General features: G+C 66.6%; 102 protein-coding genes, 1 tRNA gene and 1 pseudogene (2 of these 104 cut by a window edge). 46 read left to right on the top strand and 58 right to left on the bottom strand.

Going from position 1 to position 113,911, the window contains the following annotated elements:
* From ACP69V_RS10230 to petA, 4 genes are all read right to left on the bottom strand, one after another.
* Positions 1-903, bottom strand: partial view of a M28 family metallopeptidase gene (locus ACP69V_RS10230; RefSeq protein WP_426023730.1) — the 5' portion only. 765 nt of this gene lie to the left of the window's left edge; the window shows 903 of its 1,668 coding nt (coding positions 1-903); it begins with the start codon at positions 901-903; its stop codon lies beyond the left edge, outside the window.
* Positions 904-1,053: 150 nt separating this feature from the next.
* Positions 1,054-1,929 carry a cytochrome c1 gene (locus tag ACP69V_RS10235; RefSeq protein WP_426023731.1) on the bottom strand — a complete coding sequence of 292 codons (876 nt, stop codon included), beginning with the start codon at positions 1,927-1,929 and terminating at the stop codon, positions 1,054-1,056.
* A 5-nt stretch (positions 1,930-1,934) separates the two neighbouring features.
* Positions 1,935-3,239 carry a cytochrome b gene (locus tag ACP69V_RS10240; protein WP_426017839.1) on the bottom strand — a complete coding sequence of 435 codons (1,305 nt, stop codon included), beginning with the start codon at positions 3,237-3,239 and terminating at the stop codon, positions 1,935-1,937.
* 16 nt (positions 3,240-3,255) lie between these two features.
* Entirely contained in the window at positions 3,256-3,807 is a 552-nt protein-coding gene (gene petA / locus ACP69V_RS10245; RefSeq protein WP_426023732.1) for a ubiquinol-cytochrome c reductase iron-sulfur subunit, read from the bottom strand.
* 194 nt (positions 3,808-4,001) lie between these two features.
* Here petA and ACP69V_RS10250 point away from each other — a divergent pair, with 194 nt between their 5' ends.
* On the top strand, positions 4,002-4,451 hold the full coding sequence (locus ACP69V_RS10250) for a tRNA (cytidine(34)-2'-O)-methyltransferase (protein WP_426023733.1): 450 nt from the start codon (positions 4,002-4,004) through the stop codon (positions 4,449-4,451).
* A 74-nt stretch (positions 4,452-4,525) separates the two neighbouring features.
* Positions 4,526-5,119: a DUF2726 domain-containing protein gene (locus ACP69V_RS10255; RefSeq protein WP_426023734.1), complete on the top strand. Its 594-nt coding sequence runs from the start codon at positions 4,526-4,528 to the stop codon at positions 5,117-5,119.
* On the opposite strand, the gene ACP69V_RS10260 is transcribed toward ACP69V_RS10255, so the two are convergent.
* On the bottom strand, positions 5,116-6,360 hold the full coding sequence (locus tag ACP69V_RS10260) for a dipeptidase (RefSeq protein ID WP_426023735.1): 1,245 nt from the start codon (positions 6,358-6,360) through the stop codon (positions 5,116-5,118). The two genes, ACP69V_RS10255 and ACP69V_RS10260, sit on opposite strands and share 4 nt — an antisense overlap.
* 103 nt (positions 6,361-6,463) lie before the next feature.
* Between ACP69V_RS10260 and hemF the strand changes: the two genes are divergently transcribed.
* The gene (gene hemF / locus ACP69V_RS10265) at positions 6,464-7,345 is read left to right on the top strand and encodes an oxygen-dependent coproporphyrinogen oxidase (protein ID WP_426023736.1); all 882 of its coding nucleotides are present in this window, start codon (positions 6,464-6,466) and stop codon (positions 7,343-7,345) included.
* Here the strand turns inward: hemF and ACP69V_RS10270 are convergent.
* Positions 7,342-8,217, bottom strand: coding sequence for a LysR family transcriptional regulator (locus ACP69V_RS10270; protein ID WP_426023737.1), 876 nt, complete (start codon positions 8,215-8,217; stop codon positions 7,342-7,344). The two genes, hemF and ACP69V_RS10270, sit on opposite strands and share 4 nt — an antisense overlap.
* 77 nt (positions 8,218-8,294) lie before the next feature.
* Here ACP69V_RS10270 and ACP69V_RS10275 point away from each other — a divergent pair, with 77 nt between their 5' ends.
* Entirely contained in the window at positions 8,295-9,356 is a 1,062-nt protein-coding gene (locus ACP69V_RS10275) for a YeiH family protein (protein ID WP_426023738.1), read from the top strand.
* Here the strand turns inward: ACP69V_RS10275 and ACP69V_RS10280 are convergent.
* Complete coding sequence (locus ACP69V_RS10280; protein ID WP_426023739.1) at positions 9,353-10,084, bottom strand: glutamine amidotransferase-related protein; 732 nt, start codon at positions 10,082-10,084, stop codon at positions 9,353-9,355. The two genes, ACP69V_RS10275 and ACP69V_RS10280, sit on opposite strands and share 4 nt — an antisense overlap.
* Before the next feature lie 22 nt (positions 10,085-10,106).
* The gene (gene rlmJ, locus ACP69V_RS10285; RefSeq protein WP_426023740.1) at positions 10,107-10,922 is read right to left on the bottom strand and encodes a 23S rRNA (adenine(2030)-N(6))-methyltransferase RlmJ; all 816 of its coding nucleotides are present in this window, start codon (positions 10,920-10,922) and stop codon (positions 10,107-10,109) included.
* A gap of 91 nt (positions 10,923-11,013) precedes the next feature.
* On the opposite strand from rlmJ, the gene ACP69V_RS10290 reads away from it, so the two are divergent.
* Both ACP69V_RS10290 and ACP69V_RS10295 read left to right on the top strand, forming a co-directional pair.
* Complete coding sequence (locus ACP69V_RS10290) at positions 11,014-11,358, top strand: hypothetical protein (protein ID WP_066550731.1); 345 nt, start codon at positions 11,014-11,016, stop codon at positions 11,356-11,358.
* Positions 11,358-12,380 (top strand): DNA topoisomerase IB, encoded by a 1,023-nt coding sequence (locus tag ACP69V_RS10295; protein ID WP_426023741.1) that lies wholly within the window; start codon positions 11,358-11,360, stop codon positions 12,378-12,380. The genes ACP69V_RS10290 and ACP69V_RS10295 overlap by 1 nt, the downstream gene beginning before the upstream one ends.
* 17 nt (positions 12,381-12,397) lie before the next feature.
* Here ACP69V_RS10295 and tdh read toward each other — a convergent pair whose 3' ends face one another.
* The 7 genes from tdh to ACP69V_RS10330 form a co-directional block, all read right to left on the bottom strand.
* Positions 12,398-13,450: an L-threonine 3-dehydrogenase gene (gene tdh, locus ACP69V_RS10300; RefSeq protein WP_426023742.1), complete on the bottom strand. Its 1,053-nt coding sequence runs from the start codon at positions 13,448-13,450 to the stop codon at positions 12,398-12,400.
* Positions 13,451-13,645: 195 nt separating this feature from the next.
* Positions 13,646-14,836 (bottom strand): glycine C-acetyltransferase, encoded by a 1,191-nt coding sequence (locus tag ACP69V_RS10305; protein WP_426023743.1) that lies wholly within the window; start codon positions 14,834-14,836, stop codon positions 13,646-13,648.
* Positions 14,837-14,878: 42 nt separating this feature from the next.
* Positions 14,879-15,787, bottom strand: coding sequence for a DUF4232 domain-containing protein (locus ACP69V_RS10310; protein WP_426023744.1), 909 nt, complete (start codon positions 15,785-15,787; stop codon positions 14,879-14,881).
* Positions 15,788-15,842: 55 nt separating this feature from the next.
* Positions 15,843-16,265 (bottom strand): methylmalonyl-CoA epimerase, encoded by a 423-nt coding sequence (mce, locus tag ACP69V_RS10315; RefSeq protein WP_304937187.1) that lies wholly within the window; start codon positions 16,263-16,265, stop codon positions 15,843-15,845.
* A complete protein-coding gene (gene scpA / locus ACP69V_RS10320; RefSeq protein WP_426023745.1) occupies positions 16,262-18,421 on the bottom strand; it encodes a methylmalonyl-CoA mutase in 2,160 nt (719 codons plus the stop codon). Before scpA ends, mce begins: the two co-directional genes overlap by 4 nt.
* A complete protein-coding gene (locus tag ACP69V_RS10325; RefSeq protein ID WP_426023746.1) occupies positions 18,418-19,797 on the bottom strand; it encodes a methylmalonyl-CoA mutase family protein in 1,380 nt (459 codons plus the stop codon). Before ACP69V_RS10325 ends, scpA begins: the two co-directional genes overlap by 4 nt.
* A 160-nt stretch (positions 19,798-19,957) precedes the next feature.
* Positions 19,958-21,937 (bottom strand): acetyl-CoA carboxylase biotin carboxylase subunit, encoded by a 1,980-nt coding sequence (locus ACP69V_RS10330; RefSeq protein WP_426023747.1) that lies wholly within the window; start codon positions 21,935-21,937, stop codon positions 19,958-19,960.
* Between the two features lie 35 nt (positions 21,938-21,972).
* Between ACP69V_RS10330 and ACP69V_RS10335 the strand changes: the two genes are divergently transcribed.
* Entirely contained in the window at positions 21,973-22,332 is a 360-nt protein-coding gene (locus ACP69V_RS10335) for a GIY-YIG nuclease family protein (RefSeq protein ID WP_426023748.1), read from the top strand.
* 188 nt (positions 22,333-22,520) lie between these two features.
* Here ACP69V_RS10335 and ACP69V_RS10340 read toward each other — a convergent pair whose 3' ends face one another.
* Positions 22,521-24,056, bottom strand: coding sequence for an acyl-CoA carboxylase subunit beta (locus ACP69V_RS10340; RefSeq protein ID WP_154726650.1), 1,536 nt, complete (start codon positions 24,054-24,056; stop codon positions 22,521-22,523).
* Here ACP69V_RS10340 and ACP69V_RS10345 point away from each other — a divergent pair.
* From ACP69V_RS10345 to ACP69V_RS10360, 4 genes are all read left to right on the top strand, one after another.
* Positions 24,055-24,195, top strand: a complete 141-nt coding sequence (locus tag ACP69V_RS10345) for a hypothetical protein (protein WP_156355832.1) — start codon at positions 24,055-24,057, stop codon at positions 24,193-24,195. The two genes, ACP69V_RS10340 and ACP69V_RS10345, sit on opposite strands and share 2 nt — an antisense overlap.
* Positions 24,188-25,624, top strand: a complete 1,437-nt coding sequence (locus ACP69V_RS10350) for a helix-turn-helix domain-containing protein (protein ID WP_426023749.1) — start codon at positions 24,188-24,190, stop codon at positions 25,622-25,624. Before ACP69V_RS10345 ends, ACP69V_RS10350 begins: the two co-directional genes overlap by 8 nt.
* 116 nt (positions 25,625-25,740) lie before the next feature.
* Positions 25,741-26,277, top strand: a complete 537-nt coding sequence (locus ACP69V_RS10355; protein ID WP_426023750.1) for a PepSY domain-containing protein — start codon at positions 25,741-25,743, stop codon at positions 26,275-26,277.
* Position 26,278: 1 nt separating this feature from the next.
* Positions 26,279-27,316, top strand: coding sequence for an oxidoreductase (locus tag ACP69V_RS10360; RefSeq protein ID WP_426023751.1), 1,038 nt, complete (start codon positions 26,279-26,281; stop codon positions 27,314-27,316).
* Here the strand turns inward: ACP69V_RS10360 and pyk are convergent.
* From pyk to ACP69V_RS10395, 7 genes are all read right to left on the bottom strand, one after another.
* Entirely contained in the window at positions 27,313-28,758 is a 1,446-nt protein-coding gene (pyk, locus tag ACP69V_RS10365; RefSeq protein ID WP_426023752.1) for a pyruvate kinase, read from the bottom strand. The two genes, ACP69V_RS10360 and pyk, sit on opposite strands and share 4 nt — an antisense overlap.
* A 155-nt stretch (positions 28,759-28,913) precedes the next feature.
* Positions 28,914-29,291, bottom strand: coding sequence for a helix-turn-helix domain-containing protein (locus tag ACP69V_RS10370; protein WP_426017879.1), 378 nt, complete (start codon positions 29,289-29,291; stop codon positions 28,914-28,916).
* A gap of 12 nt (positions 29,292-29,303) precedes the next feature.
* On the bottom strand, positions 29,304-29,597 hold the full coding sequence (locus ACP69V_RS10375) for a type II toxin-antitoxin system HigB family toxin (RefSeq protein ID WP_426023753.1): 294 nt from the start codon (positions 29,595-29,597) through the stop codon (positions 29,304-29,306).
* A gap of 38 nt (positions 29,598-29,635) precedes the next feature.
* Entirely contained in the window at positions 29,636-31,327 is a 1,692-nt protein-coding gene (locus tag ACP69V_RS10380) for an alkaline phosphatase family protein (RefSeq protein WP_426023754.1), read from the bottom strand.
* 73 nt (positions 31,328-31,400) lie between these two features.
* Positions 31,401-32,345: a DUF808 domain-containing protein gene (locus ACP69V_RS10385; protein ID WP_426023755.1), complete on the bottom strand. Its 945-nt coding sequence runs from the start codon at positions 32,343-32,345 to the stop codon at positions 31,401-31,403.
* A 3-nt stretch (positions 32,346-32,348) separates the two neighbouring features.
* Positions 32,349-33,557, bottom strand: coding sequence for an LL-diaminopimelate aminotransferase (locus ACP69V_RS10390; protein WP_426023756.1), 1,209 nt, complete (start codon positions 33,555-33,557; stop codon positions 32,349-32,351).
* A gap of 163 nt (positions 33,558-33,720) precedes the next feature.
* Positions 33,721-35,772 carry a TonB-dependent receptor gene (locus tag ACP69V_RS10395; protein WP_426023757.1) on the bottom strand — a complete coding sequence of 684 codons (2,052 nt, stop codon included), beginning with the start codon at positions 35,770-35,772 and terminating at the stop codon, positions 33,721-33,723.
* A 210-nt stretch (positions 35,773-35,982) separates the two neighbouring features.
* Here ACP69V_RS10395 and ACP69V_RS10400 point away from each other — a divergent pair, with 210 nt between their 5' ends.
* From ACP69V_RS10400 to ACP69V_RS10420, 5 genes and pseudogenes are all read left to right on the top strand, one after another.
* Positions 35,983-36,567, top strand: a complete 585-nt coding sequence (locus ACP69V_RS10400) for an RNA polymerase sigma factor (RefSeq protein ID WP_426023758.1) — start codon at positions 35,983-35,985, stop codon at positions 36,565-36,567.
* A pseudogene (locus ACP69V_RS10405) lies at positions 36,524-36,694 on the top strand (FecR/PupR family sigma factor regulator); the annotation flags it as partial. The gene ACP69V_RS10400 and the pseudogene ACP69V_RS10405, both read left to right, overlap by 44 nt.
* Positions 36,695-37,501: a FecR family protein gene (locus ACP69V_RS10410; protein ID WP_426024056.1), complete on the top strand. Its 807-nt coding sequence runs from the start codon at positions 36,695-36,697 to the stop codon at positions 37,499-37,501. It abuts the pseudogene before it with no gap.
* A gap of 90 nt (positions 37,502-37,591) precedes the next feature.
* A complete protein-coding gene (locus ACP69V_RS10415; protein ID WP_426023759.1) occupies positions 37,592-40,585 on the top strand; it encodes a TonB-dependent receptor in 2,994 nt (997 codons plus the stop codon).
* Between the two features lie 169 nt (positions 40,586-40,754).
* Positions 40,755-42,230 (top strand): alkaline phosphatase D family protein, encoded by a 1,476-nt coding sequence (locus ACP69V_RS10420; RefSeq protein ID WP_426023760.1) that lies wholly within the window; start codon positions 40,755-40,757, stop codon positions 42,228-42,230.
* A 102-nt stretch (positions 42,231-42,332) separates the two neighbouring features.
* Here the strand turns inward: ACP69V_RS10420 and ACP69V_RS10425 are convergent, their stop codons facing one another.
* The 6 genes from ACP69V_RS10425 to ACP69V_RS10450 all read right to left on the bottom strand — a co-directional run bounded on the left by ACP69V_RS10425 (position 42,333) and on the right by ACP69V_RS10450 (position 52,065).
* Positions 42,333-45,101, bottom strand: coding sequence for a TonB-dependent receptor (locus ACP69V_RS10425; protein WP_426023761.1), 2,769 nt, complete (start codon positions 45,099-45,101; stop codon positions 42,333-42,335).
* Between the two features lie 400 nt (positions 45,102-45,501).
* Complete coding sequence (locus tag ACP69V_RS10430) at positions 45,502-46,467, bottom strand: N-acetylglucosamine kinase (protein ID WP_426023762.1); 966 nt, start codon at positions 46,465-46,467, stop codon at positions 45,502-45,504.
* A 16-nt stretch (positions 46,468-46,483) separates the two neighbouring features.
* Complete coding sequence (locus ACP69V_RS10435) at positions 46,484-47,647, bottom strand: SIS domain-containing protein (protein WP_426023763.1); 1,164 nt, start codon at positions 47,645-47,647, stop codon at positions 46,484-46,486.
* A complete protein-coding gene (locus ACP69V_RS10440) occupies positions 47,640-48,938 on the bottom strand; it encodes a D-tagatose-bisphosphate aldolase, class II, non-catalytic subunit (protein WP_426023764.1) in 1,299 nt (432 codons plus the stop codon). The genes ACP69V_RS10435 and ACP69V_RS10440 overlap by 8 nt, the downstream gene beginning before the upstream one ends.
* A gap of 137 nt (positions 48,939-49,075) precedes the next feature.
* A complete protein-coding gene (locus tag ACP69V_RS10445; RefSeq protein WP_426023765.1) occupies positions 49,076-49,984 on the bottom strand; it encodes an EamA family transporter in 909 nt (302 codons plus the stop codon).
* On the bottom strand, positions 49,981-52,065 hold the full coding sequence (locus ACP69V_RS10450) for a glycoside hydrolase family 36 protein (protein WP_426023766.1): 2,085 nt from the start codon (positions 52,063-52,065) through the stop codon (positions 49,981-49,983). Before ACP69V_RS10450 ends, ACP69V_RS10445 begins: the two co-directional genes overlap by 4 nt.
* Before the next feature lie 135 nt (positions 52,066-52,200).
* Between ACP69V_RS10450 and ACP69V_RS10455 the strand changes: the two genes are divergently transcribed.
* The gene (locus ACP69V_RS10455; RefSeq protein WP_426023767.1) at positions 52,201-53,304 is read left to right on the top strand and encodes an amidohydrolase family protein; all 1,104 of its coding nucleotides are present in this window, start codon (positions 52,201-52,203) and stop codon (positions 53,302-53,304) included.
* 11 nt (positions 53,305-53,315) lie between these two features.
* Positions 53,316-55,223 (top strand): NPCBM/NEW2 domain-containing protein, encoded by a 1,908-nt coding sequence (locus ACP69V_RS10460; RefSeq protein WP_426023768.1) that lies wholly within the window; start codon positions 53,316-53,318, stop codon positions 55,221-55,223.
* Positions 55,224-55,266: 43 nt separating this feature from the next.
* Here the strand turns inward: ACP69V_RS10460 and agaR are convergent, their stop codons facing one another.
* The 7 genes from agaR to ACP69V_RS10495 all read right to left on the bottom strand — a co-directional run bounded on the left by agaR (position 55,267) and on the right by ACP69V_RS10495 (position 64,654).
* The gene (agaR, locus tag ACP69V_RS10465; protein ID WP_426023769.1) at positions 55,267-56,061 is read right to left on the bottom strand and encodes a transcriptional repressor AgaR; all 795 of its coding nucleotides are present in this window, start codon (positions 56,059-56,061) and stop codon (positions 55,267-55,269) included.
* Positions 56,062-56,303: 242 nt separating this feature from the next.
* On the bottom strand, positions 56,304-57,515 hold the full coding sequence (locus ACP69V_RS10470; RefSeq protein ID WP_426023770.1) for an alkaline phosphatase: 1,212 nt from the start codon (positions 57,513-57,515) through the stop codon (positions 56,304-56,306).
* 154 nt (positions 57,516-57,669) lie between these two features.
* Complete coding sequence (locus ACP69V_RS10475; protein WP_426023771.1) at positions 57,670-58,623, bottom strand: aspartyl/asparaginyl beta-hydroxylase domain-containing protein; 954 nt, start codon at positions 58,621-58,623, stop codon at positions 57,670-57,672.
* A gap of 3 nt (positions 58,624-58,626) precedes the next feature.
* Positions 58,627-60,546: a sulfotransferase gene (locus ACP69V_RS10480; RefSeq protein WP_426023772.1), complete on the bottom strand. Its 1,920-nt coding sequence runs from the start codon at positions 60,544-60,546 to the stop codon at positions 58,627-58,629.
* Positions 60,543-61,166, bottom strand: coding sequence for an aspartyl/asparaginyl beta-hydroxylase domain-containing protein (locus ACP69V_RS10485; RefSeq protein ID WP_426023773.1), 624 nt, complete (start codon positions 61,164-61,166; stop codon positions 60,543-60,545). The genes ACP69V_RS10480 and ACP69V_RS10485 overlap by 4 nt, the downstream gene beginning before the upstream one ends.
* Entirely contained in the window at positions 61,163-61,801 is a 639-nt protein-coding gene (locus ACP69V_RS10490; RefSeq protein WP_426023774.1) for a sulfotransferase family 2 domain-containing protein, read from the bottom strand. The genes ACP69V_RS10485 and ACP69V_RS10490 overlap by 4 nt, the downstream gene beginning before the upstream one ends.
* Positions 61,802-61,867: 66 nt before the next feature.
* Complete coding sequence (locus ACP69V_RS10495; RefSeq protein ID WP_426023775.1) at positions 61,868-64,654, bottom strand: TonB-dependent receptor; 2,787 nt, start codon at positions 64,652-64,654, stop codon at positions 61,868-61,870.
* A gap of 278 nt (positions 64,655-64,932) precedes the next feature.
* Here ACP69V_RS10495 and ACP69V_RS10500 point away from each other — a divergent pair, with 278 nt between their 5' ends.
* Both ACP69V_RS10500 and ACP69V_RS10505 read left to right on the top strand, forming a co-directional pair.
* The gene (locus tag ACP69V_RS10500) at positions 64,933-65,742 is read left to right on the top strand and encodes a DeoR/GlpR family DNA-binding transcription regulator (protein ID WP_426023776.1); all 810 of its coding nucleotides are present in this window, start codon (positions 64,933-64,935) and stop codon (positions 65,740-65,742) included.
* Positions 65,743-65,788: 46 nt separating this feature from the next.
* Complete coding sequence (locus ACP69V_RS10505) at positions 65,789-67,879, top strand: phosphocholine-specific phospholipase C (protein ID WP_426023777.1); 2,091 nt, start codon at positions 65,789-65,791, stop codon at positions 67,877-67,879.
* On the opposite strand, the gene ACP69V_RS10510 is transcribed toward ACP69V_RS10505, so the two are convergent.
* On the bottom strand, positions 67,876-68,613 hold the full coding sequence (locus ACP69V_RS10510; RefSeq protein WP_426023778.1) for a UTRA domain-containing protein: 738 nt from the start codon (positions 68,611-68,613) through the stop codon (positions 67,876-67,878). The two genes, ACP69V_RS10505 and ACP69V_RS10510, sit on opposite strands and share 4 nt — an antisense overlap.
* Before the next feature lie 181 nt (positions 68,614-68,794).
* On the opposite strand from ACP69V_RS10510, the gene ACP69V_RS10515 reads away from it, so the two are divergent.
* Complete coding sequence (locus ACP69V_RS10515) at positions 68,795-70,456, top strand: alkaline phosphatase family protein (RefSeq protein WP_426023779.1); 1,662 nt, start codon at positions 68,795-68,797, stop codon at positions 70,454-70,456.
* Between the two features lie 32 nt (positions 70,457-70,488).
* Positions 70,489-71,049, top strand: coding sequence for a phosphonate degradation HD-domain oxygenase (locus ACP69V_RS10520; RefSeq protein ID WP_426023780.1), 561 nt, complete (start codon positions 70,489-70,491; stop codon positions 71,047-71,049).
* A gap of 23 nt (positions 71,050-71,072) precedes the next feature.
* Here the strand turns inward: ACP69V_RS10520 and phnX are convergent, their stop codons facing one another.
* Complete coding sequence (gene phnX, locus ACP69V_RS10525) at positions 71,073-71,873, bottom strand: phosphonoacetaldehyde hydrolase (protein WP_426023781.1); 801 nt, start codon at positions 71,871-71,873, stop codon at positions 71,073-71,075.
* Positions 71,870-72,979: a TIGR03364 family FAD-dependent oxidoreductase gene (locus ACP69V_RS10530; RefSeq protein WP_426023782.1), complete on the bottom strand. Its 1,110-nt coding sequence runs from the start codon at positions 72,977-72,979 to the stop codon at positions 71,870-71,872. The genes phnX and ACP69V_RS10530 overlap by 4 nt, the downstream gene beginning before the upstream one ends.
* Before the next feature lie 174 nt (positions 72,980-73,153).
* On the opposite strand from ACP69V_RS10530, the gene ACP69V_RS10535 reads away from it, so the two are divergent.
* A complete protein-coding gene (locus tag ACP69V_RS10535) occupies positions 73,154-74,476 on the top strand; it encodes a DUF5690 family protein (protein ID WP_426023783.1) in 1,323 nt (440 codons plus the stop codon).
* Between the two features lie 340 nt (positions 74,477-74,816).
* Here ACP69V_RS10535 and ACP69V_RS10540 read toward each other — a convergent pair.
* A tRNA-Ser gene (locus ACP69V_RS10540) sits at positions 74,817-74,906 on the bottom strand.
* A 139-nt stretch (positions 74,907-75,045) separates the two neighbouring features.
* Here ACP69V_RS10540 and msrA point away from each other — a divergent pair.
* The 8 genes from msrA to ACP69V_RS10580 all read left to right on the top strand — a co-directional run bounded on the left by msrA (position 75,046) and on the right by ACP69V_RS10580 (position 83,247).
* A complete protein-coding gene (gene msrA, locus ACP69V_RS10545; protein ID WP_426023784.1) occupies positions 75,046-75,696 on the top strand; it encodes a peptide-methionine (S)-S-oxide reductase MsrA in 651 nt (216 codons plus the stop codon).
* A 71-nt stretch (positions 75,697-75,767) separates the two neighbouring features.
* On the top strand, positions 75,768-77,090 hold the full coding sequence (locus tag ACP69V_RS10550) for a VOC family protein (protein ID WP_426023785.1): 1,323 nt from the start codon (positions 75,768-75,770) through the stop codon (positions 77,088-77,090).
* Positions 77,091-77,142: 52 nt separating this feature from the next.
* Positions 77,143-77,430, top strand: a complete 288-nt coding sequence (locus ACP69V_RS10555) for a type II toxin-antitoxin system RelE/ParE family toxin (RefSeq protein ID WP_426023786.1) — start codon at positions 77,143-77,145, stop codon at positions 77,428-77,430.
* Complete coding sequence (locus tag ACP69V_RS10560) at positions 77,430-77,729, top strand: HigA family addiction module antitoxin (protein WP_426023787.1); 300 nt, start codon at positions 77,430-77,432, stop codon at positions 77,727-77,729. The genes ACP69V_RS10555 and ACP69V_RS10560 overlap by 1 nt, the downstream gene beginning before the upstream one ends.
* Positions 77,730-77,790: 61 nt before the next feature.
* Positions 77,791-79,638, top strand: a complete 1,848-nt coding sequence (locus ACP69V_RS10565) for an acyltransferase family protein (protein ID WP_426023788.1) — start codon at positions 77,791-77,793, stop codon at positions 79,636-79,638.
* A gap of 153 nt (positions 79,639-79,791) precedes the next feature.
* Positions 79,792-81,756: a glucans biosynthesis glucosyltransferase MdoH gene (gene mdoH / locus ACP69V_RS10570; protein ID WP_426023789.1), complete on the top strand. Its 1,965-nt coding sequence runs from the start codon at positions 79,792-79,794 to the stop codon at positions 81,754-81,756.
* Between the two features lie 111 nt (positions 81,757-81,867).
* Positions 81,868-82,185 (top strand): hypothetical protein, encoded by a 318-nt coding sequence (locus ACP69V_RS10575; RefSeq protein WP_346495020.1) that lies wholly within the window; start codon positions 81,868-81,870, stop codon positions 82,183-82,185.
* A gap of 75 nt (positions 82,186-82,260) precedes the next feature.
* Positions 82,261-83,247, top strand: coding sequence for an SDR family oxidoreductase (locus tag ACP69V_RS10580; RefSeq protein ID WP_426023790.1), 987 nt, complete (start codon positions 82,261-82,263; stop codon positions 83,245-83,247).
* A 159-nt stretch (positions 83,248-83,406) separates the two neighbouring features.
* On the opposite strand, the gene ACP69V_RS10585 is transcribed toward ACP69V_RS10580, so the two are convergent.
* The 7 genes from ACP69V_RS10585 to ACP69V_RS10615 form a co-directional block, all read right to left on the bottom strand.
* Entirely contained in the window at positions 83,407-83,691 is a 285-nt protein-coding gene (locus ACP69V_RS10585; protein WP_425982628.1) for a GNAT family N-acetyltransferase, read from the bottom strand.
* A 54-nt stretch (positions 83,692-83,745) separates the two neighbouring features.
* Positions 83,746-84,129 (bottom strand): hypothetical protein, encoded by a 384-nt coding sequence (locus ACP69V_RS10590; RefSeq protein WP_425982625.1) that lies wholly within the window; start codon positions 84,127-84,129, stop codon positions 83,746-83,748.
* Between the two features lie 10 nt (positions 84,130-84,139).
* Positions 84,140-84,802 carry a hypothetical protein gene (locus tag ACP69V_RS10595; RefSeq protein ID WP_426023791.1) on the bottom strand — a complete coding sequence of 221 codons (663 nt, stop codon included), beginning with the start codon at positions 84,800-84,802 and terminating at the stop codon, positions 84,140-84,142.
* Positions 84,803-84,885: 83 nt separating this feature from the next.
* The gene (gene folB / locus ACP69V_RS10600; protein ID WP_426017966.1) at positions 84,886-85,284 is read right to left on the bottom strand and encodes a dihydroneopterin aldolase; all 399 of its coding nucleotides are present in this window, start codon (positions 85,282-85,284) and stop codon (positions 84,886-84,888) included.
* 3 nt (positions 85,285-85,287) lie between these two features.
* Complete coding sequence (locus tag ACP69V_RS10605) at positions 85,288-86,037, bottom strand: SDR family oxidoreductase (protein WP_426023792.1); 750 nt, start codon at positions 86,035-86,037, stop codon at positions 85,288-85,290.
* Between the two features lie 422 nt (positions 86,038-86,459).
* Entirely contained in the window at positions 86,460-87,281 is an 822-nt protein-coding gene (locus ACP69V_RS10610; protein ID WP_426023793.1) for a DUF3800 domain-containing protein, read from the bottom strand.
* A 92-nt stretch (positions 87,282-87,373) separates the two neighbouring features.
* On the bottom strand, positions 87,374-88,186 hold the full coding sequence (locus ACP69V_RS10615) for a hypothetical protein (protein WP_426023794.1): 813 nt from the start codon (positions 88,184-88,186) through the stop codon (positions 87,374-87,376).
* A 306-nt stretch (positions 88,187-88,492) separates the two neighbouring features.
* Between ACP69V_RS10615 and ACP69V_RS10620 the strand changes: the two genes are divergently transcribed.
* The 4 genes from ACP69V_RS10620 (at position 88,493) to uvrC (ending at position 92,106) form a co-directional block, all read left to right on the top strand.
* On the top strand, positions 88,493-88,963 hold the full coding sequence (locus tag ACP69V_RS10620; protein ID WP_426023795.1) for an NUDIX domain-containing protein: 471 nt from the start codon (positions 88,493-88,495) through the stop codon (positions 88,961-88,963).
* Between the two features lie 200 nt (positions 88,964-89,163).
* Entirely contained in the window at positions 89,164-89,781 is a 618-nt protein-coding gene (locus ACP69V_RS10625) for a hypothetical protein (RefSeq protein ID WP_426023796.1), read from the top strand.
* Entirely contained in the window at positions 89,778-90,224 is a 447-nt protein-coding gene (locus ACP69V_RS10630; protein ID WP_135193410.1) for a DMT family transporter, read from the top strand. The genes ACP69V_RS10625 and ACP69V_RS10630 overlap by 4 nt, the downstream gene beginning before the upstream one ends.
* Positions 90,225-90,240: 16 nt before the next feature.
* On the top strand, positions 90,241-92,106 hold the full coding sequence (gene uvrC, locus ACP69V_RS10635; protein WP_426023797.1) for an excinuclease ABC subunit UvrC: 1,866 nt from the start codon (positions 90,241-90,243) through the stop codon (positions 92,104-92,106).
* Between the two features lie 6 nt (positions 92,107-92,112).
* On the opposite strand, the gene ACP69V_RS10640 is transcribed toward uvrC, so the two are convergent.
* Complete coding sequence (locus ACP69V_RS10640; protein ID WP_426023798.1) at positions 92,113-92,499, bottom strand: PIN domain-containing protein; 387 nt, start codon at positions 92,497-92,499, stop codon at positions 92,113-92,115.
* Between the two features lie 2 nt (positions 92,500-92,501).
* Positions 92,502-92,738 carry an antitoxin gene (locus ACP69V_RS10645; protein WP_409714150.1) on the bottom strand — a complete coding sequence of 79 codons (237 nt, stop codon included), beginning with the start codon at positions 92,736-92,738 and terminating at the stop codon, positions 92,502-92,504.
* Positions 92,739-92,806: 68 nt separating this feature from the next.
* On the opposite strand from ACP69V_RS10645, the gene ACP69V_RS10650 reads away from it, so the two are divergent.
* Positions 92,807-93,427: a carbonic anhydrase gene (locus ACP69V_RS10650; RefSeq protein WP_346495010.1), complete on the top strand. Its 621-nt coding sequence runs from the start codon at positions 92,807-92,809 to the stop codon at positions 93,425-93,427.
* A gap of 44 nt (positions 93,428-93,471) precedes the next feature.
* Positions 93,472-94,116, top strand: a complete 645-nt coding sequence (pgsA, locus tag ACP69V_RS10655) for a CDP-diacylglycerol--glycerol-3-phosphate 3-phosphatidyltransferase (RefSeq protein WP_426024057.1) — start codon at positions 93,472-93,474, stop codon at positions 94,114-94,116.
* On the opposite strand, the gene ACP69V_RS10660 is transcribed toward pgsA, so the two are convergent.
* Both ACP69V_RS10660 and ACP69V_RS10665 read right to left on the bottom strand, forming a co-directional pair.
* The gene (locus tag ACP69V_RS10660) at positions 94,113-94,631 is read right to left on the bottom strand and encodes a retropepsin-like aspartic protease family protein (RefSeq protein ID WP_426023799.1); all 519 of its coding nucleotides are present in this window, start codon (positions 94,629-94,631) and stop codon (positions 94,113-94,115) included. The genes pgsA and ACP69V_RS10660 overlap by 4 nt on opposite strands.
* 75 nt (positions 94,632-94,706) lie before the next feature.
* On the bottom strand, positions 94,707-94,928 hold the full coding sequence (locus ACP69V_RS10665; protein WP_426023800.1) for a DUF1289 domain-containing protein: 222 nt from the start codon (positions 94,926-94,928) through the stop codon (positions 94,707-94,709).
* A gap of 156 nt (positions 94,929-95,084) precedes the next feature.
* Between ACP69V_RS10665 and ACP69V_RS10670 the strand changes: the two genes are divergently transcribed.
* The gene (locus ACP69V_RS10670) at positions 95,085-95,237 is read left to right on the top strand and encodes a hypothetical protein (RefSeq protein ID WP_167762455.1); all 153 of its coding nucleotides are present in this window, start codon (positions 95,085-95,087) and stop codon (positions 95,235-95,237) included.
* A gap of 118 nt (positions 95,238-95,355) precedes the next feature.
* On the top strand, positions 95,356-96,153 hold the full coding sequence (locus tag ACP69V_RS10675) for a crotonase/enoyl-CoA hydratase family protein (protein ID WP_426023801.1): 798 nt from the start codon (positions 95,356-95,358) through the stop codon (positions 96,151-96,153).
* A 12-nt stretch (positions 96,154-96,165) separates the two neighbouring features.
* Here ACP69V_RS10675 and ACP69V_RS10680 read toward each other — a convergent pair whose 3' ends face one another.
* The 3 genes from ACP69V_RS10680 to ACP69V_RS10690 are packed head-to-tail and all read right to left on the bottom strand — an operon-like array spanning position 96,166 to position 99,144.
* Complete coding sequence (locus ACP69V_RS10680; protein ID WP_426023802.1) at positions 96,166-97,170, bottom strand: efflux RND transporter periplasmic adaptor subunit; 1,005 nt, start codon at positions 97,168-97,170, stop codon at positions 96,166-96,168.
* A gap of 37 nt (positions 97,171-97,207) precedes the next feature.
* Positions 97,208-97,966 (bottom strand): ABC transporter ATP-binding protein, encoded by a 759-nt coding sequence (locus ACP69V_RS10685; protein WP_426017983.1) that lies wholly within the window; start codon positions 97,964-97,966, stop codon positions 97,208-97,210.
* A 5-nt stretch (positions 97,967-97,971) separates the two neighbouring features.
* Positions 97,972-99,144, bottom strand: coding sequence for an ABC transporter permease (locus ACP69V_RS10690; protein WP_426023803.1), 1,173 nt, complete (start codon positions 99,142-99,144; stop codon positions 97,972-97,974).
* A gap of 213 nt (positions 99,145-99,357) precedes the next feature.
* On the opposite strand from ACP69V_RS10690, the gene ACP69V_RS10695 reads away from it, so the two are divergent.
* The 7 genes from ACP69V_RS10695 to ACP69V_RS10725 all read left to right on the top strand — a co-directional run bounded on the left by ACP69V_RS10695 (position 99,358) and on the right by ACP69V_RS10725 (position 108,027).
* A complete protein-coding gene (locus ACP69V_RS10695) occupies positions 99,358-101,451 on the top strand; it encodes a S46 family peptidase (RefSeq protein ID WP_426023804.1) in 2,094 nt (697 codons plus the stop codon).
* A gap of 172 nt (positions 101,452-101,623) precedes the next feature.
* Positions 101,624-103,690: a S46 family peptidase gene (locus ACP69V_RS10700; RefSeq protein WP_426023805.1), complete on the top strand. Its 2,067-nt coding sequence runs from the start codon at positions 101,624-101,626 to the stop codon at positions 103,688-103,690.
* On the top strand, positions 103,687-104,196 hold the full coding sequence (locus ACP69V_RS10705) for a GNAT family N-acetyltransferase (protein WP_426023806.1): 510 nt from the start codon (positions 103,687-103,689) through the stop codon (positions 104,194-104,196). The genes ACP69V_RS10700 and ACP69V_RS10705 overlap by 4 nt, the downstream gene beginning before the upstream one ends.
* Positions 104,197-104,402: 206 nt before the next feature.
* Positions 104,403-104,978: a TetR/AcrR family transcriptional regulator gene (locus ACP69V_RS10710; protein WP_426023807.1), complete on the top strand. Its 576-nt coding sequence runs from the start codon at positions 104,403-104,405 to the stop codon at positions 104,976-104,978.
* A complete protein-coding gene (locus ACP69V_RS10715) occupies positions 104,978-106,675 on the top strand; it encodes an MFS transporter (protein WP_426023808.1) in 1,698 nt (565 codons plus the stop codon). The genes ACP69V_RS10710 and ACP69V_RS10715 overlap by 1 nt, the downstream gene beginning before the upstream one ends.
* Before the next feature lie 13 nt (positions 106,676-106,688).
* A complete protein-coding gene (locus tag ACP69V_RS10720) occupies positions 106,689-107,789 on the top strand; it encodes an HlyD family secretion protein (protein ID WP_426023809.1) in 1,101 nt (366 codons plus the stop codon).
* Between the two features lie 61 nt (positions 107,790-107,850).
* Positions 107,851-108,027 (top strand): hypothetical protein, encoded by a 177-nt coding sequence (locus tag ACP69V_RS10725; RefSeq protein ID WP_426023810.1) that lies wholly within the window; start codon positions 107,851-107,853, stop codon positions 108,025-108,027.
* Between the two features lie 3 nt (positions 108,028-108,030).
* Here the strand turns inward: ACP69V_RS10725 and ACP69V_RS10730 are convergent, their stop codons facing one another.
* The 4 genes from ACP69V_RS10730 to ACP69V_RS10745 all read right to left on the bottom strand — a co-directional run.
* Entirely contained in the window at positions 108,031-108,234 is a 204-nt protein-coding gene (locus ACP69V_RS10730) for a hypothetical protein (RefSeq protein ID WP_426023811.1), read from the bottom strand.
* Between the two features lie 307 nt (positions 108,235-108,541).
* On the bottom strand, positions 108,542-109,975 hold the full coding sequence (locus ACP69V_RS10735) for an efflux transporter outer membrane subunit (RefSeq protein WP_426023812.1): 1,434 nt from the start codon (positions 109,973-109,975) through the stop codon (positions 108,542-108,544).
* Positions 109,975-113,247 carry an efflux RND transporter permease subunit gene (locus ACP69V_RS10740; protein ID WP_426023813.1) on the bottom strand — a complete coding sequence of 1,091 codons (3,273 nt, stop codon included), beginning with the start codon at positions 113,245-113,247 and terminating at the stop codon, positions 109,975-109,977. Before ACP69V_RS10740 ends, ACP69V_RS10735 begins: the two co-directional genes overlap by 1 nt.
* 3 nt (positions 113,248-113,250) lie before the next feature.
* On the bottom strand, positions 113,251-113,911 hold the 3' portion of the coding sequence (locus tag ACP69V_RS10745; protein ID WP_346494990.1) for an efflux RND transporter periplasmic adaptor subunit. Its footprint extends 542 nt past the window's final position; the window shows 661 of its 1,203 coding nt (coding positions 543-1,203); its start codon lies off the right edge, out of view; its stop codon occupies positions 113,251-113,253.

Here is a 113,911-nt window from a genome sequence, read left to right on the forward strand (position 1 = left end):
GGTGACCTGATTGGTCGCCACGTCGAACTCGGTCGAGAAGCCGGCGCCGGGCAAGGCGACGGGTTGGAAGTCACGGCTCCGCGCCTGAACCTTCAGGGCCTCGAAATCCAGGCCGGCGCGGCGGAACAGATCGACCGCCACGTCGCGCTGGATCCAACCCTCCATCGGCACCCGCTCGGCGGCCGCATTGGAGCGGAGGATGTCGAACTGGGGCACGCCCCAGGAGTTGGCGACCGTCGCCCAGCCATAGGAGGCCGGCGCCGTCTCGTGGACGATCAGCACGCCCGCCGCGCCGTGCTTGGCCGCCTCTTCGTATTTGTAGGTCCAGCGGCCGTAATAGGTCATGGCCTTGCCGCCGAAGGTGTTCAGCGCCGGCTCTTCGAAATCGGCGTCATTGACCAGCACGACCAGGATCTTGCCGCGCAGGTCCTGGTCCTTGAAGTCGTTCCACTGGCGCTCGGGCGCATTGATGCCGTAGCCGACGAAGACCAGCGGCGCATCCTTCAGGCTGACATGTTCGGCCGGGCGACGGGTCGAGATGGCGACCTCGCGCCCCTGCGTCATCGGCAAGGTCCAGTCGCCCAGTTTCAGCGAGGCTTGGACGTTGGACTGGACGAAGCGGTTCAGCACGACGTCCTGCGTCCACTGACCGTTCGGCCCGCCCGGCTCGAACCCGGCGGCGGCATAGCCCTCGCTCAGATAGCGGACGACCTTCTCTTCGGCCGGGGTGGCGATGCCGCGTCCCTCATAGCTGTCGTCCGACAGAGTCTTGATGTCCTGCGAAATCCGCGCGGCGTCGAACGCCGGTACGGTATGGACGGCGCCGGGATTGGGCGCGGTCGCGCAGGCCGACAGGGCGGCGCCCGCCAAAAGCACAGCCGCAAACGAAGAGACAAGACGCATGAACAGTGGCCCCACAGCCGTAGATGATGAGGAACCCTAGGCGGCGAAACCCACCGTGTCGATTCCGTGTCACGGACCATTCGTCGCAAACGAAAGAGCCCGCCGAAGCGAACTTCGACGGGCTCAAGATTTCGGGCTGGCGACGTTGCCTTAGTGGGCGACGCCCTTCCAGATCCGGCGATAGCTGGCGTAGGTCAGGCCCGCGAAGATCAGCAGGAAGATCATCACGCCGAACCCGGCCTGCTTGCGCTCGACCATCTTGGGTTCCGACGTCCAGGCGATGAAGGCCGCCACGTCCTTGGAATACTGGTCCACCGTCTGGGGCGAACCGTCGTCATAGGTGACCTGGCCGTTTTGCAGCGGTGCGGGCATGGCGATGAAGCCGCCAGGCGGCACGTCCTTATGGTCGCCCGTCCAGAAGGGCGTGAGGTCGCCGGCCATATAGGGGTTGTAGTGCTGGCCATCGCGGATCTGCAGCCCCGCCGGTGCAGCCCGGTAGCCCGACAGCAGCGAGTAGATGTAGTTGGCGCCGTCGTGACGCGCCTTTGCCATCACCGACAGGTCGGGCGGCGCGGCGCCGCCGTTGCCCGCCGCCGCCGCTGTGGCGTTCGGATAGGGAACGCGGAACTTGTCGGCCGGGGTGGCGTCGCGCAGAATCGGCTCGCCGGTTTCGCTGTCGATATCCGGCACCTGGTTCTCGGCGGCCAGAGCCTTGACCACCGGGTTGTCGTTCGGGTTCGGATATTTCGGATTCCAGAACGGCCCATGACGGTCGCCCAGGTTCCGATAGTGCATCAGGTTCATGCCGTGGCAGGCGGCGCAGACCTCCTGATAGACCTTGTAGCCGCGTTGCAGCTGGCCCTGATCATAGGTGCCGAACGGCCCCTCGAAGCTGAAACCGCCCGAGCGCGGGTGGGCGGCGGCGCCGGCCGCCATGGCGGGGGCGGCGGCGGTGATCAGCCCCAGAGCAACGGCCGCCGAGGCGAGGATCGTCTTGATCGACACGGTCTTCATTCCAATCGTCATGCCCCTCAGCCCTTCTGCTCGACGGCGTCCGCGCCGGTCAGGACCGGTTCGGAGATCGTCGCCGGGATCGGCAGCGGCTGCTCCTTCAATCCGACCAGCGGCATGATGATCAGGAAGAAGGCGAAGTAGTAGAGGGTGAACACCCGCGTCAGCCACAGGTAGGAGTTCAGGTCGCCGTCGATCAGGGTGAAGGTCTTGAACGACCCGATCACCGGAGCGTCGGGCAGCTGACCGCCGCACCAGCCCAGACCCACGCCCACCACCAGGAAGATGATGAAGAAGGTCCGCATGGTCGGGCGGTAGCGCATGGAGCGCACCTTGGACGTATCCAGCCAGGGCAGGACGAACAGCACGCCGATGGCGCCGAACATCGCCACCACGCCGCCGAACTTGTCCGGGACAGCGCGCAGGATCGCGTAGAAGGGCAGCATGTACCACTCAGGCACGATGTGCGCCGGCGTCTGCAGCGGGTTGGCCGGGATATAGTTGTCGGCGTGACCCAAGGCGTTCGGCTGATAGAAGACGAAGATGGCGAACAAGATCAGGAACAGGATGATCGCGAACCCGTCCTTGACCGTGAAATACGGGTGGAAGGGCAGCATGTCCTTCTTCGCGCGATCCTTGGGGATCAGGATACCGACCGGGTTGTTCTGACCGGCCGCGTGCAGCGCCCAGAGGTGCAGTACGACGCAGCCCAGGATGGCGAACGGCAGCAGATAGTGCAGCGAGAAGAAGCGGTTCAGCGTCGCATTGTCGATCGCCGGTCCGCCACGCAGCCAGATCAGGATCGGCTCGCCCAGCACGGGGATGGCGCCGATCAGGTTGGTGATGACCTCGGCGCCCCAGAACGACATCTGGCCCCACGGCAGGACATAGCCCAGGAAGGCGGTGGCGATCATCAGGAAGAAGATCACGCAGCCGATGATCCAGATCATCTCGCGCGGCGCCTTGTAGGAGCCGTAGTACAGCCCCCGCAGCATGTGCAGATAGACGGCGATGAAGAACATCGATGCGCCGTTGGCGTGGACGTAGCGGATCAGCCAGCCGCCGTTGACGTCGCGCATGATGCGCTCGACCGAGGCGAAGGCCAGATCGACGTTCGGCGTGTAGTGCATGGCCAGAACGATGCCGGTGACGATCTGCGTCATCAGGCACAGGGCCAGGATGCCGCCGAAGGTCCACCAGTAGTTCAGGTTCCGCGGCGTCGGCAGGGACATGTAGTCCGCGCCGAAACGGATGATCGGCAGCCGGGTGTCCAGCCACTTCTCGACGCCCGTTTTCGGGACGTAGGTGCTCTCGTGATCGCTCATGATCCCCCCTTGGTCCTCAACCGATCTTGACGCGGGTGTCGGACGTATATTCGTAATCCGGCACAACCAGGTTCAGGGGCGCAGGCCCCTTTCGAATGCGACCGGACGCGTCGTAGTGCGAGCCGTGGCAGGGGCAGAACCAGCCGCCGTAGTCGCCTGCGTTGAACGTGGGCACGCAGCCCAGGTGCGTGCACGAACCGACGACGACCAGATAGGGCTCGTGCCCGGCCTTGGTGCGTTCTGCGTCGGTCTGCGGGGGGCTGCCGACGGCGCCCTCCGACTGGACCTTCTGAATTTCGGCCGGCGTGCGATAGCGCACGAACACCGGCTTGCCCTGCCATTTGATCACGACCTGCTGGCCCTGCTGAACCTTGGTCAGGTCGAACTCGATCGAGGCCAGGGCCAGGGTGTCGGCCGCCGGGTTCATCTGGTTGATCAGCGGCCAGGCGATCATCGCCCCCGCGCCGACCGCCGCAGCGCCCGCCGCGATGTGAATGAAGTCCCGACGATTGGGATCACCGCCCTGGGGGCTGTGCGTGTCTTCCGTATGCACGACCGATTCGGCCACGTTTCCACCTCTCGAACGCCGCGGAAGAAGCCCAGGAGCTTCTCCCAGCCACGGCACGAACCAACAAAAGACGCCGGAAATCCCCGACGGCCCGAGACTTGCGCCCTTTGGACGCAAGCTGCTGACGTTTCTTGCGAAACGCTCGCAAACAGACCGCGACAAACCCCCTCGCCGCGCGTATGTCAGGCCTTAGAATGCGTCTCGCCCTTTTTCAACCTGACATTCCTCAGAACGTCGGAGCCTGCATCCGATTGTCGGCCTGTTTCGGCGTCGATCTGCACGTGATCGAGCCGACCGGCTTTCGTTTCGACGACCGCGCCATGAAGCGCGCGGCCCTCGATTACGGCCCCTTGTCGCACATGACCCGCCACGCCGACTGGGAGGCTTTCCAGGCGGATCGCCCCGCCGGGCGGCTGGTGCTGTTCACGACGCGCGGCGCCACGCCGCTGACCGATTTCGTTTTCCAGCCCGACGACGTGCTTCTGTTTGGCAAGGAGAGCGCGGGCGCCCCCGACTATGTCCATGCCGCCGCCGACGCCCGCGTCGTCGTGCCGCTGCACCCCCAGGCCCGCTCGCTGAACCTGTCCGTCACCGCCGGCATCGCCCTGTGGGAAGGCCTGCGCCAGACGGGCGGGATCGGGTGAGCGGCGTTTACCTCGTCTGCTAAGGCCTCCACAATCCTGCATTGATAGGCAGACATCTCGAAGATTAGACGAGGATGCAGATCATGATGGACACGGCCCCGACCCTGGTGGCGATCATCGTCTTTCTCGTGATCGTCGGCGGCTGGGAACTCAGTCGGAAGCGAGGCAAGCGACGTGCAGCACGTCGTTCAGCCATCGCCAAATTCAGGCCTGGCGTCAAAATCGCCATGCGGCCGCAAGTCGCGACGAGCCAACTCGACACGGTGATGGGCGCCGCTTTCCAGGCTCGACCTCTGATGTCACGCGCAGAGGCCTCGGTCTTCTATGCCGCCGAACGGGCCATGAAGCGGCTCGACATCAAGGGGCGCGTGATGGCGCAGGTTTGCCTTGGCGAAATTCTGCGATCACCTGACGACGACGCCTTTCGCGCCATCAACAGCAAGCGCGTCGATATCTTAGTCATATCCAACAGCGGCTGGCCCTTGGCGGCCATCGAATACCAAGGCGAGGGTCACTATCAGGGCACGGCCTACGCCCGGGACGCCGTAAAGAAGGCTGCGCTCCAACGCGCTGGCATCGCCTATCTTGAAGTGACGCCCCAACATAGCGCCGACGATATCGAACGTGACCTCGCCCGCGTCATGCAGGCGCACATGGCTCCCGCTTAAGGCTCCAGCCGCGCCACCGACGGGCGTTCGCCGGACTTTGACGCCGCCACGGCCTCGACCGACCGCATGACCCGCAGCAGGTTCTCGCCGGCGATCTTGCGGATGTCCGCCTCGGTCCAGCCGGCCTGCATGAGGGCTGCGAGAATGCGCGGATAGGCGTCCACCCCGCCCATGCCTTCGGGCAGGCTGCCGATGCCGTCGAAGTCGGCGCCCAGGCCGACATGGTCGATGCCCGCCACCTCGCGCACATGCTGAATGTGCGCGACGACGTCGGCCAGGGCCGCCTGAGGCGTCGGATTGGCGGTGGTCCAGGCCGTCAGACCGGCCTCCACCGCGCCGGGATCGCCGGGGTTCAGGGTCTTGAGCCGCGCCTCCTCGCCGGCCTTGGCGCCGTTCCACGCCCGCACCGCCTCGGACACGAAGCCCGGCGCCAGATTGATCATCACGATCCCGCCGTCCTGGGGCATCATCCGCAGCACCCGATCCGGCACATTGCGGGGATGATCCGTCACCGCCCGCGCCGACGAATGTGAAAAGATCACCGGCGCATCCGAGACCCGCATGGAGTCCAACATCGTCTCCTCGGACACGTGGCTCAGGTCCACCATCATGCCCAGCCGGTTCATCTCCTTGACCACCTCCTCGCCGAACGGGCTCAAGCCGCCCCACTTCGGCGCGTCCGTCGCGCTGTCGGCCCAGGTCGTGGTCTTTGAGTGGGTCAGGGTCATGTAGCGGGCGCCGGCCCGATAGAATTCGCGCAACAGGGCCAGCGAATCGTTGATCGAATAACCGCCCTCCATCCCGATCAGGCTGGCGATCCGGCCAGACGCGAACACGGCGTCCACCTCGTCGGCGGTCTCGGCCAGGCCAAAGGTCTCGGGATGCGCGGCGATGATCCGCTTGGCCGTGTCGATCTGTTCGAAGGTTTCTTCGACGGCCTCGCGCGGCGTGAGGCTGGCGGGCACATAGACCGACCAGAACTGACCGCCGACGCCCCCGGCCCTCAGCCGCGCGATATCGGTGTGCAGCTTGGTCGAGGCCGCCAGGTTCTTGGTCAGATCAACGGCGTAGACGTCGTTTCCATATTGCTGTCGCAAGGCCCATGGCAGGTCGTTGTGCCCATCGATCAGCGGCGTCGTCTTCAGGATGCCCAGCACCTGCGCGTCGTCTGCATCCTGAGCCTGGGCCGCTCCCGCCAAGGCAAGGGCGGCGACAGTGACGAAGAGAAAACGACGGATCATGGGCGGGCTTCCTGAAAACGGCAGGCGGCCATTAGCGCCTGCGATTCCTTCTATGACAACCTGTCCGGATGACGCCGCCGCCGCGACGTGGTTCAAGCGCGCCATGAGCGACGCCCAATTTTCCGATCCGCTCGACCTCAAGAAGGTCGAGACCCGCGCCTGGTTCGAACATCTGCGCGACCGCATCCACGCCGCCTTCGAGGCGCTGGAGGACGCGGCGCCCGCCGACCTGTTTCCCGGTGAACCCGGCCGGTTCGTCCGCACGGCCTGGGACCGCGCGGAAGGCGGCGGCGGCGTCATGGGGATGATGCACGGCCGTCTGTTCGAAAAGGTCGGCGTCCACGTCTCGACCGTGCACGGCAGCTTCCCCGCCGACTACGCCAAGACCGTGCCGGGCGCCGACGTCGATCCCCGCTTCTTCGCCACGGGGATCAGCCTGATCTGCCACCCGGTCAGCCCGCGCATTCCGGCCGTGCATATGAACACCCGCTTCATCGCCACGACCAAAAGCTGGTTCGGCGGCGGCGGCGACTTGACGCCGGTGCTGATGGCGGATCGTCGCCAGGACCATCCCGACACCGTCACCTTCCACGCCGCCATGCAGGCCGCCTGCGACGCCCACGACCCGACCTGGCACGCCAAATACAAGGCCTGGTGCGACGAGTATTTCTACCTGCCCCACCGCAAGGAGCCGCGCGGCACCGGCGGCGTCTTCTACGATCACCATGACACCGGCGACTACGACCGCGACTTCGCCTTCACCCGCGACATCGGCCTGGCCTTCCTGGATGTCTATCCCCGCATCGTCGCCGCCCGCATGGCCGAGCCCTGGACGGCGCAAGAGCGCGAGGAACAGCTGATCCGACGCGGCCGCTACGTCGAGTTCAACCTGCTCTACGACCGCGGCACCATGTTCGGCCTGAAAACCGGCGGCAACGTCGACTCGATCCTGTCGTCCATGCCGCCGACGGTGAAGTGGCCCTAACTCATCGCCTCCACGAACACGTCTCCTGCCCGGCTGCGATACCGCTCCCTGTGCCTCAATAACCGGAACGGCCGCTCGGGCAGGGTGAAGGGCGCCGTCACCAGGCGGCCGGCCGCCACCGACGCATAGGCCACGCTTTCCGACAGGGCCGTGGCGCCCGCCCCCGCCTCGGCCGCCGCCAGTACGGCCTCGTTCGAGGGCAAGGTCATCGACACGGCCAGCGTCGCGGGATCGACACCCATGTCCCCCACCGCCGCCTCTAGCGTCGAACGCGTGCCCGACCCGACCTCGCGCAACACCCACGGCTGGCCCGCCAGATCCTTCGCGTTCAGCCGTCGTCGCGTCGCCCAGGGATGGTCCGGCGTCACCAGCACCGCCAGCCGGTCCGACCCCACCTGGACCTGCGACAGGGCCGGCTCGTCGACCGCCCCCTCGACCAGGCCGATCTCGGCGGCGCCGCTCAGCACGGCCTGGGCCGCCTCGCGCGTATTGCCGATCTCGACCGCCAGTTCGACGCCCGGATAGGCCCTGTGAAAATCCACCAGCCGGCGCGGCAGCCAGTAGCTGGCGATGGTCTGGCTGGCGAACACCGCCAACCGCCCGCGCCGCAGGGCGCTCATGTCCGCCAGCGCGGCCTCCGCCGCCGCCGCACGCGCCAACACGGCCTTCGCTTCGGGCAGGAAGGCCCGGCCGGTCTCGTTCAGGACGACGCCGCGCCCGACCCGGTCGAACAGCCGCACGTCATGCTCGGCCTCCAGCGCCGCCAGGGCGTTCGACACAGCCGACTGCGTCAGGTTCAGCGCCCGCGCCGCCGCCGTCACATGGTCGCGTTCGGCCACGGCCACGAAGATGCGCAGGCGTTCCAGGGTCACGATTGATCTCCAAATCGGATTGAAACGACCATAACTATCCGTTGGACCGTCGTCGAGAGCAGGCGCATTGCCCGCGCATGAAGTCCGCCGCCGCCCTGCCCGCACCCGCACAGACGCCGAGGCTGGCCTCGACAGTGGCGTTCGGGCGCACGATCCGGCCGGGCGTCATGCTTTGCCTACTGGTGACCTTGGCCGCCATCGGCCTGACCAGTATCGAGCGCGACGTCATCGGCCATGTCTGGCTGGAGCCGCTGGTGCTGGCCATACTGCTGGGCGCCGCCGTCCGCACGGCCTGGACGCCGGATGTGCGGTTCAAGGCCGGCATCGACTTCTCGGCCAAGACCTTGCTGGAGGTGGCGGTGGTCATGCTTGGCGCCTCGGTCAGCGCCGCGACCCTGTCGTCGCTGGGCGCTGGCTTCGTCCTGGGCATCTTCACTCTGGTGACCCTGGCCATCGGCGTCGGTTTCGGCGTCAGCCGCGCCCTGGGCCTGAACCCGCGCATGGCCCTGTTGGTCGCCTGCGGGAACGCCATTTGCGGCAACTCCGCCATCGCCGCAGTGGCGCCCGTCATTGATGCGGATGGAGAAGAGGTCGCCGCCTCCATCGCCTTCACCGCCGTGCTGGGCGTGATTGTTGTCCTGGCCCTGCCCTTGCTGGGCGGCCTGATCCATTTGAACGGTCTGCAATACGGCGCCCTGGCCGGCCTGACCGTCTATGCTGTGCCGCAGGTCCTGGCCGCCGCCGCACCGTTCGGCGCCGTCGCCACCCAGACCGGCACGGTGGTCAAGCTGGTGCGGGTGCTGATGCTGGGGCCGGTCATCCTCGCGCTTTCGCTGATCTTCCGCGACCGCGCGCCGACGGCGGCCAAGCCGGGCCTGCACCGCCTGCTGCCGTGGTTCATCATCGGTTTTCTGGTCATGATCGCCCTGCGTTCGTTTGATCTGATCCCGCAGGCCGCGCTGCCCCCCATGGCCGCCGCCTCAGGCCTGCTGACCATCGTCGCCATGGCCGCCCTGGGCCTGCAGACCGACATTCGCGCTGTCGCCCGCGCCGGTGGTCGGGTCGTCGCCGCCGTCATCCTGTCGCTGGGCGCCCTAGTGGGGCTGGCGCTGGCGCTGATCCGGCTTCTGGGCCTCTAGATCCCGCTGCCGTAATCCTCGACCGGCGGCGGTGTCAGCAGGAGGAAGGCGCGGATCCAGGCCGTCAGCACGGCCCGATCATTGGGCCGCTTCAGACTGTCGATCGCCTCATCCGCCACCGGGTGCGGAATGCGCGTCCCCCGCCGCCCTTCGATCAGGGCCGCCGCATAGTCCGGCTGGAACTCCGGGTGGCACTGGAACGAAATCGCATCCTGTCCCCAGGCCAGACCGGCGTAGGGTGTGAAGCCGCTGGAGGCGATCACCCGCGCGTCGTCCGAAATCGCCGTCACCTGATCCTGATGCGACACGGGAATGGCGATCGTCCGCGCACGCGGATGCATCCACGGCGCATCCTCGCGCACGTCATAGCGGTGCAGCCCCACGCCCCAGCCCTTGGGCGATTTCTCGACCACCCCGCCGAACGCATGGGCCAGCGCCTGATGCCCAAAACAAATGCCGACCAGCCGCGTCCGCCCTCGCGCCGCCCTCAGCCAATCGATCAGCTGCGGGATCCACGGCAGGTCGTCATAGACCCCCGCCGCCGACCCCGTGACGATGGCCCCCTGGAAGACCGACGGATCCTCGGGCAGATGCCCCGACTGCACGTCGAACCGCGTCGTCGGCACGCCCTCGCCCAGCAGGGCCCGAAACCGCGCTGGATAGTCGTCGAAATCGTCCTTCAGATGCTCCGGCGGGTGTCCGGTTTCCAGAATGGCGATGCGCGTCATGCGATCAACCTAGTGACTGCGGTCAGAAGGTCCAGACCTCGGCCCGTCCGCCCGCTTCGCCGAGCGCCCCCGCGACCCAGCCGCAGATCTCGGTCGCGGCCGCTTCCGCGCCCGCCGGCGGATTGACCACCACCATGGCGCAGCCGTTCATCTTCATCGGATTGGTCAGCGGCCTCAGCCGCGCCTCGGCGACCAAGGTCGGCCCCGCCTTGCCCTGCAGCCGCCGGATGAAGCCGTCGAAGGTCTCCAGATCCTTCAGCGGCGTCCAGATGGCCACCGTCGCCGTCGGATCGCGCTTCACCACCGAAATCGCGGTCTCGGCCGAGCGGATATAGTCGTCGGGCTTTTCGAAAGGCGGGTCGATCAGCACCAGCGGCCCGCTTACCTTCGCCGCCTCCGCCGCCACCGCCGCATAGCCGTCGCCCTCGCGCGCCTCGGCGTTCGCGCGCCCCGTCAGCGCCTCGGCCAGCATGGCCCGCACCGGCGGGTTCAGCTCGAACCCGACATACCGACCGCCAGGCGTCAGCGCGTCCGCGATCAGCAACGGCGACCCCGGATAGAACCGCGACCCGCCCTCAGGATTCAGCGCCGCGACCTCGGCCGCCAGCGCATCCATCAGCGGCGTCCGCCCGTCGGCGGACATCAGCCGCGCCACGCCGGCCTCGGCCTCCTTCGACCGCGCGCCATCCCCCGTCAGATCATACAGCCCCGCCCCCGCATGGGTGTCGAACACCGTCAGCGGCCCCGACGCCTGCCGCGCCTTCACCAGCCACAGCACCAGGGCGTGCTTGACCAGGTCGGCGAAGTTTCCGGCATGAAAGCTGTGGCGATAGTTCATGCCGCCTCGTCCCGCGCCCGGCCCGCGCGGTCAAGCGGAACTCGCGCGCCAGACACGGCGTTCGGCCTAAGTCCTTGTACGGAAAGATGCGATGGCCGCCAAAACCACCCTCACCGACGCGCAACGCAAGCCGCCCAAGGGCGTCGCGACCCAGGCCAAGCGCGGCCTCGACCTGCGCGACAAGCACGACCGGGGCGGCACCGAGGTCGGCGTACGCCGCGCCCACCAGTTGGCGGATCAGAAGCCCGTCTCGGACAAGGACATCAAGGACATCTACAGCTATTTCGCCCGCCACACCGTCGACAAGGACGGCAAGGGTTGGGGCAGCCGCACCGATCCTTCGGCCGGCTATATCGCCTGGCTGCTGTGGGGCGGCGATCCGGCCGAGCGCTGGATCAAACGGCTGCATGACCGCCTTGAAAAGGCGAACGGCTGATGGCCGACGGATCGCACGCCTTCGACATCGCCGCCGAAGTCCCCGAAGGCCTCAGCTATTGCAGCGACGAGTTCGCGGGCCTGACCCGTCGCCGCGCCGGCAAGGGCTGGTCCTATCGCGACGCCAAGGGCAAGACTGTGTCGGACGCCAAGACCCTGGCCCGCATTCGCGCCCTGGCCATTCCGCCCGCGTGGACCGACGTCTGGATCTGCCCCAAGGCCAACGGGCATATCCAGGCGACCGGCCGGGATGTGAAGGGCCGCAAACAATACCGCTATCACAACGACTGGAGCACGGCCCGCTCGGAGAACAAGTTCGACAAGCTGCCGGCCTTCTCGCGCGCCCTGCCGAAACTGCGCGAGAAGGTCGAACATGACCTGGCCCTTCGCGGCGTCTGTCGCGACAAGGTGCTGGCCACCGCTGTGCGCCTGCTTGAGATCACCCTGATCCGGGTCGGCAACTCCATCTACGCCAAACAGAATCGCAGCTATGGCCTGACGACCCTGCACAAGCGCCACATCGATGTCGACGGCGCGGCCCTGACGTTTGAGTTTCGCGGCAAGAGCGGCAAGGACCACAGCGTCAGCGTTAAGGACCGCCGCCTGGCCAAGGTCGTGCGTCAGCTAGAAGGCCTGCCCGGCCAACAGCTGTTCAAATACCGCACGGACGACGGGACGCTGTGCCCGGTCGATTCCGACGACGTGAACGCCTACATCCGCGAGGCGATGGGCGAACAGTTCTCGGCCAAGGATTTCCGCACCTGGGCCGGCACCGTCTCGGCGGCCCGGGCGCTGCGTGACACCGAGGCCCCGACCTCGCCCACCGACGCCAAGCGAAAGATCACCGTCTGCGTCAAGGCGGTCGCAGGCCTCTTGGGCAACACCCCCACCGTCTGTCGCGCGTCCTATGTCCACCCCAAGGTCTTCGCCCTGTTCGAAAGCGGTGAAATCGGCAAGGCCTTGCCGGGGTCGGACACCAAGGGGTTCGAAAAGGCGCTGATCAAACAGCTGCTGGCTGTCTGATCAGCGGTACTCGTCTCTTAGGCGGCCTTGTCCCAGTCCAGCACGACCTTGCCCGACTGGCCTGACTTCATGGCTTCGAAGCCTTCGCGGTAGTCGGCGTAACCCAGGCGGTGCGTGATCAGCGGGCTAAGGTCCAGCCCGGCTTTCAGCAGGCCCAGCATCTTGCGCCAGGTGGTGAACATCTCGCGGCCATAGACGCCCTTGATCGATAGGGCCTTCAGGATGATCGCACCCCAGTCGGTCTCCATCGGCTTGCCCGGAATGCCCAGCAGCGCCATGCCGCCGCCCATGATCAGGGTGTCGACGCACTGTTTGAAGGCGATGGGCGAACCCGACATTTCCAGCGCGACGTCAAAGCCGACCTTCAGGCCCAACTCCTTCATGACGTCGTGAATGTCTTCCTTGGTCGTGTTCACAGTTCGCACGCCCGGCGCCACCTTCTGCGCCAACTCAAGCCGGAAGTCGTTGATGTCGGTAAGGACCACGGTGCGCGCGCCCGCATGACGCGCCACTGCGGCGGCCATCATGCCGATGGGTCCTGCGCCGGTGACCAGCACGTCCTCGCCCAGCAGGTCGAACTGCTGCGCCGTATGCACCGCATTGCCGAACGGATCCAGGATCGAGCCGATCTCATAGGGCACGTCGTCCGGCAGTTCGATGACGTTGAAGGCCGGCGCCACGACGAACTCGGCGAAGGCGCCCTGGCGGTTCACGCCGATGCCACGCGTCTTGGGGTCCAGGTGGAAATGGCCGGCGCGGGCCGCTTCGGAGTTCAGGTCGATGACATGCCCCTCGGCCGAGACGCGCTGGCCGATCTTCAGCGGGCGATCGACGTCCTTGCCGATGGCGACGATCTCGCCGGCGAACTCGTGGCCGGTGATCATCGGCGTCGGCACGTTCTTCTGGGACCATTCGTCCCAGTTCCAGATGTGGATGTCCGTGCCGCAGACCGCCGTGCGATGCACCCGGATCAGCACATCTTCCGGTCCCGCCTCGGGGATCGGCGCGTCGATCAATTCAAGGCCGATGCCGGGCGCGGTCTTGGCCAGGGCTTTCATCGTGTCGGTCATGCCGTCTCTCCTACAACCTGATCCCTCTCCCGGCGGGAGAGGGCTTGAGCGCCCGAGAGCCCATCGGGCGATCGGACTTGCGCGAAAGGGTGAGGGCCGCGCCTCAACCGGGGCCACCCGATCCTCACCCTTTCGCCTTGCGCATCGCTTCGCTCTGCGAGGCTCAAGCCCTCTCCCAAGGGGAGAGGGAGAAAACTAGATGACGCCCAACTCCCGGCCCGCCGTCGTGAAGGCGGCGACCGTCCGGTCGATCTGGTCGAAGCTATGCGCCGCCGACATCTGTGTGCGGATGCGGGCCTGGCCGCGCGGCACGACGGGGAACGAGAACCCGATTACATAGACGCCCAGCTCAAGCGCCCGCGCCGCAAAATCCTGCGCCAGCTTGGCGTCGCCCAGCATGACCGGGATGATCGGATGTTCGCCGTCCAGCAGCGTGAAGCCCACGTCCGACATGGCCCCGCGATAGCGATGGGCGTTTGCCGACAAGCGGGTGCGCAACGCATCGCCCTCGGCGCCTTGCGCGATGCGGATGGCTTCCAGGCTGGATCCACAGACCGCCGGCGCCAGAGCGTTAGAGAACAGATAGGGCCGCGCTCGCTGTTTCAGCAGTTCGACCACCGATTTCTTCGCGCAGATGAAGCCGCCCATAGCGCCGCCCAGGGCCTTGCCGAAGGTGCCGGTGACGAAGTCAACCTCGACGCCATGGTGGGCGAACGAGCCCTTGCCTTGCGGGCCCAGGAAGCCTGTCGCGTGGCAGTCGTCCACCATGATCAGGGCGTCGTATTTGTCGGCCAGCGCCCGGATCTGGTCCAGCTTGGCGATATAGCCGTCCATCGAGAAGGCGCCGTCGGTGGCGATGATGATGTCGCGCGCGCCCGCCGCGCGGGCCTCCTTCAGCCGGCTCTCCAACTCATCCATGTCGGAGTTGGCGAAGCGATAGCGTTTGGCCTTGCACAGCCGAACCCCGTCGATGATCGAGGCGTGGTTCAGGCTGTCGGAGACGATGGCGTCGTTCTCGCCCAGCAGCGGCTCGAACAGACCGCCGTTGGCGTCGAAGGCGGCGGCGAACAGGATGGCGTCCTCGAAACCGAGATAGGCGGCGATGGCCGCTTCCAGTTCCTTGTGGATCTCCAGGGTGCCGCAGATGAAGCGGACCGAGGCCGTGCCCGCGCCCCACTTCGCTTGCGCCGCCATCCCCGCCTGGGTCACGCGCTCATCGCCGGCCAGGCCAAGATAGTTGTTGGCGCAGAAGTTCAGCACGTCGCGTCCGGCGACCTGGATCACAGGCCCTTGGCGCGAGGCGATGATGCGTTCGGGCTTGGTGAGGCCCTGGGCGTCGATCTCGGACAGTTCGCCGGCGACGCGGTCGTAGAAGCTCTGGGTCATGGGCCGCGACCTACGCCGATTTTCGATCGGTTTCCACCCGCCTCAGGTCGCCGGTGCGGGATCGGCCTCGGCGCGGATCGGGCTGACGCGGACCTTGCCGCCGCAGGGCTGGAAGGCGAAGGCCAGGCTGACCACCGCCGTGTCGTTCGGCGCCGTGACCCGCAGGGTGGCCACGCTCGGACAGGTCTTCTGCATCGTCTCGTCCGGCACGACGCTCCACGCCGCCTCGAAATAGGCCTTGGCCCGGGGCGCCAGCTCCACCGGCGTCGGCGCCTGCCCCTGACGGAAATAGCTGCCGGGGCTCTGGTCGGCGCGGATCGAGGTCAGGGGCCGCCCCTGCGCGTCCAGCAGGGTGACGCCCGGATAGCCCGTCAGGCTGCAGGCCTGGGCGCTGAGGTTCTGGAGGCTGAAGTTGCGCACCCGGTTGCCCGCGCCTGCGTCGCCGCCCTCGGCCGCCAGCTTCAGCTGCGGCCCCTTGCACGGCGTGGATGCAGGCAGGACGCCGCCCGGCGCCGGCGTGATTGTCTCTTCCGGCAAGGCTTGCGGAACTGGTGCGACGGCGGTCGCCACCGGCCGCGCGCATTGCTCCAGCACCGCCACCCCGACCTCTTCGTTGGGGCCGAGCCGGCTCAGGGTCGCCTTCTCCTGACCGTCGCGCGGCGCAGTCCACCATTCGACGCCCGAGCCGACATAGCGAGCGCCGCTGGCCGCCTGGACCGAGCGCAGGTCATAGGTCTGCCCCTTGTAGGCCAGCTGCGCCGTCGCCGTGTCGGGATACCGCGCCTCGACCATCGCCCCGCTCTCGCAGGCGTAGCCGACAGCCGGAGCAGTGGACGCAGGCGCCGGCTGGGGCTCGACCGGAGCGGTGGGCTGCTCCGGCTCGGCCTGCTGACAGGCGGAGACCCCGGTCAGGGCGGCGAGGACGACGAAGGCGGTCAGGCGGCGCATCATGGTCAGGTCTTCCGTTGGCAAACTTAACGGCGAAGCTGGCGAAAAGCTCCAGCGATCAGTGCGCGCCTTTCGGCGTCTCCATCAGCTCGATCAGCACCCCGCCCATGTCGCGGGGATGCAGGAAGACGACCGGCGTGCCGTGCGCCCCGATGCGCGGCTCGCCCGTGCCCAGGATCGTGACCCCCTTGGCGCGCATTTCGGCGACGGCGGCGTGAATGTCGGCGACCTCGAAACAGACGTGGTGCTGTCCGCCCTTGGGGTTCTTGGCCAGGAAGCCGACGATGGGGCTGGTCTCGTCATAGGGTTCGATCAGCTCGATCTGGGCCGTCGGGGTGTCGATGAAACAGACCTTCACGCCTTGCGCGGGCAGGTCGAAGGGCTCGCCGATCTTGGTGGCGCCGAGCACATCCCGATACAGTTTGATCGAGTCCGCGATGGAGGGCGTGGCGACCCCGACATGGTTCAAGGCGCCGATCATGACTTGTCCTTTGCAGGCGCGGGCTGGGCGTAACCCAGCCGCTGGTTCAGCTTCTCGATCAGGTCCACCGCCGTATCGGCGATGGCCGAGCCGGGCAGATAGACGGCGGCGGCCCCCATATCGAGCAGGGGCTGGACGTCGGACGGCGGAATGACGCCCCCGACCACGATCATGATGTCCGGCCGCCCCAGCTTCTCCAGCTCGGCCTTCAGTTCGGGAACCAACGTTAAATGCCCCGCCGCCAGGGACGAAGCGCCCACCGCATGGACCCCCTTGTCCACCGCATCGCGCGCGGTCTCTGACGGGGTCTGGAACAGGGCGCCGGCGGTGACGTCGAAGCCCAGGTCGCCGTATCCGGTGGCCACCACCTTCTGGCCCCGGTCATGCCCGTCCTGCCCAAGCTTGGCGATCAGGATGCGCGGCGGCCCACCGTCATTCTCGACGAAGGTCGCCACCATCTCGCGGGCGCGGGCGAAGCGGGGGTCATTGCCCGCCTCCTTGGCGTAAACGCCCGACACGGTCTGGACCGTCGCCACATGCCGCCCAAAGGCGGCCTCCAGCGCGTCGGAGATTTCCCCCACCGTCGCCTTGGCCCGCGCCGCCTGCACCGCCAGCTCCAGCAGATTGGCGGTCCCCCGCGCGCCGTTCGTCAGCGCCTCCAGCGCCGCATCGGTCGCCGCCTGGTCCCGCTCGGCCCGCAGCCGTTTCAGCTTGTCGATCTGGGCCGCCAGCACCGCCGCATTATCGACCTTCAGCATCGGAATATCGTCGACGACGGGGTTCAGATATTTGTTCACCCCCACCACCGTCTGCTGGCCGGTGTCGATCCGGGCCTGGGTCTTGGCGGCGGACTCCTCGATCCTCAGCTTGGGAATCCCGGCCTCGATGGCCTTGGCCATGCCGCCCAGGGCCTCGACCTCGGCCATATGGGCCCGCGCCCGTTCGGCCAGTTCGTGCGTCAGCCGCTCGACATAGAAGCTGCCGCCCCACGGATCGATCACACGCGTCAGCCCCGTCTCCGACTGCAGCAGGATCTGGGTATTGCGCGCGATCCGGGCCGAGAAGTCGGTCGGCAGAGCCAGGGCCTCGTCCAGCGCATTGGTGTGCAGGCTCTGGGTCTGTCCGCCCGCCGCCGCCATGGCCTCGACCATGGTGCGCGGCACATTGTTGAACACGTCCTGCGCCGCCAGGCTCCAGCCCGAAGTCTGACAGTGGGCGCGCAGGGACAGAGATTTGGGATCGACCCCGCCCTCTTTCCGCACCGCCTCGGCCCACAGCAGGCGGCCCGCGCGCATCTTGGCCACCTCCATGAAATAGTTCATGCCGATGGCCCAGAAGAAGCTCAGGCGCGGCGCGAACCGATCGATCGGCATGCCCGCAGCCACGCCCGCCCGCAGATATTCGATCCCGTCCGCCAGGGTGTAGGCCAGCTCGATATCGGCCGAGGCCCCCGCCTCCTGCATGTGATAGCCGCTGATCGAGATCGAGTTGAACTTCGGCGTCTCCTGCGCCGTCCAGGCGAAGATGTCGGCGATGATCCGCATCGAGGGCTCGGGCGGATAGATGTAGGTGTTGCGAACCATGAACTCCTTCAGAATGTCGTTCTGAATGGTCCCGGTCAGGGCCGCGTGCGGCACGCCCTGTTCTTCGGCCGCCACGACATAGAGGGCCAGGATCGGCAGAACCGCCCCGTTCATCGTCATCGACACCGACATCTGGTCCAGCGGGATCCCGTCGAACAGGGTGCGCATGTCGTAGATGCTGTCGATGGCCACGCCGGCCATGCCGACGTCGCCCTTCACCCGCGGGTGGTCGCTGTCATAGCCCCGGTGCGTCGCCAGATCGAAGGCGATGGACAGGCCCTTCTGCCCCGCCGCCAGATTGCGGCGATAGAAGGCGTTGGACTCCTCGGCGGTCGAGAAACCGGCGTACTGGCGGATGGTCCAGGGATTGCCCGCATACATGGTCGGATAGGGCCCGCGCACGAAGGGGGCGAACCCCGGCAGGCCGTGCGGGTGGTCCAGCGCGTCCGTGCTGTCGGGACCATAGGCGGTTTCGACCGTCAGCCCTTCGGGCGTCAGCCACGGGTCGCGCGTCGGCCCCTGTCCGGTCGCGTCGAGGCTCAGGGCGATCTTGCTGAAGTCAGGGAAGCTCATTGGCCCGCCTCCTCGAAGGCCGCAGCGAAACGGATCGGCGTCAGGGGTTCGCACACCCGCTCCACCGCCGCAGCCGCCTCATCGCCCGCCTCGACCGGCGCCGGCCGCACGTCCGCATCGACATATTTGGTCACGCCGATGATCTGAGCCGCGCCGTTCGACAGAGCGGCCTCGCGCAGGGCGCGGGCGCGGGCGATGCGGGGCTGGATGACAGAGCCCTTCAGGGCCTCGACCAGACCGCCCTCGGCCTCGATCATCTGGAACTCGGCCCAGCCCGCCTCGGCCAGATCCCGCGTCCGGGCGTCCAGATACCAGCTGCCCGCCGCCGGATCGTCGACCCGGCCCAGATTGGCCTCCTCCATCAGCACCAGCTGTGTGTTCCTCGCCTGCCGCCTGGCGAAGGCGTCGGACCGACCCGAGGCGCGGGTGAAGCCGTCCAGCACCACCACGTCCGCGCCCCCCACGGCGCCCGCAAACCCCGCCGCCGTCAGCCGCAGCAGATTGGGCCAGGGATCGCGCGCCGCCAGCATCCGCCGCGACGACCGCGCCTCGATCACCGCCGGCGTCTCGACCGCGAAGGCCCGCGTCAACGCGGCCCAGATCAGCCGCATGGCCCGGACCTTGGCCAGGGCGTCGAAATATTCCGCATCGACCGACAGGCTGACCACCGTCCCGCGCAAGGCCGCCTCGACCGACATCCCGGCCTCGACCGCCGCCTTCGCATGAGCCACGACGCTGGCGGCCGCAAAGGCCAGCTCCTGCGCCGCCGACCCGCCCGCCTCGTGCGCTGCGCGCCCGCTGGCCATGAAGAAGCTCGCCTCGGGATAGGCCCCCGCATGGCGCGCCGCCGTATTGGCCGCCAAGCTCAGATGCTCTTCCACCGAACGCGGCGCCCCGCCCGCCTCGGCGAAGGCCGAGACCGGGTCCATGTGAAACCTCAGCTTAGCGCGCGGCGATCCCTTGGCCACCACGGCTAAAGCATTGGCCGCATCCGGCCCGTCGATCCCGGCGTCCAGCGCCACCGGCGCCAGCTCCAGCGCCACGCCTTCCAGCGCCCGCCCCAACGGCGCGGAATCCTCAAGCACCCGCCCCTTCAGCACCACCGAGGCGGCGCCGTTCTCCAGATCGGTCAGCACGGCTTCATTGACCGCCTCGGCGTCATCCCCCTCGACCAGGGTCCGCAGATCCCAGGCCCGGCCTTCGGAGTCGGACGGACGCGGCGCGAAGATCGGCTGCACGCCCGTCGCCCCGGCATACAGCGGCCGCGTCACCAGCTGGTCCGCGTCGAGGGACATCAGCGACTCGATCGGCCGATCCTTCAGCGCTTTCTGGGCGGCCTGGCGCCATTCGAGGGGCGTGGGGGTGGGGAAGGTCATGCGCGGCCCTCACCGCCCGTGCGGCGGTAAGAACCCCTCCACCGCTTCGCGGTCCCCCTCCCCACTGCGTGGGGAGGAAACGCGTCACCGCCCTGTCTACTCCCCATGAAATGGGGAGGTGGATCGACGCGCAGCGGAGAGACGGAGGGGTTCTTCCGCATCACCCGAACTCCACCAGCACGTCATCCGCCGCCACCGGATCCCCGTCCTTGGCCCCCACGGCCTTCACCACCCCGTCGCGTTCGGCCTTGAGGATGTTCTGCATTTTCATGGCCTCGATGATGGCCACCGTCTCGCCGGTCTTGACCTCCTGGCCCACCACCACCGGGATCGACACCACCAGCCCCGGCATCGGCGACAGCACCATCTTCGAGGTATCCGCGACCGCTTTCTCCGGCAGACGCGCATACAGTTCGGCGACATGGGGCCTCAGCACCCGCACCCGCGCCCGCACCGCCCGGTGACGAATATCAAAGCCGTCGGCCACGCGTTTGACCTCGGCGGTGAAGGGCTCGCCGTCCAGCTCGGCCTTGAACTGAGCCAAGCCCGGCCGCCAGTCGATGTCCGACAGGCGGATGTCGCCCCCGCCCGTCAGGGTCAGGATCATCTCCTCGTCCTCGTCATAGGACAGGCCGACCCCGTGCGGGGTCTTGTCGATCATCACGATCCAGTCGGTGCGGTTCGACGGATCGCCGTCCTGTTCGGCGATCACCTCGTGCATGGCGATGGCCGAGGCGATCAGGATTCGCTCCTGCGCCTGCGTCGGCCGCAGGCCGTGGAAGCCGTCCGGGAATTCGTCCTTGATGTAGCTGGTCGACAGTTCGCCCGACTTGAACCGGTCCTGGTCCATCACCGCCGCCAGGAAGGGCACATTGTGCCCCAGGCCCGACAGGTGGGTGTCCTCCAGCGCCCGGGCCATGCCCGTCACCGCCGCCTCGCGCGTCTCGCCCCAGGCGCACAGTTTGGCGATCATGGGGTCATAGAACATGCTGATTTCGTCGCCCTCGCGGACGCCGGAATCGTTGCGGACGGTGTAATCTCCCTGGTCGCCTTCTTCGGGCTGCTCATAGCGAACCAGCCGCCCGATGGACGGCAGGAAGCCGCGATAGGGATCCTCGGCGTAGATGCGGCTCTCTATGGCCCAGCCGTTGATCGACAGGTCCTTCTGTTCGAAGGCCAGGGCCTCGCCCCAGGCCGAACGGATCATCTGTTCGACCAGATCGACCCCGGTGATCAGCTCCGTCACCGGATGCTCGACCTGCAGCCGGGTGTTCATTTCCAGGAAGAAGAAGCTCTTGTCCTGACCGGCCACGAACTCGACCGTGCCGGCGCTGTCATAGTTCACCGCCTGCGCCAGGGCGACGGCCTGCGCCCCCATGGCGGCGCGGGTGGCCTCGTCCAGCAGGGGCGAGGGCGCCTCTTCGATGACCTTCTGGTTGCGGCGCTGGATCGAACATTCGCGCTCGAACAGGTGGACCACATGGCCGTGCTTGTCGCCCAGCACCTGGATCTCGATGTGGCGCGGGTCGATGATGAACTTCTCAAGAAAGACCCGGTCATCGCCGAACGCGTTCAGCGCCTCGGCCTTCACCGCCGCGAACCCCTCGGCCATGTCGGCGTCCGAATGGGCCACGCGGATGCCCTTGCCGCCGCCGCCGGCCGACGCCTTGATCATGATCGGATAGCCGATCTGATTGGCGATCCTGACCGCCTCGTCCGGCGTTTCGATCAGGCCCATATGGCCCGGCACGGTCGAGACGCCCGCCTCGGCCGCCAGCTTCTTGGAGCTGATCTTGTCGCCCATGGCCTCGATGGCCTCGGGGTTCGGGCCGATGAAGGCGATCCCCTCGTCCCTCAGCCGCCGCGCGAACCCGGCGTTCTCGCTCAGGAACCCAAAGCCCGGATGCACCGCCTGCGCCCCCGTCTGGCGCACCGCCTCGACGATCTTGTCCGCCAGCAGATAGGACTGCGCCGCCGGCGCCGGCCCGATCAGCACCGCCTCGTCGGCCATCTCGACCGCCAGCGATCCGGCGTCGGCCTCCGAATAGACCTGCACGGTCTTGATGCCCATGCGGCGGCAGGTCTTGATGATCCGAACCGCGATCTCGCCCCGGTTGGCGATGAGGATTTTGGAGAACATGGCTATACTTCCTCTGCCAAGCGGTGGGGGATGCGATGGTGACGGCGGACAGTATGATCGGCTGCTACATGATGGCCAATCGGATGCACGGCGTCGTCTATGTCGGCGTCAGCAGCCAGTTGATCACACGCATCGGCCAGCATCGCGCGGGCGTCATCGACGGCTTCACCAAGCGATACGGTCTCAAACGCCTGGTCTGGTACGAGTTCCATGACACCATTGTCGGCGCGATTCAGCGCGAAAAAACGCTGAAACACTGGCCGCGCGACTGGAAGGCCAATCTGATCGAACGCACCAATCCGCACTGGGACGACCTGTTCACCGGCCTGGTCCGCGCGTCGGGCGCCGAGCCTGACCCGGAAGTCTATCGAAACTGGATTCCGCCGGAAGAGTGACCCTCCCCTCCCAAAACCGTCATCCTCGGGCTTGTCCCGAGGATCCAGACTCCCGGTCTTCAACGGCGCGCCCCAGCCGATGACGCAGCGCCGGTGAGGCCGGCGGCCCACGTTCGACACCGGGATTCTGGATCCTCGGGACAAGCCCGAGGATGACGAAAAGGGGATAGCGGACAAACGAACCACCATCACAGCGGAATATTATCGTGCTTTTTCCAGGGGTTCTCCTGGACCTTGTTCTTCAGCGTCCGCAGCGCCTTCACCAGCCGCCGCCGCGTCCCGTGCGGCATGATGACGTCGTCGATATAGCCCAGGCCCGCCGCCACGAAGGGATTGGCGAACCGGTCCTTGTACTCCGCCTCGCGCGCGGCCAGGGCCGCCGGGTCGCCGGCCTCCTTGCGGAAAATGATCTCGACCGCGCCCTTGGCGCCCATGACCGCAATCTCGGCGGTGGGCCAGGCGTAGTTGACGTCGCCGCGCAGGTGTTTCGAACTCATCACATCATAAGCGCCGCCATAGGCCTTGCGCGTGATCAGGGTCAGTTTCGGCACGGTCGCCTCGGCATAGGCGAACAGCAGCTTGGCCCCGTGTTTGATCAGGGCGCCGTACTCCTGCTTAGTCCCCGGCATGAAGCCCGGCACGTCCACCAGGGTCACCAGCGCAATGTCGAAGGCGTCGCAGAAGCGCACGAACCGCGCGGCCTTGCGGCTTGAATCGATGTCCAGCACCCCCGCCAGCACCTGGGGCTGGTTGGCGACGATCCCGACCGTCTGGCCGTCCAGCCGGCCGAAGCCGCAGATGATGTTCTTGGCGAAGTCGGCCCCGATCTCAAAGAAGTCGGCCTCGTCGACCACCTTCAGGATCAGCTCCTTCATGTCATAGGGCTGGTTCGGATTGGCCGGGATCAAGGTGTCCAGGCTCGGCTCGTCCCGCTCGGGCTCGTCATAGCTTTCGCGCACCGGCGGCTTTTCGCGGTTCGACAGCGGCAGGAAGCCGATCAGGCGGCGCACCTCCGACAGGGCCTCCAGATCGTTCTCGAACGCCCCGTCCGCCACACCCGACTTGCCCGCATGGACCCGCGCCCCGCCCAGGTCCTCGTGGCTGACCACCTCGTTGGTGACCGTCTTCACCACGTCGGGGCCGGTCACGTACATGTAGCTCGTGTCCTTCACCATGAAGATGAAGTCGGTGATGGCGGGCGAATAGACGTCGCCCCCCGCGCACGGCCCCATGATCACGCTGATCTGGGGAATCACGCCGCTGGCCAGGGTGTTCTGCAGGAAGATGTCGGCGTAGCCGGCCAGGCTCTCCACCCCCTCCTGGATCCGCGCCCCGCCCGCGTCGAACAGGCCGATGATCGGCGCGCCGGTCGTCAGGGCCATCTTCTGCAGCTTGACGATCTTGGCCGCATGGGCGCCCGACAGGCTGCCGCCGAACACCGTGAAGTCCTTAGAGAAGACATAGACCAGCCGCCCGCCGATGGTCCCGCGCCCCGTCACCACCCCGTCGCCGGGGATGCGCTGGTCCTGCATCCCGAAGTCGTGGCTGCGGTGTTCCACGAACATGTCGGTCTCCTCGAAGGAGCCCTCGTCCAGCAGAACGTCGATGCGTTCGCGCGCCGTCAGCTTGCCCTTGGCGTGCTGTGCGGCGATACGCTTTTCCCCACCGCCCAGTTTGGCGGCGGCGCGGCGGCGCTCCAGTTCTTCAAGGATGGCTTGAGTCATGATCGGTTTCGGCCTCTTGTTCGAACGGCAAGGCGTGGCGCCTTCATCGCAAAATGGCAAACGCAACTTTGCAAAAGGTGCGGAACTGCGCGGACTTGCAAAGGCGGCGACGATGAACTGCAAACTTGCGAATGGCTGAGAAGCTTTTCCTGGGGGCCAAGCTGCGCAAGCTGCGCGAGGCGCGCGGCTGGACGCTAGAGGCCTGCGCCGAGCGGCTGGGCCTGTCGCCGTCGTATTTGTCGCAGATCGAGACCAATCAGCGGCCGGCGACGGCGCGCGTCCTGATCGCCCTGACCCGCGCCTTTCATATCGACGCCAGCCTGTTCGATCTGGAGGGCGACGCCCGCCTGATCGCCGACCTGCGCGAGGCCACCACCGACATCGCCGGCCCGGTCAGCGGCGGGGCCGAGCCCCCGACGGCGGCCGAGCTGAAACAGGCCGTCGCCAACACCCCGCGCCTGGCCCACCAGTTCCTGGCCCTGCACCAGGCCTTCCGCCAGCTGGACGAGCGGGTGAAGGCGCTGGACGACACCCTGGGCCGCGACGAACTGGGCGCACGCGTCGCCCTGCTGCCCTATGAGGAGGTCCGCGACTTCTTCCACTACCGCGACAACTACGTCGACAGCCTGGACACGGCGGCCGAGGCCCTGGCGGCGGCGGTCCCCCAGGACGGCCCGATCGAACGGGCGCTGGAGACTGTGCTGGCCGACCGGCACGGGGTGCGGACAGTCTATGTGGCCGGTCAGGAGGCCCTGCGCCGCTATGATCCCGCCAGTCGCATACTCACCCTGGACGCCTGGCAGCCCGGCGCGACCCGGTCGTTCCAGCTGGCCCACCAGCTGGCCCTGCTGTCCTTCCGCGACCTCATCGAGGCCGAGCTGGACCAGGCCGCCTTCCGCACCCAGGCCGCGCGCGACGTGGCCCGTGTCGGCCTGGCCAACTATGCCGCCGGCGCCCTGTTGCTGCCCTACCGCGCCTTCCTGGAGGCGGCGCGGGCGGAAAAGCACGACATCGACCGCCTGCGCACCCGGTTCCAGGTCAGTTTCGAACAGGTCTGCCACCGGCTCTCGACCCTGCAACGGCCCGGCTGGCGCGGCGTGCCCTTCTATTTCGCCCGGGTCGACATGGCCGGCAACATCACCAAACGCCACAGCGCCACCCGCTTCCAGTTCGCCCGCTTCGGCGGCGCCTGCCCCCTGTGGAACGTCCACGAAGCCTTCGCCACGCCCGACCGAATCGGGGTGCAGCTGGCCGAGATGCCCGACGGCTCGCGCTACATCTCCATCGCCCGCAGCGTCTCCAAGCCCAGCGGCTCCTACCTCGCCAACGACCGCCGCTACGCCCTGTCCCTGGGGTGCGAGGTCGAGCACGCCGGGTCGCTGGTCTATGCCGCCGGTCTGGACCTGAACGGCCCCGCCGCCCGGATCGGCGTCAGTTGCCGCATCTGCGAGCGCACCGACTGCACCCAGCGCGCCTTCCCGCCCCTGGATCGCGCCCTGCACGTGCCCGAGAACGAGCGCGGCGTGGTGCCCTATGTGCTGGATGGCCCGCGCTTCGACCGCCCCTAGACCGGCCAAGCCTCGCGCCGCGACAAGCCGTCGCCAAGGGCGCGCAGGACTTGACACCGGTTACCAGCCTCCTCTTCCTGATCGCACAAGCGCGCAAGGCGCGGGAGGAACGACAGATGAAGCACGCCCTATTCGCCATCGCCGCAGCCGCCGTGCTGGGCGCCTGTTCGCCGCAGGAAGATAAGGCCGACGCCGCGCCGACGGCCCTGCCGCCCGGCCCCGAAACCCAGATCTCCGACGTGTCGCCTGCCGATCTGCCGCCTGCGCTTGGGGCGCTGATCCAGCAGACCGTGCCGGGCATGACCGTCGCCGAGGTCGAACGAAAGGAACGCGAGGGCCGCGTCTATTATGACGTCGAGGGCGCCCGGCCGGACGGGTCCGAGGTCGAACTGGACATCCAGCAGACCGGCGACCGGTTCGAGGTGGTGGAAATCCAGCGCGACGTCGCCTTCGCCGACATGCCCCAGGCCGTCCAGACCACCGCCCGCGCCGCGACCGGCGCCTTCGCCCCCGAACGCATCATCGAAAGCCGTCAGATGGACGGCAGCGTGATCTACGAACTGTTCGCCGCCGGTCAACCTGCCGAACCCGCCATGGAAGTCCGCGTCAGAGATGGTAAGGCGGAGGTCCTCACGGAACGCTGGCCGCACTGACATGACCTCACATCCTCACATCGGCGTCGCCGTCGTCGGCTACGGCCTGGCGGGCCAAACCTTCCACGCGCCGTTGATCCAGGCTACGCCGGGCTTGAGCCTGGCGGCGGTGGTCTCGTCGCGCCCTGACGCGGTTCACGCCGACCTGCCCGATATCGAGGTCCTGCCCGACCTGAACGCGGCGCTTGCCCGCGACGACATCCGCCTGATCGTCGTCGCCACCCCCGACGCCCTGCACGCCGAACAGTCGATCGCCGCGCTGAAGGCCGGCAAGTCGGTGGTGGTGGACAAGCCCTTTGCGGTGACGCTCGCCGACGCCGAGGCGGTCGCCGCCGTCGCGGCCGCATCGCCCGGCGTGTTCAGCGTCTTCCAGAACCGCCGCTGGGACGCCGACTTCCTGACCCTGCGCCGCCTGATCGCCGAAGGCGAACTGGGCGAAATCGCCGTGTTCGAAAGCCATTACGACCGCTTCCGCCCGACCGTCACCGACCGCTGGAAGGACCAGCGCGACGGCGGCGTCTGGGCCGACCTGGGCCCGCACCTGATCGACCAAGCGGTGCAACTGTTCGGCGCGCCGCTGGGCGTCTACGCCGACCTCCAGCCCCAGCGCGTCGGCGCCACGGCCATCGACTACGCCCACGTCCTGCTGCGGTACGACCGGCTGCGGGTCATCCTGAACATGAGCCACCTCGCGGCCGAAGCCAGCCTTCGCTACGTCGTTCACGGCACGGGCGGCAGCTTCGTCAAACACGGCCTCGACGCCCAGGAGGGCCAGTCCAAGACGGGCCTGCGCCCAGGCGACCCCGACTGGGGCCGGGACCCGTCGCCCGGCGCCCTGACGAAACAGATCGATGGCGAGATCGTCGTCACCACCCCGACGCCCGAACGCGGCGACTATCCCGCCTTCTACGCCGCCATGCGCGACGCGATCCTGGGCAAGGGCCCGCCGCCGGTGACGGCGGATCAGGCGCTGACGGTCATGCGGATCATCGACGCCGGCCGACGCAGCGCGGCCGAGCGTCGCGAGATCGCCCTCTAGCTCTTCTTGCGGCCCTTCGACGCCGCAGCCGGCGCATGGGCCAGCCGCAGCAGATTGGCCGCGCCCGGCGCCCCGAACGGCGTGCCAGCCAGGATCAGGATACGCTGACCCGGCTCGGCCAGGCCGTATTTGACCGCGCTGTTGACGGCATCGTCGGTGACGGCCTCCAGCGAATCCGGCTGTTCGCCCAGGCGCGGTTCCAGTCCCCACACCAGGGCCAGGCGACGTGCGGTGTTGGGGTTGGGCGTCAAGACCAGGATCGGCTTCAACGGCCGTTCCCGCGCCATCCGCCGCGCCGTTCCGCCCAGGGTCGTGAACACCACCAGACAGCCGGTCGAGGGCGCGCTGGCCGCCATGCCCGCCGCTCCGACCAGGGCGTCCACGTCATGCTCATCCATGCCGGCGTGTTCGGCGCCCATCAGGCTGGGCCACATCGGATCGCGTTCGACGCGCTCGATGATCCGGCTCATCATGCCGACGGATTCCAGCGGATAGTCGCCCGACGCCGTCTCGGCCGACAGCATCAGGGCGTCCGCGCCTTCGTACACAGCGTTCGCCACGTCGGTCGCCTCGGCGCGGGTCGGGGCTGGCGCGCTGGTCATGGATTCCAGCATCTGGGTCGCCACGATCACCGGCACGCCGCGATTGCGGGCGGCGCGCACGATCTGCTTTTGCGCCACCGGCACGTCCTCGGGATCCAGTTCGACGCCCAGGTCGCCGCGCGCCACCATGACGCCGTCGCAATAGTCCAGGATGGCCTCCAGATCGGCGAGAGCCGCCGGCTTCTCGATCTTGGCCAAGCAGGCGGCCTGACCGTTCACGATCCGCTTCAGCTCGGCCATGTCTTCGGGCTTCTGGACAAAGCTGAGCGCCACCCAATCGACGCCCATCCGCAGGGCGAAGGCCAGGTCCTCGCGGTCCTTGGGCGTCAGGGCCGAGACGGGAATGACGGCCTCCGGCACGGCCACGCCCTTGCGGTCCGAGAGTTTGGAGCCGCTTTCGACCGTCACATCCGCCCAGTCGTCGGCGCGTTCGCCGACCCGCAGCCGCACCCGACCGTCATCCAGCAGCAGCAGCATGCCGGTGCGCAGGGCCTTGAAGATTTCCGGGTGCGGCATCTGCACCCGCGTCTCGTCGCCGGGCGTCGGGTCCAGATCGAAACGCATGGTGTGGCCCGGCTTGACCGAGATCTCTACGTCCTTGAACCGGCCCAGCCGCAACTTGGGCCCCTGCAAGTCGGCCAGCACGCCCAGCGGGCGCTGCAAGGCCGCCTCAGCGCCGCGCACGGCCTTCAGGGCGGCGGCATGATCCTCATGCGACCCATGGCTGAAGTTCAGGCGGAACACGTCCACCCCGGCCTGGGCCAGGGCCTTGACCATGCCGGGCGCACGGCTTGCGGGCCCCAGGGTCGCGACGATGCGGGCGCGGCGGGCTCTGTTCATGGACGTTTCCTGTTGGCTCTGATCGCCATCCGTTTGGACGGCTTGGGCGCTTTAGCCCCTTCTGCCAACGAAACCTTTTCCACGTAAGGCCGCAGCCCCGCCGGGAAACACGAGTTTACGACCCCGAAACAGGAGTTTATCGCGCCGTCCGCATATCAGGCCGCCTGAGGTTCGCCGATCAGCGCCTGAACCGGAATACGCCATTCGCGAGACAACTTGCGGATCTGCGTCACGGACAGGGCGCGTCGGCGGTTCAGCACTTCGGACGCGCGCGACCGTGACCCCAGCACTTCCGACAGATCAGACTGGCTCAGCCCCTGCCGTTCCATCGCAAAACGGATCGCCTCGACCGGATCGTCGGCAGGCATGGGGAAGTGGTCTTCCTCGTATTTCGCCAACAGCAGTCCCAGAAGTTCAAACCGATCACCGGCCTCGCTGCCCGGTTCGGGCTCGTCGTCGAAATAGGCTTCATAGGCCGCCTTAGCCGCCTGATAGTCGGCCTCGTCGCGAAGAATATGGATGTGCATGGTCATCTGCTCCTCGGCCTAGACGGTTTCAACGTCGATGCGATCATACTCGGCGTGCGTGCCGACGAACTTCACCAGCACCTGTTTGAAGGTGTAGGAAATCCGCACCACCACGCGATACTTGTTGCCGCCGACATCGAAGATCACCCGATTGTCGCCGACGAAATCAGCGGAACGAAAATCGTCCCTCACATCCTGCGGAGACCGCCAGTCTGCGGCCCTCACATGGTTGTACCAGTTCGTCAGCGGCCCCTTGGCCGGCGTATGACGGGTCCAGAAGGTCTGGAGTGTCTTCCGGGCGACGACGTTCATACCGCCTTATAGCGCGATCCCGATTTGGGAACAAGCCATCACTTGGTCGGGCATGAAGCCACCGCAAACCCGTTCAGGTCCATGCAACGGCCCTCGACCACCGGCGTCGGAACACCGATGACATGAGCCAGGGTCGGGGCGATATCGACTGTGCGGATGGGCAGGAACCGCTCTTCGCCCTGCGCGCCGGGCCACCAGAAGATGATCGGAACGCGACGGTCGTATTCCCACGGCGTGCCGTGACCGGCCAGGGTCGAGCCGACACGGCCGCCGGCCGTTGTGTTCTGGGCCCAGGCGAACTGGATGTCGGGCGAGCGCTCGGCCACGGTGGACAGGCGCATCCGTTCGCGCACCGTCATCATCTCGGGCTGGCGGCTGTCGGGCAGAGGTTCGGCCAGCAGCCGGTCTCGCGTCTCGGCGAAGGCCACGTCCGGCAGGGCGCGCAACATCTCGACCGCCGCTTCGGCGACCTGGGTGCGCAGCGGATCGGGCAGCGACCTGTGCTCGGCGTCGGCGACCATCCAGCCGCTGCCGCCGGATTGCAGCGGATCGGCGTCCAGGTTGAAGCGCGCCTTCAGGGCCGCATTCACGCCCTTGATCGCATCCATGTCGGCCCGATGCGCCTGGGGATAGCCGTGCTCATGCAGCCGCTCGACGAAGTCCGAACCGCCATGGTCCGCCGTCAGCACCACCAGGGCGCCGCCCGGAACCTGGGCCAGCTTGTCCAGGAAGGCGCCCATCGCCGCGTCCAGCCGGTGCATCTGCTCGCACATCTCCGGGCCCTGGGTGCCGTACATATGGCCGATCCGGTCCGTCGCCGACAGGCTGACGCCCAGCATGTCGGTGGTCGCGCCCTGGCCCAGCTTCTGGCTGTCCAGCAGATACTCCGCCGCCTTCAGCGTCTGCTCGTCCAGCAGCGGCGAGGTGTCGAACTTCAGCCCCGCAGGCGGCAGCACGGAATGGAAGGTCTGGCCGCGAATGGTCCAGTCGCCGGCCAGCGCCCGGCACTGTTCGTTCTGATAGTCCCAGGCCACAGGCGTCGCCGCCGCCCAGGCGGTGAACTGGGTGTTGAAGGCCGCGACGGGGGCCAGCCTGTCCTGCGCCGTCTGCCCCGGCTCGACATAGGTCGTCAGGCCGAAGCCCTCGGTGAACCAGAAGGCCTGCCCCTGATGACCGGCTAAGTTGATCGCGCCGCGGTCCTTGCCCGACACCGCCATGACCTTGCTGTCGGGACTGACGGCCTTCAGCCAGTCTCCCAGAGTCGTGACCCGCAGCTGATCCGGCCCTACCGGCCCGTTGTCGGTGTCGTCACGTCCGTGCGCCAGATGGTTCTGGGGCGCGGCCAGGCAATAGACCTCCCTGCCGGTCTTGCCGTCGACCCAGTCGTTGGCCGGAATGCCCGTCTCGACCGGATGCATGCCCGTCAGAATGGTCGAATGGCCGGGGCAGGTCTCGGTCAAGCCGTGGGTCTGATAGCCGTTGATCGACACCAGTCCCTGGTCCGCCAGACGACGAAAACCGCCGGTGTAGCGGCTGCGATACTGGTTGAAGAGGTTGGCGCTGAACTGGTCCACCACGATGGTGACGATCAGCTTCGGCGGCGTCAGCGCGGCGACGGCGGCCTGTGGGGCGACCTGCCGGACCGGCGCCTCGGCGACGGAGGCGCAGGCGCCGCCCGCCATGGACAGGGCGGCCAGCAACGCGGCGGCGGCGTGACGCGACAGGGACATGAACAACTCCAACAACAGGCGACCGGCCTCTAGCCGCCGCCGATGGCGTGCGCGTGACAGGGCGCCGTCGCTCCTAGTGCGATTCCCTGGACCGCAGCCTTGCGACCTGATGCAGGACCAACACCACCAGCCCGCCGACGATCAGTCCGACCACGGCCGAGACCACGGCGGTCATCAGCCAGAAAGCGACGCCGCCGAACGGTCCCAAAGCCGCATGAACGGCATATTCGATCTGCCCTGTCGGCACGTCGGGCCAATGCAGGCCCAGCGTATGGGCGCCGTGAACCAGAATGCCCCCGCCGACCCACAGCATGGCGGCGGTGCCGATGACCGACAGGGCGCTCATCACCACCGGCATGCCCTTGACCAGGCCGCGACCCAGGGCGCGCACGCCGCCGTTCGGCCGCTGGGCTAGATGCAGGCCGATGTCGTCCATCTTCACGATCAGACCGACCGCGCCATAGACGACGACCGTCATGGCGATCCCGACCACCGCCAGCACGGCCGCCTGGGTCAGGATAGGCTGGGCCGCCACATCGGCCAGGGCGATGGCCATGATCTCGCCCGACAGGATCAGGTCGGTCCGCACCGCGCCGGACACCGTGGTCTTCTCCAGCGCCGCCGCATCGCCTACGACCGGCGCCGCGTCCTCGTGCCCGCCGTGGCCAAGGGCCTCCAGCAGCTTCTCGGCCCCCTCGAAACAGAGGTATGTCCCGCCGCACATCAGGATCGGCGTGATGGCCCAGGGCGCAAAGGCGCTCAGCAACAGGGCCGCCGGCAGGATGAAGATCAGCTTGTTGCGGAACGACCCCAGGGCGATCTTGCCGATGATCGGCAGCTCGCGGCTGGGCGACAGACCCATGACATAGCGCGGCGTCACCGCCGCATCGTCCACCACCACCCCGGCCGCCTTGGTCGAGGCCTTGCCCGCCGCCGCGCCGACGTCATCCAGCGACGCCGCCGCCAGCTTGGCGATGCCCGCGACATCGTCGAGCAGCGCGATCAATCCGGACGGCATGGCTCAGTCTTCCCGGCTGGGCGGCACATTGACGCCCTGCGACTTCAAATAGACCTTGATGTTGCGGGCGGCCTGGCGGATGCGCTGCTCGTTCTCGACCATGGCGATGCGGACGAACCCCTCGCCGTTCTCGCCATAGCCGACGCCTGCCGCCACCGCGACCTTGGCGTGGGTCAGCAACTGCTTGGAGAACTCAAGACTGCCCAGATGCGCCAGCGCCGGCGGCAGCGGCGCCCAGGCGAACATGGACGCGGCGGGTTTGGGGATGTCCCAGCCCGCACGGCCGAAGCTCTCCACCAGGACGTCGCGGCGGCGGTGATAGAGTTTACGGTTCTGCTCGACGATGTCCTGCGGTCCGTTCAGCGCCGCGCACGCCGCCGCCTGGATAGGCGTGAAGGCGCCGTAGTCGAGATAGGACTTAACCCGCGTCATGGCCGCGATCAGCTTCTTGTTCCCGACCGCAAACCCCATACGCCAGCCGGCCATGCTGTAGGTCTTCGACAGCGAGGTGAACTCGATCGCCACGTCCTTGGCCCCCGGAACCTGCAGGATCGAGACCGTCGGCTTGCCGTCGTAGTAGAGCTCCGAATAGGCCAGGTCGCTGATGATCCACAGGTCGTTGGCCTTGGCGAAGTCCACGACGCGTTCATAAAAGGCCAGGTCCACCGTCTCCGCCGTCGGGTTCGACGGATAGTTCATCACCAGGATCTTGGGCCGGGGCACGGTGAAGGCCATGGCCCGCTCCAGAGCCTCGAAATACTTCTCGTCCGGCGTGGTCGGCACGCTGCGGATCGCGGCGCCGGCGATGATGAAGCCGAAGGTGTGGATCGGATAGGACGGATTGGGCGCCAGGATCACATCGCCCGGCTCGGTGATGGCCGTGGCCAGGCTGGCCAGCCCCTCTTTCGAGCCCATGGTGACGATCACCTCGGTCTCGGGATCCAGATCGACGCCGAAGCGGCGGCCATAGTAGTTGGCCTGGGCGCGACGCAGGCCGGGAATGCCCCGCGAGGCCGAATAGCCGTGGGCGTCGGGCTTGCGCGCCACCTCGATCAGCTTGTCGATCACATGCTGGGGCGGCGGCAGGTCGGGGTTGCCCATCCCCAGGTCGATCACGTCCTCGCCTGCCGCACGGGCCGCCGCGCGCATCGCATTGGTCTCGGCGATGACATAGGGCGGCAACCGCTTCATGCGGTAGAATTCTTCGGACATGACAGGCTCGTCGTTGTGGTCTTCGGCCGGGGGTCGGCCGTCTCTAGCGATTAGCGCGCCTGCGGCCCCAAGCAACAGCGTTGAAGGTCATTTTCACCCGCTAGGCGGACGAAATCTGCGCCTCGCGCAAAAACGCCGTCGGAAAAGGCGGTTCCGGTTGCGATCAATAGCTCAGGCGCAAACCAACGCTGACCGTACGCGGCGGGCCGTAACCGGCGACGCCCGTCCCCGTTTCCGACACCTCGACATCGGTGTCGAACAGATTGTCCGCCGCCAGCCACAGGGTCGTGGCCGGATTGAGCGCCCACTCTCCCCGGGCGTCCAGCGTGACGGCGGCGTCCAGAACGCGGCTGTTCAGGTCGTCGTCGAACCGGCTGGATTCGTAACGCGCCGCCATCGCCAGGGTCAGACGATCCGTCGCGCGCCAGTCCAGACCGGCGGTCGCGCTCCACTCCGGCGCCTGGGCGGGACGCAGGCCCGTCAGTTGTGCGGCGGCCGATCCGCCGTCGATCTCGGCGTCGGTCCAGGACACGGCCGCGTTCAGCGACACCGCCGACGACAGGTCCATGGCGCCGTTCAGCTCCACGCCCCAGGCGTCGATGGTCCCCGCGTTCTGGCGCTGGCGCAGCACGCCGCCCGCCGGCACGAAACCGGCGCGGGGGAAGGTGGCAGGCCCGGCCCCGATCGTCACATTGACGATGGCGTCCTCGATCTGGTTCCAGAACACCGTGGCGCCCCAGCGTACGCCGTCGCGGTCGAACGCCAGCCCGGTCTCGATCCCCTTCAGCGTCTCGGGGCTCAGGGCGGCGTTGGCCTCGGTGATGTCGTTGCCGACGCGGAACGGCCGGTGCAGTTCGTTCAGCGTCGCCGGCCGGAAGCCGGAATAGGCCGCCGCCCGCGCCGCATAGCCGCCGCCCAGGTCACGCCGCACGGCCAGGCGCGCGCTGACCACTTCGCCCGACCGATCCGGATCGTTCTCGTTCAGCAGAACAGCCCCGGTCGCCAATGTGTATTCGTTGCGGAACCCGCCCGTATTTTCCCACCGATCCACCCGCAGACCGCCCGCCACCAGCCATTCGGCCGCCGTCCAGGACGCATCGACGTAGGCGCCGGCCACCGCCGTTTCGCCGCCCGCGCGACGACCTCTGGCGAAACCCGCGCCCGTGGGATTGCTGAACAGCTCGTTGGTCTCGCCGTCGTTGAAGCGCGCATCCGCGCCCACTTCCCACTCAAGGCGACCACCCGCGAACTCCGCCATGCGACGGCGTAGGGCGGCGTTCAGCCCCCATCCCGTTGCCGGCGTCTTGTACTGGTCGTTGGCCGGCGTGGTCGTCGCCCGGTCGGCCGACACAGAGGCCGAACTGTTGGCCAGGTTGCTGTCGATCCGCCAGGCTTGCAGCCGCCAGCCATAGCCGTCGGCGGTCGGCGCCTGGGCGGCCGTGGCGCTGAGGCTGTGGCCGCCGGCGTTGGCGCGGGTTCCGGCCAGGCCAGATCCGCGATCCTCCTCCCAAGTCGCCGCCCGCACCGACAGGTTGGCCTGTCCCAAGGCCGTATCGACCCGCAGAGCCGCGCTGCGACTGTCGAGGTCCAGCGGCGTGTCCGCCGCCCCCGCCGCCGGTCCTCGCACGGGCACATAGCCGTCGCTGATCTCGCGCAGTCCGCTCAGCGTCACCGCCACCGGCCCTAACCGCGTGGAGGTCGAGCCCGCCGCGCGCACGCCGCCGCGTTCGGCGGCCGAGACATCCAATACGCCCCCCAGACCCTCGTTGCCGGGCCCACGTTCGCGCAGGGTGATCGTGCCGGTCAGGGCGCCCGCCCCATACGGCCCCGACCCCGCCCCTCGGATCACGTCCAGACTTTCCAGCGATTCCGGCGTGGCCTGAGACCAGATCACCCAGCCCCCGAACGGGTCGTTCAGCGGCACGCCGTCCAGCAGCACCAGCGTCCGCCCCGCCCCCGACGGCGCGATGGCCCTCAGCGATATGCCCTGTGTCGTCGGATTGGCCGCCGCGCTGGTCGTGCGTCGAAACAGCGACACCGCCGGCACGGACCGCAGCGCCTCGTCCAGGCGCATGGATCGCGACAGCACCTCCTGGTCGATCCTCACCACAGAGAACGCGGCGTCCGCCGCCGCCGGCGGCAGGCGCGCGGCGGTGACGACGATCTCGGGCAGGCTGGCAGGGGCGACGACGGGGGGAGAAACGTCCTGGATCATGCCGCAGTCACTAGACGCTGGCGCTCCCACGCGAAAGCGCCGATGCCGAACGCGCGGATGAGAACGGCACGACACAACCTTCCGCCATCACCGACTCTGGCGACTCGCTTGTGTGTCAGTGCGGGCTCCGGCCCTGAGTCAGGCCCGACGCGGGCCCGTTGGGATCATTGCCGGTTATTTCTGTCACAGACCGCATCTATGGCGTCTCGCGTGCGTCAGGACAGCTCCGCCATAGGGCTTCGGATCGAAGCCGCCGCGAACGCAGGCGATCAACGCCGCCAGACCGGACTGTCGGATGCCGATTGGCATGACATTCGGCACGCGGTGCTGGTTTATGTCCGGCGTCGCGGCCACCCCCAGGATGTTGCAGAAGACGTCGCCCAGGAAAGCCTGACGAAGCTTCTTCACTATACGCGGCAGGGGCAGGTCGCGAGCCTGTACGCGCTCGCGTTCAAGATCGCGGCCAACAGCCTGGTCGACCGATTTCGCGGCGAAGGTCGATACGAGGCCGCCGTTCCAGAGACCTATGCCTGCAACGCCCCCTTGCCGGACACGGTCACCTCGGACCGACAACGGCTCGCTCGGCTCTCCGCCGCCCTTGGGCGGCTTCCCCCGCTGAGGCGCGCCGTGCTGCTCAGACGGCGGATGGACAACCAGTCGATCGCCCGCATCGCGGCCGAGATGAATCTCTCGACGGCCGCCGTCGAGAAACATGTCGTGCGGGGGCTTTCAGATTTGCGCAAAGCGATGGATGACGGGGAAGAACTCAAAGGATCGTCTCGTGACGCCCAGTGAAAAGGTCAGAACGGAGGCGGCCTTCTGGGTTGAGCGCATGAATCGTCCCGCCTTCGATGCACGAGACGGCGCCGCCTTCGACCAGTGGATGCGAAGCGACGCGGACAACCGCGACGCCTTCGCCGCCATGGCCGCGCTGTGGGACGACGGATTTGTCGAGCCCGACGCCCGGATCGATCCCGTCGCCCTAAACCGTTCGCGATCGACTTCGGCGGATCAGCATTCCGGCCGTCGTCGTTGGGTCGCCGCGTCGCTCTTCGGGGCTACGGCGGCCGCCCTCGTGGCCATCGCGTTCGTTCCTGCGATCTTGCCGCGCAGCTATTCCAGCCTGCCTGGCCAGAAGCAGATGATCCAACTGGCCGACGGCTCGACCGTCCAGCTGGGAGGCAACAGTCAGGTCGACGTCCAGTATCTGCCCTGGCGCCGCACGGTGCGCTTGAAACAGGGCGAGGCCGGCTTCGACGTCTCGCGTGATGCGAACCGCCCCTTCGACGTCCAGGCCGGCCAGGTTGACGTCGTCGTGCTCGGCACCGCATTTCACGTCGATCGGCTGGCCAAGGGGCGCGTCGGCGTCGCCGTCACACGCGGCGCCGTCGACGTCAGGACGGTCAATGGCCGTGACAGGCTGGCGGCGGGCCAGGCGGCCCGGGTGACCGATCGCGGCATCGGACGCGTCGCCATGCAGGTCGAGGACAGTCAGTGGTCGGCAGGCTGGTTCGTCGCGCGAAACATCCCCCTTTCCGATCTGGTCGAGAAGCTTCGCCGCTACAGCAACCTTCCAATAGAAATAGAAGACGATGAATCAGAGAACCTGATGATCGTCGGACGCTTCAATGTTTCCGATCCTGAGTCCGCCCTCAAAGGTATCGAAAGCTCTTACGACATAGAAATCACCCGGCGATCTGAGACCATTTATATTTCTACATCAAATTGAAACATAACAGACGCGAAAACTTACACATTATCTTTGTCCGGTTTCTCTGATCGGAACCGTCTTCCCCCTTGAACCAACACGGGGGACTTCATGCGCAAACACCTTTTCCTTCTGCTCGCCTCGACGGCGATCGTGCCCGTGGCGGCGTCGCCGGCCTGGGCCCAGGCCTCCGTTGAACGGAGCCGCACCTACAGCTTCAACCAGCCCGCCCAAGAGCTGGAAACCGCCCTCATCGCCTTCTCGCGCGTGACCGACCTGCAGGTCGCGTCCTCGGCGGCCGACCTGGAAAGCCTGCGTAGCGCGCCGTTGAGCGGATCGATGACCGCGTCCGCCGCCTTGGCCGAGCTGACACGCGGCCTACCGGTCGATGTCCGACTTTCCGGCCGGACGGTGTCGGTCTCTCGTCGCTCGGACGCGACGGCGTCGGCGCCTGCGCCGACTGCTGCCGTGATCGCGGCCCGTCCTGTCGCTCAGCCCGCCTATCCCTCCGAAACGATCACGGCGCTTGATGAGATCGTCGTCACGGGTTTCCGGTCGAGCCTGAGCCGCGCCCTGTCGCGAAAGAAGGCGGCAACGGGGTCGCAGGAGGTCATCCTGGCCGAGGACATCGGCGCCTTTCCCGACCAGAACCTGGCGGAGGCGCTGCAACGCGTTCCCGGCGTCGCGATCACCCGTGACAGCGGCGAAGGCCGACAGATTTCGTTGCGGGGCCTGGGTCCGGACTTCACCCGCACCCAGCTGAACGGCATGGAGGTGCTCAGCAATACGGCGTCCGGCCTGGATAGCCGAAGCGGCGCCAGCCGCTCGCGGTCCTTCGACTACAGCGTCTTCGCCTCCGAGCTGTTCAACCAGGTGGTGGTCGAGAAGTCCTATGCCGCAGAACAGGACGAGGGCGGGATCGGCGGTACGGTGTCGCTGCGCACGGCCAAGCCCTTCGACTATCAGGGCCGGACCTTCGTCGCCAACGCCAAGGTCCAGTCCAACCAGTACACCGACACGCCGGGGCCACGCCTCGTCGCGCTGGCGTCGGATCAATGGGGCGACTTCGGCGCGCTGGTTTCGGTCGCCTACAGTTCGGCCGAAACGGTCGAGTGGGGCTATCGCAACTGGAACTGGTCCAAGATGAATTTCGGGGCGGCCAACGTCGGCCCCGGCGTCTCGGCCGAGGATCGCGACCGACTGGTCAACGCCACGGGCGCTGAACGGGCCTGGAACTCCCGCGCCCAGACCTACGGCACCTGGTTCAATGAGCGCGAGCGCATCGGCCTGACGACGACGCTGCAGTATCAACCCAGCGACGCCACCGACGTCACGCTCGATCTGATGTACGGTCAGCTCTCGAATGACCGCGACGAGCACGTCCTCGGCAACGCCGGCACGAATGGGCTGTCCGCCAACGACGTCCGCGGGACCCAGGTGCTGCAATCGGTCACCCTCGACCGCTACAACAGCATCACGGACGCCGTGGTGTCCGGCGTCGATGTTCGCTCGGAGTCCAAGCCGACGGTCGATCAGACCGAGTTCTGGCAGGCGGCCCTGAACGGGCGCACCATGCTGACCGACAACCTTGAGGTTTCCGGGCTTCTGGGCTGGTCGAGCTCGACCTTCGATTCCAACTGGCAGCGCGTCTATCTGGAATCCGTCGGCCACACGGTGTCGTTCAGCGATCTGGACACGGACAACCCGGTCAACACCTACGACTTCGATCCCACCGATCCTGACGCATGGGATCTGCAGTCCATCCAGTGGCGCCGGGACCATATCGAAAACGAGTTCTACACCGGCGAGGCCGGGCTGAAGTGGACGCCCAGCGCCATCTCCACCATCAAGGCGGGCGCATCGTTCAAGAAGTTCACCAACAGCGGCTTTCGCTATGATGCGACCGCCAACTACGAAAATCGCAACGCGCTGGCCTCGATCCCCACGATGCTGACGAACCATTCCACCGCCCTGCCCTATGTGGTCGGCGACGTGGCTGCGATCTTCGAAGCCTTGGGACAGGACGGAAGCCTCGACGCGCGAAACCTGTCGGTCGGAACCGACTATTCGGTCGAGGAGCAGACGGTGTCGGCGTTCGGCCAGTACGATCTGAACACCGACATCGGCCCGTTCGGTCTGCGAGCCAATGTCGGCGTGCGCTACTACGACACCGAACTGGTCTCCATCGGCTCGTCGGCCACCAGCGCCGGGCTCGTGCCTGTCGAGATCACCAACCGCTACGAAGGGTTCCTGCCGGCGCTGAACATCGCTCTGGACATCAGCCCCGAACTCGTCGTCCGCTTCGGCGCCAACCGCAACATCAGCCGACCAGCTCTGGGCGACCTGAGCGCGGCCGCCACGGTGCGGGTCGCGGGCTATGGCGGCACGATCAGCGCGGGCAACCCCAACCTGACCCCCTACACGGCGGATTCGATCGAAGGCGCCATCGAGTACTATGACGGCGATCGTGGCTACCTGGGGCTGAGCGTCTTCCACAAGGAGATGAAGTCCTTCGTCACGACCGAAACCTCCACCGTCCCCTACAGCGAAACCGGCTATCCGCTCGATCTGCTTGAAGAGGGCCAGGACGGCTCGGTCGTGTTCAACTTCACCCGGCCCGTCAACGGTCCCGGTGCGGGGATCCGGGGGGTCGAACTGTCCGCCCGGCGTGATTTCGACTTCCTGCCGGCGCCGTTGGACGGCTTCGGCGTATTGGCCAATGTGACCTATGCCGATGGCGAGACGGACGTTTTCTACAACGGCGTCGCGTACCGGCTTCCCTTGGTCGATCTGTCGAAATGGTCCTACAACGCCACCCTCTATTACGACAGCGAACGCATCGGGGGGCGTGTGTCGATGGCGTCGCGTTCGCGCTATCGCAAAGGCAACGGCGGCAACGACAACATCGGCGAATATTTCGCCCCATCGACCGTGGTCGATGCGACCGCCTACTACAACGTCACGCCTACGGTTCAGATTCGGGTCGATGCGCTCAACATCACCGATGAACCTGTGATTCAATATGCCGACACGGACGCGCGTCGTCTGATGACGAGCACAGTAAGCGGCCGAACCCTGTCCATCGGGGCGTCCATCCGCTTCTGATGCCGCAGCGGCCGCACCGTCCCCGGTGCGGCCGCACAGCAGCTTCGACCTGACCTGGCGCAACTGACCCATGTTTCATAATCGCATCAATCGACGCGGCATCCTTCTGTCCGGACTTGGCCTGGGCCTTGGCCTGCCCGCTGCAGGAGCGGTCGCTCAGACCCCGGACATGCCTTTCCGGACCTATCCCTTCACCTTGGGCGTCGCGGCCGGCGATCCGACGGCCGATGGGTTCGTCATCTGGACGCGGCTCGCGCCCAACCCCCTGGTTCAGGACGGCGACATGCCGCCCATGGATGTCGCCGTCGGCTGGGAAGTGTCCACCGATCCGGCATTCCGCAAGGTGATCCAGAAAGGGCGCGGGATCGCGCGCGCGGCGCTCGCCCATTCGGTCCATGTCGAGGTCGCCGGCCTGGCGCCCCACACCCCCTATTGGTACCGCTTCTTCGCGCCCGGAAACCTGCCGAGCCCCGCAGGACGCGCGCGCACGCTTCCGCTTCCCGGCGCCGCCGTGGATCAGGTGCGATTTGCATCGGTGGGCTGCCAGGATTTCGAGCGCGGCTTCTACACCGCCTATCGTCACCTCGCGACGGAGCCCGACCTCGACGTCGTCTTCCACTATGGCGATTACATCTACGAGTTCGGCCCCCGCGAGCACGATGTCGTGCGACGACACTGGGGCGGCGAGACGACCACCCTCTCGGACTATCGGCTGCGCTATGCGCAATACAAGCTGGATCCAGACCTGCAGGCCGCCCATGCGGCGTCGGCCTTCGTCATGACGTTCGACGACCACGAGATCGATGACAACTGGGCGGGCGAATACGGCAAGGACGGCGGCCCTCCGGCGGTGTTCGCGGCGCGAAAGGCCGCCGCCCTTCAGGCCTGGTACGAGCACGCCCCCGTTCGCCCCCGCGTCCGGCCCGGCGTCGCCGGCGCACAGGCCTTCCGTCGTTTCGATTTCGGGCAGCTGATGCGGATGCACGTCCTGGACACGCGGTCACACCGCAGCCGCCAGGAGTGCGAAGGCGCCGCCATGACGCCGCTGGAGCGCGCCGCCTGCAGGCCGGCCTATGCCGCATCGCGCACGATGTTGGGCGCCGAACAGGAGGCTTGGCTGGATGACGGTCTCATGCCCGGCTTCGGCTGGAACTTCATCGCGCAGCAGGTGATGGTGATGCCCTACGACGTCCGAAAGGACGGAGAGACCACGGCGCGACGCAGCACCGACAACTGGAACGGCTATCCGCAGGCGCGGCTCGCTCTCATCGACAGCATCAGAAGCAAGGGGCTGACCAATGTCGTGATCGGCAGCGGAGACATGCACCAGAACGTCGTCGGCTATGTGCCCCACGACCCCCAGGATCCCACGTCCACGCCAATCGCCAGCGAGTTCCTGGCGACATCGATTTCATCGGGGGGCAGCGGCGGGCTGCGTCACCCGAACGAGCTGAACGTGCTGGACAACAATCCGAACGTTCAGCTGCTCAACAATCAGCGCGGCTACCACCTCTACACGGTCTCGCCGAACGACTGGACGGCCGACATCAAGGTGCTGGATCAGGTGGACGGGCCCGACGGCCGATTGACGACCCTGGCTCGCTTCAAGGTCGATCCACGCGACCCCACGCCGCAAAGGGCATGAGACCGGGATCGCGCGCTGCTACGTCGCTTCCGCATCGGTGCGATGCGGAAGCGACGGCTGTGGCCTCACGGGATTGAAGTCATCCCTTGCGGCGCAGGCGGCTTAGAACCTGTAGCTCAGGCCCAGCTTGTAGGACGCCCCGTAGCGATAATAGCCTTGCGGCAGCAGGGGGTTGCCGTTGATCGAATAGGTGTTGGCTTCATCCAGAAGGTTTTGGCCCTCCAGCGAGATGTCGATGTTGTCCGTCACCTTGTAGGAAATGTGGGCCGTGACCCAGGTGATCGGGTCGGCTTCTTCGTTGTAGCCTTCGCCCAGGACGTTGATCGCGGTGACGAACCCATCCGTATGGTCCGCCGACGCGCTCATCGACAGCGGCCCGCGCTCGTAGAAGAGTCCCAGCGAATAGACCGACGGCGCAATGCCCTCCAGCGGCCGCTCCAGATCCCCGACATAGCTCTTGGACCAGTTGCGGGTGTATTGCGCCCGCACGCCCAGGCCGTTGTCCAGGAAGTGCTGCAGACCGACTTCGACGCCGTGCACCTCGGCCGTGTCGCCGTTGATCGGGCGCTGGACGTTGAACAGATAACCCGGCACGCCGATGTCCTGACCCGGTTCCCAGCTGGTGGTGATCTGGTCCTCGATATCCTTCTTGAAGACGGCGATGTTGAAGATCGAGTTCGGGCGGAAATAGTATTCCAGCGACGCATCATACTGCACGGCCGAATACGGCTTCAGGGCCGCGTTGCCGCCGTAGATCTGGGTGAACTCGCCCCAGGACACGCTTTCGGTGGTGTTCGTCGGCGCCAGGGTCTCGACCGACGGACGGGCCATGGTCTTGGCCGCGCCCAGGCGAAGGCGCAGTTCCTCGGTGATGCGATAGTTCAGATTTATCGACGGCAGGACGTAGGTGTAGTCGTTGTCCTGGGTGATGGCCGTCGGGTCGTCGTACACCGCCGTATAGTTGAAGGCGCCATTCTCGATGATGTCGAGGATCTTGGCGTCCCAGGCCTGGGCGCTGGTGTTCGTCTGGACCACGCGGACGCCGACGTTGCCGCTCCAGCGCTCGCCCGACAGATTGGCTTGAAGGAAGCCGGCCCAGGATTCCTCGCTGACGCGATAGCTCTGCAACGGGTTCCACACCGGCGCAGCCGCCGCGTAATCGTACACGCCGCCGCCGCCGGGACGCGGCGTGCCGTCATAGGCGGCCAGAGCCGCCTGATAGCTGGCGACGTCGAAGGCCAGGAAGGTGCGCGGGAACTTCGCGTTCACCTCGCTCATGAAGTTGGGGAAGGTGAAGCTGTTCGAGATCACGCCGCCGCCGAGATCCCCGACATTGATCGCGTAGGTCCCGGAATAGTAGTCGGCGCCGCCCGTCAGAGAGTTGTTGACCAGATCCCGCGACTTTCTGCGATCCGTATAGTTGACGCCGAACTGCACATTGTCGAGCCAGCCGATACCTGCGGTCCAACGACCGTTGAAGGCGGCGCCGGTGATCTCGTCCTCGATATTGTCGCCTGCGAGCGAGAAGTAGTGGGTGTTGAAATCCGAATCCGTGAACTCGCCGTTGGCCAGCCCGCTGGACAGATCGCGACCGTCATCGAAATTGATGGTGACGTCGGGCACATAGGCGCCGTTCAGTGCGATTTGCGCGGTATTGGCCTGGTTCATCCGCAGGACGACATAGCTGTCCTGACCGCCCGAGTTCCGGTTGGACGTCGAGCGATAGACATCGCCGGTCAGGGTCAGGCTGTCGGTCACGTCCCACTGGGCGTTCACGCCGTAAAGCTGCGTCTCGACGACCCGATAGGTGGTCTGGTTCAGCAGTTCCGGATTGAGACGTTGCTCAGGATCGGGGTTGGCCATGTCGAAGCTGGTGACGATGCCGTCGTTGATCACCATGTTCGACCAGCGGCCGGGGGCATACAGCGTGTAGAAGGACTGCTGGTAGCCGACCTGCGGCGAGTCGAGCTTGGTCGACAGGCCATCGACGACCAAGCGGAAGTTGTCGGTCGGTCGCCATTCCAGCTTCGCCGTATAGGCGGTCCGCTTCTTCTTCTCCAGAATCGAACCCACGCGGAACTGGCCAGGACCGATCAGGCCGTACTCTTCGACGTCCAGTTCGCCATTGCCGTTCGGGTCGATATTGCCGCCCCAGGCGTTGCCCCACAGCCAGCTCTCGTCCGTCGGATCCGGGTTGCGGGTCCAGCCACCATCATTGCCGGCGACGTCCGAACGGTCGTCGCGCCGCTCGCTCACGACCCCGAGGATCAGGCCGAAGGTGTCGTCGAAGAAGGTGTTGCTGTAGACGGCCGACAGTTTGCTGCCGTCCAACTCGGACATCTGGTTGCGGTCGCCCTCGACGCGGATGATTCCGTGCTGGCCGCGTTGGTCGAAGGGGCTGGCGGAGCGCAGGTTGATCAGGCCGCCGATCGCGCCTTCCGTGTTCGCCGCTTCGGCGCCCTTGATGACATCGGCGCCGCTGATGACGTCGGAAGGCAGGACATCGTACGCGAAGTCGCGTCCCGCGCCGTCGGTCGCCAGGATGCGGCCGTTGAAGGTCGACAGCGTGTATTCGGGGCCCAATCCCCGAACGCTGACGCTTTGCCCCTCGCCGCCCGCAGTACGCGAAATCGAAACGCCGGTGATGTGGCTCAGGGAGTCGGCGACGTTGTCGTCCGGAAACATGCCCAGTTCGAGCGCGCTGATGGAATCCTGCACCGTGCCGGATTCGCGCTTCAGACCCACGGCGCGGGCGATGCTTCCCCGCGTCCCCACGACGACGATCTCATCGACCTGCTGGGCTTGGTCAGCCGTTGTTTCGATTTCATCAGTGTCGGCTGACTGGGCGTGAGCCGTGCCGACGGACAGCAAGGCTGCGAAACCGACGCCCGCTAGAGCGGCTGTTCGAAGTGATAGACGACGTGACATTGCGATCCCCTTTAACTCGCATGATCGACGAACGCCGCTTGAACTGCCGAGGCTTCGGTTCAGTCAAGAAAACGCTACAAAAGGGAACTACGGTTTCGCGAAACTGTCAAATAGATACGTAACGAAACTTTTCGGCGGGAGCATCAGCAGAGCGGACATGGCCGCTCCCGTCGGCAAATATCCTGCTCAAGTGGCGCACGGCTCGCCTTAGCCGACCCGGAACCAGGGGCGAAAGAGGTCATAAGAGTCTCGAATTGGGCCCTACCAACATCTCTCGACCTCGTCGCTTCATGACGTCGGCGGTCCAGGTGCAAGCCCAGACAATCGAGATGCGACGGCCCGATCAGGCGGCGACGGCGATGCCGAGCGATGCGCCGTCGAGACGCGCCGCATAGATGGCGGCGCCGATGGCCGGGCTGTAGCGCGGCGAAATGATCCTGTAGTCCGGCGAACAGGCCGAAAGCCGCCGCCTGAAGGGATCAAGAATCAGTTCGCCGCTCTGGAACACCCCGCCTGAGTAGGACAGGTTTACGGGTTCTCCGGACCGATACTCCAACCGCTGTCGGATCGTGTCCACGATCTGGGCCAGGGCTTCGCCCGCGTCGACGAAGATGCGACGTGCGGCCTCGTCACCTTGCACCGCCGCACGCGCGACCAGCCTCGAAATGGCGGCTATCCGGTCACGTTGGGGCGCGCTCCTGCAATAGATGTGGGCGCACAGATCCAGGTCGTTCGTCAGGGCGAACTCTTGCACCAGCAGATCATGCAGGGGTCCGCGCGAAAGGCGACCATCCGACATGCGCGAGAAGGCGTTAAGCCCCTGGATGGCGATCCAGTAGGCTGAGCCTTCGTCCGAGAACAGTTCGCCCCATCCGCCGCCGCGAGCGGACAGGCCCTGGCGCTCGCCGTATCCGATGGAGCCGGTGCCGGCGACGATATTGATCCCATCCTCGCCGGCGAGCGAGCCGGCCCAGCCGCAGATCATGTCGTTGCCGCAGGCATAGCGGCGATGCCCAAGCAAGGCCTCTGGAATGACGTCCAGAACGGGCTGGATCTGCGAATCCTCGCCATGGGCGGGCAATCCGAAGAAGGCGTAGAGAACGTCATCCGCCGACGCTCCTGCCTGCCGCAGCACCGAATGAACGCCGTCGTGGAGCAGAACATGGAGCTTCTCGACGCCGATATCGACGTGATAGCTGGAACCGCCCTCGTGTCGGGCAAGCTCGCGGCCGGCGCGGTCAACCAGCACGAAGGCGGTCTTGGTGCCGCCGCCGTCCACGCCCAGATAACACCCGTCAGACAGGCTCACTCTCCCTGCCCCCGCATCAGCTCAACTCGTGAATCCGCACGCCTTGCACGACCCGATTCACAGTGCCGGACGTGTTGGGCTTGTCGGGATTCAAACCCAGCTGCAGGGACTCGAAGAAGGCCAGCATCTGGGGCGCCACGATATAGGGGAACAGCAGGTCCACATCGTCCGAGGCCGTCAGGCCCTGTACGCTGATCTGGTCCTGCTCGGACAATCCCACACCCTCCTGGGCCGTTATGGCTATGACGCGGGCGGCGTCGTTGTCGCGGCGCAGCTCATCCAAAAGGTCCATGTCGTAGCTGCGAGTGTAGGCGTCATTCGAGAAGAAGACGACGATCAGCGTACGATCGTTCACGATCGTCTTGGGCCCATGGCGGAACCCCAGCGGTGAATCGAACATCGTCACCAGCGCGCCGTTGGTGAGCTCCAGCAGCTTCAGCCCTGACTCCCTGGCCAGCCCCTTGAAGATGTGGCTGCCCAGATAGACGACGCGCTGATAGCCCTCCGCTGCGGCGGACTGCATCACCGAGGTATAGTTCGCGATCACCGCCTGGGTGGCGCGCGCGATGGCCTCGACCCGTGCGTCCATGACGGCGAGGCCGCTGAACACCGCCAGGGCGGCGTACATCATGCACGAGAAGCTCGATGTCATGGCGAAGCTGCGGTCGTGCGTCGCTTCGGGCAGTTGCACGGTCAGACCACGCGGCCCCTGACCATAGGCGGCCAAGGCGCCTTCGGCGTTGCAGGTGATCACCAGATGACTCAGGCTCTTCACCAGGCGATCCGCGAGCTCAATCGCCGCTACGCTTTCCGGGCTGTTGCCGGAGCGGCCGAACGACACGAGCAGGGTCGGCGTCTCGGCCTCGAAATAGAGGTGGGGGGCGCAGACCAGGTCCGTCGTCGCGATGGCCTCGACCCGCCTGCCCAGACGCGCCGACAGTACCGGCGCCAGGCATTCGCCGGCGAAGGCCGAAGTTCCCGCGCCCGTGAGTATGATGCGAAGTCCAGGCATGGCCAAAAGCGGATCCAGAAACGCCTCGATCTCGGCGCGCCGGGCCATCAACAGCTTCTGGGTTTCGCGCAACATCGCCGGCTGCTGCACAATCTCGCGCGCGGTCCACAGGCCGCCCAGCCGCTCCAGTTCGAATTCCTCGAAACCCAATTGGGTGACGTCAGACATGAGCAAACTCCGGCTCGGGGGTGCAGGCGATCCGATAGGCTTCCAGGGTCGCGCCAATATGGGCGATCACTAGATTGGTCGGATTTGAGGGCAGCGCGGTCTCGCGCAGGGCGGCGTTGGCCGCCGGCAGATATTGGCTGATCAGAGCCATCGGCGGCGGATTTTCCGTCAGATTGGCGAACATCCGGTCCTGGGCGGCCACGATGGACGGGTCCGGCCAGTAATAGCGTATCCGGTCGGACAGGCTGTACTGCAGATCGAACTCCAGATCCGCTCCCGCCGAATGATAGTATTTGGCCCAGTTGCGCGGATCGGCCTTCATTCGCTCGATGGCGACATGGCGGAACCGCGACGCGCGCTCCTCGCCGATCCATTCGCGTTCGATCGCGTCCAGCGCCCAAAGCGCCTCACGCAGGGCGAAGGTCACGCCCGGCCCGACCTTGAGGATGGCGAAATGATCTTCGACCAGGGCCTTGAGCGCTCCGGCGGTCTGGTAATCGGTCGAATGCGCCTCGAAGACGATGTGCGACTGTCCGTCCAGCGCAGCGCTCAGATCGACCGCCTTGGCGCGCTCGTAGTCGATGACCTTGTGATGATCGAACTCGACGCCCGGCTGGACGACCACGCCGATGACCCGCGACCAGGCTTCGGCCAGGCCCTCGGCCGCGAAGATGATGCGGTGCGCCTCGATCGTCGCCAGCGCCGCTTCGGGCGTGGTCACTTCCAGCTCGGGCAGGTCTTCGGCGGCCCCGCCCGGCACAGGCACCTCGGTGCCGATGACGTAGACGCAGGCCTCGCCGCCGACGCGCGCCTGCGTCGCCTCGGCGATCTTGATCAACCGCGCGGCGCGGCGAGCGATCGTGTCTTCCGGCAGCGGCGTCGGATCGTCGGCGCACGACATGGAGCAGTCCGCATGGATCTTGCGGAAACCGGCAGCCACATACTGCTCGATCAACACTTCCGCCTTCGCCATCGCCTCTTCGGCAGGCAGGCCGGTCCACGGATTGGGCCCCAGGTGATCGCCGCCCAGAAGCACGCGATCGACCGGCAGACCGGCGTCACGCGCGATGGCGTGGACGAAGTCGCGGAACTTGTCCGGCGTCATGCCGGTGTAGCCGCCGTCCTGGTTGACCTGGTTGCAGGTCGCCTCGATCAGCAGCACGTCCAGCCCGGTATCGAGCGCGTGAACGCACGCAGCTTCGATGACCAACGGATGCGCCGAGCATACGGAATAGATGCCACAAGCCTGCCCGGACTTGTGCCGGGCGACGAGGTCGCGCATCGCCTTCATAGGAAATCCTTTCGGTAACAGGTTTCCACTCTACTGAAGTCCACTTGAAACGCAATCAAAGCAATGAAACCGAAACTTCACGGCGCGTTTCACACACCATGCAAGGGGAACATGGCCCCTCCGACGCCGACGCCGAACTAGGCAGCGGTCGCCAGAAGCGCCGCAGCGATGAAGGCCAGCGCCAGACCGACCATCTTCAGTTCGCCCGGCATCACGCCGACGATCAGCAGCGAAATCACGGCGGTGACCAGCGGTCCGCCGGCGTTGGTGAGCGGAGAGACCACGATCGCCTTGCCGTGCCGGAAGGCGTAGACGAGGAACAGGGCGCCCACGGCGTTCAGCATCTGGATCACCGCCGCCAGCCACGGTCCGTCCCAGCCCCAGTTGATGGGCTTGGAGAAGTCCGTCATCGCCAGAGCCGCCGGGGTCAGCAGCAAACCGCTGAGCATCATGTAGAAGAAGATGCTCTCGGCGCTCATGTGGTTGTTGGCCAGCTTCATAAAGTAGGCCTGCACGCCCCAGCAGGCCATGATGATCAAGGCCAGCGGAAACCACGTCGACCCTTGCGTGAACGAGAAGCCCTGCGGCGAGAAGTCGAACAGGGGAAGGGCGACCAGCGCCAGCGCCACACCCAGCGCCCCCAGCCGCGACGTGCGCTCCTTCAGCAGAAGCAGCGACAGCAGGATGGTGATCAGCGGCGACAGGGAGATGATCGGGAAGATCAGATAGGCCGGGCCCGTCGTCACCGCATAGAACAGGATCATCTGCCCGCCGGCGCCGGTCAGGCCGATCAGCAGGCCGAAGAGAATCGACTTGGGATCGCGATCCAGCCTCCACTTCTCGCGCTGCATGACGACCACCGCCGGCAGGATCATGGTGACGGCCCAGACGCAGTAGACCAGCGTTTCAGGGAAGCCGCGCTGGGCGGAGATGCCCGCGAACGCGCCCCACACCCCCCACAGGCCGACCGTCAGAAAGGCGAACAGCAGCCAGCGACGCGAAGTGACGGCGGGCGTGATGGGAGAGGTCGCGGGAGTGTCGGTCACGCGTGTGCGCCTTGCATGGGAACGGCCTCGATCAGCAGGAACCGCTGGAACCGGGCGGGAATGCGCGCGGCCTCCGCCGTCACCGTACCCAGGTCCGCACCGTTGAAATAATCGGTCAGGCGATAGCCGCCCTCACCCAGGCCGCGCAGCTCGACCTGCCCATCCCATTCCGGCGCGTAGAAGGCATAGTACAGCCGGCCGTCCTTCTCGACGGCGTGGGCTTCCGGCTTGTCGAAGCCGATGTCGTACAGCTCGCCCATGTACTGGCCCTTGGGCAGCATCTTGGCGTTGTAGATGTCCGCCCACTTGCGCCACACCGCCTCACGTTCGGCGGTCAGTCGGAAGTTCGCGTCCTTGCCCCTGCCCTCGTTCGGCCAGGTGAACTTGGTCGAGATGACCGCCCCGATGCCGACGGACGACGCGAAGTCGTCGCCGCCGTCGCTCAGCTCGACATGGTCCCCGGCATAGGCGGCGTCGCGCCCCATCAGCGCCTTCAGCGACTTGCCCTTCAGGCGCACCTGCCAGGACGACAATGGATCCGACGATGGGACCTGGTTGGTGTAGGGCAGATTGTGGAAGGCGTACGAGGTGCCGCACGGGCAGAACTCGACGACGGCTTCAGGATTGGCTTCGCGCGCCGTGTCGTAGACCATCTTCCAGAAGTCCTGGAGCTTTTCGACCGACTCCTCCGGGCGCGCATGGTTGTGGGCCGGGTTGTGACAGGGGGCGACCCCGTTCATGTGCTGACCGTCCAGCTTCAGCCCTTCATAGCCCCACTCGCCGATGATCTTGCGGATCAGCGCCTGGGTGTAGTCCCGCGTCGGCTGGTAGGCGGGGCACAGGTAGAAGGCGTTCCACCAGGTCACGTCCTGGACCGCGCCGTTCTCGTCCAGCAGCAGCATGTCGGTGTGGTCGTGCAGCAGGTCCGACCCCGGATCGACCGCCAGGGGCGCGAGCCACAGCCGGGGCTTCAGCCCCGCCGCGCGGATGTTGCGCGCAAAGGCGATCATGTCCGCCTCTGTGCGGAACTTGCGAGGGTCCAGCGCCCAGTCGCCCTCGTTGGTTTGCCAGCCGTCGTCCAGCACGGCCCATTTGAAGCCCAGATCCTTGACCTTGGCGTAGGTGCCTTCGATTTCGGCGACGGTGAAGTTCCGATCGTAGCCCCAGGCGCACCAGATCGCCTCGTACGATCCTTCCGGCGCCTTGGGCGCCGCCAGGCCGCGGTCCGCCATCACGCGACGATAGGCGTCGAGCGTCGCGTAATAGTCGCGCCGGTGAACGGTGACGAAGGCGTCGAGCGAGTTCATGGCGTCGCCAGGACTCAACGTAACGGCCCGCGCCTCTTCCAGAGCCACGGACGCGCCCACCGCCGAAGCGATGATCGGCAGCGAGATCAGCTTCGGCGTCAGCTCGATATGGCCGACGGCGATGCCGGCGTCTGGCCGCCAGACGTCCGCCACCGGCGTGCCCGACCCGTAGTCGGAGGCGTTCATGCCCATGAAGTTGGCCTGCTCGAAGCCATCCTTCACCGGCTGGACCCAGTCGCGGCGATCGGCGTGCGTCGAGCCGGACCAGGACCAGAAGCCCGCGCCGGACGACTTCAGCGTATGCGCGCCCACACGGCAACTCTTGATCGCCAGCGGTTCGCCTCGCGTATGGCGCCAGGCGACCTTCACCAGCGGAAAACCGGGATAGCGGTCGTAGAAGCTCAGACTGACGGTCTTTTCCAGCCCCTCGGCGGAAACACCGCGCACCACATAGCGCACGCCCTGGCCATGAGCGTCGCTGATCGCGGCCTGGCTCCGATCGACAAAGGCGAAGCTGTCGATGATCCGGTCGTCTTGCAGCGTCACCGTCTCTGAAGCGCCGAAATCGGTCAGGGCGACCGGCTGTCCGGCAAGCCCGGAGATCAGCCGACTGTTCAGGGCCGAATCGAACTCGACGGTCAGAACGTCGTCCCCGACGCGCGCCACGGCCGGCCCCGCCCAAGCGCGCCCCGCGCCCGTCGCGCCTGTCGCCAGGACCGTTCCCCCCAGCAGGGCGAGCAGACCACGGCGGTGAAGAAGAGGTTTCGTCATCATCGTCGCACCCTCTTTTGACGATCATCCTGGAAATAGCCTTGCATAGCCCCCTTTCCAAAGGCAAACAAAAAGATGCACAACGAAACATCTGAATATGTTTCATTGTCTGCTGATTTCGGTTGGATGGAGACCATCATGAGGTTCAACACGCGCTGGGCGCTCGCTGTGACCGCTCCGCTCCTTGCCTGCGCGGCGCTGTCCGCCTGCACCACCCTTGAGGGCGAAACCTATGCCGCAGCGGATTTCGCCGGTGTGCGCAAGATCGACGCCCATGTGCACGTCAATGTCGCCGACGATGCCTTTCTGGACCAGGCCGCCGCCGACAACTTCGAAATCCTGTCGATCAATGTCGACTATCCGGCCTTCCCCTCGATTAGCGACCAGGCGGAGGTGGCGCACCACTACGCCGAGGCGAACCCCGAGCGTTTCCATTACGCCACGACCTTCTCGATGCAGGGGTTCGGCCAAGCTGGATGGGCGGACCGCACCAATGCGCTGATCGATGCCGAAGTCCGCCGCGGCGCCCTAGCCGTGAAGGTGTGGAAGAACATCGGCATGGTCGAACGTGACGCCGAGGGACATCTGATCTTCATCGACGACGCGGGCTTCGATCCCGTCTTCAGCCGCCTGGCCGACACGGGCGTTCCACTCATCGCGCACCAGGGGGAACCCTATAACTGCTGGCTGCCGCTCGATCAGATGACGACCCGGAACGACCGGCTCTATTTCTCGGCCCACCCCGAGTACCACATGTATCTCCACCCGGAGATGCCGAGCTATCAGGATCTGATGGCCCGACGCGATGCGATGGTGGCGAGAAATCCCAACCTTCACGTCGTCGGCGCCCATATGGCCAGCCTGGAGTGGAACGTCGACGAGGCGGCGAAATTCCTCGACGCCCATCCGAACGCCGTCATCGAACTGGCCGCCCGCATGGCCCAGATTCAGCACCAGTCCGTCCGCGACCACCGCAAGGTCCGGGACTTCTTCGTCAAGTATCAGGACCGCATTCTATACGGCACCGATCTGACCCTGAATCCGGGAGAGGACACGCAGGCCTTCAGGCAGTCGGCCCACCAGGTGTGGTCATCGGACTGGACCTATCTGGCCACCGCAGACACCCAGCGCGTCGATGACATCGACGCCGATGCGAAGGGGTTGGCCCTGCCCCGGTCGGTAATCGACAAAATCTATTACGCCAATGCACGGCGCGAGTTCTTCTCGCGTCCCAGCCGCTGATCGGAGATCCCATGACCGTCCGCACCCTTCTGTCGTCCGTCGCCGTCTGCGGTATCCTCGGCCTGGCTTGGCCGGCGATCGCTCAAACCGATCCCTTGGCGGCCCATGGCAAATGGTCGATCCCCGAGCGGTCGCAGGCGCGAACGCCGCCCATGGGATGGAACTCGTGGAACGCCTTTCGCACCGAGGTGGACGAAGCCAAGGTCCTGGGCGCAGCAAAGGCCATGGTCGACAGCGGCCTTTCCGATCTTGGCTACAACTACGTCAATATCGACGACGGCTGGTGGCTCAAGCGGCGGCAGTCGGACGGACGTCTGGAGATTCGCACGGCGATTTTCCCGTCCGCGCGGATCGAGGGCCAGGATTCCAGCTTCCGGCCCTTCACCGACACCCTGCACGCCATGGGCCTGAAGGCCGGCATCTATACCGACATCGGCCGCAACGCCTGCTCTCAGGCGTATGACCTGCATTCACCCAACCTGCCGGAAGGCACGACCGCCGAACGCGAAGTCGGTCTCCATGGCCATGTCGATCAGGACATCGGGCTCTATTTCGCCGAATGGGGCTTCGACTACATCAAGGTCGATGCGTGCGGCATCAATGTCTATGGGCCAGACAACCCGCTGGTGCGCGAGCACGCCTACACCCCTGTGCCGCCTCTGATCGATCAGGTCTCGATCAACCGCACCGACGTGCCTGCCGTTCAGGCTCTCTACGGCGAAGTCGCCCAGTCGCTGCACAAACACAATCCGGACGGCGACTATATCCTGGCGATCTGCAACTGGGGCTCGGCCGATGTCCGATCCTGGGGCAAGGACGTCGGCCACATGTGGCGCACCAGCGGCGACATCACGCCGACCTGGACGCGGATGCTGCATAACTTCGACAGCGCCTCGACCCGCGCCCTATACGCCAAGCCGGGCGCCTGGAACGATCCAGACATCCTCTTCGTCGGGCACGGCGACTTCGACCAGAACCATCTGACCGAGGCCCGGTCCCACTTCGCCCTGTGGGCCATGATCAATGCCCCGCTGCTGATCAGCTACGACCTGCGCCAGGCGCCGCGAAGCCTGATGGACATCTGGGGCAATGCCGACATCGTGCGGCTGAACCAGGATCCGGCCGGCCATCAGGGCGTCATCGCCTATGCGTCGGACGACGTGCAGATCATCGTCAAGACGCTGTCGAATGGAAAGAAGGCCGTGGCCCTCTTCAACCGCGGCTTCTCCGAGACCGAGGTGACCCTGACGGCCGCCCATCTGAAGTTCGCAGGCGATGCGCCGGTCCAGCTTCAGGACCTTTGGGACAAGTCCGCCTCGACCTTCACCGGAGAGGCCGAATTCAAGCTGGCGCCGCGCCAGACCCTGGTGTTCGAGGCGGAAGGGGTCCGGCAGCTGGCCGACGGCGTCTATCTGTCCGAAGTTCCGGGCGACGTGAATGTGGCGGTCGATGGCGTGATCGCGCCGGAACCGGACCCCGTCGTGCACCGGATGCGCAATGTGTGGGGCGAGACGCGTGGTTCGGGCGAGCGCCCGACCTATGCCGGCTGGGGCGGCGCCCAGGCCGACGCCACACCCTACGACCAGGGCCTGAAGGTCGCGGGCCAGGCCTTCGACACGGGGCTCGGCGTGCTGACGAACTCACGCCTGGAAGTGCGAAATGCGGGCTACACACGCTTCCAGGCCAGCGTCGGCGTGGACGATTCCACCCGCAACACGCGCGATCCGGTGCGCTTCGCCATCTATGGCGATGGTAGGCTGCTGGCCGAGAGCGCGCCCATGCGCCTTGGCGCGGCGCCCAGCACCCTCGCCGCCGACATAAGCGGCGTTCGCATCGTCGAGATGGTCGCGCGGTCGCAAGACCTGACCAGCGACCTGCCGCTCGTGGTCACCTGGGGCGACGCGGCCCTGCGCCGCTAATGGAGTCTGGCCGCGTCGCCCTTTCAGGCGGCGCGGCCTCTCTTCAGGCTTTGTGAAGCTGAAACCCCAGCCGCTCGGCTGCTTCGTCGATATAGGCCGGCGCGCCCGTGTCCGTGACCAGGGCGTTCAGATCGTTCAAGCCGATGATGCGATGAAGGCATATCTTGCCGAACTTGGACGCGTCGGTGACGGCAATGACTTCGCGGGCCGTCTCGAACATCCGACGGTTCAGTTGCGCCTCGGGTTCGTGGTGGGTGGTGATGCCCCGTTCGGTATCGAGCCCATCGACCCCGAGGAACAGCTTGTCCAGCAGCAGGTCGTCCAGCGCGGCCACGGTCTGCGCCCCGTAAAAGGCCATGTTGCGCCGCCGCAGTTCCCCGCCCAGCATGACGATCTTTATCTTTCGCTTCTGCGCCAGCACGCTCAGAATATCGAAGTCGTTGGTGACGACGGTCAGATCTTCGTCGTCGGGCAGGAAGCGCGCAACCTGAAGTGTCGTCGTGCCTGAATCCAGCATGATGGAATCGCCCGGCTTGACCATGCCTGCCGCCATCCTGCCGACGCGCTCCTTGGCCTCGGTGTGGCTGACCCGCTTGGTCTCGATGGCCGGCTCGACCGGGGCGTTGACCACCTCGGTGCTGATCGCCCCGCCATAGGCGCGCGTCGCGACGCCGCGTTCCTCCAGATATTGCAGATCCTTGCGGATGGTCTGCATGGACACGTGAAACATCTCGGACAGGGCCGCAACCTGAACGCTGCCGCGTGTTCGAACCATGGTCGTGATTTCACGACGACGCTCCGAGGTGTCACGCGACATCACGCGAGAACCGTCCGCCATGCAACTATGTCTCCCTACGCCGCCATGCGGCGCCGATCGCTACGGTCCATGCATATCCGGTTTTCACTTTGTCTACAAAACGAAAGCTGGAACGTGAGAACATTCATGGCGTCGAGATGATCCCTCCCTCTCGGAGGGGTCGCGCCGCTGTCGCTGTCGCTGTCGGCGATCTGGTTCGTCACCGCCCAGGCGCATCGGCCCTGCCGCCCAGGGCGCTTGGCCTGATAGCGCTCGCTTAACCCTCAGTCGGTCAAATCAGCGTCTGAAGTCCAGCCCAAGGCGCTCATCATCACCTCAAACAGATGAGTGTTGGCAAAATAGCCGCGGACCTGATCGGCGCCCGGGCCGATGGCCAGGGCCGGGACTTCCTCTGCCGTGTGACTACGATTGACCAGGACGTTCTTCAGCCGAATGACCTCATCATCCGCGCCCGAAGCCTTCCAGGCGTCATAACCCTCCAGCACGTCCTGGCCGCGCGTGCCGCCATCGACCTGCAGGCCGAAGGAGTGGTCGGCGGTGAACAGCATCAGGGTATCGCGAAGATCGGCGCGCCCTTCGATCTCCGCGATCAGCCTGTCCAGATCGGCGATGTTACGCAGTCCCTGGCGCGGATCGTCGGTATGGGCGTCCCATTCAATCACCAGCAGATACCCCTTGGGCGAGTTCTGCAGCAGATCGAGAGCCCTCAGCGCGGCGGCGCGCACGTCGATATCGTCGGCGACCACCACAGGTCGGGCGTTCGTGGCCGGAGCCTGATCGAGCGCCGCGTAGATGGGTCGGCGGTGGGTCCGGCTCAATGCCTCGAAGCTTCCACCCGTCTCCGCCATCTGCTCACCGATCTGGCGACGACCGGCGCCGATCAGGACGTCGACCCCGTCACCAAACCGTGGCGAGAAGGCCTGCGGGAAGATTTCGCCCCATTTGCCGCGGTCGTTGGAATGCGCATAGGTCGCCGCCGGGGTAGCGTCCGTGATCGGCATGTTGGTCACGACGCCGGTGAGAAGCCCATGCTCCTCGGCGTATTCGAGCAGCGTTTTGGTCGGCGTCCCGTCGCGGTGACCGCGCACGGCGTCTGGCGACTGGCTGATCACGCCGTTCCTGGTCTTTACCCCGGTCATGATCGCCGACATGCCGTTCGCCGAATCCGAGACGAAGTCGTCGATCGGCGAGGTCTCGCTGAGCCCCAGGTTCGGCCACTGCTGGATGTGCAGCTTCAACGGCTCGCCATAAGCCAACAGGCTGGCGGCGTTGACGGACGCCACACCGCCGGCGTCCGCCAGAAACAGGATGATGTTTCTGGCCCGACCCTCGGACGCTTCCACTGGCGCTGCGACGGCGGTGGGGTTCGCCTCTGACCCCGTCTGCGCCTGAACGGGAGACAGGAACACCGCACCGGCCATGGTGATCGACAGGGCTAGAGCCGACATCAAAAAGCGAGGGGCGGTGTGCGTCATCGACGTCGTTCCTGTTGGCGTCATCATGTCTTAGGCGGTCACGACCAATCGCCGACACGACGCCCGCCCTCCCCTTACCGGACCGGCTTCAAGCCCGACTATGGCGGCTATGTGAAATTTGCGCGCTCGATGGCTTTCGGCTGACCACGGGCGGTCATGCGCGCGCCTCTTGCACGACGACCAGATGCTGCAGCACGCGCTTTTCGAGCACAAGCAAGGCGCTGGCGTTGTTGGTGCGCATGACCAGCCCAGCGGCGAGGGGCGTCGCGGCCTGGCGCACAGCGTTGGCCAGACGGACGAAATCCGGTCGAGCACGCCCGCCGACGCCATGTAGCGCGCACAGCTGACGCCAATCCTGGACGAAGCTCTCCAGCAAAAGGCCGAACCGGGTCATGCGGAGCCTGGCGTCAGAAGTATCGACCGCCATTGTCAGTTCTGCGCGCAAGTCGTCGATCAGCATCTGAACCTCGGCCGCAGGCATGACCGGAAAGCGCTGGTCGGTTTCGGTAAGCAGGCGTGGGGCGGCGTCGGGATTCCAGGGCATGGTGCGCCACTGGTCTCGCCGCGGGGGGCGTCCGCAGGCGAGCTGCCAGAAGGCGGCGGTGCCGGTGGTGTCCGCGACCAGATGGATGCGATCGGCGTTCGACCCGTTCTCCACATGGTGGCGGCGCCAGTTATCGAAGATCCAGGCTTCGCCCGCCGCCATGTGGACGGTTTCGCCGTCGCAGTGAAACCGCACCTGCGGCCGGGTCTGGATCGGGATGTGAAGACGAACGCGCGTGTGCCAGTGATAGTTGACGTCGGCATGTTCGGGCACGCCGGCGCCAGCCGCCAGCCGCATCAGACGCGAGCGGCTCCACACCACGCCGAAGCCGGCCAGGACCTGTCGCGTATAGGGCATGGAGTCCAGCCACGCGGTCGGCAGCATCTGGCCATGGACGGAATCCGTCTGTGCGCCGCCGGCGCTGATCAGACGCGCCGCGCTGTTGCCGGGCACGCTGTCGGGGTGGGCGACCCAGGCCTCGGCCGGCAGGGCCGCGACCTCGGCCTGCAGACGGTCGACCTCGAACAGGACGGGCAGTTGAAAGAAGGGTTTGGCCAGGCGCATCGATCAGTCCCTGTAGCCGGTCACAGCATCGCCGAGCGCCTCGCGCAGCGGCGTCAGCCACGGCGCGTAGCTGCGCCATTGGTCCAGCCCATCCCGGCTGATCGGTCGGCGCACCTGCTCGGAGCTGGGCGTTCGGATGCTGCGGCGTGTCTCGTGAAAGGCGAGGCAGCCCGGTTCAAACGGCAGTCCGCAGGATGTCAGTATCCGCCGAACGCCGCCCTCAAGATCCTCCACCACATCCTCATAGGCCACCCGCGCCACCCGACCCGGCAGCACCTCGTCCCAATGCCGCATCAGGTCGAGATAGGTCCGGTAGTAGCGAGCGATGTCGTCGACGCCATAGGCGAACTCCTGGTTGGTCGTGCCGAACAGCTGCTTCAGATTGCTGAAGCCGCAGGCCATGGGCTCGCGCCGGACGTCGATGACGACGGATCGCGGCAGGATCAGCTGGATCAAACCGATATGCCAGAAGTTGTTCGGCATCTTGTCGATGAAGAACGGCCGCCCCAGGCGTCGATGCACGGCGGTGTCGGCCAGGAATCTTTCGCCCAGCGCACGAGCCTGTTCCGCCGTCAGCCGGGTCAGGGCTTCAGGGTGCGCCGGCAGGCCGCAATCGGGATCGCGATCGCACAGTTCGCCGACGTAGCGGTCGATCTCGGTCAGTTCCTGCGTGCCTTCCACCTGCGAATGGGAGGCCAGGATCTGTTCGATCAGGGTCGAGCCCGAGCGCGGCAGGCCGACGATGAAAATCGGCGCGGCGTCCTGCGCGCCCCAGCCCGAGCGGGCGGTGAAGAACTCTGCCGTGAAAACCGACTTCAGGCGCGCGGCGCAGGCATCCGTGACCTCAGGCCGCCATCGGCCGGCGGTCCGCCGCAAGGCGTTGCCCCGCTCGTAATGACGCCAGGAGGCCGCGTAGTCGGCGCGATCCTCGAAGGCCTTGCCCAGGGCGAAGGACAGATAGATGCGGTCCATCTCCTGCAGACCGGGTGGGCCTTCAGCCGCCTGCATGCGCGCGATGTCGTCGTCGGTGAAACGGTAGGTCTTGAGGTTGGCGAGACTGAACCAGGCGACACCATTGTCCGGGCGCGCCGCCAGTGAGGCGCGATAGTCGGCGATGGCCTCTTCCTGTCGACCCGTGACCTTCAGGGCGTTGGCTCGCCACAGACGCAGATCGGCGACCTCGGCGCCCGCCGCGGGGCGATCGTCCAGCAGCCGCGCGTACAGATCGATCACCGGCTCGTGGTCGCCGAGAGCGACGCAGGCCGCGCCGTAAAGTTTCAGGTGGTCGCGGTCGTCCGGGTCGTGCTGGAGAAGACGCCCGGCCTCGCGCCGCGCCGACAGCGGCTTTTGCACCGTCAACAGGACCATGGCGTAGTCCAGCCGCGCGGCATGATAGTCGGGCGCTCGCTGAAGCACCGCCTCCAGCACGGCGGCGGCCTCGTCCAGCATGCCTTGCGCCTGGCGAACCCGCGCCAGCAGCCGCAGGGCGCCAACGTTGTCGCCGTCCTTGCGAAGATAGTCGCGGACGATGTCTTCGGCCGGCTCAAGATCGCCGTCGGCGTACAGGCTGTTGGCCGCCACGATCTCGGCCGGGAGCTGTTTGAACACCGCAAGCCGTTCAGCGGCCAAGCCCGCCTGGGCGGCGTCGCCGCGCATCCGGTGCAGTTGTTCCAGCATGTCCCAGCTGGCCGGCAGGGTGGGATTCAGCCGCACCGCCTGCTGCAGGGCGTCGATGGCCTGCGCCGCGTCGCGCAGCAGGACATGGCAATGGCCGCGCTCCTGATACAGACGGCTGAACCTAGGGTGGGTTTGCTGCAGCCGATCCAGCACAGCCAGAGCCTCGGGGACGCGCTGGCGGGCGCGAAGGTCGCGGGCCTGCTGCAACAGGACGTCGCGTTCCTCGTGGTCGGCCGCGGCCGTCACCGCGCTGCGCCAGCCGTCGGAACGGGCTCGATCCAGGCCGGGTCCGGCTGGTCGGCGTCATAATGTTCGAAGATCAGGTGGATGCGGTCGGCGTCGCCGTCGTTGCGCACCCAATGGGGGCCCATATTGTCGACCTCCACCGCCTCGCCCGCCGGGAAATGGTGTTCCTCGTCGCCGAAGAAGCAGGTCACGCCGGGGTTGGTGACCAGCGGCACGTGGATCTTGTGCGGCCATTTGGCGGCCGGGTTGGCGTCGATGTGCGCATGGATCACCCCGCCGGGGCCCATCCGGGCCAGCATGACGCGGGGGAAGACGCCCCGCGCATAGCCGTAATCGCGCACGGCCTGCGCCATCACCGGCTCCAGCAGGCCCCGCCATTGCGGCCAGGCGCGGCGGTTGTGCGAGGCGCGCCAGTCGCGGCCGCTGTCGATGAATCGAAAGACGATGTGGCGGGTCGCGTCCAGCGCGTCGAGCTTGTTCGGTTTGGCGGCGTTTTCGGCGTCCCATTCGGCTTCGGGGATGGCCTGCACCGCTGCTTTGAGGGCGGCGATATCGACCAGGCCCAACCGGCGCACGCCTCGGGTCTTGCGAGGATTGGCGGTCTGTTCGGGGGCGCTCATTGCGGTCCCTCGAATGTGTAGCCGAACAGGTCCAGATCCTGCGCATAACGGGCGGCCACCGCCTCGATCAGGGTCGGATCATAATAGCGGCGGTAGTCGTCGCGTGTCGTGCTGTTGACCCGGTCCAGCGGGCGCGACGGGATGCCGATGCGCGCGCAGATCGCATCATAGGACCCTTGCATGTCCTCGATGCGGCCCACCGCATCGGTGAGCAGTATCCGGCCGTCCTCTCCGGTCAGCAGCGAGGCCTGCGGCTGGAACAGGACATGCTGTTCCGGCGGCTGTTCGAACAGGAAGTGGCGCATCACCTCGCGCGGCCGGCGCTCGAAGGCGTCGCCGCCGCGATGCATGAAGGCGCAATAGGAAACGAAGCGATCAAACGGATTGCGCACGAATGCGAACTTGAAATAGCCCGCGAAGGCCTCTTCGCCGAGATAGGGCCGCACCTGCGCCAGCGACAGGTGGCCGTGGCGGATGGCCGCCAGATCCTGCCAGGGAAAACGCTTGTCGACGAACAGGCCCACCTGTTCGACATCCTCGTCGCCAAGCTGCTCGCGCAAGGCCTGACGCACGGAATGGGTGCCGGTCTTGGGCACGGCGGCGAAGATGAAACGGTGGCGGTGTGAAACGATCATGGATCCGGGTCACGAAAGGGCGCCCCAGCCGATGCGGCGGGGCGCCCAGTCTAGGCTGCGATCGTGTCAGAACTTATAGCTGACCCCGACCATATAGGTCGTGCCGCTCTGGTTCTGATTGTACAGATACTGGTTCCGACCCCAGAACTGGGTGTCCTTCTCGTTGGTCAGGTTGACGGCGTCCAGGGTGAGCTGGAGATCGTCGCTGATGTTGAAGAAGGCGGCGGCGTCCACATAGGTCGAGGCTTCGAAGCCCCGCGTGCCGGCGTTCATCGGATCATCGTTATAGCCTGTGAACCATGTCGCGCGATGGCTCATCGAGGCGCGGGCGCCCCACTGGCTCGTCTCATAATACAGGGTGGCGTTGTAGCTCTCGGGCGAGAAGCCCGTCAGGTCTTCATCGGCGTCGACCTTGGTGTAGTTGCCCGACACGCCAAAGCCGTCGAAGGGCGCCGGCAGGAAGGTCAGCTGGGCCTGAACCGTCAGCTCCACACCCTTCAGCGTGTTCGTGCCCTCGATGTTGACCGGCATCGAGAACTCGCTGACGATCGTGTCCGCCGTGGCGCCGGGGATCGTGCCGAACGGAACGCCCGTTTCGCTGAAGGGCACGTCTTCCAGCAGAACCGAGCCGATGTAGTTGGTGATGTCCTTCTTGAAGAGGCTGACCGAGATCAGGCCGACGTCGCCGAAGTAGTATTCCAAACCCAGATCATAGGCGTTGACCTTGTAGGGCTCCAGGTTCGGGTTGCCGCGCGAGGCGGTGATCTCGCCGGAATCCTCGTCCAGGAAGGCGCTGCCTTCCGACGCCATCGAGCCGAGACCCGGCCGGTTCAGGTTCTGCGTAGCCGAGAAGCGGAGCAGGACCTCGGGCGTCACGTCCAACACCGTGTTCAGGGCCGGCAGAACGCCTTCATAGCCGCCCTCGACGTCGGAAGTGCCCAGGTAGGCATAGCTGTCGCCCTGGATCCAGCCGACGCTGCGGGTGTCGGTGGTGTAGCCGCGCAGGCCGATGTTGCCGCGGAAACGGCGGCCCATCAGTTCGCTGTCCCAGTCCGCCTGGACGAAGCCCGAGACGGTCTCTTCGGTGGTCTCGAAGACGTTCTCGATGTCCTGAAGCGCCCCGCCCGTTCCGTCGGCGTTGGGGCCGAAGCGGTGGTATTCGTCGTATTTTTCGAAGGCCCGATCGTAGTTGCCGACCAGCCAGGAGCCGAACTCGTTGGTGTAGACATCGGCGATGTCGGCCACCGAGGTGCCGCGCGTCTTGTCGCGCGTGCCGTTGACGTTGTCGTCGTAGAAGGTGTCGATGCCGTTCTGACGGAACTTATGGTAGGCGACGCCGGCGCTGAGCGTCCAGATGTCGTTCAGTTCGAACCGTGCATTCAACTCGCCCTCGTGCAGCTCCGATTCATTGTGGAAGCCGCGATAATAGAACGAGTCCATCACGTAGTTGTCGGGATCGGTGGCGTCGAAGCCCGGATAGGTGAAACTGGCGGAGCGGCCATCCGCGCCATAGTCGGCGATCATATTGCCCTTGGCGCGCATGTAGAGCTTGTCGTCGTAAGGCGTCTCATAGGTCGACTTCTCATAACCGATGTGACCGTCGATCGTCAGGCGGTCGGTCAAATCCCATTTTCCCGTCAGAACGATCTGGTTGAACTCGTTCTCATTGCGCGAACGCCGGTGCTCGCTGCCGAAGGTCGTGCCGCTCACGTCCGTGTAGGTCACGTAATCGCTGTCGTCCCAGCGCAGGTCGTTGATGATCGACGCCGTCTGGAACGCCGCCGGCCAGACGCCGCCTGCGGGCGTATCGAAAGCGACCGAACCGGCCGCGTTCAGCGGGCGCGTGGCCAGGTGGAGCTCATTGCGCTCGGTGGTGAACTCGCCGTGCAGCACGTCGAGCGTCAGCTCCATGTTCGCGGTCGGGCGCCATTGCACCGCGCCGGTCAGGCCCAGCCGCTCCTGCTCGGCGTTCCACGACGAGATGCGGTTGCCGTCGGCGTAGTACAGATCGCCGGACAGGAATTTGGCCCGCTGCTCGGGCGTCAGCCTGGAGATGTCCAGCCCATTGTCGACCATCTCCTGCCAGACCTCGGGGTCCTCGCGGACGTAGTTGTAGGTGTTGTGGCCCTGCTCAGTCGTCCTGCGGCGGCTGTAGGCCGCAGAGAAGGAAACCCCGAAAACGTTCCCCCAATTCTGACTGACCAAGGCGGCGATGCGCGGCTGGGCGTCGTCGGTGTATTCGTTGGTCCCGACCTTGGCCGTCATGGCGCCGCGCAGGCCGTCTCCGCTATCGAACGGGTGACCAGTGAACAGGCCGACCGTCCCGGCCATGCCGCCCTCTTTCTGGGACGCCTGGAAGGTCTTTTCGACCTCGACGCGCGAGAACAGCTCAGAGGCGAAGATGTTGAAGTCGAAGGCGCGGTCACGCGACCGCTGGCCACGGCTGTCCTGGGCCGAGTCGACGTTGCCCAGCACTTCCATGCCGTTCAGTTGCACGCGGCTGAAGTCGGCCCCCAGACCGCGCAGTGAGATGCGGCGGCCTTCGCCGGCCTCGCGGGTGATCTGCACGCCCGGCAGGCGCTGCAGCGACTCCGCCAGGTTGAGGTCCGGGAACTTGGCCATGTCCTCGGCGACGATGGCGTCCACCGCGATGACCGAGTCCTGCTTGATGTCGCGTGCGTCGCTCAGCGAGCGGCGGAAGCCGGTCACGACGACTTCATCGACTTCACTAGCGGCGGCTTCCTGCGCGAAGGCCGGAACCGCTGCGGCGCCGACCATGACTGCCGACGCGGTGGCCAAGAGCACGGCCTTGAAGTTCAGGCGCGCGGCCTGGTCAGAATATCGCTTGAGCATGTGTGTCCCCCCACAACTGGTCTGAACCGTTCTGCTCGATCAGACGGGCGTCGGCCTGAAGCCGGGGCCGCACAGTCGAGACAGGGGATCGATAGGTGCGATGGATTGCAGTCATGTGACATTTTGAGGGAGTTATGTTGAAACATGTGGACCAATGTGGTTTTGGCCGAATTAGACGACAATTTGGCCGCTACCATCCCAAGAGTGCGTTGAAATGTGTGGTCACGTGTGGGATTTAGGCCCGATCGGCGTTCGCAAGAGTGAGTCACGCGCAGTCCATGAAGCAGTTGACCCAAGGCGCTCGTTTGGCGGCCATCGTCCAACTCTTTGAAGAGAAGACCTTCTGGCCCGTCTCGGAGCTGGCGGATCGCTTCGAGGTGTCCGAAGAGACCATCCGTCGCGACGCCAGACAGTTGGAACAGACCGGCGTCATCCAGAAGGTGCATGGAGGTCTGTCGGCCACCAGCAACAAGATCGAAGCGCCCTATCGACTGCGTCTGCGCGAGAACGCCGAGGCCAAACAGCGCATCGCCCAGACGGCCGCCGCTCTGGTCAGCGAGGGCATGACCCTTTTGCTGGACGCAGGGACGACCTGCCACTGGCTGGCCCGCAGCCTGTCCCATGTGCGCAACCTGACCATCGTGACCAACAGCGTCGAGATCGCCCACGAAGTCCTTGGAAACCCTGGACAGCGACTCCTGCTGGCCGGCGGCCCGATCAATGCGGACTATCACGCCGCCTTTGGCGCCGAGGCCAAGACCTTCTGCCGCCGCTTCGCACCGGACCTGACGATCCTGTCGATGGGCGCGGTGGACGCCGATCGCGGCTTTCTCGACTTCGATGCGGACGAGGCGGCCTTCAAGCAGACCCTGCTGGAACAGGCTCGAAACGTCGTCGTCCTGGCGGACCAATCCAAGTTCGCACGGTCCGGTTTCATCCAGGTCGCGACCTTCGCCGACGTCAGTGAGCTTGTGACGGACCAGACGCCGCCGACCGACATCCTGCGCGTCGCCGCAGAGTGGAACACGCGGGTTCACGTCGCGGCGGAACCCAGCGAACAGAGCAAGATCAACATCCGTCTGGCCTAGGCCAAACAAACGGGACGGCGCGCCGTCGAACCTCCGGGAGCATGACATGGTGATGATGCAGGACCGCCGCGGCTTCATCGCCGCGATGATGGCCTCGGCCGGCGCGGCTTCGGCCTTTACGCCCGCCATCGCGCGGGCTCTGGAGATTCCCGCCGATCGCCGGACCGGGACGCTGATGGACGTCGCTCACGTCGTCATCCTGACCCAGGAGAACCGTTCCTTCGACCACTACTTCGGCACGTTGCGCGGCGTGCGAGGCTTCGGCGACCGTTTCGCCATTCCCGCCCCTCCCCTGGCGACCGCGCCGGATCGCACCGTCCTGCTCCAGCCCAATGCGAATGCCGACGCAGAGCCTGCGCTGATCGCACCGTTCCGACTGGATACGGGCGTGGACTTTCGCCTCTATCGTCCGCTGGGCACGCCACATGGGTTCGCCGACAGTCAGGCGGCGTGGGACAACGGTCGGATGGGCGCCTGGCCGCACCACAAGCAGAACCAGTCCATGGCCCACTTCGCCCGCGAGGACCTGCCGTTCCAGTTCGCGCTCGCCGAGGCCTTCACCCTCTGCGACGCCTATCACAGCGCCCTGCACACCAGCACCAATCCGAACCGGCTCTTCATCTGGACCGGCACGCACGATCCGTTGGGCAAGGCCGGCGGGCCGGCCATCAACAACGGCTACGACACCATCGACGCCGATCCCAAACAGCACGGCGGCTATTTTTGGACGACCTATCCCGAGCGGTTGATGCAGGCCGGCGTCAGCTTCCAGATCTACCAGGACATGGCCGACAATTTCACCGACAACCCGCTGGTCGGTTTCCAGACTTACCGCCGGGCGCAAGGGTCTGCGTCGGCGGCCGCCGCGCTTCTCACCCGCCGGACGATGACGACCCGCACGCTGGACAACCTCAAGGAAGACGTGCTGGCCGGGCGCCTGCCGCAGGTGTCATGGATCATCGCCAACGCCGCCGCATCCGAACACCCCAGTGTCTCCACACCTCTGCAGGGCGCGGACTATACGGCCCGGGTGCTGGACGCCCTGACCGCCAATCCGGACGTCTGGGCGCGAACGGTGCTGCTGATCAATTTCGACGAAAACGACGGCCTGTTCGACCACATGCCCCCGCCCGCGCCGCCCGCTCGCGTCTCGGGACAGACGGTCGGCGCGACCACTATCCCGGCGGACGACGAATATCATCGCCATGCCGAGGCGGTCGACGACGAGCTCTATCTGGATCGCCCTTACGGCCTGGGCGTCCGGGTGCCGCTGTATGTGATCTCGCCCTGGAGCAAGGGCGGGCATGTGGCGTCCGAGGTGTTCGACCACACCAGCATCCTGCGTTTTCTGGAGGCGCGCTTCGGCGTGCACGAGCCGAACATCAGCGCCTGGCGGCGTGCAGTGTGCGGCGACCTGACGTCCTGCTTCGACTTCGCTGCGCCGGATACGGTCGATTTCATGGCGGCCTTGCCGGCCACGGCCGCCCTGTCCGAACGCGCGGCCAAGCTGGAAGAGGTTCCCCCGCCGGTGCCCGAACTGGCGGTCGCGCCGGTTCAGGAAACGGGCGTGCGGCCGCGACGCTCAACGCCGTATCGGCTCGGCGCCCGGCTGCGGGTCTCGAACGACGGGCGGGCCCTGACGCTGACCAATGCATCGGCTCGGCGGGCAGCCGTCTTCCACGTCTATGATGTCGCACGGCTGAATGAGGTCCCGGCTCGCTATACGGTCGGTGCAGGCCAGGAACTGGCGCACCCCCTGCCCGCCGCCGATGCCGTCGTCGATCTGTTCGTCATCGGCCCCGACGGCTTTCACCGGCGCCTGACCGGCCGCAGCGACCGGTTCTCGGTCAGTATCGAAGAGGGCGCCGCCGCCTCTCTCCGTATCGAGAACCTGACGACGACGCCCCTGACCGTCGCCATGACCGACCGGGCCTATGGCGGCGCCGCCGCTACGATTACGCTGGCCGCCCAGGAGACGCGGGTTCTGCCGCTCGACCTGGCAGACAGCCACGGCTGGCATGATCGACAGTTCGAGGCGGACGGTCAGGTGTGGCGCGTGGCGGGCCACATCGAAACGGGCGGCCCTTCGTGGTCCGACCCGGCCAACGGCGGAGCAGGACCGTTGCGGCTGTCCTAGCGGACGCGGGTCTCGACGCTGATCCTTACCGCATCGTGGCGCCAGTATTCGTGGTCGAACTCCACCACCCGGCCTTGCGCATCATAGCTGATGCGCTGAACGGCCAGGCCCGGGAGACCCGATTTCAGGCGCAAGGCCTCGGCCTCGTAGCCCGTCAGGGCGCAGGGCTGCATGCTGACCTGATTGCGGACAACGGAAAGGCCGTACTCGGTCTTCAGGATGCTGGTCAGCGACTGGTCTAAGGAGAACCGCAACACATCGGGCGCTAGGGCGGCGTCCACCACGATCCGCTCGACCAGCACGGCCCGGCCGTCCACGTATCGGCGCCGACGGATCATGAACAGCGCTGCGCCAGGCGATCGCGAGAACACCTCGGCCAGCAGAGGGTCGGCGACGATCGGCTCGGCCGAGATCACCTCCGTCGTCGGGTTCCGGCCCTGCGCCTCGACATAGGACATGAAGCCTTCCCAACGGGTCGGGTCGTAGATGACGGGCGGCGGTGAGACGTACCAGCCGCTGCGGTCGCGGCGATAGATGACGCCCTCCGCCTCCAACTGGAACAGGCCGGCCCTGACGGTGCCGCGCGCCATGCCGACCTCGTCCTGCAGACGCCGCTCGGACGGCAGCTTGTCGCCGGGCTTCAGATCGCCCGCAGCAATGCGCGCCGCGATGTCGTCGCGCACGATCAAATAGTGCAGGCCTTCGGACTTCGGGGCTGTGGCGGCGTTAGCCATTTGAATCCTGCAGTTGAACAACCCCTTCGATCCGGCTCTGTCGGTTCGGCGTCAAGGCGCCACGTAATCGCCAAAAGCTCTTCACGAAAGCTTCGCCATCAGCACGCGATGGATTTGGTACATACCAGATTACCACGCCGATTGTGCTCGGCGGAAGCCCTTCTCTCTTGCAGAGCGTGTCATGAACAAATCGATCCGAGGCGTCGCGCGACTGGCGGTTTTCCTCGCTGCCTTGACGGGCATGGGCGCCTCGTCCGCAAACGCCGCCGACAAGCCCAGACATGTCATCATCATCGGCGTCGATGGTTTGAGCCCCGACGGCGTGATGCACGCCACGACGCCCACGCTGCACGACATGATGGCCAATGGAAGCTGGAGCCTGCATGCCCGGGGGGTGATGCCGACCAGCAGCAGCGCCAACTGGGCCTCGATCCTGACCGGCGCCGGCCCCGAGCAGCACGGCGTGACCACCAATGACTGGACGGTGGGGGCGTTCAACTTTCCCACCTCGGTCACCGGCTCCGGTAACTTTTTCCCGTCTCTCTTCCAGATCCTGACGGACCAGCACCCGGAATGGGAAGTCGGTTCGGTCTATCACTGGAAGGGGTTCGGCAACCTGTATGACCACCGCTTCGTGGACTATGACGTCCACGGCGAAAGCGAGGACGAAACGGCCGCCTTGGCGCAAGCCTATATCAAGGCCAGGCGTCCCACCTTCCTGTTCGTCCATTTCGACCACGTCGATCACGCCGGACACGAATACGGGCACGGCACGCCGCAGTATTACGCATCGGTGGCCAAGGCCGACACGCTGATCGCCGACATCCGGCAGGCCACGGTCGAGGCCGGCATCGCCGACGACACGGTGATCCTGATCACCTCCGACCACGGCGGCGTGGGCAAGGGACATGGCGGCGAGACCCTGGCCGAGCTGGAAATCCCGTGGATCGCCTATGGCCCAGGCGTCAAGCGAGGCGTGGAACTCGACCTGCCGATCAACACCTTCGACACGCCGGCGACCGTCGCCTGGCTGCTGGGCGCGGACATCCCCTATGCCTGGCTGGGTCGCCCGGTTCGTCCCGCACTGGAGGGCGAGCCGATGCCGGTGCAGGCCTATCGAACCAGCAGCTTCTACGCTTCGCCGATCATCGAACCCGTGGGCGACGGCAATGCGCCGTCAGGCGGGCTGTTCGTCGGCCAGCCGGCGCGCATGACCCTGCGCAATCCCAACCCCGTCGGTGAGTTGCGCTACACCCTAGACAACACCATCCCGACGGCCGTGTCGCCGCTGTACGACGGGCCGGTCGAAATCACGCGCAGCACCATCGTCCGCGCCGGTCTGTTCGTCGACGGTCGCCCCGCCAGCGTCCCGTCCACCGGCTATTTCCGTATCCTGGACGAGAGCGCTGGTCCGCGCGGCGTAACCTACAGCGTCTATCTGCTGCCCGAAGGCCCCGTTCGGCTGCCCGATTTCTCCCGTCTGCAGCCGGCGACGACCGGCCGAGCGCATGAAATCAGCATCGATGGCCTGACCCTGCCGCGCCAGGACGCCGTCGCCGTGGTCTTCGAAGGCGACATCACCATCGCCACCGCCGGATCCTACAACTTTTCCCTGGCCTCGGACGACGGCAGCAAGCTGTACATCGACGGCAAGACGGTCGTGGACAACGATGGCGATCACGGGGTCATCACCGCCGCCGGCGGCATCGACCTCCAGCCCGGCAAGCACGCTATCCGCGTCGAATATTTCAATGGCGGCGGCGGCGCCTGGCTGGGCGCCTATTTCGAAGGGCCAGGCATTCCGCGCCAGTTCATCGACCCCAACCTGCTGACGGCACGGTGACTTGACGACTTCCATCTGGTATAGTCCAGATCATGAACCCCTCCCTTTCCGCCGAAACCTTTGTCAACACCATCCTCGACCTCTTTGACCGCCTGGGAGGCTCGACCTATGGCGAGGCGGTGACGCAGTTGGATCACGCGTTGCAGACCGCGCACCATGCGCGCAGCGGCAAGCAGACGGACGCCGTGGTCGCCGCCGCCCTGCTGCACGACATCGGCCATCTGTTGCAGAAACAGGGCGAGGACGCCGCCGACCGGGGCGTCGATGCGATGCATGAGCGGATCGGCGCCGCCTGGCTGGCGCAACGTTTCGGAACCGAGGTCACCGAGCCGATCCGCCTGCACGTCGAGGCCAAACGCTATCTGACGACCCGCGAGCCTGGCTATGCCGAGGCCCTGAGCGACGCGTCCCGCCAGAGCCTGGCGCTTCAGGGCGGACCGATGAGTGAAGCCGAGGCCGACGCCTTCCAGACCACCGCCGCGTTCGACGCCGCCATCCGCCTGCGTCGCTATGACGAGTTGGGCAAGGTCGAGGGCGTGACGATCGCGCCCATGGGCGACTATCGCGACATGCTGATCGCCCTGGCCTCCTGAACGCTCTGGCCTCGCGCGACTGATCAGCCGCGCCGGGCGGCTTCGGCCTCCAACGCCGGGATAAGATCGGAGACCGTGTCGATGACCAGATCGGCGCCGGCGGCGCGCAGCCGGTCGGCGGCGCCTTCCAGCAAGGCCGCGCGCTCGTCGGCGCCAAGATCCGCCAACGCCTGCGCGGTCAAGCCCACCATATTGCCGGACGCGGCCACGCCCACGGTGAAACAGCCCGCGTTGCGCCCTTCGGCCATCCCGACCTCGGCGTCGTCCACCTTGACCACCCGCGACAACGGCCAGACGCCCAGGTCCGTACAAGCCTTGTAGATCATCAACGGCGAGGGCCGCCCCTGAGGCGTCTCATGCGCGCAAATCACCAGGTCGGGCGTGTAGCCTTGCTCGGCGGCGCGCAGCAGGACCGTCTGCATCATCTCGCGCGTGTATCCGGTGCAGGAACCGATCTTCATCCCCAGCGCGCGCAAACGCGCCGTCGTGTCTGCAGCACCGGGCGTCAATTCGGCCGTCTCCGCCGCCAGCCGGATCATCGGCGCCTGAAGCTCGTCCATGACTCTTTTGACCGCCGCCTGATCCGGCGCGGCGTCGTGGACGTCCTGCCAGGCCTGCGCGATACGAGGCTGTTCGAACATGGCGCGGACGTGGTCGGCCTTGGCGCGGCCCATGTCGCGGCGCGCCTCCTCTTCGGCGACCGGCACGCCGAGGACGGCGAAGGCCTCCATCAGCGCCAGCACCGGCGCCCGGCTGCCGAAGTCGACCGTGGTCCCGGCCCAGTCGAACACGACCATATCGAAGGCGTCCCGGATGGATGTCATGGTTTGGAAGTCTCCTCAAACAGGTCTGCGATCACCTCTTCGCCAAAGGCGAAACCGGTGGAGGCGCCGTTGCCGGCGGTGATGAGCGCCAGGCGCACATGCGGGTGCGGCGCCGCGATCAGGTCCGCGTTCGGGCCGCGCGCATAGGTCCCCGTCCAGCGTTGCAGAACAGGCGGCGCCGGCTGGCCGGTGGCGGCGCGCCACTCGTCCAGGATCAGTCGGTCCACCGCCTCGCTGGCGAAAGGGTCCGGGGTGGCGGCGTCGTGGTGGCTATCGCCCACGACCAGGGCGCCGTCTGCGTCCTGCACCGCGATCAGGTGGACGCCGTTGGCCAGGGCCTCGCCCTGCTCCGCCTCCAGCCGTACGCGCAGAGCCGCCGTCTCCGGCAGGCCCGCATAGCCGCCGTAGCGCACCAGGCCGAGGTCGGACATGACCGGCGCCGGCAGGTTGAAACCGGGCGACGCCAACCGCATCATCTGCAACTTGCAGCGGACCAGCCCGGCGTCGCTCATTCGTTCCGGATACAGGCTGATGAGATCGTCGCCTGGGCAGACCACGACTCGCTCAGCCTCGACCACGCCGTGAGCGGTGACGACACGGGGCGGCTCGACCGCATGGACGGCGGTCTGGCGCAGGAAGTCCACGCCGAAACGATCCGCCAACCACGCCGCCAGACGCGGGATCGCCGAGCGAGAATCCACACGCAGATCATGAGGGCTCCAGAGGGCGGCGACCGTCTGGGGCCCGGTCGTTTCCGGCGACCGGCCACGTGCTTCTCGCGGTGTCAGCAGCCTGCAACCCTCCCCCATCTCGGTGGCCATGAAGGCCTCCAGCACTGCCGCCGCTTCGGGCCGCCGCACGGTCAGCCACAGGCCGCGCTGCAGGACGGGAATACCCGCTTCGGCGGCGACTTCGTCCCACACGGCGCGGCTGCGATGGGCGCGGCGCCAGACCAGACCGCGCGGCTGACCGGTGACGGTGACGAAGCCGAAGTTACGGATCGAGGCGCCGTTCGCCTGGGCGTCACGATCGATCACCACCACCGAAAGACCACGCCGCGAGGCGGCCAGGGCGCAAGCCAGGCCGACGATCCCCGCCCCCACCACCGCGACGTCGTAGTGCTTGCCTATGTCAGCAGGCCAGCCGGATGGGCGCGCGGCTGTGCGACGTCCACGCCGGCCTGCCGCTCCCGCAAAACCGTCCCATACTCGTCGTCTCCGTCATCCAAGCGTCGCAGCTTTGGTCTAGACCACATTCGTGCAACGGGATGATGTCAAACGATGAACCGGATGCGGCTCTGGCTGACCAAGGCAAACCCCGTTGTCTTCGTGATGTTCGCGGGCCTGGCGGGCTTTTGCGCGTATTTCTCGATGTACGCCTTCCGCAAACCGTTCACCGCCGCGACCTTCGACGCCGTCGCCGGGTGGGATTTCGCGCTGGACTACAAGATCGCCCTCGTGATCGCCCAGGTCGCCGGTTACGCCCTGTCCAAGCTGATCGGCGTCAAGGTGATCGCCGAGATGCGGCCCGAGCGCCGGGCTGCGGCCATCGTCCTTCTGATCGGCTTTTCTTGGATCGCCCTGGTGCTGTTTGCGCTCGTGCCGGCGCCCTGGAACGTGGTCGCCCTCTTCATGAATGGCCTGCCGCTCGGCCTGATATGGGGCCTGGTGTTCGGTTTCATGGAGGGGCGACGCACCAGCGAGGTTCTGGGGGCGATCCTGTGCGCCAGCTTCATCCTGTCATCGGGCGTGGTGAAGTCGGTCGGCAAGACGCTGATGGACGGTTGGCAGGTCAGCGAGTTCTGGATGCCGGCGGCCGTCGGGGTGGTCTTCATGCCCCTTCTGGCGATTTCGGTCATAGCCCTCGCCGCCCTGCCCCCTCCCAGCGCGGCGGACGAGGCCGAGCGCGTCGCGCGCCGTCCGATGATGGCCCGGCAACGCGCCGCCTTCCTGGCCGCCCACTGGCCGATGCTGGTGCTGCTGGTCGGCGCCTATGTGATGCTGACGGCGTTCCGCGACCTGCGCGACAACTTCGCCGCCGAGATCTGGCAGGCGCTGGGCTACGGCGACGCCGCTTCGGTATTCACCGCCAGCGAGGGTCCTGTCGCCGTCCTTTCGCTGGTGGTTATGGCGGTGCTGATCGCGGTCAAGAACAACGGACGCGCCCTGCTGTTCATGCACGGCGTCATTCTGTCCGGCTTCGCCATCCTTGGGGCGTCCACTCTCGCCTACCAGCAGGGTCTGCTGTCGCCGATCGCCTGGATGATCGCCGGCGGCGCCGGCCTGTACCTGGCTTACACACCCTTCAACGCCATGCTGTTCGACCGCATGATCGCCTATTCGGGCACCGTCGCCACCGCCGGCTTTCTGATCTATGTGGCGGACGCCACCGGCTATCTGGGCAGCGTGGCGCTGCTGCTATTTCGAAATTTCGGCGCGGTCGACCTGCCCTGGCTGCCCTTCTTCGTGGCGGCCGCCTATGTGACCAGCGCGGTCGGACTGGTCTTCGTTTCAGGGGCGGTGATCCTGCTCCTGGGGTTCCGCAAAGATCGCTCGCGCGCAAATCGGCCGCCCGAACGCGACGCCGCCGCAGTGTCCCGCTGACCGAACCAAACTGAAAACAAAGCAGAGACTATCGGCCAAGTAGCAGCGGCACTTGAACCGCCGAGGGGCCTTAGTCGGCGCGTCGATGGCGTGCATCACCGTCTAGGCGCCGCCCACCGAGCCATCACCGACTGACCCTAGATTGACGACGACAGTATCGCCGGACCGAAGGCTTGACCTAAACTGGCCCTAGAAATCGCGCGGCGCCCGCAGTTTCAACCATCCCGAGGCGCTGGACCTCGCTGAACCATCTGGCGGACTCCTATTACGAGCCCCCGCCAACGCCATGCGATTCCAGCCGCCGCATCTCACTTTCCACTAAACGAGTGAATCGCATGGGTGGCGGACAGAGAGGGATTCGAACCCTCGGTAGGCTTTCACCTACACACGCTTTCCAAGCGTGCGCGATCGACCACTCCGCCACCTGTCCGTTTCACGCCACGTCTTGCGCGCCGCCGGAGGTCGATCCGGCGGGAGGCGGGCCTGATAGAACACACTCGCCCCCTCGGCAAGCGCCTCTCGCATCCCCATATGGACTTCAAAGCCATTTTCCGATGAGGGATACGCAAATGCTGTTCAAGAAAAGCCCCGAAATGCCCACCGCCGACACCGCCCTGCCCGGCCGCGCCGAGCCTCTGGCGACCGACGCCAACCACTATGTCAGCGGCAATCCGCTGAAAGGTCCATATCCCGATGGGTTCCAGACCGCCATCTTCGGCATGGGCTGTTTCTGGGGCGTGGAGCGGATCTTCTGGTCCTTGCGAGGCGTCTGGGTGACCTCGGCCGGCTATTCCGGCGGGATCACGCCCAATCCGACCTACGAAGAGACCTGCACCGGCCGCACCGGCCATACCGAGGTGGTCAAGGTGGTGTTCGACCCTAGTGTAATTAGATACGCCGAACTGCTGAAGGCGTTCTGGGAGAACCACGACCCGACCCAGGGCATGCGCCAGGGCAACGACATCGGCACCACCTATCGCTCGGCCATCTACACCCTGAACCCCGAGCAACAGGCCGAGGCGGAGGCTTCGCGCGACGCCTATCAGGCGGCCCTGACAGCGGCGGGACGCGGGACGATCACCACCGAGATCGAACCGGCCGGCGAATATTTCTACGCCGAGGCCTATCACCAGGGTTATCTGGCCAAGAACCCGGCCGGATACTGCGGCATCGGCGGGACCGGCGTGGTCTGCCCGATCGGGGTCGGCGTCGACGCCTGACGTTCGATGCGGTCGCCGGGTTCCAACCGGCGGCCGACCGGCCTATGGATCGCCGAAAAGTGGGAGCGCTCATGTCCGCCTTCGTCCTTCCTGACGAGATCCGTAGCCGGTTCTCGGCCGCCCTGTCCGCCATGTATCGGGCCGAGGTGCCGCAATACGGCGACCTGCTGACGCTGGTTGCCGACATCAACGCCCAGGCGATCAAGGCCGATGCGGCGGGCGCGGACCGGCTGGCGGCGTCGGGCGAACTGGCCCGTCTGTCGGAGGAACGCCACGGCGCCATCCGTGTCGGCACGGCCTCCGAGTTGGCGACCATCGCCCGGGCCTTTGCGGTCATGGGGATGGCGCCGGTCAGCTATTACAATCTGGCCCCCGCCGGGGTGCCCGTCCATTCCACCGCATTCCGCCCCGTCGATCCGGCCGCCCTGGCCCGCAATCCGTTCCGGGTCTTCACGTCGCTGCTGCGGCTGGAGCTGATCGAGGACGAAGCCCTGCGCGAGGAGGCCGCTGCGACCCTGGCCCGCCGCGACATCTTCACCCCCGGCGCGCGCGACCTGATCGCGACGGCCGAGACCGCCGGCGGCCTGGACGAGGACCAGGCCGACCGGTTCGTGTCCGAACTGCTGGAAACCTTCCGCTGGCACGCCCAGGCGACCGTCAGCGCACAGACCTATGAACGGCTGGTCGCCGCCCACCGCCTGATCGCCGACGTGGTCAGCTTCAAGGGCCCGCACATCAACCACCTGACGCCGCGCACCCTGGACATCGACGCCGCCCAGGCCGCCATGCCCGAACGCGGCATCACCCCCAAGGAAACCATCGAGGGCCCGCCCGCTCGCGCTTGCCCCATCCTGTTGCGCCAGACCAGTTTCAAGGCGCTGGAGGAGGCCATCGCCTTCCCCGGCGAACAAGGGACCACCGCCGGCACCCACACCGCCCGCTTCGGCGAGATCGAACAGCGCGGCTGCGCCCTGACCCCCGCCGGGCGCGCGCTGTATGACGCCGCCTTGGCGAGCAAAGACTTTTCCGCCCTGCCCGACGACTGGGACGCCCTGCGACGCGGCGACCTGGCCTGGTTCCGCTATCGCGCCACGCCCCAGGGCCTGGCTGCCCGCGCAGAGACCGCCGACCTGGAAGACCTGATCGCCTTGGGTCACGTCGTCGCCGAACCGATCACCTACGAGGACTTCCTGCCCGTCAGCGCCGCCGGCATCTTCCAGTCCAACCTGGGTTCCGAGGCGCGCGCCGCCGCCTATGCCGTCGACCCGGCCAGGGCCGACTTCGAACAGGCTCTGGGCCGTTCAGTGTTGGACGAGATGGCCCTCTACCGCGCCGAACAGGACGCCTCCATCGCCACCACGTTGAAGGCGCTGGGATTGACCGTCCCAGCCTGAGTCGCCGTCAACCGTCACTTGACACACGTCACATCGACGACGATGTTGTCCTGTGCAGATCGACAGCATCAGACACAAGGCGCTGCGGCAGTTCGCGGAGACCGGAAAGGCCAAGGGCCTGTCCGGGGCCCTGATCGGCCGGATCACCAACATTCTGGCCTATATCGACGCGATCGCGACGGAAGACGAACTGCTGATCCCGCCCAATTTCGGCGCCCACAGACTGACGGGAGATCGCACAGGAACCTGGTCTCTCATTCTGACCCGGAACTGGCGGCTGACGTTCCGCATCAATGCGGCCCTCGGCATCGAGGACATGGACCTGGAGGATTATCACTGATGGCCATCCGACTTCATTCCACCCTCGCGGTTCATCCCGGCGCCTGGCTGCGCGACGAACTGGTCACGCCCAGGGATATCAGCGTCACCGCCCTGGCCGAGGCGCTGGGCGTGACGCGTCAGGCCGCCAGCAATCTGCTGAACGGAAAGGCGGGCGTGTCGGCCGAAATGGCCATCCGGTTCGAGAAACTGTTCGGCATCAGCGCCGACACCCTGATGCGGATGCAGGCCCGGCATGACCTGTCCAAGGCCCGCGCCCACGAACAGGACATCCGGGTCCGGCCGCTGGCCGCCGCCTGATCCCGCCCCGCGTCCATCCGGCGTCTTGCCTGATCCGCGTCCCCGGATCATAGACGCGGCCGTGAACCCGTCCGTATCCCCGTCCGTGCGCCGTTATGATCTGGACTGGATCCGGGTCGGCGCGTTCGGCCTGCTGATCCTGTATCATGTGGGCCTGGTCTACGGGGTCTACGACTGGCACATCCACAGCGCCCACACCTTCGCGTGGATGCGCGAAGCCGTATTGATCACCAATCCCTGGCGGCTGACCCTGCTGTTTCTGGTGTCGGGTGCGGCGCTGCGGTTCATGACCTTCCGGCGCACCCCGCGCCAGGTCGCCCGCACCCGGTTCGCGCGCCTGGTTCCGCCGCTGATCTTCGGAGCGCTGGTGCTGGTGCCGATCCAGTCCTGGATCGAGTCGATGGACAAGGGCGGCTGGCCCGGCGGGGTCTCGGGCTACGTCGCCTGGCTGGGACATGAGTTCAGCTGGAGCGGCCTCGCCGACGGCGTCCCGGTCAACCACCTGTGGTTCATCGTCTATATCGCGGTCTACAGCCTTGTCGCCGTCCTGCTGTGGCGCGTGCCGGGCCTGATCGAGCGGCTGGGCGACGGACTTGAGAAGACGCTCAGGGGGCCGTGGCTGCTGATCCTGCCGATCCTGTATCTGATCGCCATCCGCATCGGCCTGTTCCCCTGGTTCGGCCTGACCAACGCCCTGCACAACGACTGGTACAATCACGCCCTGTCGCTGGGCGCCTTTCTGTTCGGCTTCAGCATCGTCCGGCGCGAGGGCCTGTGGCGCACGATGGAGCGCTATCGCTGGATCGCCCTGGGCCTGGCCGCCGTCGCCCTGCCGATCATGATGGCCCAGGTCTGGCACCCGGGCGGCCGCGCCTTCTGGGGCGTGCCCAAGGCGGTCGTTTATGGCATCGACCAGTGGGCGGTGATCGTCGCCATCCTGGGCTTCGGCTCGAAACATCTGCGCGACCGGGGCGGGCCGGCGCTCAACTACCTGACCCAGGCGACCTTCCCCTTTTACCTGGCGCACCAGACGGTGCTGGTGGCGGCCGTCTGGATCATCCGCCCGGCCAATCTCCCGGCGGCGGTCGAGCTGCTTTCCCTGATCGCCATCACCTTCGTCGGCAGTCTGGCGGTCTATGAGGTCGTGCGGCGCATTCCCGTCATCCGGCCGCTGTGGGGGCTGAAGCCGCTGGACGACCGGCCCTGGCCGCTGGATCTCCAGGCCCTGCTCAAGCCCCGGCTGCGCTATCACCGCCGTCGTCGCCTGCTGGGCGTGGGCGTCGCCGCCCCCCTGCTCGCCCTGACGGTCGTGGCCGCCGCCATCCTGGCCTACCCCGGCTTCAACAATGCGACCCAGTATCTCAGCGAACTGGGCGGGGCGACCGCGCGTGCGCCGATGATCTTCAACGGCGGGGTCTTCGTCGCCGGGGTCATGGCGGCGCTGGCGGGCGTCGGTTTCGGTCTCGCCGTCTATGCCCTCACCGGGGCGCGCGTCGCCGGGGTCGTCATCGCCGTGGTCTTCGTCCTGGCGGGGGCGGGCATGTCGGCCTCGACCCTGTGGCCCTGGCCCGATCCGCGCCACATGGTCATCAACCTGGCGCTGGGGATCCAGCTGGCCCCCGTCCTTCTGCTGTGGGGCCTGGCCCGGCGCCGCGACCTGCCGCGCCTGAAGATCTTCCTCGCCGTCACCTTCGTGGTCATGGCGATCCTGACGGTCCTGACCAAGCATCTGGTCCTCCCCGGCACGGTCAACGACGCCAATGTCGGCTGGTGGGAGCGTATCTACGCCATCGTCCTGGTGTGCTGGGTGGGGGTTGCGGCCTGGGCTCTGGATCGTAAACTGCTGTCAGTCGCCACGGAATCGCCGGCCCCGCGCCCGTCTTCCGCCGCGTTCGAAGCCTCGCTGTAAATTTTCCCCCTCTTTTTTTGGCCCTATCAACATTGCGTGATTGAAAATCGCGCGAATGTGATCGATTATGCAGGTCGTGTTGCAGTGCAGCACTCCGCGTCTTCCCCAGCCCTCGGGAAGACATCCGGTTCACACGGGGGCGTCCAGAGCGGCATGAACAAGCTGGCGATCCGGCCTGTCGAACAGGCTGATATCGAGACGACGATCCACGGCGCTCACACGCCGAGCTGGTCGTGGCTGCCCGACGAGGCGCCGCTGGCCATGCCGGTTCAGTCTCTGAGCGCGCCCGACGCCGTCGCCGACGTGACGCCCGCGACCTCGCCGCGCACCGTCGCCATGCGCCGCATGATGCTGCTGGCCGGCACCATCGCCCTGACCAGCCTGTCGGCCATCACCCCCTTCTACCTGTATGCCCGCAAGGGCTGGGACGGGACCGAGATCCTGGCCTTCGGCATCTTCATGGTGCTGATCACCGCCATCTCCTGCTGGTTCATCAGCGGCCTGATGGGTCTTTTCGTCATGCTGCGCGGCAAGGACCAGGCGGACCTGGCCTTCTCGCCGCACCCGCCCCTGCCGCGCACCCGCACGGCCCTGTTGATGCCGCTGTATAACGAAGACGCCCGCGCCTCCTTCGCCCGCTTGGCGATGATCGACGGCTCGCTGGCCCGCCTGGGCGCGTCCTCGGCATTCGACATCTTCGTGCTCAGCGATTCGACCAAGGAAGACGCCGCCGCCGACGAGCGTTCGGTGTTCCAGTCGTTCCGCATGGCCGCCAACTCCAAGGCCTTCTATCGCCGCCGCACCGACAATGCCGAGCGCAAGGCCGGCAACCTGGCCGAATGGGTCCGTCGTTTCGGCGGCGCCTATGAGAACATGATCGTCCTGGACGCCGACAGCACCATGGCCGGCGAGACCCTGCTGCGCATGGTCGACGCCATGGAACGCAATCCCGGCGTCGGCCTGATCCAGACCGCCCCGGTCATCATCAAGGCCCGCACCATCTTCGCCCGCGTGTCGCAGTACAGCGTGCGTCTGTACGGCCGCGTCGCCGCAGCGGGTCTCGCTTACTGGACCGGTTCGGAATCGAGCTACTGGGGCCATAACGCCATCCTGCGCACCCGCGCCTTCGCCGCCTGCTGCGGCCTGCCGCACCTGAGGGGTCGCAAGCCCTTCGGCGGTCACGTCATGAGCCATGACGTCGTCGAGGCCGCCCTGATGCGCCGCGCCGGCTGGGCCGTCCACGTCACCGCCGCCCTGGACGGATCGTGGGAAGAGACCCCGCCGTCGATCACCGACTTCATCCGCCGCGACCACCGCTGGTTCCAGGGCAACCTTCAGCACCTGGGCCTGATCGGCGCCAAGGGCCTGTCGCCCATGAGCCGCCTGCAGCTGGCCATGGGCTGCATGGCCTATCTGTCGTCGCCCCTGTGGCTGGCGTCGCTGATGGTCGGCCTGTTCATCCAGATGTTCTATCCGGTCGACTGGTCCAGCTTCTTCTACATCCTGAACCCCCAGTTCACGCCGTTCATGCTGGCCTCCTTCCTGTCGGGCGTGCTGCTGATCGGACCCAAGTTCATGGGCGCCGCCCTGGTCCTCAGCCGTCCGGCCGAACTGCGCGCCTTCGGCGGCCGCCGCGCCATCGCCAAGGGCATGGCGGCCGAGATCGCCCTGTCGGCCATCCTGGCCCCCATCCTGATGGTCGCCAACACCAAGGCCTTCATCCAGATCGTCTCGGGCCACGACACCGGCTGGTCGACCCAGCAGCGCGAGGCCGACGGCCTGGCCTGGTCCGACGCCTTCCGCGCCATGCGCTGGCAGATGATCGTCGGCGTCGGCTTCATGATCCCGCTGTGCGTCCGCCCCGACCTGGCCACCTGGTTCGCCCCGATCGTCCTGCCGCTGCTGCTGGCCGCGCCCATCGTCGTCTGGACCTCGCGCGTCCGTTCGGGCGACGCCCTGGCCGCCAAGGGCTATCTGGTCACCCCGGTCCAGGAAGGCGTCAGCGTCAATCCCGCCGTCCTGCACACGCCGCGCTCGCCGCTGCGTGCGGTCGCCGGCGGCGTCCTGGCCCCCGTCGCCGCACCGGCCATGGTCCCGGCCCGCGCGCCCGAGCTTTAAGCCACCGATGCGTGGCGGCCACAGTGTCGCCACAACCGTTACGGCCAAGCTCGACGTGCGACGGGATCGCGTTCACCTTCGACTTTCAGCTCCTGCTGTGGACCCGATTCCATGACCAAGAAGACCAGCGCCGACACCAAGCCCGACCTGCGGATCGTCGAGAGCGAATCCGCCGTCTATGATCTGATGCGCGCGCCCGAGACCACCGCCGACCGCGTCAAACGCCTTCAGATGGAGGCGCATTCCCTGGCGCTGGAAGAGATCGAGGCGCTGGAGAAGCTGCTCCTCGACGCCGCCGCCAAGGCCAAGGCCATCGCCGACGGCGGCGACGCCTATCCCGTCGGCGCCCGCGAGATCGCCTCGCGCCTCGCCGCCGACCTGCCGACCAAGGCCGAGACCATCAAGACCATCGTCCACCGCGTCGGCTAAAACCCAACCTGAGCCGTCGGAACGACCGGCGCCCTCGTCCGCTTCCTGAAGACCTCGCCTTCAGGAGATACCCCCATGGACGACCGAATCCACGCACGCGCTGACGATGTCGCCGACCACGAACGCGCCATCCAGCGCAACATCGACGCCAAGGATCAGGCGGCCGGCGACGACAAACCGTCCGGCGCGGTCCAGGCCGGCGCCCGCCCCTACCCCGTGCCGCCCTTCCCCAAACAGCATCAGACCAAGCCCGGCGACGAGGCCGCGCTCGATCCAGCGCCCATGTACGACGCCCCCTTCTGGAAGGGCTCGGGCAAGCTGGACGGGTTCGCCGCCCTGATCACCGGCGCCGATTCCGGCATCGGCCGCTCGGTCGCCGTCCTGTTCGCCCGCGAAGGCTGCGATGTCGTCATCTGCCACCTCGACGAGGACGCCGACGCCGAAACCACCAAGGCCGCCGTCGAGGCCGAGGGTCGCCGCGCTGTCGTTCTGAAAGGCGACGTGTCCGATCCCGCCTTCGCCGACGCCGCCGTCAAGGCCACGCTGGACGCCTTCGGCCGCCTGGACGTCCTGGTGCCCAACGCCGCCTTCCAGGAACACGTCAACGCCTTCGAGGACCTGACCTACGAACATTTCGACCGCACGCTGAAGACCAATCTCTACGGCTATTTCAACATGACCAAGGCGGCGGTCCCGCACATGAAGACCGGCGGCGCCATCGTCATGACCGGCTCGGTCACCGGGCTTCAGGGCAACAAGGATCTGCTGGACTATTCCCTGACCAAGGGCGGCATCCACGCCTACGCCCGCTCGCTGGGAACCCATCTGGCCCCGCGCGGCATCCGCGTGAACGTGGTCGCCCCCGGCCCGGTCTGGACCCCGCTGAACCCCGCCGACAAGGACGCCGAGGACACGTCCCAGTTCGGCGCCCAGACGGTGATGAAACGCCCGGCCCAGCCGGAAGAGATCGCACCCGCCTACGTCTTCCTGGCCTCGCCCCAGATGTCCAGCTTCATCACCGGCGAAATCCTGCCCATCATCGGCGGCTATTCGGGCGGCTGAGGCGCGCACGCGCAACCCTCACCCCAACCTCCGTCATCCTAGGCCTTGTGCCTAGGATCCAGACTCCCGGTCCATCCGATAGAGCGCAACGCCAAACACCGGGAGTCTGGATCCTCGCCACAAGGGCGAGGATGACGAGCCTTTAAAAACGTCGCGCCCCTACGCCAACACGTCGTCGTAATCGGGATGCCGCTTGTGCCAAGCGACGGCATAGCTGCAGCGCGGAAACAGCTTCAGCCCCGTCTCGCGTGCATGTTCGGCCATCGCCTGCATGAACCGTCCCGCCGCGCCCGATCCGCGCAGCGACTGTTCCGCCTCGACATGCAGGATCATCCGCGCGTCGCCCTTCACGGCATAGTCGGCCCAGACCAGGCCCGAACCCTTGTCGTCGTCGAACGCCTGCTCGAACCGGTTGTCGCCTTCGACGTCTTTGAACTGTCCCATGCGTCTCTCCTTTGACGGATCAACCGCCGGGACCGCACGGACGTTCCGTAAGGCTCAGATCGGCTTGTTGTTGAGCAGGTTCAGCAGGCCGATCACGCTCTTGATCGTGAACCAGACGCTGAGCAGGAACCAGGCCAGCAGGAACAGCAGCAGGAAGGGAATGCCGATCAGCACCAGCGAGGCCAGGGCGCTGATCGCGATGCCCACCCAGGCCGCGATCGTCCACCAGAACACCGACCAGAACAGCGCGATCTGCGCGTCGATATGCTGGCGCGCCACGCCCGTCGCCGTCCCGCGCGTCACATAGGACACCACCAGCCCGACCAGCACCAGCACGTTCGCGCTGGGGATCGACAGGATGAACAACGCCCAGGCGATCAGCGCCCCGACCTTGCCCTCGGACTCGCGCCCGGCGATGAAATTGGGTTCGTTGGTCATCGTCGGTCCTTCAGAACAGCCAGCTGCGAGGATTGGGAACGGCCTGACCGCTCTTCAGTTTCAGCACCCCGAACGCGCCGCGCGCCAGGACCCAGATCGCCAGGGCGAACAACACCAGCACGCCGATATTGACCACCACCAGGATCGCCCCGACGACCGCCGCAGCGACCGTCCCGAACAGGGTCCGCTGCTGATAGACGGCATGGCTGTGCTCCAGCGCATCCGTCGCCCCGTCGCGCCGCATCACCGCCAGCAAGGCCACCAGGCACGACACGCCCAGCGTCGGCACCGCCAGCAGGATCAACACATAGATCGCATACAGCCGCATCGGCACGGCCGGCCCCTCGCGGCGCGGCGCGGCGTCGGTCGTCATCTGCTCGCGCATCGTGCGGGTCACGGGCGTCGGCGCGACGGGCGTCTCCACGCTCGGCTCAGGCCTTGGCGCAAACGGCGCCGTCGGCCGCGTCATCTGTCCCGACAGGTCGAACGGCCCCGGCCCCGGCTCCAGCTCAGGCGGATCGAACAGGTCCGGCTCGCGCGCATTCTGAGCGACCGGCTCCGGCGCCCGCGCCCGCCCGGCCAGCGACGCCGGCGAGACGAAGCCGACCTGGGCGTCGTGATCGTGATCGTCGTTGGGGACCGCAGGGTCTTTCGGATCGCCGGGCTCGGCCATGAACATCGCTTCTCACACGCCGGACGCCCGGCTGGACTCAAGGTCGCGACAATGGCCGTCCGTCAGTTTCGACGCAACCGCCCTTACCGCCCCAGCACGATCTCGCACCCCGGCGCGATCACGCCCACCAGCGCCCCCGGCTTTTCGATCCGCACCGTCGCCCGCTGCACGCAGCCGTCTTCCAGGCACGCCCGCGCCAGCCGTTCGGCGAAGGTCTCGACCAGCCCCACATGCCCCTCGGCCGCGATGGCGCGCGCCGCATTGGCCACGGTCTCATAGTTGATGGTGTCGCCCAGCCGCTCGATGGGCCGGGGCTCCAGCTCCAGCGTCACATCGATCACCAGCCGCTGCAGCCGCCCCTGTTCGTGGTCATAGACCCCGATCCCGGCCTCGACCTCCAGCCCGCGCACGAACACGCTCAGCCGCTCGAAACGCAGCGGCTCTTCCGCCGGAAACGGCGTCACGTGAGAGGATGCAACCACGCGCTACTCCTGGATGTCGGGGGTGCGCCAGGCCAGGTGCTGGCCCCCGTCGACGGCGATCATCTGGCCCGTCACCATGCGGGCGTCAATCAGCCACAGCACGGCCTGCGCCACCGCCTCGGGGCTGCCGGGCGTCTGCAACAGGGTGGCGCGCGCCTCGGCGGCGAATTCCTCGGGCGTCTGATGGATGGACGGCAGGGTCGGCCCCGGCCCCACCCCATTGACCCGAATGCCCGGCGCCAGCGCCTGGGCCAGGGTCTGCGTCGCCCACCACAGGCCGTTGCGCGACAGGCTGTAGGAGAAGAAGCGCGGATCCGGCTTCAGCACCTTCTGATCCAGCAGGTTGACGATGGCCCCCTCGACAGCCTGGGCGGCGAACGCCTCGGCCAGCACGATGGGCGCCCTCAGATTGGTCTCGATATGCCGGTCCCAGCTGTCGCGCGTCAGGCCGCCGACCCGGTCGTCCTCGAACACCGAGGCGTTGTTGACCAGCACGCCGACCGGCCCCAGCGCCTCCGCCGCCGCCGGAACCAGCGCCCGCACCTTGGCCTCGTCCGTCAGGTCCGCCTGCAACAGGCACGCCCGCCGCCCCAGGCCCGCGATCTCGTCGGCCAGGGTCCGGGCGTCCTCGCCCGACGCATGATGATGGATCGCCACGTCGAACCCGGCCTGGGCCAGCTTCAGACAAATGGCCCGCCCGATCCGCCGCGCCCCGCCCGTGACCAGGGCGACGCCGCGAGATGCGTCAGTCAACCCGACCGAACTCGAACGCATTGAAAGCCGCGATGACGGCGACGAAGCCGAAGATGATGCCGAGAGCCAGCATGGGATGCTCCTGTTGTCCGTCCCCGATTAGAGCGGACCGAGGCGGGGTTCAAGCGGGGACGGATCGGTGAAAGATGTGAAATGACGGGATTGAGGGCGGGAGCGCCTCATAGTCAATCCGGCTCAATATGCCTTTGCTGCGTCCTCTCACCTAACCCGCCGCATGCACACCGAACGGAAACAATCCAGCTTGATATCCTGCAGGGATCAGAGCAGCTTCATTAGCGGCGGGAACGTCGGAACACCCTTCGCTTCTCGGCAGGTCGCGAGGAGCAATCAGTCGGACGGTTGTCGCTGAATGGCAGCCTATAAGGCGCGCTGGTGTAAAGAAGGCCGGGCCCGCCAACTTCTCAGAGCTTGAATCCGTAGGCATCGAAAATCTGTCGGCGATTCGCATCAAGGCGACGATCGCTACGTTTGAGAGGCATCAGAGTAAGGCCGCAGTCCTCTACCCGCCCTGCCTGCGTTCGACAGACCTTAGGTTTAAGCGCGAGAGCTGGTGCAAGGTCCCATGTTTTGCCGTCCACGTTGACTGCTTGGTAAAATGCGCTCGCGACTATGTCGGCTAGCTGCACCCCCGCGTTAGTTCGAGCGGGGACTGGCTCGTACAAGGTGGAATGTAGAACATCCCATGCAATGGTACGGGCATTAAGATAGGCTCTCTCGCCCTGCAACCTCAGAAGCTCATGGTAAGCGAGCATCTGTGTGTAGCGCAGCCCACCTGTGGCCGAGAGCACCAGCCGCGCCGGGCGAACCTCGCCGTGATCGGCTAGAGACCGAACTCTAATCCAGTGGGTAACCCGCTCTAACAATACGCGAAGTACCCAGTTGTAGAACTGGAACTGGCCATTACGCCGGTCAGCGCGGGTGTTCTCGTGGCCGCTCATATTGGGTTTATGGGATACCACTGCAAATAGGCGGCACGGCTTATCGGCCAACAATTCACAAGCAAGGCGCCGTCGGTCTCCGGGAAGAACGTCCTTGTAGTGAAAGAACGGCTTCTGGTTCTGATTCACTGCAGCCTTGATGTCTCTGACCCAGGCGACCGTTTCTGCGTCCCTACTCTGGTCGATAACAAGCGCACCCATGGTGAACCATTCTGATGCCCCTTTAGGCGCGGCCGGTGCGACGGATCGGATGCCTGGGTCACCCGCCTCGTCGATAAAGATCACGTAACCTGGCTGCTTTGGCATGGCCCCTCCTGTGAACAGCTAGAGACAGGCGCAACCAAGAGTCGAGTCCCGACCGCACTTCAAGCAAGTGGCTAGAAGTTCGTCAAACCGAGGAAGTCCGACATCCATTGACGTTCCTCATCTGAGGGGTCGTAAGCTACGCCGCCCCCCGCAGCTTTCCAGTACCTCGGAAATTGCACTTCATCGTGGAACGCCAGCTCGGCCGCCAGATAGAGCATCCACACTCCGCCTCTAAGGCTGCCGATTATGAAGCTCAAAGCCTGATCATTTGGGCTGTAGGGCGATAGTTGCTCAAAGGCGGCGTGGGTGGGGCCAACATGCACGAACTCTTCGCTCAACATGCCGTAGTATCGACCGAGTGGGGGGAGCACCTTACTCGCCCAGCCGATGCACTTGGTCGACCTCAGGGTTCCCGCGTGGAACTCATTCAACGCAGTCGGGACATGGCTTAACGCAATTATCGTAGCGATCGTTTCTACGAACGTTCGAGCCAATATACCATACTGCCTGCGGTAACCGTGCCGTGCCACTTCAATGCTCGCCAGATAAGTATATGACGCGCTTGAGAATAGGCGAGAGACGGTTGCCTTGTACCCCGCGTCGTCGAGACGATGCAGGTGCCGTGTGACGAGACCTTGGGCCGCCCCAAAAAGTGCGCTGCAAGCGGCGAGGTCGTTGCGAGAAACTTGGTCAAACGAGCGCCGGATTTTTGGCCCGTCGCGACTGAGCTGGTTCAGGATCATGTCCTTGGTGGTAAAGACCACTCGCTGTTTTTCCGGGTCTATCCGAGCGGAAGCGATGTTGCCGGAGGCTACCAACTTTTCCCGACGCCGAACTGCACGTCTTCTGGACTGTCTGTTCACGGGCTTCACTTCAATGGCCACTGGCTCAATCCGAGACCCAAGGGGAGGAAACTTATAGACCAGCGCTTTCAGACTTGGACAGTCTTCAGTCTGGCAAATTCCATTTGCAAGGCGCTCTAGCAAAGAGCGCTCTAAATATTCATTGGCGTATAGCCGCCCCATATGTCCCACTCGAAACAGACGCTCTACTAACCTAGCGTGCCGTCTGATCCGGCTGCTGGTGGCGAAAAGCGTCCCTCGCCCATGATGCCGCCCCAGCCCCTTCCCTCCCGCCCTCAAAAATGATCGAACGTCGCGCCACACATTACGGCCAACGGCGGACAAACCATGATCTGGCGCATCCACGTCGAACCCTTCACCCGCCCGCTCTTCTTCGCCTGGTCGCGGCTGACGCGCGGCAAGACGCTGGGCGTGCGGGCGGTGGCGGTGGATGCGGAGGGGCGGGTGCTGATGGTCCGGCACACCTATCTGGCCGGCTGGTGGTTGCCGGGCGGCGGGGTGGATCGGGGCGAGACGACCCAGGCCGCCGTGGTGCGTGAACTGCACGAAGAGGCCGGGCTGATCGCGCGGTCGGCGCCGCGCCTGGTCTCGATCCATTCCAACGACCGCTTCTTTCCCGGCGACCATGTCGTCGTCTTCCGCCTGGACGACTTCGACCGGGGCGAGCGCACCAGTCATGGCGAGATCGCCGAGGTCGGCTGGTTCTCGCCCTCCGACCTGCCCGCCGACACGAACCGGGGCTGTCGCGCGCGTCTGGCCGAAATCTTCGACGGCGCCCCGGTCGATCCCGACTGGTGAGGCCCGCCGCCGTCTCCTCCCTGCTTTGCGGGGAGGTGGCGCGGCGCGTCTTCGCGCCGTGACGGAGGGGTTCTGCACCGCATCACCGGCGCCTGTGGGACTTCAAGAGCCCCTCCACCGCTACGCGGTCCCCCTCCCAACGCTGTGGGGAGGAGACGTGTGCGTCCGCATCTGACGCAGGCGCGTGCCAGCGTCCGCCCATGACCCAAGCCGCCCCCGTCTATCGCGTCCGTTCGCAGCAAGTCTGGGACCTGGCCCGCGACGACTATCTGGCGGGCGAGCCGGCGCGGGTCGTCTGCCGCCGCTACGACCTGGGCCTCTCGGCCTTTCGCGTTCGCGCCCGCAAGGCGGGCTGGCGACTACAGGATCAGGACGATCCCGACATGTATGATCCCGCCGTCGAGCTTGAGGACATCGAGGACATCGACCTGTCGGCCATGGCCCTGTCGGCGCGGCGTCGCCTGCAACTGTCGCTGATGGACGGCGAGGCGACCGAGGCCCTGCGCTGGCTCAAGATCTTCGAGACCCTGTCGTCCATCGCGCCCGAAACGCCCGCCGAAACCCAGAATGTGCACAGATTGCACTCTGATTTTTCGCCCGCCGCGTCCGATCTGGACGATCTGGACGAAGTGCACACTTTGCACCCCGTTTTCGACGACGCCGGGTCCGAACTGGACGAAGTGCACAGATTGCACCCTGTTTTGACGCCGCCCGCCCCTCAACCCCTGAACCGCGCCGAGCGCCGCCGTCTGCGTCGCGCCGGCCGCCTCAAGCCGCCCTCCGCATCCGGCGAAAGCCGTGCTAGCCAGGGGCCATGAACCCGTCCCTGCTCGCCATCCTCGTCGTCATCCTGGCCGGCGGCGCCACCGCCCTCCAGGCGCCGACCAACGCCAAACTGGCCACGGCGGTCGCCTCGCCGGTCAACGCGGCCTTCATCTCCTTCGCGGTCGGCACGACCGTGCTGGGGATCGTGGCCGCCCTGATGCATACGCGGCCGGACTTCGCCGCCACCCGCGCCCTGCCCTGGTACGCCTGGCTGGGCGGGGTCTACGGCGCCTGTTTCGTGGTCGCCGCCGCCTGGGGCGTGCCGCGCCTGGGCGTGGCCATGACCATCACCCTGATGGTCGGGGGCCAGCTGCTGCTCAGCCTGATCCTCGACCATTTCGGCGCCCTAGGCGTGCCGCGCCAGCCGCTGAACATCGGCCGCATCGCCGGCGTGGGCCTGGTTCTGGCGGGCGTCCTTCTGGTTCGGCGGTCGTGAGCCTATATCCCCCCGGATGACCGAGGAGACGCTCGATTCGAACCTGACGGCCGCCGCCCTGATCGCCGACGAGGCGCGTCGCGCGCCGGACAAGCCGGGCGTCTATCGCATGTACGGCGAGGACGGGTCGTGCCTGTACGTCGGCAAGGCCAAGTCGCTGAAGAAGCGCATCGTCCAGTATGCGCAAGGGCGCTTCCACACCCAGCGCATCGGCCTGATGGTGGCCCAAACCCGGTCGATGGAGCTGGTCGTCACCGCCTCCGAGACCGAGGCCCTGCTGCTGGAATCCAACTTCATCAAGAAGCTGAAGCCGCGCTTCAACGTCCTGCTGCGCGACGACAAGTCCTTCGCCGAACTGATGATCCGCAGCGACCACCGCGCGCCCCAGGTGAAGAAGCATCGCGGCGCCCATGTCACCCCCGGCCACTATTTCGGCCCCTTCGCCTCGACCTGGGCGGTCAACCGAACGCTGAACACGCTGCAGAAGGCCTTCCTGCTGCGCTCCTGTTCGGACAGCGTCTACGAGACCCGCACCCGGCCCTGTATGCTGCACCAGATCAAGCGCTGCTCGGCCCCCTGCACCGGCCTGATCAGCCTTGAAGACTACGGCGAACTGGTCACCGAGGCCGAACAGTTCCTGCGCGGCAAGTCGCGCGCCGTCATCGGCCGCCTGTCGCAGGAGATGCAGGCCGCCTCCGACGCCATGGACTTCGAACAGGCCGCCCGCGTCCGCGACCGCATCCGCGCCCTGTCCGCCATTTCGATGGAGAACTCCGTCAGCGCCGACAGCGTGGCCGAGGGCGACGTCTTCGCCCTGCACTCCGACGGCGGCCAGGCCTGCGTCCAGGTCTTCTTCTATCGCGCCGGCCAGAACTGGGGCGGCCGTGCCTATTTCCCGCGCGTGGACAAGACCGACACTGACCCGGAGATCCTGGCCGCCTTCCTGGGCCAGTTCTATGAGGACAAGCCGATCCCGCGACTGATCCTGTCCAACGTCCGCCCGCACGAGCTGGAGCTGCTGGAAGAGGCCTTCTCGATGAAGGCCGACCGCAAGATAGAGATCGTCCGGCCCCAGCGCGGCGAGAAACTGGCCCTGGTCGATCACGCCCTGACCAACGCCCGCGAGGCCCTGGGCCGCCGCCTGGCCGAAAGCTCGGCCCAGGGCAAGATCCTGGACGAGGTCTGCGAGGCCTTCGGCCTGGAAACCCGGCCCGAGCGGATCGAGATCTACGACAACGCCCATATCCAGGGCACCAATGCGGTCGGCGGCATGGTCGTGGCCGGCCCCGACGGCTTCCAGAAGTCGCAGTATCGCAAGTTCAACATCCGCGGCGAGGACCTGACCCCCGGCGACGACTACGGCATGATGCGCGAGGTGATGCGCCGCCGCTTCGCCCGCCTGGTCAAGGACGAGGAAGAGGGCGAGGACGCCGTCCGCCCCGACCTGCTGCTGATCGACGGCGGCGCGGGTCAGCTGGCCGAGGTGCTGGCGGTCCTGGCCGACCTGGGCCTGGACGACATCGCCGTGGTCGGCGTCGCCAAGGGGCCGGACCGCGATGCGGGGATGGAGAAGTTCTTCATGCCCGGCAAGCCGCCCTTCATGCTGCCGCTGAAGTCCCCGGCCCTCTACTACCTCCAGCGGCTGCGCGACGAGGCCCACCGTTTCGCCAACGGCGCCCACGCCAAGCGACGCTCGATGGACATCAAGAAGAACCCCTTGGACGAGATCGAAGGCGTCGGCCCCGGCCGCAAGAAGGCCCTGCTCCACGCCTTCGGCTCCGCCAAGGGCGTCGGCCGCGCCTCGGTGTCGGACCTGGTCAAGGTGGACGGCATCAACCAGCCCCTGGCCGAACGCATCCACGCCTTCTTCAGGAAGAGCTGACCCGCCTCACCATTCCAGCAGGGTCAGACCCGGGATGTCGCGAAAGTCGTCGGCATTGCAGGTCACCAGGGTCGCGCCCGAAGTGATCGCCTGCGCCGCGATCATCCGATCCAGCACCTTGCGACGCGAGAAGCCGCAGATCTCGACGATCGCGCGATAAGCCTGCGCCTCGGCTGACCCGAACGGCAGGACCGGTACGGCGTCCAGCAACGCGTCGAGCCTGGCGCGCCGGTCATCGGCGTTCACGTCCGGACGGCCAAGATCGGCTTCAAGCTCTACGCGGCTTATGACCGACAGCAGAAGCGGCGGGTCCAAGGCATCCACCTTCGCATCGATCAGCGCATCGCCATCCCGCAGGTGGATGGCGACATTGGTGTCGAGCAAATAGGCCATGCCTAGAGACCCGGCCGTTCCGGTATTTCGACCTCGTGGCGGACCCCGATGCTTGAAGGCTTGGGCAGGCTGCGCAGCTTGGCCAGCATCTCCTTGACGGACTTCTGCTTGGGCGAAATCGTCACGACATCCCCCTTGCGCTCGATCTCGACCTCGACGCCGGGGCCGAACGAGATTTCCTTGGGCAGGCGCACGGCGTCGCTGTTGCCGCTGCGGAATGTTCGACTGGTGACAGCCATGGCGCGCTCCTTCGTATAGACACGTATACACGATTTATCGGCGGCGCTCAAAGCGCTACAGGCGCAGCATGAGCGATATCGAAGACGAACTGACCGCCGGCTATCGCCGTTTCCGGGCCGAGCATTGGCCGACGGCCCACGCCGAATATGAGGCCCTGGCCCAGGGGCAGAAGCCGCACACCCTGATCGTGGCCTGTTCCGACAGCCGCGCCGATCCGGCCCTGATCTTCGACGCCGCCCCGGGCCAGCTGTTCGTGGTCCGCAACGTCGCCAATCTGGTGCCGCCCTACGAGCCTGACGGTCGCCTGCACGGCGTGTCGGCGGCGCTGGAGTTCGGGGTCAAGGTGTTGAACGTCAAACGGATCGTGGTCATGGGCCACGCCCACTGCGGCGGGGTCAACGCCATGCTGAACGGCGCGCCGGATAGCTGCGCCGACTTCGTCGCCCCTTGGGTCGCGCAAGGCACGCCCGTGGTCCAGCACGTCGCCGAGACCGTCGCGCCGGATCAGCTGGAGCGCGCGGCCGAAGAGGCCATCGTCCGGCTGTCGATCCGAAACCTGCGCACCTTCCCCTGGATCGCCGAGCGCGAGGCCAAGGGCGAGTTGGAGCTCAGCGGCCTGCACTTTGGCATCGCCGAGGGCGCCCTGACCGTCATGACCGACAAGCCCCGGTTCGAACCGTTGGCCTGACCGGCGAACCGTGTCACACCCGGCGCGTTGAAACGGACATGACCATGACAGCCGCCCACCGCGCCAATCCCATCCCCAACATCCTGACCGGCCTGCGCCTTGTGGCCGGGGTGGTGATGTTCGCCATGATGGCCGGCGCGGCGCCGGGCGCGCTGGAGGCCTGGCTTTCGCCGGAAACCCAGGGGCGTTTCAGCGTCTGGGCCTTCTGGATCTTCGTCATCGCCGCCTCGACCGACTGGGTCGACGGCTTCCTGGCCAGACGCTGGAACTCTACCACGCGTTGGGGCGCCATTCTCGATCCGATCGCCGACAAGGTGCTGGTGACGGGCGCCATCCTGGGCGTTCTGGCCTCGGGTTCGCTGCCCGGTATCGCCCTGCCCTGCGGTCTGATCCTGTTCCGGGAGTTCGCGGTTTCCGCCCTGCGCGAGACCATGGCCGGGCGGATCGAGCTGCCCGTCACCCTGGCGGCCAAGTGGAAGACGACGGTTCAGATGGTCGCTCTGGCCGCCCTTCAGCTGACCCTGTTGTGGGACGCCCTGGGCCTGCAGAATCCTGACGGCTCGCCGCTGGCCTGGCAGCCGGCGTTCGAATCCTTCGCCATCTTCCTGATCTGGTTCGCCGCCATCATCACCCTGTGGACGGGCTGGCAGTACTTCAGCGAAGCTCGTCGCCAGATGAAGGATCTCTAGGGCCGCAGCGTCAGACCGACCGGCGTGGCCTCGAAGGCCGACAACCGGCCCAGATAGCTCATGCCCAGCAGGGAGTATTCGAGGCCCTGCTCCACGACCAGCGCCTCGACCTCGTCCACCCGCGCCCCGGCGACCGAGACCGATTTCAGCTGAACCGGGGCGGCGCGCACCACGCCCGAGGCTGTCTGGACGCGGCCGGTGAAATCCGCCGGTTCGGGATCGACGCCCAGGCGCAGGGCGTCCGCCCGCGTTAGGGCCACGACGCTGGCGCCGGTGTCCACCAGCACCCGCACCGCCCGACCTTCGATCTTGGCCTGGGCCCAGTAGTGACCATCCGCGCCCTTGACCACCTGGGCGTCCGTGCCTGACGCCGAGGCGGTCGAAGCCGCGACCACGGGCGTCGCCGCCTGGGCCGCGCCGTCCCCCTCCAGATGCCGGATCGTCAGCGCCGTTCCGAACGACGCCATGAGGGCGACGCCGAGCACGATGACGGACTGGAAATCGATACGAGCCATGTCGCCGGTCTAAGGCGCCAGCGTTTGGATGCCGTGAAACGACGTGGCTGACGAAAGCTTAAACCCCGAACCGCGCTAGCCCAGTTTGGCCGGATCAACCTGAGACCGCCGCGTGGGCAGGTCGGCCATGACCGCCGCGCGTTCGTCGTCGCTGAGCGCGCGCCAGCCGGCGATCTCCTTCAACGTTCGGAAACAGCCCAGGCACAGGCCGCTCTCGCCATCGACGACGCAGACCATGACGCAAGGCGTGGCGATGGCCTTGGGCGGTCCCGGCCTGCTCGGGATGGGGACGCTCATTGTGACACGGACGCGAAATACACTCCGACTCCTGACGAATAAATTTGCAAATTCACGAAACCGTCTTATATTGCCTCATGACGCGAAACGACTGACGGTGGAATCCCATTGGTACGACGCGTCTCTTTTCATCGTTCTGCGAAAGGAGACGCCAAGATGAACGATAAGGAGCGTAACCTCCAACACGCCATGATGTCCTTCGCCCTTTGGGGCGGGATGCTGGTCAACAGTCGGCATATGCCGTCGAACTCCAGTCGGGTGGTCAGCCATCCGTCGAACTTCGTACCCTATACGATCAAGAAACGCTGACGGCCCTTTTCGGCCCAAGCCTGGAAAAAGCCCCGGTCTCGGCCGGGGCTTTTGCAATTCCGGACTTGCCTGACGCGGCGTTCGCAGCCGATGACGGACGCGAACACGGAGACGACACATGGGCCTGATCGCCGAAGACCGCCAGGGTTCGATCCTGATCTGGACGCTGGACCGCGAGGCGCGTCTGAACGCCCTGCCCGACCTGACCGACGGCGACGAGGTGGCGGCGGCGTGCGAGCGGGTCAACGCCGATCCGTCGATACGCTGCGTGGTCCTGACCGGCGCAGGGCGGGCCTTCTCCGCCGGCGGAGACCTGACGGCCATGCGCGACCGTCGCGACCTGTTCGAGGGGTCGGGCGCCGCCATCCACGAACGCTATCGTCGTGTCGTCCACCGGATCGTGCGGTCGCTGTACGGGCTGGAGGTTCCGCTGATCGCCGCCGTCAACGGGCCGGCCATGGGGCTGGGCTGCGACATCGCCGGCCTGGGCGACATCCGGATCGCTTCGGATCGCGCCAGCTTCGGCGTGCCGTTCCTGAAGCTGGGCATCATTCCCGGCGACGGCGGGTCGTGGCTGCTGCCGCGCAATATCGGCTATGCCCGCGCCGCCGAGATGCTGTTCACCGCCCGATCCATCGACGCCGCGACGGCCGCAGAATGGGGCTTGGTCAATCGCGTGGTCGCCCATGACAGTCTGATGGACGAGGCCCTGACCACCGCCGCCCAGGTCGCGGCCCAGCCGCCGCACGCCCTGCGCATGGCCAAGACCCTGTTGCGCCAGGGGCGCGACACGACCTTCGATCAGATGCTGGAGATGTCGGCGGCCATGCAGGCCCTGGCCCACCTGACCGAGGATCATCAGGAAGGCGTCGCCGCCGTGCTGGAAAAGCGGCCGGGCGATTTCACCGGCCGCTGATGCACTCGCGTTCTACTGGGTGCGCATCGCCTGGTTGGGACCGACGCCAGCGGCGACGGCGCGCTTGGCCCCGGCGGTCTCGCCGGGCTTCATGAACTTGACCAGCACCCGCTGACCGATCAGCAGGGGTGCGTCGCCGGCCGAGGCGACCACCTCGACCACCCGCTCGTCGGTGCGCTGCGACGGATCGTCGGAGGCCAGCTTGCGGGCGCCGAACACCGCCGCACGACGCATCACCGCGCCGATATAGACCTTGGTGGCGTCGCCTTCGGGGCTGATCTCGACGGCCTGGCCATCGGTCAGGTTGGGCAGGTCGCTCTCGACCACCTCGGCGCGGACGATGCGCGGGGCGTCGGGCTCCAGGTCGAACATGTTCGAGACATTCAGGGTCGAGGCGCCGGCGCCGGGGTTGGCGTAACGGCGCACGATCCGGCCGTCGCTGGGCGCACGGATGATCGTCAGTTCCTGATCGTAACGCGCCTGGTTCAACTGGGCGCGGGCGGTCTGGACGGCGGCGGTCTGGGAACCAAGGCGCGCCTGGGCGGTGGCGATCTGGTCTTCGGCCTGGTCCATGCGCTGGGCGGCGACGAAGTTGGTGGCGACCAGCCGTTGCAGACGATCGCGTTCGCGCTGGGCCGTGCGAATATCGACGCGGATCTGGGCCAGCTGGCTCTCGGCCTGGAACACGGCGGCCTGGGCGCTTTGCACCGCCAGCCGGGCCTCGTCGTCCTCCTGGCGGGCCAGGATCTGGCCGGCGACGACGCGGTCGCCCTCCTGCACCAGAACGTCGCGCACGATGCCGCCGCGACGGGCCGCGATCTGGATGATCCCGCCCTCGACATCGACCTTGCCGTTGGCGATGGCGGCATAGGGGCTCTCGACCTTGGTGGCCGCCGCCTTCTCCTGCTCGACCTTCTTGGTCTTGGCGGCGGACTGGAACAGCATGAAGCCGACCACCAGCACGATCACCAGCAGCAGGCCGATCCAGGTGCGTTTTTTCTTCAGAAAGCCGGGCATTGGCGTGTCGTCCTAAGAGGAGAATTCGTCGTGTCGGTTAGTGGGACGCCAGGATGGCGTTCGGATCGGGGATGCGGCGCTGGTCGTCCAGGATCTTGCCGTCCTCGATATGGATGACCCGGTCGGCCCAGGCCTCCAGGCGCGGATCGTGGGTCACGCAGATCACGGCGGCGCCGTGTTCGGTGGCGGCGCGACGCAGCAGCTTGATCACCACCTGGCCGTTCTCGCCGTCCAGAGCCGAGGTCGGTTCGTCGGCGAACAGGATCTTGGGATCCTTGGCCAGGGCGCGGGCGATGGCGACGCGCTGCTTCTCGCCGCCGGACAGGGCCGCCGGCCGCTGGTGCAGGCGATGGCCCAGGCCGACTTCTTCCAGCGCGGTCGTGGCGCGTTTCCTGGCCTGGCCGGAGGTCAACCCCTGGAACTTCAGCACCGTCTCGACCTGCTGCAGCGCCGTCAGTGCGGGGAACAAGTTGAAGCCCTGGAAGATGAAGCCGCAGTTATCCAGCCGGAACTTGTCGATCCGGCCCGAGGACAGTTTCCACAGGTCGTCCACGTCCAGCACGTCCACTCGACCCTCTTCGGGTTTCAGCAGGCCGGACAGGGCCGCGATCAGGGTGGACTTGCCCGAGCCGGACGGCCCCATGACCATGGTCAGGTCGCCGTGTCTGGCGTCGAAATCGACGCCCTTCAACACCTCGACCCAGGCTTTGCCGGATTTGAACCGCTTGACCAGGCTCTTGGCCTCGATGGCGAAGTCGCCGTGCTTGCCGTGAACCTTTGTATGCCCAGAACTCATGTCGGTCATCGCAGCAGGTCCGCCGGTTGGCTGTTCTTGAGGATGCCCAGCGAAAGCAGGCCCGACACCATGGCGATGGCGATCAGGCCGATCCCCACGACGATCAACAAAGACAGCGGCAGGGCGATAATCACCGCCCCCATCATCGCCAGCAACGACACCAGCCAGGTCAGGACGATGGCCGCGATCACGCCGACGACGCCGACCCAGAAGCTGAGTTCGACCACGATCCGGCGGAGGCTGCCCATGCTGACGCCCAGGGCGCGCAGCGAGGCGAATTCCTTGATATTGGCCATGATGGCGCCGCGCAGGGTCTGCCAGGTGATGGCGACGCCGATGATGATGCCCAGCACGACGCAGCCGCCGATGATGATGACCAGAATGCCTTCCTCGAACATCGCGCCGGCGTTGGCGTCGGCCAGTTGCTGCTTGGTCCAGGCCTTCCACTGGCCGGCGCCCATGGCGTTCAGCTGAGCCACCACGACGGGCGCGCGGGCCGGATCGCGCAGTTTGACCATCAGGGGGCCGACGCGCGGGCCGGTGGACGCCTGGCCCAGCATCCGCAGGGTGTCGCGCGACATGACCACGCCCGGCTGCATCATGTTGGGATAGCCGCGCGTCACGCCGACCACGGTAACGGTCTGGCCGTTATACAGCGCCTTGTCGCCCAGCTTGACGCCCAGGGTCGTCAGCGCCGTCTCGTCCACCGCGACGGTGTAGGGTTGGCGAAGCGCATCGACCAGCTCCTGGGAATAGTCGGTCGGGATCGTCACCGAACCCGGACGGGTGTCGATGATGCTGGCCTGCACGAACTTCTGACGCGCCGCGCCCTGGCTGGCGTTGTCGGCCTGGCTCTTGGTCGGATCGACGTTCTTGATGTTCTGGAAGGTGCCGCCGTCGCCGTCCAGCGGCATGACCTCGACCACTTCGGGATGGTTGTAGGCCAGGGGAATGAAGCGACGCGGCACGCCCGACGGTCCGCCGATCAGGCTCTTGGCCCCGGGCTGCATGATGAACACGTCGGCGTTCGACCGTTCGATGGTCGCGGTGAACCCCTTGCCGATGCCGATGAAGACACCCGTCATCGCCAGGACCAGCAGACCCGAAAGGGCCAGGGCCATGACCGCCGCCATATAGCGGCGCCACTCGAACAGCAGTGTTGAAAGCGCAAGCGACATCGTCGTCGATAAACCCCCGGTACGTCCGCCTATCTGAGCGTGAGCCGCCTCACCGCCAAGTTAAATCGGGGTAAGGGTTCCGCCTCCCAGACATTGCGGGTTCGAAATCAGGGGATTAAGGGCGTTGCAGCCTATTGGCGCCGGCCCTCTATCGGCGTTAGTTACAAGATAACAGATGGGACAGCCGTCCCACGCTCCGGGAAACACGCCTCCATGTCTCTGCCCTCGCTTCGTCTCACCGCCTCGCTGATCGCCCTGGGCGCCGCGACCGCCGTCCTGTCGGCCCCCGCCACGTCCGCCCGCGCCGACGAAGGCATGTGGACCTTCGACAACTTCCCCATCGCGACGGTGAACGAGAAATACGGCACCAACATCGACCAGGCCTGGCTGGACCGCGTGCGCAACGCCGCCGTCCGTCTTCAGGGCTGCTCGGCCTCGCTGGTGTCGAACGAAGGCCTGGTGCTGACGAACCACCACTGCGTCGTGTCCTGTATACAGGACCTGTCCACGGCCGAGAACGACTACGTCAAGAACGGCTGGATGCCCGCCACCCGTGAAGAAGAGAAGAAATGCCCCGGCCAGACGGCCGAAATCCTGACCGACATCGTCGATGTGACCGACCGCGTCACGGGCGCCGGCGCCGGGCTTGAGGGCGCCGCCTTCGTCCAGGCCCGCGCCGCCGAGATCGACAAGATCCAGAAGGAGACCTGCGGCGACGACCAGAAGCTGACCTGCCAGGTCATCAGCTTCTACCGCGGCGGCCAGTACAAGCTGTACAAGTTCCGCAAATATGACGACGTGCGCCTGGTCTTCGCACCCGAGTTCCAGGCGGCCTTCTTCGGCGGCGACCCGGACAACTTCAACTTCCCGCGCTACGCCCTGGATGCCGGCTTCCTGCGCATCTACGAGGACGGCAAGCCGGTCGCCACGCCGAACCACCTGACCTGGAACGCCAATGCGCCCAAGGAGGGCGACGTCACCTTCGTCGCCGGCAACCCCGGCTCGACCCAGCGCCTGTTGACCATGGCCCAGTTGGAGGCCCTGCGCGACCAGCAGATGCCGCTGACCCTGATCCAGTCGTCGGAACTGCGTGGGCGCCTGCTCGAATATTCGACCACCGGCGAAGAGGCCAAGCGCGTCACCGTCGATCCGCTGTTCGGGTTGGAGAACAGCTTCAAGGTCTTCTACGGCCAGCAGGGCGCCCTGACCGATCCGGCCTTCATGGCCACCAAGCGTTCGGAAGAACAGGAACTGCGCCAGCGCGTCGCCGCCGACCCCGCCCTGGCCCAGCGCATCGGCGACCCGTGGGCCGATCTGGAGCGCGTTTCGACCGCCCAGCGCGACCTGTACCTGCCCTACCGCCAGCTGGAATCGGCGGCGGGCCAGCGCTCGTCGCTCTATAGCTACGCCAAGGCCATCGTCCGTGCGTCCAAGGAACGGGCCAAGCCGGTCGCCGAACGCCGCGCCGGCTATTCGGACGCCGACATCGCCTCGCTGGGCCGCCGCCTGGCGGCCGAGACGCCGATCTCGACCGATCTGGAGAAGGTCTTCGTCGATTTCTGGCTGTCCAAGACCCGCGAATACCTGACCGTGGACAACGCCAACGTGAAGGCGCTGCTGGGCAAGGAAAGCCCGGAACAGGTGGCCGAGCGCCTGATCGACGGCACGCGTCTGGCCGATCCGGCCTTCCGCGCCCAGGCCCTGGCCATGACGCCGGAGCAGTTGGCCGCCTCGGGCGATCCGCTGATCGCCTTCGCCTTGGCCAATGACGACGCGGCCCAGGCCGTGCGCACCCAGTGGGAATCGGCCGTGTCCGGCCCGACCAGCCGCGCCGGCGAAAAGATCGCCCAGGCCCGGTTCGCGGTTTACGGGACCAACCTGTATCCCGACGCGACCTTCAGCCTGCGCCTGTCCTATGGCCAGGTGAAGGGCTGGACCTATCGCGGCGTGACGGTGACGCCCTTCACCGAGATCGGCGGCCTGTATGAGCGCAACACCGGCGCCGAGCCCTTCAACGCGGCCGAGGACTGGCTGGCGGCCGAGGGCAAGGTCAACAAGTCGACCGTCTATGACTTCGTCTCGACCAACGACATCATCGGCGGCAACTCGGGCTCGCCCGTGATCAACGCCAAGGGCGAAGTCATCGGCGCGGCCTTCGACGGCAACATACACTCGCTGGGCGGCAGCTTCGGCTACGACCCCGAGCTGAACCGCACGGTGACGGTCTCGACCGCCGCCATCACCGAGGCCCTGCGCAACGTCTACAACCAGCCGCGCCTGCTGCGCGAACTGGGCGTTCGGCGGTAAGACGAAAATCCTTCTCCCCTCGGGGGAGAAGGTGGCTCGCGTTAGCGAGACGGATGAGGGGGCTGGTTGACCCAGACCCCCTTTTTCCGTTTTGAAGGCGGATAGAGCCCCCTCATCCGAGCCCTTCGGGCCCACCTTCTCCCCCGAGGGGAGAAGGATCAGGAGTAGTTTCATGCGCCTCGCCCTTCTCGCCTCCGCCGCCGTCCTCGCCTTCGCCGCCACGTCCGCGCACGCCGAAGAAGGCATGTGGACCTACGACAACTTCCCCATTGCCCGCGCCAACCAGGCGCTGGGAACGACCATCGATCAGGCCTTCCTGGATCGTGTCCGCCTGTCGTCCGTGAAGTTCGGCGGTTGTTCGGCGGGCGTGGTGTCGGGCCAGGGCCTGGTGATGACCAACAACCACTGCGTCGCCACCTGCGTCGCCAACCTGTCCACGCCCCAGGTCAACTACGCCGAGACCGGCTTCACGCCGAAGTCGCGCGAGGAAGAGCTGAAATGCCCCGGCGCGACCGCCGAGATCCTGACCGACATCTCGGACGTGACTGAGCGGATGCACAAGGCCGGCGCCGGTCTTGAGGGACAGGCCTTCACCCAGGCGCGCGACGCCGAGGCCGGCCGGATCGAGACCGAAGCCTGTGGCAATGACCCCAAGATCCGCTGCCAGGTCGTCAGCCTGTACCGGGGCGGCCAGTTCAAGCTCTACAAGTTCCGCAAATATTCCGACGTCCGCCTGGCCTGGGCGCCGGAGGATCGCGCCGCCACCTTCGGCGGCGACCTGGACAACTTCTCCTTCCCCCGTTTCGCCATCGATGCGGCCTTCATCCGCCTTTACGAGGACGGCAAGCCGGTCGAGACCCCGACCCATTTCGCCTGGAATCCGAACAAGCCGACCGAGGGCGAGGCTGTCTTCGTCTCCGGCAACCCCGGCTCGACCCAGCGCCTGCTGACGATGGACCAGCTGACCACCATCCGCGACGTGGTCCTGCCGCTGGACCAGCTGATCGCGTCCGAGCTGCGCGGCCGGTTGATCCGCTATTCGGAAGAGGGCGAGGACCAGGCCTTCATCGCCATGGACCCCATCGTCGGGCTTGAGAACACCTACAAGCGCGGCCGTGGCCGGATGGCCGCCCTGATCGATCCTGCCTTCATGGCCACGAAGGCCGAGCAGGAAGCGGACTTCCGCGCCCGCGCCGCCTCATCCGGCGTCGATCCCTGGACCAGCCTCAGCACGGTCCAGCCCATCGCCCGTGAACTCTATCCCTCCATGGCCTTGCTGGAAGGCGGAACCGGCCTGGGCACCACCTCGGTCGCCGGTGGATCGCAGCTGTTCGCCTGGGCCCGCACCCTGGTGCGCGGCGCCCAGGAGCGGGCCAAGCCGTCGGACCAACGCCTGCCCGAGTTCGCCGACAGCCGCCTGTCGGGCGTCGAATCCCGCCTGTTCGCCGAACGCCCCACCTATCCCGAGCTGGAGCAGATCCGGCTGGAGTGGTGGCTGTCCAAGACCCGCGAATGGCTGACGGTCGACAACCCTTCGGTCCGCACCCTGCTGGGCAAGGAAAGCCCCGAGACCCTGTCGGCCCGCGTCGTCGCCGGCACGACCCTGGCCGACCCGGCCGTGCGCCGCGCCTTGTGGACCGGCGGTCTCGCCGCCGTCCAGGCCTCGACCGACCCGATGATCCAGTACGCCCTGGCGATCGACGCCGACGCCCGCGCCGTGCGCGACGCCTGGGAGACGCGGGTCCAGGCCCCGACCGACCGCGCCTCCGAGCAGCTGGCCGCCGCCCGCTTCGCCGCCTATGGCGACGCCGTCTATCCCGACGCCACCGGCACGCTGCGGCTGACCTATGGCCAGGTCGAAGGCTCGGACGTTCCGGGCCAACGCTTCGCCGCCTTCACCACCTTCGCCGGCCTGTGGGACCGCGCCACCGGCGCCGAACCCTTCGCCGTCGCGCCCAAACTGCTGGCGGCCAAGGACCAGATCGATCCGAACGCCGTCATGGACATGGCCGTCTCGACCGACACCATCGGCGGCTCTTCCGGTTCGCCCGCCATCAACGCGAAGGGCGAGATCATCGGCGCCAACTTCGACTCCACCGTCCTGACCCAGCGCAACGCCTACGGCTACGATCGCGCCGTCAACCGCAGCGTCATCGTCACCACCCAGGCGGTGACCGTCGCTCTGCGCGACGTCTATGGCATGGACCATCTGGTGCGGGAGCTGGGCGTTTCCAGGTGAGCGAGATCGCCTTTCGCGCGGCGACACTCGACGACGTCGCCGCGCTTCATCCCCTGATCGAACGCGCCTATCGCGGCGAGACGGCCAAGGCCGGCTGGACGCACGAGGCGGACCTGCTGTTCGACACCCGCACCAGCGCCGAGGAACTGGCGGGTCTGATCGTCGATCCAGACCGGGTCATCCTGCTGGCCCATCGGGACGGGGTCCTGATCGGCTGTGTCCAGGTCGCCCGTGTCGGCGACGACCGGACCTACCTCGGCATGCTTACTGTCGAACCGACCCTGCAAGCCTCCGGCCTGGGCCGCCGCCTGCTCGCCGCCGCCGAGACCGAGGCCGTCTCCCGGTTCGGCGCGCGTCGCATGGAGATGACCGTCATCCACCGCCGCGCCGAGCTGATTGCCTGGTACGAACGACGCGGCTACCGCCCCAACGGCGAAACCCGGCCCTTCCCCGTCGCGCCGCCCCGGCCGGAGCTGGACTTCGTGGTGCTGGAGAAGGCGCTCTGACCTGATCCTTCTCCCAGTGGGAGAAGGTGGCCCGAAGGGCCGGATGAGGGTCGCGCGGTGGGCTAGGTCGCACCATCCGCCCCTCACCCTTTCGCGTTGACCGATCGCTGACGCTCTCGGACGCTCAAGCCCTCTCCCAATGGGAGAGGGAAGTTGCATTTAGCCCCTTGCAAAGCGGACACCATTGTCCATTTAAGCGCGTCACCATGTCGCGCCCTGCCCCCAAACCTGTCCGCAAGGACGCCGTCCACAACCGCGCCGCCGTGCTGGAGGCGGCGCGCGCGGTCTTCGGCGCGCACGGGCTGGACGCGCCGTTGGAGCTGATCGCCGAAAAGGCCGGGGTCGGGCGGGGCACCCTCTATCGTCACTTCGCCGACCGCACAGAACTGGCTCTGGCCGTGCTGGAAGCCGATGTCGCGGACCTGGGGCGGCGCACCGCCGAACAGGGGGACGATCCGTCCGTCTTCTTCTGGTTTCTGGACCGACTGGCCGAGGACATGATCCGCAACGCCGGGCTGGCGGGGGTCGTGCGGAACGTGCGGTCGCCGGATGCGCTTACCCCTTTGCGGCAGAGCTTGATGGAGGCGGGGGCCGCACCGCTGGCGCGGGCCCAGGCCGCCGGTCTGGTGCGAGAGGATTTGCGGCCGATGGACATCCGTCTGATCGCCACCCTGCTGGGCGCCGGCTTTCAGGGCGCCGACGCGGCCGAGCGGCAGGCCGTGTCGTTGCGGACCCGCGCGATCATCCTCGACGGACTGAAGCCTCGCGGGGAGGCGCGCTGATGGCCCGCAACAACTGGCACCTGCCGTGGGAACAGTATGTCGAGACGCTGAAGCCTCACGAGCGGCCGATGATGCCCGGCTCGCCCGCCACGCCGGATCATTCCTGGCCGATGCGGATCCAGTACGCCCTGACCGGCCTGCTGGTCGCCATGGTCGGGTCGCTGGGCAACGCCGCCGTCACCGCCAACATCCAGAACCTGCAAGGCTCGCTGGGGATCACCATCACCGAGGCCGCCTGGCTGCCGGTCGTCTTCGTCATGACCAACGCCTGCATGAACCTGATCCTGGTCAAGTTCAGGATGCAGTATGGGCTGCGGCTGTTCACCCAGATCTTCCTGGGCGCCTTCGTGCTGGTCTGCGCCGCCCACCTGTTCGTCGACAACTATCAGTCGACTCTTCTGGTGCGGGCCATCGCCGGCATGGCGGGGGCGGGTCTCAGCAGCTTGGGCTTTCTCTACATCATCCAAGCCTTCCCGGCGGCGCACCGGCTGAAGGGGCTGATCATCGGCATCGGCCTGGCCAGTTTCGCCGTGCCGATCGCGCGCCTGATCATGCCCAGCCTGCTTCAGCTCGGCGACTGGCGCGCCTTTTACCTTTACGAACTGGGCATGTGCCTGGTCGCCTGGGGCGCGGTGCAGGTGGTCAAGCTGCCGCCATCCGAGCGGCTGCGAGTGTTCGACCGGCTGGACTTTCTGACCTTCGCCCTGTTCGCGCCGGGGGTGGCCCTGCTGTGCGCCGCGCTGGGCCTGGGACGGATCGTCTGGTGGACGCAAGCGGCCTGGATCGGCTGGGCCCTGATCGGGTCCATCGTCCTGCTGACCGCCGCCTTCCTGGTCGAGCACAACCGCAAAAATCCACTGATCAACACCCGCTGGCTGACGGGGCCGGACCTGCTGCGCCTGTTTGGGGCGATCCTGCTGATCCGTATGGTGCTGACCGAACAGACCTCGGGCGCGGTGGGCTTTTTGACGGTCGTCGGCCTGGGACCGGATCAGCTGCATGGCCTGTTCGTCGTCATCCTGTTGTCGATGATCGCCGGCACCCTGGTCAGCGCCTTCACCCTGAACATGGAGAAGCTGAACAAGCCGATCGCCATCGCCCTGGCCCTGATCGCGGTCGGCGCCTGGATCGACAGCCATTCGACCGTTCTGACCCGCCCGGCCCAGCTCTATTTCAGCCAGGCCCTGATCGCCTTCGCCTCGGCCATGTTCATCGGCCCGGCCCTGATGATCGGCATCGCCAAGGTGCTGACCCAGGGCAAGCAGAACCTGATCAGCTTCATCGTCATGTTCAGCGTGCTTCAGAACGTGGGCGGCCTGGCTGGAGCGGCCCTGACCGGCACGCTGCAGATCGTCCGCGAGAAATATCATTCCAACCAGTTGGCGGCCGGCATCTCGGCCCTCGATCCGCAGGTGGCGTTGCGCCTGCGCCAGCTGTCGGGCGCCTATTCGTCCACCCTCACCGACCCTGCGTTGCTGAACGCCGAGGGGACAGCCCTGCTGAGCCGTCAGGTGACGCAACAGGCCAATGTGCTGGCCTATAACGACGTCTTTCTGGTCATCGCCGTGATCGCGGCCCTGGGCTGCGCCTGGGTGACCGTCACCCATCTTCGCCCGCGCTGGAAGGCGCGCCGCGACGCCAAAACGACCGACCGCGACGCCGCATCCCAGGCCGCCGCCGTCGCCGCCGCAGATTGAACCGAGACCCGCCATGACCGACGCCGCCCCGCCCGCCCCTGCACCTCAACCGGCCCCCGCCGCGCCGGCGCCCGCGCCCGCGCCCAAGAAGAATGTGCTGTGGGCCGTCATCGCCGCCGGGGTCGCCCTGCTGGGCGTCCTGATGGTGCTCTACGCCTGGCAGCTTCCGCCTTTCAAAGGCGCCGTCCAGCGCACCGACAACGCCTATGTGCGTGGCCAGGTGACCATCATCAGCCCGCAGGTGAACGGCTATGTGGTCCAGGTGCCGGTCCAAGATTTCCAGACCGTTCAACAGGGTCAACTGTTGGCCCAGGTCGACGACCGCATCTATCGCCAGCGGCTTGAACAGGCCGAGGCCAGTCTGCATTCGGCCCAGGCTGCTCTTTCCAACTCGACCCAGACCCAGGCGTCCGCGCGCGGTTCGGTGGCCCAGCAGCGCGCCTCCATCGCCGCCGCAGAGGCGACCCTGACCCGCGCCCAGGCCGACGCCAACCGCGCCCGCACCCTGAAGGCCGGGGGCTGGGTGGCCCAGGCCAATGTCGACATCGCAGAAGCCGCCCTGCGCAGCGCCCAGGCTCAGGTCGCCCAGGCCCGCGCCGCCGAGGGCATCGCCGAGACCGGCGTCACCTCCGCCGTGGTCGGCCGCGACAGCCTGGCCGCCGCCGTCGAGAACGCCCAGGCCGCCGTGCGCCTGGCCCAGATCGACCTGGCCAACACCCGCATCGTCGCCCCCCGCCCCGGCCGCCTGGGCGAGATCGGCGTGCGCCAGGGCCAGTATGTCACCGCCGGCGCCCAGCTGATGGGTCTGGTCCCCGACGTGGTCTGGGTGACCGCCAACATGAAGGAGACGCAGATGAAGAACATCCGCGTCGGCCAGCCGGTCGAGATCACCGTGGACGCGCTGGGCGGTCAGACCCTGCGCGGCCACGTCGAACGCATCGCGCCCGCCGCCGGCAGCGAGTTCAGCGTCATTCGCCCCGATAACGCCACCGGCAACTTCACCAAGGTCGCCCAGCGCATCCCGGTCCGCATCCGCATCGATCCGGGTCAGGAAGGGATGGACCGGCTGTCGCCGGGGATGTCGGTGGTGGCGAAGGTGAATACGGCGGGCTAATGCGCCGTTTCGGAACGCCTCGGTCGCCCTCGCGCTTCCTCTCCCATCAAGGGAGATCATCATGGACCGCGAACAGACTGAAGGCCGGGAGAAGAACGGGGCCGATCCGGCCGGCAAACCGGACGCCCTGACCTCCGACAAGGATACGAAGAAGGTCGGTCAGGCCGAGCGTCAGAGCGCGGGGCCGGATGGGCCGGACGCGACGGAGATCGGCGACACCTTCAAGAAGCAGCCCTGAGCCTTACGCTCTGCGGGGTGACAGGCTGGCGGCGAGCAGATGCACATCGTGCGCCCGCATCCGCTCGAAATTGCCAAGCCCAAGAGCCAAAGCACGCATGATCTCGTTCTGGCGCGTGTGTTCGGGATGGGCGGGCAAGGACGATTCCGCCCGCGCCAACTCCGCATCCAGTTCGGCCATCATATGGGCCAGTATTCCGTCGTTCATCTGATCCTCCATCGCGCCGCCGACCACCGAAAACGGTTAGAGCACGACGAGAACAAATGGGGAACACGCTGCGAGATCGAGACTGTGGATGATCGTCTCCTACCCATTTCATGGGGAGGTGACGCGGCGCGTCTTCAGCGCCGTGACGGAGGGGTTCTTACCGCGTCACAGGCGCCTGCGGGACTTCAAAAGCCCCTTCCACCGCTACGCGGTCCCCCTCCCCACAAGTGGGGAGGAGACGGCTTAAAGAAAAAGGGCCGGGCGATGCGTCGCCCGGCCCTTCGGTCTTATCGCTAGCGCGTAACGATCAGCTGTCGGCCTGCCAGCCGCCGGCCAGGGCGCGGAACAGGGCGATCTGGTAGGTGGTGACCAGGGCGTCCGATTGGGCCAGGGCCGCGTCGGCCGCCGCCTGGGTGCGTTCGGCATCCAGCACCAACAGGAAGCTGTCGGCGCCGGCGTTGAAGCGCAGGCGCGACAGGTCGGCGGCGCGGGCCGCCTGGTCGCGCGCCTCGGTCAGGGCCGCACGGCGGTCCAGCTCGTTGGCGTAGTTGGACAGGGCCGTTTCCGTCTCCTGCAGGGCCGTCAGCACCGTCTGGTCGAAGGTGGCCAGCGCGGCGTCCGAGCGGGCGCCGGCGGCCTTGATCTGAGCGCGGGCGGCGAAGACGTTGGGGAACGACCAGCTGATCAGCGGACCGAAGCTGAAGCGGAAGTTCTGGTCGTCGCTGATCTCGCCCGATTCCAGCGCCGTGGAGCCGATGGAGCCCCCCAGGCTGATCTGCGGATAGAGGTTGGCGGTCGCCACGTTCACGCGGGCGGCGGCGGCGGCCAGCTCGGCCTCGGCCTGACGCACGTCGGGACGACGCGCCAACAGGGCCGCACCGTCGCCGACCGGGATCGGCTGGGTCAGTTGCGGCGGACGAACGCAGGCGGCGGCGGCCTGGCTGGCCTCGGCGGGGGTGACCCCGGTCAAGGTGGCCAGGCGGAACAGCGCCTCGTTGCGGGCCGCGCGCAGGGTCGGCAAGGTCGCCGCCGTCTGAGCCAGGGCCGCGCGGGCGCTGGCCACGTCCAGCCCAGTGCCGGCCCCGCCGTCGAGCAGGGTCTGCGTCAGGTTGGCGGTGTTGCGTTGCAGCTCCAGCGTCCGTTCCGCCACCGCGATCTGCGCATTGGCCGAGCAGGTGTCGGCGTATGCGCGGGTCGTCTCGGCCGCGACCGTCACCTGAACCGTGGCCAGGGCGGCCTCGGCGGCGCGGGCGTCGGCGCGGGCGGCGCGGATGGTGGACTCCACCCGGCCGAACAGGTCGATCTCGTACGATGCCTGAAGACCGACGTCATAGGTGTCGATTTCGGGCGCGTCCTGACCGGCAGGCAGGCCCTGGACCGTGGCGGCCGAGCCGCGGCTGCGCTGGGCCTGGGCGCTGGTCGTCGTGGTCGGGAAGCGACCCACGCGGGCCTCCGACAGCGACGCCCGGACGGCGCGAAGGTTGGCGAAGGCGGCTTCGAGCTGGTTGTTCTCGGCGAAGGCCTGCTGGATCAAGGCGTCCAGCGTCGGGTCTTCATACAGCCGCCACCAGTCGTCGCGCGCTGCAGCGGTCGAGACGGTGGGGCTGGCCGAGCCGATGAAGCCTCCCGTCCCGGCGACGGGCAGGTCGGCAGGCGGCGCCTTGGGCCCGACCGCGCAGGCGGCGAGCAGGGCGCTCGACGCTGCGGCGGTCAGGAAGCTGAGGGTCTTGTTGCGGGTCATCAGATGTCCCCTCCCCGGCCGGTCGCGGGCGCCGGAGCGTTCGGATCGGTCAGATCGCTGGTTTCGTCGTAACGCTCGATCCGTTCAGGGTTCGAGGTCGGATTGGGCCTATGGCCTTGCGGAAGTTTCGAGGACAGCCAGCGGCTGACCACATAGAAGACCGGCGTGAAGATCAGGCCGAAGAAGGTCACGCCCAGCATGCCCGAGAAGACGGACGTGCCCAGCGATTGCCTCATCTCCGCGCCCGGCCCCGTGGCCAGCATCAGCGGCACGACGCCGAGGATGAAGGCAAACGAGGTCATCAGGATCGGACGCAGACGGGTCTTGGCGGCGGCGACCGCAGCCTCGAACCGGTTCATGCCCTGCTCTTCTTCCGCTTGCTTGGCGAACTCGACGATCAGGATGGCGTTCTTGGCGGCAAGCGCAATCAGAACGACCAGCCCGATCTGGACCAGGATGTTGTTGTCCAGACCCCGAAGGTTCACCCCGATGATCGCGGCGAGCAGACACATCGGCACGATCAGGATGACCGCCAGCGGAAGCGTGAACGCCTCATACTGAGCCGCCAGCACCAGGAAGACGAACACCACCGCCATCAGGAAGATGACCGTCGCGCCCGAACCGGCCGCCTTCTGCTGATAGGCCAGGCCCGTCCATTCGTAGGAGAAGCCCTGGGGCAGGGTCTGCGCGGCCATGTTCTCCATGATCTGCAGCGCCTCGCCCGACGACACCCCTGCCGCGGCATTGCCCTGAAGTTCGGCGGCCGGGAACAGGTTGTAGCGCACGATCCGCGCCGGACCGGAATCGTTCATCAGGTTGGCCACCGAGCCGATCGGCACCATGGCCCCCGACGACGACTTGGTCTTCAGGTTGGCGATGTCGGCGATGTCGTCGCGCGCCGTCGGCTCCGCCTGCGCCGTCACCCGGAAGGTGCGGCCCAGCATGTTGAAGTCGTTGACGTAGGACGAGCCGAGATAGACCCCCAGCGTGTCGAACACGGCGCTGGGCTGGACGCCCATCATCAGCGCCTTGTCACGATCGACGTCGGCGGTGATGCGCGGCGAGGCGGTGTTGTAGGTCGAGAAGACCTGGCTGACCTCGGTCGGCGCCTGGGCGGCCGCGCCCATCATGGCGAAGGTCGCGCCTTCCAGCGGACGGTAACCGGCGCCTTCACGATCCTGGATCATCATCGAGAAGCCGTTGCCGGTGCCCAGACCTTGGACGGCAGGCGGAGCGATGACGAAGATCTGCGCGTCCTCGATCTGGCCCGTTGCCTGGGTGATTGCGCCGGCCAGGGCCGCGGCGGCCTCTTCCTTGGTGCGATCCTCGAACGGATTCAGGCGCACGAAGATGGTGGCGGCGTTGGAGCCGAACGAGAAGCTGGAGCCGTCCAGGCCGGCGAAGGCGATGGCGCCGTCGACGCCCGGGGTCTGGCGGATGATGTCGCTGGCGCGGGTCATCACCGCTTCGGTACGGTCCAGCGAGGCGCCGGCCGGCAGCTGGATGACGCCGATCAGGAAGCCCTGATCCTGCTCGGGAATGAATCCCGAGGGCGTGTCGATCAGACGCCAGGCGGTCAGGCCCAGCAGACCGGCATAGATGATCAGCACCAGACCGACCGTGCGCACCAGACGCGCGGTCAGACGGCCGTAACGGTCCGACAGCCAGTCGAAGCCTTCGTTGAACTTACGTCCGGCCCAGCCGCCGTAATAGACGACCGTGCCCAGGACGCCCGGCTTGCGGGCATGTTCGTGGTCCTTCTTGTGCGGCTTCAGCAGCAGAGCGGCCATGGCCGGCGAAAGCGTCAGCGACACGAACAGCGAGATGACAGAGGCCGAGGCGATCACCACCGCGAACTGGCGATAGAAGATGCCAGGAATGCCAGGCACGAACATGGTCGGCACGAACACCGACACCAGCACCAGGCCGATGGCGATCAGAGCGCCGGACACTTCCTGCATCGACCGATAGGCGGCCTCCTTGGGCGTAAGCCCTTCGCTGATGGCACGCTCCACATTCTCGACCACGACGATGGCGTCATCGACGACGATGCCGACCGCGAGGACCAAAGCGAACAGGGACAGGGAGTTGATCGAATATCCCAGCGCCAGCTGCACCGCGAAGGTGCCGACCAGGGCGACGGGAATGGCGATGATCGGGATGATCGCCGCGCGCCAGGTCTGCAGGAAGACCATGATCACGATGACGACCAGGATGACGGCTTCGACCAGCGTATGCTGGACCGACTCCACCGAGGCGGCGACGAATTCGGTCGGATTGTAAGGCACGGAGATATTCATGCCGGCGGGCAGTTCAGCCTTCAGGGCATCGACCTCGGCCAGGACCCGGTCGGCGGTGCCCAGCGCGTTCGCGCCCGGCTGCTGAACGATCGCGACGCCGACGCCGCGCTGACCGTCGAAGAAGCCGCGAATGCCGTAGTCCTGGGCGCCCAGTTCGATCCGCGCCACGTCACGCAGATAGGTGACGCGCCCTTCGGCGTCGGTCTTCAGGATGACCTTGGAGAATTCTTCGGGATCGCTCAGACGGCCCTGAACCTGGACCGGCAGCTGGAATGAGGAAGCGTTGTTGGCAAAGGGCGGCTGGCCGATGGAACCGGCCGCGGCCTGGACGTTCTGGGCGCGCAGGGCGGAGACGATTTCGGGACCCGTCAGACCGCGCTCGGCCGCCTTGGCCGGGTCGATCCAGACGCGCATCGAATAGTTGCCGCCGCCGAACACCTGAACCGCGCCCACGCCTTCGATGCGCAGCAGGCGGTCCCGCAGCGTGGAGTTGGCGTAGTTGCCGACATAGTCGTTATCCAGAGTGCCGTCGGGCGACGTCAGGCCCAGGATCATCAGGAAGCCGCTCTCGGCCTTGTTGACCACGACGCCCGTCTGGCGAACCGCCTCGGGAAGGCGGGGTTCGGCAAGAGCCACCCGGTTCTGGACCAGCACCTGCGCGGAATCGAGGTCCGTTCCGGGCTGGAAGGTCACGGTGATCGCCACCGCCCCGTCCGAGGTGGACGAGGAGGTGATGTAGAGCATGTTCTCGACGCCGTTCACCTCCTGCTCGATGGGGGCGGCGACGGTCTCGGCCAGGGTCTCGGCCGAGGCGCCGGGATAGGCGGCGTTGATGGTGATCGTCGGCGGCGCGATCTCCGGATACTGCGACAGGGGCAGCAGCGGATAGGCGGCGACGCCGATGATCGTGATCACCACCGCGATCACGGCCGCGAAGATCGGCCGGTCGATGAAGAAGCGGGAGATGTTCATGGCTTAGCCGGCGGGAATGGAGTTGGCGAACGAGGCGCTGGACGCCGGGGCCGCCTGGGTGACCGGGGCTTGCGACGCATCGGCCGCGACCGGCTGGATCTGACCGTTCTTGGGCGTGACCTTCGAACCCGGCTGGGCCGCGCGTTGCAGGCCGGCGATGATGACGCGGTCTGTCGGGGCCAGGCCCGAACGGACGACGCGCAGACCCTGGACGATCGGGCCCAGCTGGACGGCCTTGTTCGTCACGGTGCCGTCGGCGTTGACCACGGCGACGGTGCGGCGGGCCTGATCCGTGCCGATGGCCGAATCCGGCACCAGCAGGGCGTCGTAGGCGCCGGCGCCGGCCACCTGGGCGCTGCCGAACATGCCGGGGCGCAGGAAGCCGTCGGCGTTGGGCAGGATGGCGCGCAGGCGGATGACGCCCGAGGCGGTGTCCACGGCGTTGTCCGAGAAGTCGAGACGGCCGGTGTGCTTGTAGGTGCTCTCGTCCTGCAGGCGGACGTTGACCGTCGCGCCCTGATTGGCGCCGCCCTCACGCAGATACTTCAGCAGGACCGCTTCCGAACCGTCGAAGACGAAGTGGATCGGGCCGCCCGAGATGATGGTGGTCAGGACGTCGCCTGCCGACGAACCGCCGGCGATGACATTGCCCGGATCGACACGA

The organism is Brevundimonas sp. PWP3-1b1, from assembly GCF_049896065.1.
Taxonomy (GTDB): Bacteria; Pseudomonadota; Alphaproteobacteria; order Caulobacterales; family Caulobacteraceae; genus Brevundimonas; species Brevundimonas intermedia_B.

Coding starts and splice junctions, on each gene's coding strand:
- ACP69V_RS10235 (WP_426023731.1), bottom strand. CDS start 1,929: ATGACGATTGGAATGAAGACCGTGTCGATCAAGACGATCCTCGCCTCG.
- ACP69V_RS10240 (WP_426017839.1), bottom strand. CDS start 3,239: ATGAGCGATCACGAGAGCACCTACGTCCCGAAAACGGGCGTCGAGAAG.
- ACP69V_RS10250 (WP_426023733.1), top strand. CDS start 4,002: ATGCGTCTCGCCCTTTTTCAACCTGACATTCCTCAGAACGTCGGAGCC.
- ACP69V_RS10255 (WP_426023734.1), top strand. CDS start 4,526: ATGCAGATCATGATGGACACGGCCCCGACCCTGGTGGCGATCATCGTC.
- ACP69V_RS10260 (WP_426023735.1), bottom strand. CDS start 6,360: ATGATCCGTCGTTTTCTCTTCGTCACTGTCGCCGCCCTTGCCTTGGCG.
- hemF (WP_426023736.1), top strand. CDS start 6,464: ATGAGCGACGCCCAATTTTCCGATCCGCTCGACCTCAAGAAGGTCGAG.
- ACP69V_RS10275 (WP_426023738.1), top strand. CDS start 8,295: ATGAAGTCCGCCGCCGCCCTGCCCGCACCCGCACAGACGCCGAGGCTG.
- ACP69V_RS10280 (WP_426023739.1), bottom strand. CDS start 10,084: ATGACGCGCATCGCCATTCTGGAAACCGGACACCCGCCGGAGCATCTG.
- rlmJ (WP_426023740.1), bottom strand. CDS start 10,922: ATGAACTATCGCCACAGCTTTCATGCCGGAAACTTCGCCGACCTGGTC.
- ACP69V_RS10290 (WP_066550731.1), top strand. CDS start 11,014: ATGGCCGCCAAAACCACCCTCACCGACGCGCAACGCAAGCCGCCCAAG.
- ACP69V_RS10295 (WP_426023741.1), top strand. CDS start 11,358: ATGGCCGACGGATCGCACGCCTTCGACATCGCCGCCGAAGTCCCCGAA.
- tdh (WP_426023742.1), bottom strand. CDS start 13,450: ATGACCGACACGATGAAAGCCCTGGCCAAGACCGCGCCCGGCATCGGC.
- ACP69V_RS10305 (WP_426023743.1), bottom strand. CDS start 14,836: ATGACCCAGAGCTTCTACGACCGCGTCGCCGGCGAACTGTCCGAGATC.
- ACP69V_RS10310 (WP_426023744.1), bottom strand. CDS start 15,787: ATGATGCGCCGCCTGACCGCCTTCGTCGTCCTCGCCGCCCTGACCGGG.
- mce (WP_304937187.1), bottom strand. CDS start 16,265: ATGATCGGCGCCTTGAACCATGTCGGGGTCGCCACGCCCTCCATCGCG.
- scpA (WP_426023745.1), bottom strand. CDS start 18,421: ATGAGCTTCCCTGACTTCAGCAAGATCGCCCTGAGCCTCGACGCGACC.
- ACP69V_RS10325 (WP_426023746.1), bottom strand. CDS start 19,797: ATGACCTTCCCCACCCCCACGCCCCTCGAATGGCGCCAGGCCGCCCAG.
- ACP69V_RS10330 (WP_426023747.1), bottom strand. CDS start 21,937: ATGTTCTCCAAAATCCTCATCGCCAACCGGGGCGAGATCGCGGTTCGG.
- ACP69V_RS10335 (WP_426023748.1), top strand. CDS start 21,973: ATGGTGACGGCGGACAGTATGATCGGCTGCTACATGATGGCCAATCGG.
- ACP69V_RS10345 (WP_156355832.1), top strand. CDS start 24,055: ATGATCGGTTTCGGCCTCTTGTTCGAACGGCAAGGCGTGGCGCCTTCA.
- ACP69V_RS10340 (WP_154726650.1), bottom strand. CDS start 24,056: ATGACTCAAGCCATCCTTGAAGAACTGGAGCGCCGCCGCGCCGCCGCC.
- ACP69V_RS10350 (WP_426023749.1), top strand. CDS start 24,188: ATGGCTGAGAAGCTTTTCCTGGGGGCCAAGCTGCGCAAGCTGCGCGAG.
- ACP69V_RS10355 (WP_426023750.1), top strand. CDS start 25,741: ATGAAGCACGCCCTATTCGCCATCGCCGCAGCCGCCGTGCTGGGCGCC.
- ACP69V_RS10360 (WP_426023751.1), top strand. CDS start 26,279: ATGACCTCACATCCTCACATCGGCGTCGCCGTCGTCGGCTACGGCCTG.
- pyk (WP_426023752.1), bottom strand. CDS start 28,758: ATGAACAGAGCCCGCCGCGCCCGCATCGTCGCGACCCTGGGGCCCGCA.
- ACP69V_RS10370 (WP_426017879.1), bottom strand. CDS start 29,291: ATGACCATGCACATCCATATTCTTCGCGACGAGGCCGACTATCAGGCG.
- ACP69V_RS10375 (WP_426023753.1), bottom strand. CDS start 29,597: ATGAACGTCGTCGCCCGGAAGACACTCCAGACCTTCTGGACCCGTCAT.
- ACP69V_RS10380 (WP_426023754.1), bottom strand. CDS start 31,327: ATGTCCCTGTCGCGTCACGCCGCCGCCGCGTTGCTGGCCGCCCTGTCC.
- ACP69V_RS10385 (WP_426023755.1), bottom strand. CDS start 32,345: ATGCCGTCCGGATTGATCGCGCTGCTCGACGATGTCGCGGGCATCGCC.
- ACP69V_RS10390 (WP_426023756.1), bottom strand. CDS start 33,557: ATGTCCGAAGAATTCTACCGCATGAAGCGGTTGCCGCCCTATGTCATC.
- ACP69V_RS10395 (WP_426023757.1), bottom strand. CDS start 35,772: ATGATCCAGGACGTTTCTCCCCCCGTCGTCGCCCCTGCCAGCCTGCCC.
- ACP69V_RS10410 (WP_426024056.1), top strand. CDS start 36,695: ATGGCCGCGCTGTGGGACGACGGATTTGTCGAGCCCGACGCCCGGATC.
- ACP69V_RS10415 (WP_426023759.1), top strand. CDS start 37,592: ATGCGCAAACACCTTTTCCTTCTGCTCGCCTCGACGGCGATCGTGCCC.
- ACP69V_RS10420 (WP_426023760.1), top strand. CDS start 40,755: ATGCCTTTCCGGACCTATCCCTTCACCTTGGGCGTCGCGGCCGGCGAT.
- ACP69V_RS10435 (WP_426023763.1), bottom strand. CDS start 47,647: ATGTCTGACGTCACCCAATTGGGTTTCGAGGAATTCGAACTGGAGCGG.
- ACP69V_RS10440 (WP_426023764.1), bottom strand. CDS start 48,938: ATGAAGGCGATGCGCGACCTCGTCGCCCGGCACAAGTCCGGGCAGGCT.
- ACP69V_RS10450 (WP_426023766.1), bottom strand. CDS start 52,065: ATGATGACGAAACCTCTTCTTCACCGCCGTGGTCTGCTCGCCCTGCTG.
- ACP69V_RS10455 (WP_426023767.1), top strand. CDS start 52,201: ATGAGGTTCAACACGCGCTGGGCGCTCGCTGTGACCGCTCCGCTCCTT.
- ACP69V_RS10460 (WP_426023768.1), top strand. CDS start 53,316: ATGACCGTCCGCACCCTTCTGTCGTCCGTCGCCGTCTGCGGTATCCTC.
- agaR (WP_426023769.1), bottom strand. CDS start 56,061: ATGGCGGACGGTTCTCGCGTGATGTCGCGTGACACCTCGGAGCGTCGT.
- ACP69V_RS10470 (WP_426023770.1), bottom strand. CDS start 57,515: ATGACGCACACCGCCCCTCGCTTTTTGATGTCGGCTCTAGCCCTGTCG.
- ACP69V_RS10475 (WP_426023771.1), bottom strand. CDS start 58,623: ATGCGCCTGGCCAAACCCTTCTTTCAACTGCCCGTCCTGTTCGAGGTC.
- ACP69V_RS10485 (WP_426023773.1), bottom strand. CDS start 61,166: ATGAGCGCCCCCGAACAGACCGCCAATCCTCGCAAGACCCGAGGCGTG.
- ACP69V_RS10490 (WP_426023774.1), bottom strand. CDS start 61,801: ATGATCGTTTCACACCGCCACCGTTTCATCTTCGCCGCCGTGCCCAAG.
- ACP69V_RS10495 (WP_426023775.1), bottom strand. CDS start 64,654: ATGCTCAAGCGATATTCTGACCAGGCCGCGCGCCTGAACTTCAAGGCC.
- ACP69V_RS10500 (WP_426023776.1), top strand. CDS start 64,933: ATGAAGCAGTTGACCCAAGGCGCTCGTTTGGCGGCCATCGTCCAACTC.
- ACP69V_RS10505 (WP_426023777.1), top strand. CDS start 65,789: ATGGTGATGATGCAGGACCGCCGCGGCTTCATCGCCGCGATGATGGCC.
- ACP69V_RS10510 (WP_426023778.1), bottom strand. CDS start 68,613: ATGGCTAACGCCGCCACAGCCCCGAAGTCCGAAGGCCTGCACTATTTG.
- ACP69V_RS10515 (WP_426023779.1), top strand. CDS start 68,795: ATGAACAAATCGATCCGAGGCGTCGCGCGACTGGCGGTTTTCCTCGCT.
- ACP69V_RS10520 (WP_426023780.1), top strand. CDS start 70,489: ATGAACCCCTCCCTTTCCGCCGAAACCTTTGTCAACACCATCCTCGAC.
- phnX (WP_426023781.1), bottom strand. CDS start 71,873: ATGACATCCATCCGGGACGCCTTCGATATGGTCGTGTTCGACTGGGCC.
- ACP69V_RS10535 (WP_426023783.1), top strand. CDS start 73,154: ATGAACCGGATGCGGCTCTGGCTGACCAAGGCAAACCCCGTTGTCTTC.
- msrA (WP_426023784.1), top strand. CDS start 75,046: ATGCTGTTCAAGAAAAGCCCCGAAATGCCCACCGCCGACACCGCCCTG.
- ACP69V_RS10550 (WP_426023785.1), top strand. CDS start 75,768: ATGTCCGCCTTCGTCCTTCCTGACGAGATCCGTAGCCGGTTCTCGGCC.
- ACP69V_RS10560 (WP_426023787.1), top strand. CDS start 77,430: ATGGCCATCCGACTTCATTCCACCCTCGCGGTTCATCCCGGCGCCTGG.
- mdoH (WP_426023789.1), top strand. CDS start 79,792: ATGAACAAGCTGGCGATCCGGCCTGTCGAACAGGCTGATATCGAGACG.
- ACP69V_RS10575 (WP_346495020.1), top strand. CDS start 81,868: ATGACCAAGAAGACCAGCGCCGACACCAAGCCCGACCTGCGGATCGTC.
- ACP69V_RS10580 (WP_426023790.1), top strand. CDS start 82,261: ATGGACGACCGAATCCACGCACGCGCTGACGATGTCGCCGACCACGAA.
- ACP69V_RS10585 (WP_425982628.1), bottom strand. CDS start 83,691: ATGGGACAGTTCAAAGACGTCGAAGGCGACAACCGGTTCGAGCAGGCG.
- ACP69V_RS10590 (WP_425982625.1), bottom strand. CDS start 84,129: ATGACCAACGAACCCAATTTCATCGCCGGGCGCGAGTCCGAGGGCAAG.
- ACP69V_RS10595 (WP_426023791.1), bottom strand. CDS start 84,802: ATGGCCGAGCCCGGCGATCCGAAAGACCCTGCGGTCCCCAACGACGAT.
- ACP69V_RS10620 (WP_426023795.1), top strand. CDS start 88,493: ATGATCTGGCGCATCCACGTCGAACCCTTCACCCGCCCGCTCTTCTTC.
- ACP69V_RS10625 (WP_426023796.1), top strand. CDS start 89,164: ATGACCCAAGCCGCCCCCGTCTATCGCGTCCGTTCGCAGCAAGTCTGG.
- ACP69V_RS10630 (WP_135193410.1), top strand. CDS start 89,778: ATGAACCCGTCCCTGCTCGCCATCCTCGTCGTCATCCTGGCCGGCGGC.
- uvrC (WP_426023797.1), top strand. CDS start 90,241: ATGACCGAGGAGACGCTCGATTCGAACCTGACGGCCGCCGCCCTGATC.
- ACP69V_RS10640 (WP_426023798.1), bottom strand. CDS start 92,499: ATGGCCTATTTGCTCGACACCAATGTCGCCATCCACCTGCGGGATGGC.
- ACP69V_RS10645 (WP_409714150.1), bottom strand. CDS start 92,738: ATGGCTGTCACCAGTCGAACATTCCGCAGCGGCAACAGCGACGCCGTG.
- ACP69V_RS10650 (WP_346495010.1), top strand. CDS start 92,807: ATGAGCGATATCGAAGACGAACTGACCGCCGGCTATCGCCGTTTCCGG.
- pgsA (WP_426024057.1), top strand. CDS start 93,472: ATGACAGCCGCCCACCGCGCCAATCCCATCCCCAACATCCTGACCGGC.
- ACP69V_RS10660 (WP_426023799.1), bottom strand. CDS start 94,631: ATGGCTCGTATCGATTTCCAGTCCGTCATCGTGCTCGGCGTCGCCCTC.
- ACP69V_RS10665 (WP_426023800.1), bottom strand. CDS start 94,928: ATGAGCGTCCCCATCCCGAGCAGGCCGGGACCGCCCAAGGCCATCGCC.
- ACP69V_RS10670 (WP_167762455.1), top strand. CDS start 95,085: ATGAACGATAAGGAGCGTAACCTCCAACACGCCATGATGTCCTTCGCC.
- ACP69V_RS10675 (WP_426023801.1), top strand. CDS start 95,356: ATGGGCCTGATCGCCGAAGACCGCCAGGGTTCGATCCTGATCTGGACG.
- ACP69V_RS10680 (WP_426023802.1), bottom strand. CDS start 97,170: ATGCCCGGCTTTCTGAAGAAAAAACGCACCTGGATCGGCCTGCTGCTG.
- ACP69V_RS10685 (WP_426017983.1), bottom strand. CDS start 97,966: ATGAGTTCTGGGCATACAAAGGTTCACGGCAAGCACGGCGACTTCGCC.
- ACP69V_RS10690 (WP_426023803.1), bottom strand. CDS start 99,144: ATGTCGCTTGCGCTTTCAACACTGCTGTTCGAGTGGCGCCGCTATATG.
- ACP69V_RS10695 (WP_426023804.1), top strand. CDS start 99,358: ATGTCTCTGCCCTCGCTTCGTCTCACCGCCTCGCTGATCGCCCTGGGC.
- ACP69V_RS10700 (WP_426023805.1), top strand. CDS start 101,624: ATGCGCCTCGCCCTTCTCGCCTCCGCCGCCGTCCTCGCCTTCGCCGCC.
- ACP69V_RS10710 (WP_426023807.1), top strand. CDS start 104,403: ATGTCGCGCCCTGCCCCCAAACCTGTCCGCAAGGACGCCGTCCACAAC.
- ACP69V_RS10715 (WP_426023808.1), top strand. CDS start 104,978: ATGGCCCGCAACAACTGGCACCTGCCGTGGGAACAGTATGTCGAGACG.
- ACP69V_RS10720 (WP_426023809.1), top strand. CDS start 106,689: ATGACCGACGCCGCCCCGCCCGCCCCTGCACCTCAACCGGCCCCCGCC.
- ACP69V_RS10725 (WP_426023810.1), top strand. CDS start 107,851: ATGGACCGCGAACAGACTGAAGGCCGGGAGAAGAACGGGGCCGATCCG.
- ACP69V_RS10730 (WP_426023811.1), bottom strand. CDS start 108,234: ATGAACGACGGAATACTGGCCCATATGATGGCCGAACTGGATGCGGAG.
- ACP69V_RS10735 (WP_426023812.1), bottom strand. CDS start 109,975: ATGACCCGCAACAAGACCCTCAGCTTCCTGACCGCCGCAGCGTCGAGC.
- ACP69V_RS10740 (WP_426023813.1), bottom strand. CDS start 113,247: ATGAACATCTCCCGCTTCTTCATCGACCGGCCGATCTTCGCGGCCGTG.